Source organism: Paenibacillus terreus (assembly GCF_042138595.1).
GTDB lineage: Bacteria > Bacillota > Bacilli > Paenibacillales > Paenibacillaceae > Paenibacillus > Paenibacillus terreus.
Genome location: NZ_JBHIRX010000003.1, coordinates 57,672 through 173,014, shown reverse-complemented (window position 1 = coordinate 173,014; position 115,343 = coordinate 57,672). Strand labels below are relative to the sequence as shown.

The window sequence follows — 115,343 nt, the reverse complement described above, 5'->3', positions numbered from 1 at the left end:
GCTGCTCCCGGCTGCGAAGGTAGGGCATGTGGGACTGTTCCGTGACCCGGAAACGCTGCAGCCTGTGGAATATTACACCAAGCTCCCTACGGACGTGACGGAGCGCGAACTGATTGTGATCGATCCGATGCTGGCTACCGGCGGTTCGGCAATTGCGGCCATTGACGTGCTCAAGAAGCGCGGCTGCACGCAGATCAAGATGATGAACCTGATTGCCTCTCCGGAAGGTGTGAAAGCGGTACAGGACGCTCATCCGGATGTTGATATTTATGTAGCTGCACTGGACGAGCGTCTTGATGATCACGGCTATATTGTGCCGGGGCTCGGCGATGCCGGCGACCGGCTGTATGGCACGAAGTAAGTGAAGCCGTAAACCCGTTAAAAGGAGTATGAAATGTCTAAAATTAAAGTAATGACCATTTTCGGTGTGCGTCCCGAAGCGATCAAAATGGCTCCGCTTATTCTGGAGCTTCAGCGCCACCCTGAGCATATTGAATCGATTGTTTGCGTAACGGCACAGCATCGTCAGATGCTGGATCAGGTGCTTGAGGTATTCAAGATCGCCCCCGATTACGATCTTGACGTGATGAAGGACCGGCAGACTCTGAACGAAATTACGCTGCGTGTTCTGGCAGGACTGGAGCCCGTCCTTCGCGAAGCGAAGCCGGATATTGTGCTGGTGCACGGAGATACGCTGACGACGTTCCTCGCCAGCTATGCCGCCTTCATGCAGCAGATTCAGGTCGGCCATGTTGAAGCAGGGCTGCGGACGTGGAACAAGCTGTCCCCTTACCCTGAGGAGATGAACCGGCAGCTGACAGGCGTGCTGGCCGATCTTCATTTCTCCCCGACGGATTGGTCGGCTGGCAACCTGCGCCGGGAGAACAAACCGGAAGACCGCATTTACGTTACAGGCAATACGGTAACGGATGTCTTCCAATATACGGTGCGCGGGGATTATGAACATCCGGTCCTGAAATGGGCGGAAGGCAAGCGCCTGATCCTGATGACCGCGCACCGCCGCGAATCTCAGGGAGAGCCGCACCGCAACATTTTCCGGGCGGTCAAGCGCATCGCGGACGAATTCGAGGATGTGGCGATCGTGTATCCGGTGCATCCGAGCCCGGCGGTGAAAGAGCCTGCATTTGAAATTTTGGGCGATCACCCGCGCATCCGGTTGATTGATCCGCTGGACGTGGTGGATTTCCACAATTTCTATGCTCATACTCATCTCATTCTGACCGATTCGGGCGGAATGCAGGAGGAGGCACCGTCCTTCGGCGTGCCTGTGCTGGTGCTCAGAGATACCACGGAGCGGCCTGAGGGCATCGAAGCGGGGACACTTGAGCTTGTCGGCACGGATGAGGAAAAGGTATATGAGCGTACAAAAGCCCTGCTGACCGATTCCGCAGTTTATGAAGCGATGAGCAAGGCGGCCAATCCATACGGTGATGGGCATGCTTCGGAAAGAATTGTCAATGCGATACTTCACCATTTTGGCATCCGGGAGCAGCGTCCAGAACAGTTTCACAGAATGTTCACAAAATAACTTTGGATCAAGTTCTTATAAACCGGCAGTTGAACATACAGTTCAACTGTACGGTTTGCAAGGGTTTGAACTGCTTTAATACCTTGTTTTTGGCCGATTTTCCCGCTTTAGGGCGCTAAAATCTGTTCATTGACAAAAAGTCTGGTCATTCAGTAAAATGGACTGGAATTGCAGGGGTGACGTGGAAATGGCCGAGCCGAAGAAGCCGGATCGCAACCGGAATAACGGGGGAAATCCCTGGAAGGCAATTGGTCTTGTCAGCGCTCTCGGCATTGATTTGGCTGTATGCGCTTTTGTTGGATTTTATGTGGGCAGATGGCTGGATGAGAAGCTGGGAGGGACAGGTATATGGATTGCCGTAAGCGTTCTCGCGGGATTGGCTGCCGGCGGACTCAGCGTTGCCATGGTCATCAGAAAGGTATTGAGGAACAGCAATGAGTGAAATGGCCAGATTTCAAAGAGTACTGTGGGTTGTCGCGCTTTTTTTTATGGCTCTTTGCTTCCTGGTGGCGGCCTTGATGCCGCATCACCGTGATGTAGCTCACGGTTTGGTTCTGGGAACCGTAGTAAGCTGTCTAAATGTGCTCTATATGTCCTATAAAGTCGGGAAGGTGGCATCTGCCGCGGCGGGCGAAAGTGGCAATAAGAGGGTTATAGGGATAGGTTTCGGCGTAAGAGTTGCTACATCTATCCTCGCTATGGTTCTCGCCTTGGAGTTTCCGTCTTATTTTCATGAAATCGCGGTTGCGGCAAGTCTTGTCTTCGGACAACTCCTTCTTTTAGTGATAGGTATCATATTTGCACTTCTGGAAGATAAACAGCGAGACTGAGAAAGGGGTGAGAAAAAATGCATGAATCACCGATTATCGTACTGGGCGGATTGCGATTTGATCTGTCGATCATATTGATGCTGATTGTGACCTGTACTATTGTGTTTATTCTTGCCCGGCTAGCTACCAGAAATTTATCGGTCGAAAATCCGGGGAAGCTGCAGAATTTTATGGAATGGGTTGTCGAATTCATTCAAAATATGATTTCCAGTACGATGGATTTGAAGAAGGGCAAGCCTTTTCTGTCTCTCGGCATGACGCTTATCATGTTCATTTTTGTAAGCAACCTGCTGGGTTTGCCGTTCGGTATCGTTACCAATTATGAAGATCCCGCTGAGGCGACATTCTTCGGTAAACCGCTCGTTTCAGTGCAGGAGCTGTTTGCGGAGGCACATGAGAAAAATCCTGAGGAACACCCGCACGCGGCCGTACAATGGTGGAAATCACCTACGGCGGATGCAGGGGTTGCCATGTCTTTGGCCGGCATGATCTTCTTGCTGGTACATATCCTAGGCATGTTCCGAAACACCAAGTCTTACTTTAAGCATTATGTGCAGCCGTTCCCTTTCTTCCTGCCGATCAACCTGATCGAGCAATTCTCCAAGCTGCTGACACACGGAATGCGTTTGTTCGGTAACATTTTCGCAGGCGAGGTTCTGATTTCCGTATTGCTCAAGCTGGCGGCCCTGGGTGTGGCAGGCTCGATTGCTTCCGTACTCGGATTGATTGTATGGCAGGGCTTCAGTATATTTGTCGGGGCGATCCAGGCGTTCGTCTTTACAATCCTGACGTTCGTTTATATCTCTCAGGCAACAGAATCGCATGATGAACACTAGGTTTCAAAGTTAAGTTCAGGAGTATCGCTTCGCGCTTAACTGTAAATATATGAATAACACAATTTCACATCTCTAAGGAGGATTATTAACAATGGGAGTTTGGGCATTTGTAGCAGCAGCAATCGCTGTAGGTTTGGGCGCGCTTGGCGCAGGTATCGGTAACGGTCTGATCGTAAGTAAAACAGTTGAAGGTATCGCTCGTCAGCCAGAAGCGAAATCCACTCTGCAAACGGTAATGTTTATCGGTGTAGGTCTGGTAGAGGCCCTGCCGATCATCGGTGTCGTTCTGGCATTCATTTTCTACGCAGCAGCTTAATTGAATGGAACAAGGTTTGGCGGGGAAGGCACAGCCATCCGCGCCTTCTTTGTTGAATTTAATATGATCATGTCAATAGAACCGACGTTTACCGGAAAGGAGTGACTTCAATTGCATTTGGAATGGACATCTATCGTTCTCACGTTAATCGCGTTTTTGATTCTGTACTGGCTGTTGAACCGTTATGCTTTCGGTCCCCTCTTTTCCGTCATGGAGAAGCGGCGTGAGCTTGTCACACAGCAAATGAACGAAGCGAAACAAACCCGCGAGCAGGCAGCGGCCTACGTGGAGGAGCAAAAACAGGCTCTGCAGCAGGCACGCAAGGAAGCCTACGATATCATTGAGCAATCGAAGCAAACCGGCAGCAAGCAGGCTGAGCAAATTATCGGTGAGGCACGCAGTGAAGCGGAACGTCTCAAAGACGAAGCCGTGCGCCAGATCGAAAGTGAGCGCAATAAAGCGATTGCCGCCCTTCGCAGCGAAGTGGGCAAAGCATCCGTGCAGATTGCTTCCAAGCTGATTCAGAAAGAAATCAAGGACGATCAAGTCCAGGAAGAACTCGTTGACCAGTACCTGAAAGAGGTAGGGGGCAGAGCATGAGCCAGGACACTGTAGTTGCCAAACGGTACGCAAAGGCCCTGTTTGAGGTAGCCGAGCAGCAGCAGAGGGTAACGGAGACGGAACAGGAGCTCAGAGCCTTCGTGGAGGCTGTTTCAGGAGATACGGATATCCGGGGTTTCATCAATTCCCCGAATGTGCCGGAGCCGGTGAAGCTGCAGGTGCTGGCTGGAAGCTTTGAGGGTAAGCTGTCCGCTCCTGTCCTCAATACGATCAAGCTGCTCGTTCAGCGGGGCAGAGCAGATCTGTTCGGGGCGCTGCTGGACGGTTATCTGGCGATTCAGGAGGATAAGCTTGGTCTTGCCGATGCCAAAGTATACTCGGCATATGCGCTTGATGACGAGGAAAAAGCGGCAGTCGCCGAACAATTCGGCGCGCGTGTAAATAAAACGATCCGGGTGGAGAATATCGTGGACCCGGAACTGCTCGGCGGATTGAAGGTGGTCATCGGTGACACGATGTTCGACGGCAGTGTGGCCGGCAAGCTGGAGCGGCTCGAGAAGTCTTTCAATAGACGAGTATAGAAGATAGGGGTGAACACACTTGAGTATCAGACCTGAAGAAATCAGCACATTGATTAAAAGTCAAATTGAGCAGTATAAAACGGACATTGAGGTTGTTGAGGTCGGCACCGTTGTAGAAGTCGGTGACGGGATCGCCCGTGTCTACGGTCTTGAGAAAGTTATGGCAGGCGAGCTGGTTGAATTCGAGAACGGCGTTTTGGGCTTGGCACTCAACGTGGAAGAAAGCAATGTCGGTGTCGTTATTCTGGGTGAATACTCCGACATCCGTGAAGGCGGGCAGGTAAAACGTACGGGACAAATCATGCAGGTGCCTGTGGGCGATGCTATGATCGGCCGTGTCGTGAATCCGCTGGGTATGCCGGTAGACGGCAAAGGTCCGATTGCCACTACGGAATTCCGTCCCGTGGAATACAAAGCCCCTGGCGTTATGGCGCGTAAATCCGTCCATGAACCGATGCAAACAGGCATCAAGGCGATTGACGCGATGATACCGATTGGCCGTGGCCAGCGGGAATTGATTATCGGTGACCGTCAGACTGGTAAAACCTCCATTGCTATCGACGCCATTCTGAACCAAAAAGGCAGCGGTATGAAGTGTATCTATGTTGCCATTGGCCAAAAGCAATCCACAGTGGCACAGGTTGTTGAAACACTGCGCCGCAATGGAGCATTGGAATATACAATCGTTGTAACGGCATCGGCTTCCGAGCCTTCGCCATTGCTGTACATCGCACCATATGCAGGCGCTGCGATGGGCGAGTACTTCATGTTCAAAGGCGAGCACGTCCTCATCGTATACGATGACCTGTCCAAGCAGGCTGCGGCATACCGTGAATTGTCCCTGCTGCTTCGCCGTCCTCCGGGCCGGGAAGCTTATCCGGGTGACGTATTCTATCTGCACTCCCGTTTGCTGGAACGTGCGGCCAAACTGAACGACGAGTTGGGTGGCGGCTCCATGACGGCACTGCCATTCATCGAAACTCAGGCTTCCGACGTGTCGGCCTACATTCCTACAAACGTGATTTCGATTACGGACGGACAGATCTTCCTGGAAGCAGACCTGTTCTATGCAGGCCAGCGTCCGGCGATCAACGTAGGTATCTCCGTATCCCGTGTCGGCAGCACTGCGCAGATCAAAGCCATGAAGAAGGTTGCAGGCACCCTGCGTCTGGATCTGGCTCAATACCGCGAGCTTCAGGCGTTCGCACAGTTCGGCTCCGATCTGGATAAATCAACAAAGGCCCGCCTTGACCGCGGTGCCCGCATGATGGAAATCCTGAAGCAGGACGTGAACCAGCCACTGGCTGTTGAGCTGCAGGTTGTAAGCTTGTATACAGCAGTTAAAGGTTACCTTGACGATATTCCAGTGGGCGATGTTCAACGTTTCGAAAAGGAATTCCTGCTGTATATGCAATCCAACCATGACAGCATCCTGCAATCGATCCGCGATACGAAGGATCTTGTTGCAGATAATGAGACAGCGCTGAAAGCGGCCATTGAGCAGTTTAAGAAAACCTTTGCCGCCTCGGCTTAAGCTGTACCTTGCAAATAAGTGATTTTCAGCCAAGTCCGCTCTGCCAGCCGGGCTTGGCTCATCCATAGGATCGTACGTTATTTTGCTAGCAGAAAGCTTTGGCTCGGTCAAAGCTTTAAATTAGCGCTTTCGAAGATAACTTTGACTCCGTCAAAGTTTAGCTTATGCTTACGAAGATAGCTTTGACTTCGTCAAAGCTTTAAGCTAATGCTTACGAAGATAGCTTTGACTTCGTCAAAGCTTTAAGGTGGTGAAATCATGGCAAAAGGCATGCGCGAGATTAAACGCCAAATTAAAAGTGTGCAGAACACGAAGCAGATCACCAAGGCGATGGAAATGGTGGCGGCCTCCAAGCTGAGAAGAGCACAGGAGAAAGCCAGCGCCGCTCGTCCTTATGCAGAGAAGCTTAAGGAAGTGGTCGCCAGCATCGCTGCCGGGACCAAAGGCATCAAGCATCCGATGCTGGAATCCCGTCCGGTGAAGAAAACCGCATATCTGATCATCACTTCTGACCGCGGCCTTGCGGGCGGATACAACTCGAACATTTTACGTGCTGTCACTGCAACCATTGCTGAACGCCACAGCTCGCAGGATGAGTTTGTGCTGTTCGTCATCGGACGCAAGGGCCGCGACTTCTTTACCCGCCGGGGTTATGCTCTGGCGGATACGGTAACGGATCTGTCCGATTCGCCGGCATTTGCGGATATCAAGTCCATCGCCTACAATGCGGTGCAAGGATTTGAAAAGGGCGAATTTGATGAGCTGTATGTATGTTATAACCGGTTCGTGAATGCTTTGACCCAGATTCCGACGGTGGACCGTCTGCTGCCGATGGCGACTCCGACTGCTTCTGAAGCGTCTCTGTCTGCCAGCTACGAATATGAGCCGTCAGCAGAGGGCGTACTAGAGGTGCTGCTGCCCCGTTATGCGGAAACCCTTATTTACGGAGCTTTGCTTGACGGCAAGGCGAGTGAGCTGGGGGCGAAGATGACGGCGATGGGTGCAGCGACGAAGAATGCAACGAAAATGATCAACGAGCTGACGCTTACTTATAACCGTGCCCGCCAGGCGGCAATCACCCAGGAGATTACGGAAATTGTAGCGGGAGCAAATGCGCAAGTGTGATCGGAGTTTTATTAATATCATAGCCTAGCGGAGCAAAGCAACAGGCAATGTATCGGATTTTGCTGTGCAAAGCTTGTAGGAGGGAAACAGGAATATGAACAAAGGACGCGTTGTGAGCATTATGGGTCCGGTAGTCGACGTTGAATTTGAACGCGGCCAGCTTCCGGAAATTCTTAATGCCGTCACAATCCAAGGTGAATTGGAAGGCGGCAATAAAATCGACCTGACACTGGAAGCTTCCAAGCATTTGGGAGACAACCGTGTACGGTGCATCGCGATGTCTTCCACCGACGGTCTTGTCCGCGGTATGGAGGCAGTAGATATGGGGGCTCCGATCTCGGTGCCGGTAGGTGAAGCTACGCTCGGACGTGTATTCAATGTGCTGGGGGAACCCATTGATGATGCAGGCTCTGTGGACAGAACTGTAATCAATCCAATTCACCGTCAAGCACCGGCGTTTGATGAACTTACAACCCAGGCGGAAATGCTGGAAACAGGCATTAAGGTTATCGACCTGCTGGCTCCTTATGCCAAGGGCGGTAAAGTCGGCCTGTTCGGCGGTGCGGGTGTAGGTAAAACCGTAACCATCCAGGAATTGATCAATAACATCGCACAGGAGCATGGCGGTATTTCCGTATTTGCAGGTGTAGGCGAACGTACCCGTGAAGGTAATGACCTGTACCATGAAATGAAGGATTCCGGCGTTATCAGCAAAACGGCGATGGTGTTCGGACAGATGAACGAGCCGCCGGGCGCCCGTCTGCGCGTGGCCCTGACAGGTCTGACCATGGCGGAATACTTCCGTGATCAGGAAGGCCGTGACGTACTGCTGTTCGTTGATAACATTTTCCGCTTTACCCAGGCGGGTTCCGAAGTATCGGCCCTGCTGGGACGCATGCCGTCCGCAGTAGGTTACCAGCCGACACTGGCAACGGAAATGGGTCAATTGCAGGAGCGTATTACATCCACTAAAAAAGGTTCCGTTACCTCCATCCAGGCGATCTATGTGCCTGCGGACGACTATACGGACCCGGCTCCGGCGACTACGTTCGCGCACTTGGATGCTACGACCAACCTGGAGCGTAAAATCTCCGAGATGGGCATTTATCCGGCGGTGGACCCGCTGGCATCCAGCTCGCGTATTCTGACTCCTGAAGTCGTAGGTGAAGAACACTACCAGGTAGCCCAAGGCGTTAAGCGAATTCTGGCTCGTTATAATGAGCTGCAGGATATTATTGCGATTCTTGGTATGGATGAGCTCAGCGAGGAAGACAAAATGCTGGTTGCGCGTGCGCGCAAAATTCAGCGCTTCCTGTCTCAGCCATTCCATGTGGCCGAAGCCTTCAACGGCATTCCGGGCAAATATGTGCCTGTTAAAGAAACGGTGCGCAGCTTTAAAGAAATTCTGGAAGGCAAGCACGACAATCTTCCGGAAGCAGCTTTCCTGTTTGTAGGCACAATTGAAGAAGCGGTTGAAAAGGCCAAAAATCTGTAATTGCGCATGACAGCAGGTAAGCCTTACGAAGTGGGCTGTCAGTGGACAGCCTGTCAGGAGGGATGGAAGTGAGCACCTTTTTATTGGAAATTGTGACCCCTGAGCGCCAGGTTTATTCGGAGCAAGTGGAGAGTCTGAACGTTCGGGGCGTGGAAGGGGAACTCGGCATTTTGGCCGGGCACATTCCGATGGTCACTCCTTTGCAGATTGCTCCGGTCAGCATCAAAACCGGCGGCAGGACTGAAATCCTGGCGGTCAACGGCGGTTTTGTGGAAATCCGGAAAGATAAAGTCGTCGTTCTCGCTGAAAGCGCGGAGCGTCCGACTGAAATTGATGTGGAACGCGCCAAGGCGGCTCGGGAACGTGCTGAGGTCCGTTTGCAGAGCAAACAGGATGAGTATGACCACCGCAGAGCGGAGCTGGCGCTGCAAAAAGCCATGAACCGCTTGAATGTGGCTGGAAAATAAAATGTATTTGCAGGACTAAAGAATCAAAAGTATATAGGTCGAAAGCCCGGCGGCTTAAACCGCACGGGCTTTTTTTTGTTGAGACGGGCAGCTAACAGACAAATAAAGAGAATGCAAAAAGTAGATGTTACATGAATTTTGAGTGGAATTTCATGCATAATAGGATAACAAATATTGAAAAATGTCGAAACTTATTGAAAATAACGTAAATGGGACTGGATTGTTATGCCTGCGGCAAGTATTATAGAATAGTCCGAGCTGGCAAGCAGGCATGAAAGATTCCTGATTTCATCGTTTGCATTTTTAGCGCTGACGCATATGATGCACATATAGGCTGTTCACGGTCTGAACAGTCGGGTGGCTATCAATGTACTGCGCTCAGTGATCCGGAGGTGCTAAATCGTGGCGGATGAATTAACTCGGCAGATCGGCCAGACAACAGGCATGAGCAGCATGGTATCCATGACGGTATCTCTCATATGCATTGCATTTGCCTGGTGGGCGCTGCAGAGTGTTAAGTTCGACTTGTGGATCAGAAATCCCAAAAGTCCGCAAGGAAGGCTTTTGCATTTGTTTTTGGCTGTAGTGCTTGGACGGCTTGTGGCCGGTTTTTTACTGGACTATATTTCCTGGAGCCAGCTGCTGAGGTATATGTTTTGATATTAAAACATTTGGTTATATCTCTGTATGCCTATAGGTGAGAGTTCAAAAAGTCAGGTTTTCAGCACCGAGAAGGTTGGATGAAGCAGGGACTGAGGAGCGGAGCGTACTTGGGGTACGTGAGCACCGGAAGGCCCGGCTGAATTCAAGATTCGATGTCGAGTCTGCTTCCTGATTGACTTCGTGATCAAAAGATGACTTTTTGAACAACCTCTTTAAGAGCATGAATTGTCGAATAGGATCGACATCAGTGGTTAACAATGTGTTTACATGGCTTTGACTCGCAGCCAATATCAGTGTAAACGGGCGCGGCAGACATGCGTAATGAAAAAATGCTTGTATAAGCGCTTTGAACGATGATATGATGGAATTTAGTGAGTTACCAAGTCGATGCGATTTATTTCGAATTTTAATCATTTCTTTACACTACATTTACAGAAAATGAACCTCGTTTGCCATGGGAGTCTGATATTGGAGCTGCCGGGCTGCGAGACACGAAAATAGCGGATACCGTTCTTTTTTTCCACACCGGAAAAGGAAAGTGACGCGCGGAGGGAAGCATGATGAGCAAATTTATCGTCCGCGGCGGCAATAGACTGGTCGGAAGCGTGAAAGTAAGCGGAGCTAAAAACTCCGTTCTTCCGATTATCGCTGCCTCTCTTTTAGGGGAAGAAGGAGAAAGCGTCATTGTTGACGCGCCTCCTCTAGACGATGTAATGACGATTAATAAAGTATTGGAATCGCTGGGAGCAAGCGTTACATATCAAGACGAAATCATTCGTGTTGACGCACGGGCGATCACATCCTGCGAAGCGCCGTATGAATGGGTACGGAAAATGCGCGCATCTTTTCTGGTCATGGGGCCGCTGCTGGCGCGGATGGGGCATACAAGAATATCCCTTCCGGGAGGCTGTGCAATCGGTACACGCCCAATCGATCAGCATCTGAAGGGCTTCGAGGCGCTGGGGGCTGAAATCAGCATGGGCCAGGGCTATGTGGAAGCGAGAAGCCATGGCCGCCTGCGCGGTGCCAAAATTTATTTGGACGTTGCCAGTGTCGGAGCGACCGAGAATATTATGATGGCAGCTTCGCTGGCCGAGGGGACTACCATTATCGATAATGCGGCAAGAGAGCCTGAGATCGTGGACCTGGCCAACTATCTGAACGGAATGGGGGCCAAAGTGCGCGGCGCCGGTACCGGAGTGATTCGCATCGAGGGTGTGGAGAAGCTGCACGGTGTCCGTCATACGGTCATTCCTGACCGGATCGAGGCCGGTACTTATATGGCGGCGGCTGCCATTACAGGTGGTGACGTCTATGTAGAAGGCGCCATCTCCGACCATCTGGGGCCCGTTATTGCAAAGATGGAGGAAATGGGTGTGACGGTCCAGCCGGATGAAAACGGTATTCGTGTCATTGCCAGCAAACCTCTTAAAGCGGTTGATGTCAAAACATTGCCATATCCCGGCTTTCCGACAGATATGCAGTCCCAGATGATGGCGCTGCAGCTTGCCGCGGAAGGCACGAGTGTCATTACTGAAACGGTGTTTGAGAACCGCTTCATGCATGTGGATGAATTTCAGCTGATGAACGCGGAAATCAAAGTGGAAGGACGCTCGGCGATCGTTACCGGCAATGCCAAGCTGACAGGCGCTAAAGTATGCGCTACGGATTTGCGGGCAGGTGCCGCCCTGATTTTGGCAGGTCTCGTTGCTGAAGGGGCTACCGAGGTCAGCGGCGTTCACCATATCGACCGCGGATATGTGCATCTGGCTGAGAAGCTCACAGCTCTTGGCGCCGACATCTACCGGGTTTCGGTAGAAGAGAGCGTGCTGGAAGCCGCTTCTGCCGAAAAGGTTGTTAAGGAAGAAAAGAAGGGGACTTTTAAAATACAGCCGACCCTTGCATAACCGCTTTATTTCAATAGTATACCCGCACATCAAAGCTGCTCGCCCCGGGCCAAAACCGGCGGCCGGGCGGCTTTTTTTGTGCTGCAACCAGGCATGGCGGCTTTCTGCTTTTCTCTCAAATCCGGTTCTATCAAGCGGGAACCTCTCATATGATTGACTATCCGGTCCGGTCAAGCACCCCGGTCTCACTTCATAGAACGGAGGTTTCTCCAAAATGAAAGATTCTCGTGCCAGGATCCGCATTCCAGTCGTTCCGCCAGCAGATGAAGCGGCAGGCCGCGGCAGCGAGCCCGGGAAGCTTCTTTCCGCTCGGGAGCAGGACACATCAGAATCCCGTCCCTTATACGCTGTACCGGCCCAAATAAAAGCTCAGCCCGGCAGTAAAAGAGCCACCCGCCCAAAGACCTTTCGCACTTGGGGCCGGCGTCTGCCGCCGGGTCCGATAGCAGTATTAACAGGCTTGATCCTGATGGCTCTTATTCTGCCAGCCGTATTGGTCTGGCCCCGCGGGACGCACCCGCAGCCTGCACCTCCGGGAAAAATTCAGCCGGATACAACGGTACAGCCAGAGTCCACCGATACGAAGAAGCCAGCCCAGACCAAGGCCGTTAAGGTCAGCGTCTTCCTAAGCTCCACAGGCACAATCGAGACGCTTCCTCTAGAAGACTACATAGCAGGCGTGGTTGCAGCCGAGATGCCGCCTGAATTCGGGTATGAGGCTCTTAAAGCGCAGGCAATTGCGGCCAGGACCTTCATCGTCCGCCGTTTACTGGCCAATGATACCAGCGGCGCTCCCAAAGGGGCCGATGTTACGGACACCGTTCAGCACCAGGTATATTTGCCGCTGTCAGCGATCCGGCAGCAGGAGAAGGACCCGCAGCGGGCCGCAGAGCTGGCTTCCATCCGGAAGGCTGTTAAAGAAACGAAAGATATTATAATGACGTATAAAGGGAAGCCGATCACTGCGTCTTTTTTCTCAACAAGCAATGGATATACGGAAAATTCCGAAGATGTATGGACGGCTTCCGTCCCTTACCTTCGCAGTGTTCCAAGCCCCTGGGATCAGAAGATTGCGCCAGGCTATAAAGAAACGATAACGATGAAGACCACGGATGTTTTGGACAAACTCGGCCTGAGAGGAGAAGCTGTACGGGCTGCTTCGGGATCGGGAATTTTCCCGGAAATTAAAATTCTTTCCACCACCGCAGGGCATCGGATTAAGAGCATCCGAATCGGAGATGCCGTTTTTAAAGGAACTGACCTGCGCCAGCGGCTAGGACTTCGATCCAGCGAATTCACGTGGACAATCCGGGGAGACCAAATGGTCATCACTACTTATGGCAATGGCCACGGAGTTGGTATGAGCCAATGGGGTGCCAACGGGATGGCCAAGGAAGGTTATACGGCAACCCAAATTCTCAAACACTACTATACGGGAATTAATTTTGCCAAGGCCTCGCAGCTGCTTTAAACCAATGCTATAGAAAAATTTTCAAATTTTCTGAGAATGCAAGTATAAAAGAGTAGCACCCGGTAACACTTGTTACTGAGGTGATGAAACCATGAATGAACAAAACAAAAACCAAAATCACGAAGAATCTTCCAAAAATATAATGGGAGAAAGAGCTTCACAGCCGTCTTCGTGGAAAAAGCTGTTGTCCAAAAGGTGGGTATATCCTGCAGCCTACATTGCCGCAGCAGCCATCATACTAACTCTTGTGTGGGTCTATCAGGATACCAGCACAAAACCATTGGGTCAGGATTCTGCCGCTCAAGAGACAGCGAACAGTGTAACGGATGATGTCGGTCTTAATGGTCAGCAGGAAAGTGTAGAAGTGGTCGCCCAGTCCGAGAATTTGGTTTGGCCAGTGGCGAACGCTGCCGAAGTAACTATTGTAAAGCCGTTTTTTGATGAAACCGCATCGGAAGATGAGCAGGCTGCCGCGATGGTGGAATATGACCAAACTTTCACGGCCAATACGGGTATTGACCTGGCCCGCTCCGATGACGCGGCATTTGATGTAAAGGCTGCGCTGAGCGGTAAGGTAACCCGTGTGGAGCAGCACCCTCTGATGGGCAACATCGTTGAAATTACACATGATGATAATCTCAAAACCGTGTATCAAAGCCTTGACCAGGTAAAGGTTAAAGAGGGCGATGAAGTGAAGCAGGAGCAAGTTATTGCTACATCCGGCCGCAATGAAATGGAGAAGGACCTGAATAACCATCTTCATTTCGAGGTGATTCAGGAAGGCAAACCGGTAAATCCTACAACACTGCTTCCGCAAAAATAATCGTGCTCGTCCGAAGGCAGGGGGAACCGTCCCTCTGCCTTTTTTTGTGCTTTCCAGGGGCTTTGTCCATATCCTGCAAGGAAATAATTAGGGCTTCGGAAGCTTGTCACAGCGCCAAACCGAGCATATCTATCCCTGCCACTCATATAATGTACCAAACTATCCACAGTGGGGAGGCGGGAGTGTGCACGATTACATCAAGGAACGGACCATCAAAATCGGCCGCTGCATCGTAGAAACCAGACATACGGTCCGTACGATCGCCAAGGAGTTCGGTGTATCCAAGAGCACGGTGCATAAGGATTTAACCGAACGGCTGCCTGAAATCAATCCGGACCTTGCGGATCAGGTGAAGCATATTTTGGAATACCATAAATCCATCCGCCATCTGCGGGGAGGGGAAGCGACAAAAATTAAATACAAAAAAACGAACGACAGTACGCAGGATGTTATGGTCTCCGGAAAACCCTGAATTTTTATAGAAATTGCATGTACTTATCCATTGAATCCTTCCCCTGAAGTATGATATGTTAAAAGATGGTACAAGATCGAATTATGTCACGAAACACTCCAATATTGCACATACATTTGCCGGTTCTTGTCACTTTTTAAAATATGACTTTGGGGGCTCTTTTATATGATTAGCAAGGATATCGGAATCGATCTGGGCACGGCGAACGTGCTGATACACGTGAAAGGAAGGGGGGTCGTATTAGACGAACCTTCTGTCGTTGCCATAGAAGGGGATACGAAGAGAGTCCTTGCTGTCGGAGAAGAAGCACGCCGCATGGTCGGACGGACACCTGGCAACATTACGGCTATCCGCCCGCTGCGTGACGGGGTTATTGCAGACTTTGAAATTACGGAGTCCATGCTTAAATATTTTATCAGCCGGGTTGGGGGCAAAAGCTGGTACAGCCGTCCCCGGATTTTGATCTGTGCGCCTACCAACATCACGTCGGTGGAGCAAAAGGCGATTCGTGAAGCGGCTGAACGAAGCGGGGCCAGAGAAGTTTTTCTGGAGGAAGAGCCCAAGGCAGCGGCGATTGGCGCGGGTATGGATATTTTCGAGCCGAGCGGAAATATGGTTGTAGATATCGGGGGAGGAACGACGGATGTTGCCGTCCTGTCGATGGGGGATATCGTTACGGCTTCATCGATTAAAATGGCGGGGGACAAGTTCGACGAGGCCATTTCCAAGTTTGTGAAAGCAAAGTACAAACTCTTGATCGGGGAACGTACCGCCGAGGATATCAAAATTGCGATCGGAACCGTTCATCCGGACGGACGCCAGGCAGAAATGGATATCCGCGGACGTGATATGGTATCAGGCCTTCCCAAGACGATCTCCATTTCCGCAAGTGAAGTGCAGGAAGCGCTGGAAGACCCGGTAACCAGCATTGTTGCCGCGGCGAAGTCGGTGCTTGAGCGGACACCGCCGGAATTGTCGGCGGATATCATTGACCGCGGCGTCATTCTCACTGGAGGCGGAGCGCTGCTCAGCGGATTGGACGAGCTGCTCGCGCAGCAGCTGCGCGTGCCTGTGCTCGTGGCCGAAGATCCTATGCACTGTGTGGTTAAGGGAACAGGAATTATGCTGAATAATTTGGATCAGGTCGTTAAAAAAAGATTCTGATCTGCCGATATAGATACTTAGACAAATTCAATGGATGAAGAATGCAGCACGTTGTGCTGCATTTTTAAAATAGATGAACCGAGGAGCTGAACCGCCAGTTATGCTGAGAGGACTTTATACTGCCGCCGCAGGTTTGATTACCCAGCAGCGCCGTCATGATACGGTCACACAAAACATCGCCAACCTCAACACGCCGGGCTATAAGCAGGAAACGGCTGTGCAGCGTTCTTTTCCGGAAATGCTTGTCGCTATGACAGGAGGTTATGCGGACAACCCCAACCGTACCGTAGGCCGCTTGAATACGGGAGTGTTTGCGGAGGAGAGCCTCTCTCCATATGTTCAGGGACCGCTCAAGCAAAGCGGGCAAACCACCGATTTTGCTTTGGTATCCGATATCATCGTCAATGATCCGGCGACAGGGCAGCCTGTTCGTTTTGATCCTTCCGGAAAATACGTGGATGCCAACGGACAAGTTACATATAAGCCGGAAGCTTTCTTTACGGTCAGGGATGAGACGGGCAATGTTCGTTATACACGGGACGGGCATTTCAAGCTGGACGGACTTGGAACACTTCGCACATCTACTGGATCCGAGGTTTTGGATGCAGTTGGCAATCCCATCACCTTGACCGGAGCTGTGAAAGACCTTAAAGTAAACGGACAGGGAGAGCTTCTGAACGGGGATCATATGCCAACAGGAATTACACTCGGCATAAGCATTATCGACCAGCCTTATCAATTGGTTCGTGAAGGCGACGGCAATTTCAGGCTGGACACGCAAAGTGGTGCAACCGCAAGAAGGCTGCAGGCCGGGGATAACGTGGAGCTCAAACAGGGGTATCTTGAAGGCTCCAATGTGGACGCCACTCAGTCCATGGTCGATATGATGGCGGCACAGCGCGCATATGAGTCCAATCAGAGAGTCGTTCAGTTCTATGATGCAAGCCTTGACAAGGCTGTTAACCAGGTAGGACGGGTATAGGGGGAATCAAGCCATGAATAACTCCATGATCGGCGCTATGGTTACTATGGCCAGTGTGCAGAAACGGCTGGACACGATTGCCGATAATGTAGCGAATGTGAATACCGTAGGTTATAAAAGCAAGGAAGCTTCCTTTGAGGATGTGCTGGCACGGGTTCAACAGCAGCCCGAGACATACCGCCAGGCCGGACGGGCTGCGCCGCTTGGCTTTAATCTTGGTTTTGGGGTCAAGGCAACTGGCATAAGTACAGACATGGAGCAGGGGGCGCTGCAGGAAACGGGCAATCCGACGGATTTGGCAATTGAGGGGGACGCGCTGTTCGCCGTTGAGATCAATGGCCAAAAGGCCTGGACACGGGATGGCAACTTCGGCTTTACCCCGGATCCGCTTGGCACCGGCATGCTGCTGACTACATCGGAGGGCCATGCGGTGCTTGATCGTAACGGTATCCCGGTAACAGCGCCGATAGGTTCCAAGGTGGCGATCGACAGGCAGGGCAACCTGTTGGTGCGGGATAATGGTACAGGCGTGCCTTACGTTGCCCACCAGCTTCAATTTGTTGAGCCACAGCGGCCCGAGGGTCTTGTGCAGGGGACTGACAATACGTTTGTTTTGGCTTCCGGCGTCGCTGAGGATGATGTATTCGGGCAGGGAGCAGCAACTGTGGTTCCTGCAACTTCGGCGATTCGTCAGGGCTACCTTGAGCAGTCCAACGTGGATTTGACGGATGAGATGACGGAAATGATGCAAATTCAGCGGATGTTCCAGATGGCTTCACGGGCGCTCACTTCCAGCGACACGATGATGGGTCTGGCGAACTCTCTGCGGGCATAGGCGGTAAAGTGATGACAGAACAGAAACAAACGGCAGTTGTAAGAAAATCCGGATGGCGGATCGCCCGTCATTTTGTGATTCCGCTGCTTCTTGTCATTTCCCTGCTCGGGGGGATGATTGCAGGTTATGTTGTTGTGGGCAAGCATAGTCTCGGGGATGTGTTTGACATCGCTACATGGCGGCATGTGTTTGATTTGGTGTTTGCTCCATAGCTTCCAGATGTTACTCATATATAAATTTTTTTAAAAACTAACCGTGCGGCGAAAGCTGCGCGGTTTTTTTATGTCATTGCAGAGAAACTTAAATCCTTGGCATGAACAGGCTGATAATAAAGCTTCAGCGGCATCTAAAATGGTACTTGGGCGGAATTTTCTTTTTAGCCTCGGAAAATGTATAATGATGGGGGAGTTTTGCGCATATTCGTGTCAAAAGGGCTTTTTCACGCCCTCTTCTGATGGTCGGCGGAAAAAGCCCCTTATCTTAACCTTCACTTCTGCAGCAAGTGTAAGGATATCAATATTTATTACCGCTTTGAACTGTTTTTATGCAAAGGATATGGAGATGATTATTATGGAAAATGTGCAGTTGGATATCAATCAGATTCAGGAAGTTATTCCGCATCGCCCGCCGTTTCTGCTCGTAGACCGGATTGTTGAACTGGAAGAAGGCAAGCGGGCGGTTGGCATCAAGAATGTCACCATGAATGAACCGTTCTTCACAGGACATTTTCCCGGTTATCCGGTTATGCCGGGCGTGCTCATTACAGAAGCGCTTGCGCAGGTCGGTGCGGTGGCGATTCTTAAGGTTGAAGCCAATCGCGGCAAAATCGGCTTTCTGGCCGGGTTGGACAACTTCCGGTTCAGGGGGCAAGTCGTGCCTGGAGACACTTTGCGTCTTGAGGTGGAAATTATCCGTCTGAAAGGCTCCATCGGCAAAGGGAAGGCAACCGCCAGCGTAGGCGATAAAGTCGTTGCCGAAGGCGAGATCATGTTTGCCCTGTCATGATACATAGGCAATCCCAATTCTAATAATAATAGTAGGAAGGGGAATCACTATATGTCACAATTGAGTACACAAGCCATGGAAAGCATTGAGCGCTGGCTTCAGGATCCTGCCATCGATGAGGAGACAAAGCAGGAGCTACGGGCTCTGGAAGGCAACGATAAGGAGCTTGAGGACCGTTTTTATAAAGAGCTGGAATTTGGCACTGGCGGGCTGCGGGGAGTTATTGGCGCAGGCAGCAACCGGATGAACCGCTATGTGGTTGGCCGGGCTACCCAGGGGCTTGCACGGTACATTTTGGAGGAGCATGGGGACCGGGAAGGCAAACCTTCCGTCGTTATTGCCCATGATTCCCGCCACTTTTCTCCCGAATTCGCGCTGGAAGCCGCACTGGTTCTTGCAGGCAACGGCATTGTAACAAAGCTGTTCCCGTCGCTGCGTCCAACGCCGCAGCTCTCCTTCACGGTCCGTCATTTGCAGGCGACCGGAGGCATTGTCATTACGGCCAGCCATAACCCGCCTGAATATAACGGGTATAAGGTGTATAACCATGAGGGCGGCCAGCTGGTGCCGGACCAGGCCGAGAAGGTGATTGGTTATATTCGTGAAGTTTCTTCCTTCTCCGATGTGCGCCGCATTTCGCGCGAAGAAGCGGAGGCGCAAGGGCTGCTTGTATGGCTTGGCGAGGATGAGGATGAAGCCTTCATTAACACAGTCGCCGAGGTCAGCGTCAATCGCGAGCTGATTGCGAGTGGTCCGGGCAAGGATTTCAAGCTGGTATATACCCCGCTGCACGGCACAGGCAATCATCCTGTACGTGAGGTGTTGAAGAAGCTCGGATTCCAGCAGGTGCATATTGTGCCTGAACAGGAACAGCCTGACGCCGAATTCTCTACCGTGAAGTCACCAAATCCGGAGGAACGCGATGCCTTTAAGCTGGCTATTGAGCTTGGCAGTCAAATCGGGGCGGATCTTCTGCTCGGAACAGACCCGGATGCCGACCGCATGGGTGCGGTTGTAAAAAACAAGAGCGGCGAATATGTGGTTCTTTCCGGCAACCAGTCCGGTGCAATTATGGTATACTATTTGCTGAACCAGCTTAAAGAAGCAGGCAAGCTGCCGAAAAACGGGGCAGTGGTCAAAACGATTGTGACTAGCGAGATGGGGGCCGTCATTGCCGAGCATTTTGGCGCAACCGTATTTAACACGCTCACTGGCTTCAAATATATCGGCGAGCTGATGAATGAATTCGATAAAACCGGAAGCCATACCTATTTGTTTGGCTACGAGGAGAGCTACGGCTATCTCGCCGGCAACTATGCGCGTGACAAGGATGCCGTTCTGGCTGCGATGCTGATCGCTGAAGCCGCCGCCTATTACAGCACACAAGGGAAAACATTGTATGATGTCCTGGAGGAATTGTATGAGAAGTTCGGATACTTCCAGGAAAGACTTGAGTCACGAACCTTGAAGGGGAAAGACGGGGTTGAGAAAATCCAGTCCCTGATGACCCAGTGGCGCAATAACCCGGCCGATGAAATTGCAGGTGTGAAGGTTAAGGAAGTGTTGGACTACTCCAAAGGGCTAGATGGACTTCCGAAAGAGAATGTCCTCAAGTTCATGCTGGAGGATGGTTCATGGTTCTGCCTGCGTCCATCGGGGACTGAGCCGAAGATCAAGGTGTATTTTGCGGTACGCGGCTCATCCACTCCGGATGCGGAGGACAAGATTACGCGTCTGGTGGAAGCTGTTATGTCCCGTGTAGACGCTTAAGAACAAAAGCAGGAACACATCGGTGACCTCTCACGGCAATGGGCAGCAAGCCGGGAGAGGTCATCTGCTTTTGAACTGGAATTTCATGGTGAATCCGCAGCCGTGGCCTGGCCTGAGCGGAAGTTCGTTTTAGGGTGTGCAGTACAAGCTGTTTCTAACGGAACGCTTTGTATTTGACGCCGAATGATGAGGAGGTACTTTGGTGTATCAGAAATGGCAGTATTGGAATACCCGCGCCCGCAAATGGCTGTGGGCCGTGGTCGTAATCGGTCTGATTGCGGCTATGCCGGTCATCAGCGACCGACTGCAAACAGAGAGAACAGCCAAATCGGTTGAATTTGTATTTGATTACCGTGACTTGACGGACGCCGCATCTTATCAGGCACGTCCCCAGGATTATCTGAATGAACAGCTAGACAAGCTGAAGGAAGCGGGCGTCACTTCCATGGCGTTGTTCGAAAGCACTTTGAGTGATCTGGAAAAGGCCCGCCGTATTGTAACTTATAATGAAAAAGACGTTTCCCGCATGACCGGACAGCCTGTGCCGGAAAATCAGAATTATACCTATGTCCAGTTTTTGAACAAGGAAAATGCGGATGCATACACACCGATGATCAAAGAGACCTTTGTCAGCCTGGGCATTGCGGTTAACCCGTGGAGCTATGAAGGCCGAAGTGGTCTTGTCATTGAAACCTCTCCCGAGGACGCTTCCCTGAAGCCCATGCAGCCGGACCCGGTTGCCATGGCGATGCTCCATTCCAAAGGCTTTAACATTATGCCACGGATGACGGACAGCCTGCCGTACAACCAGCAGCTGGTGGAAAGCACACTTGCCAATTTTGAGGCCAACGGGGTAAAGCGCATTTTGTTTGAGGGCGAGTCTGTCAAGGGCTTCCATGATGATGCTGATTTGAACAGCATTACCGCTTTTGCCGAACTGCTGAACAAGCATGGCATCGGCGTGGCGGCCATCGAAGGCCTGAAAGCTCCTCAGCTTGGCTTTAACAAGCTTGCTTATTTGATCGATTATAACGTGGTCCGTCTGATTTCACTGAGCGAAGCCGATTCGTCATTGGATGTTCAGACGATTGCCGACCGGTTTGTTCTGGCAACCAAGGACAGAAATATACGGATTATCTATTTAAACACAGTCCCTACCCGCAGTGTTGCCGAAGCAAAGGTGAAAGACTCTGTCGATAACTTGGTGCACTCGCTGGCTGCGCCCGGCAATGCTGTACAGCGTATAGAGAATAACGGCTTTACCATTGGACAAGCCGAGCCTTTCCAGGTAAGCGATTCTCCAACGCAGCGGTATTTTAAAATGGTGGCTGTTGCGGGTGCTGTTGCACTGACTGCCATTATGATTTCCTATTTTCTCCCTGCATTGACGCTGCTTGCTTTTGCCCTCGGCCTCATCGGCTGCGCTGGCTTGTATGTGTTGAATTCCAGTCTGATGGAGCAGGCGCTCGCACTGGCTGTTGCGATCAGCGGTCCTACAGTGGCTACGGTGCTGGCTGTGCGAAAAATATCGGCACTTCACGATCAAAATTCTGGACTTTCTACGGGAAGCCGACTTGGCAAAACCGTGCTTCTGTATGCGCAGACTTCGATTTTGTCGCTGGCAGCCGTACCTTTTGTTATTGCACTGCTGAACAACATCACTTACAGTCTTGTGCTTGATCAGTTCAGGGGAGTAAGCTTGCTGCACTTTGCTCCTATTTTTCTGGTAGCCGTGTATTTGTTCTTCTATAGAGGAATCTCTCTTAAAACGGAAATTCCGAAGCTGCTGCGGATGCCTATTACGGTATGGATGATTGTTGCGCTGGTTATTGCAGCGGCGGCCGGTTACTACTATATCTCCCGTACGGGAAATGCGGGTTCTGTCTCTTCAATCGAGCTGGCCTTCCGTACGTTTATGGAAAATACGTTTGGTGTGAGACCGCGTACCAAGGAATTCCTGATGGCACATCCGCTGTTTATTGTCGGAGCATTTGCGGCACTTAGATACCGTAAAGCGGTTTATGTAATGATTGTTGCTGTCATCGGACAACTGTCGATGGTGGATACATTTGCCCATATCCATTCTCCGATTCTGATTTCCTTGATTCGCGGACTGCTTGGTCTGGGCATGGGCCTTATTATCGGTATTATTGGCGCAGTCGTATGGCGGGTGCTGGAAGGAGTTTGGACTAGATGGTCTCCTCGGCTCCGAAAATTGTAATTTCCGGCTATTATGGCTTCCGCAACAGCGGAGATGAGGCTGTCCTGAAATCGATTTTAACAGCCCTCGAGGAAGCGGGTAAGCAAGCCGGGGTAACCGTCCAGCCCATCGTGCTCTCTTCCGATCCCGCATGGACGGAGAAAATGTATGGCGTGCGTGCGGTACACCGGATGAGCCTGAAGGAGGTCAGGGCGGCCATACGAGAAAGCTCGGGGCTTATCAGCGGAGGCGGAAGCCTGCTGCAGGATGCCACAAGCCCCAAAACGATACCTTATTACTTGGCCATATTAAAGCTGGCACAGTGGGCAGGCAAGCCGACGTTTGTCTATGCGCAGGGAATTGGTCCGGTGCAGCGCAAATGGTTTTACCCGCTGATTAAGTCAGTATTCAACCGTTGTAAATATATATCGGTGCGTGATGAGCAGTCGGCGGATCTGCTGGCGGCGATGGGAGTGCAGCGTTCCTCCGTGAACGTCGTCCCTGATCCCGTGATGGGGCTTCCGCTGCCCGCGAACGCGGATTCCGGTGCAAATGGATGGTCTCCTACCGGCATGCCGGTTATCGGCATCTCGGTACGTTATTGGGATAAGGAAAGAAGAGAGCTGAAGGCCATTGCCGACGGATTGCGCAAGCTAAGTGCCAAGCGTCCCGTGCATCTGCGTTTCCTCCCTTTCCACCTGCCCGATGACATCGAGGCCTCCCGATATGTTCTTGGACAATTGGGCGATGTCGCTGCCAATGGGAGCAGCATCAGCGTGGAGGAAGAGATCACGGACCCGCAGCAAATGCTTTTGGAGGTCAGCAGATGTGACCTTATTATCGGCATGCGGCTCCACAGTCTTATCTATGCCGCTTCCAGAGAGGTTCCGCTGCTCGGCATATCTTATGACCCGAAGATTAATCATTTTCTGAGCAGGATTGGAAGCGAGCCAGTCGGTTCATCGGATACGCTTAGCGGGGACAAGCTTGCGGCAGAGGCGAGTGCGCTGCTTGATGGCCGTGAAGCCTGGCGGGGCAGCCGTGCAGCAGCTATTCAAACGCTGCGCCAGGAAGCCCGGCTGCCTGCACGGCATATTATCGAATATTTGAGTCGTAAAGGATGATTGAAAGTGATGCAGCAGCAAACTGTTCCGACAGTCCCGATCTTTGGAATACCGGTATCAAGGCTCGACATGCAGCACACCGTAGCGTGGCTGACAGAGGCTGTTGATTCCGGCAAGCCTCATCAGATCATTACAGCCAATCCGATTATGGTCATGAAAGCTCTGGAAGAGCCTGATTACTTGAAGGTGATGCTGGATGCGGAGCTGCTCGTGCCTGACGGCACCGGCGTTGTCTGGGCGGCAGAGGTGGCGGGCATGCCCGTGGCCGAGCGAGTGGCCGGATTTGACCTGATGCACGAATTGTTCAAGGTGGGAGAAACCCGCGGCTGGAAAGCGTACCTGCTCGGCTCGACCCCTGAAGTGATTCAGGCGACAGCCGCCAGGTTAAAGGAGCTTTATCCCGGAGTTGCGATATGCGGTATAAGGGATGGATTTTTTGGGCCAGAGCAGGATGAAGAGGTGATCCGGACCATACGGGAGGCCGCACCCGATCTGCTGTTTGTAGCGCGCGGAGCGGAGACGCAGGAACCGTGGATTGCCAGACACAAGGAACGTTTGGGCGTGCCTGTGATGATGGGGGTAGGCGGCAGCTTTGACGTCATTTCCGGGAAAACGAAGCGGGCTCCTGTAGTCTTTCAAAAGCTGCGGCTCGAATGGTTTTATCGTCTGCTAAAGGAGCCAAGCCGGTATAAAAGGATGCTTGCGCTGCCAAAATTCGCAGTGAAAGTGCTGCGTGCAAGAGAAAACGTGACGAAAATGGGCCGATAAGCGGAAATATGGCGTTTAAACAACCTAAATTGCCATAAAATAAAGGTTGGTATTTATTTTTGATCGGAGTATAATTCAATGCGGTTGGATCATTTTCACCAAATCTTCACATGGTAAAGGTAACGGTGAAAAAGATTCACGTTAAAAATGGGGGTCGAATGATCAAATGTTGCCGATCTATATCATTGGTTTTATCGCAGCACTGGCACTGGCTTTGGCCTTAACGCCGCTTGTAAAAAAGTTCGCTGTCAAGGTGGGGGCCGTTGATGTGCCGAACGCCCGTAAAGTTCATACCAGAATCATGCCTCGCCTGGGAGGGTTGGGAATATTTCTGGCATTTATTTTAACGACGCTGGCGCTGCTGCCGCTCATACCGGAAGGGGTACTGACATCACGGGATACGAACTTCATTGCTGCCTTTTTGATCGGTGGGGCCATGATTGTTATCATCGGCGCTTTGGATGACCGCTTCGATCTGAATGCCAAACTCAAATTTTTGGTGCAAATCGGTATCGCTTGCATCGTTGTTTTCGGATTTGATATTCGCGTTGATTTTGTGGATATTCCGTTTATGGATGCTTACTCTTCGCTGGAGATATGGATTTCCGTTCCGCTGACCATTTTCTGGATCGTTGGCGTAACGAATGCTATTAACCTGATTGATGGACTGGACGGGCTTGCAGCCGGTGTGTCCGCCATCGCCATCGGTACCATTTTTGTGATGTCCATGCTGATGGGCAATGTGCCTGTCGCTTTGCTGTGTCTGGTGCTGCTGGGCAGCATTATCGGATTTCTATTCTTTAACTTTCACCCGGCTAAAATTTTTATGGGAGATACAGGCTCGCTGTTTCTGGGCTTCTGTCTGGCGATGCTGTCACTCCTTGGATATAAACAAATCGCGGTTGTATCCTTTATTACCCCGCTGATTATTATCGGTGTTCCGCTGTCGGATACCTTCTTCGCCATCGTGCGGCGCAAGCTGCAGAAGAAGCCGATTTTCTCTCCGGACAAAGGACATCTTCATCACTGTCTGCGCGAACTCGGTTTCAGCCACAGACAGACTGTACTAATTATTTATGGCATTGCCGCCTTCTTCGGTGTACTGGCAGTCATTCAGACGTCGGCAGCGATGGCTGAAGCTAACTGGGTTACTTTTGTTGTCATCTGTATCATGATGTTCTTCCTGCAGATTGGTGCTGAAGTGATTGGACTTGTTAGTAAAACAAAAAAGCCGATTATCAACTTGCTGCTTCGCCTTCGGGTGAAGCCGGATGAATCCCGTTCGAAATTATAATAAAAACCTTTTATCGATGCACCTGCAAAGAAGACAGACTGTATTTAGCGAAAGTTTCAGTGAAGCCCTAGGCTCCGGATTAACGGAGTTTTAGGGCTTTTTTTATTTCCGTTGTTAAAGGAGATGCTGCGAACCCGCGCCGTTACAAGGAACTTTCCCTTTTTTAGGGAAAGCCTAAAAAATTGGATACCCCTGACCGATAAATAACTATGCACTCATTACGTGCCAAAAAGGTACGGCTGAATCAAAGGAGGACAATCAAGTTGAGAAAAATGCTTTCCATGTTGCTGACGGTCGCCTTATTGGTAACCTTGGTGCCGACAGCTTGGATGGGTACGGCGGAGGCTGCCTCGGGAACTTATTTTATTTTCCCTGGAGAGAACTATGATCAGAATACATCTTCACGTGTAGTCAACACCGACCGTGTTACGCTTACAGGTTCCATCAACGGGGTTATTGGCAATTCGATAACTTATAGTGTATTCCAGCTGTCCAAAACAGCGAACGGGTACACTGTCGTTAATTCTTCTGAAGGGATAGCCACAGGCATTGATGTCAGCGGCTCCAGTATAAAAGTTACCGATATCAAACTGTTTTCAGGATTAAACCGGATTACATTCCAAAGTAAACAAAATTCATCGCAAATTCAGGACTCTATTTATATTGAATATCGTAATGGTCCTATGTTGTATGATCTCAAAGCGGCTTTGGGCAATAAGGCTGCTGTAGAACTGTCTGAAACAAAACCTGCCGTCCTGATGGGCGACGGTTCAACCAGCGACAAAATTATCATCACCGGTAAAGCGCCTAATGCTGATAAAGTCGTTGTACTTGTGGATGATAACGGAAAAACCAACAGCTGGACTTATACCACATCCAGCTATAATGATTACAAATTCACGGCTTCCAATATACCGGTGAAGCCTGGCAAAAACCTGATTACCATCCGTGTGTATAATGGGGACCAAATGGTCGAAACCACACGCGAGGTAACATACTACAACGGAAAAGCTACTTTTTATGATACTTTTCTCCAGCAGGGGACCCAAGCAGCATCCGCTGATTTGTCCAGTTCACCGGACTATAGCGTAACTGGTGCTGGTAACGGGATTAAAATGACAGGCAAGGTACTTATTCCGGTGACTGGTACCGTAACCAATCCTGCAGTCACGATTGACTATCAATTTTCCAGTGGTGCAACAGGAACGGGCAGTGTAAATGCGAGCAACGTTACGGTGAGTCCAAATAACGATTATCTGGTTGCGGAATATTCCATAGATGTGCCTGTTACAGGCAATATTTACAATCAGACACGTGTACAGCTGGAAGCAAATACAACCATTGATCCGAACAGTGCGCCCGTGAAATCGGATGCAAAAATATTCTATTTCACGCTTCGCAACGCTAGCGAGCCTTATATTTATCAAGTGAACTATCTGTCGGGCTATTCCGCACAAACTACTCCGGAACAAGCATTCAATCTTACTGGATCGGCAACCGCCGGGGTAAGCACCAACGTATCCAGTCTGCCGGCCGGCTTTGAAATCATTGTAGTGAACGGGACTGATTCCACTACTATTCAAACACCAGCAGGTACGACAATGAAAAATGTCGATAGCAGATACGAGAACAAAACGATTAATGGCGCTACGGTCAGAGTCAAGAGGTTTATTGTGGCTCTGGAGCAGCTTGCTTCTGAAGGCTCTCAAACCATTAACTTTGACTTGAGTCCGGGTACTGGGAGCCCAGTTAGTGTTAAATTGAATTTGCTTTATGGACCATACGTAAAATTCGATACGTTGTATGACGGACAAAATATCCCTCTTGATACTTCAAGAGCGACCGACGATAAAAAACTCGAAGCAGTAGGTTATTTTGCTGGCCAGTTATTTAACATCGCCAATCCAGCTAAAGATATAGTGTACACGGATGGGGCAACCCGTACGGTATATTTGTATATCAACAACGTGCTTGTTAACTTAGAAAAAAATGGGTCAGACAATACCAAGTTCAAGCTTGCGAGCGGTGACAATGCTAAGGCAGCCAAAGCCTTGACTACAGGCGTGAATGAAATCAAATTTGTGTATAAATCGGGAACGAATGCGTATGAAAAGACCGTAAAGGTAAATATTACGCAAACCAATGTGCCTACTATTCCTGTACTGGATGACAAGGGTGTAATTCCTTACAGTGTGGTTGACAAGCTAGGGATAACGCCAGACTACGATGAGATTGCTCCGAAGAAAGCTGATCCAAGCTTTGTGGGCAGCAACGGGGTTTACAGCACAAGCAACAAGGCAATGAACGTCATAGGGACATTTGACTTTGTTGATTTGGGTGGGAAAAATAATGTAGAAACCGAATTGGGCCTACTCAGCGGCAAGGATAACTACATTCTGGAGATTAAATCCTCCAATCCTAAATTTGATGAAATTAACTGGACTTTGAATGATAAATTCTTCTCTGATGACAACAGCAAGAAGGAGTACAATAGCAATGGCAAGTCATATGATAATCTTATTGTTTACTATCATCCAGATGGACAGTATTTCAGCTTTATTCTGAGAAATCAGGCCATTCCGCAGGATGGATCGAATCTTGTTTATAACTTCACGCTGTACAACAATGGTAAAGGCGGCCCTTCAGCAACCTATCGACTGCAAATAACCGGTCAGTCCACAAGCTTTGATGTACTTCGACCATTGCCTGAAAAACGGCTGGTGAATCAAAACTTTGTGGAAGTCGTTGTAGATGCCGGGAATGCAGACAGTGTAGTCGTTAACAAGATACAAGCGGAAAAAGCAAGCTTTGACGCTGATTTTGACGGTAAATATGACGGCGAGAATGACAAAACCTCTGTTTGGAAGGCGATCGTTACCGATCTGAAACCGAACAAGGAAACGAAAATCGATATTACGGCTACAGTCGGGGACGAAAAACTGAAACAGACTATTAAAGTAACTTATGTTCCAACTAATATTCCCGGCGCACAATACATGTCTACAATGAAAAACTCACTTAAAATATTCGATGGGGCTGTCCAGCTCAAGTTCGCTAAAGGGACAAGCTTGATCCGCCGGGATTACGATCAGCCTCAACAATTTAAAAACCAGGTTTTCTCAGGTCATAATCTTTATTTCGCTATTGCAAACAGTGAAGATGGGGTAGTTGACCGTCATGAATTTGAAATTGATATGAACCAGGTGGATATTGACGATCTGGTGAGCCAGGGAGCCCAGTACTTCTCAAGCAGAAACTTCCCTGAGCGCTTCTCCAAAACGAGCCCGGTTTATTGGATTGATGCAGGTGCTGCGGATAATATTGATACAGAAGAATATGATCCCGTAAAATATGGAGCAGATCCGTACCAGCTCTCTGACAGATCCGAAACAGCCAACAATCTGGTGAAGAACTTCTTTTGGAGAAATCCGGAGAATGAACTTGTGCCTTCCAAGCGTGCAACATTAACGCTGAAATATGATGACAATGTTGCGCAGGAGGCAGGCAAACAGGTGACGGCCTTCCACTTTGATCCGGACATTAGACAATGGCAAAATGTTGGCGGTATTGTGGATGCGAAGAAACATACAATCGAAGTGCCGTTTGACAGATTTGGCTATTATGTTGTCGCCAAGCTGGGAGAAAATTATCAGGACGTCATTTCCCACCCGTACGCACGTGACCATATTGAGGCGATTTACGCCAAAGGCGTAATGAATCCGATTGATCCGCTGCAGCGTTTTGGACCGGATGTGAACATTACAAGAGGCGAATTTACGGCGATGATCGTGAAAGGCTTGCAAATTCCGCTGAACTATAGCGGAACAAAACATTTTGATGACGTGCCAGATTCACTTGCGAATGTCAACACAGATAACCTGTGGGATTTCCGTTATATTGAGACGGCAGCACGTGCAGGGATTGTAAAAGGATCACAGCCAAGAGTTTTTGAACCTGATAATGTAATTACCCGTCAGGACGCAGCGGTTATTATAGCAAAAGCATTAAATATGAAGCTTGAAACAGATCGTACAAAAATCCAGAAAGGCCTTACAAAGTATTTCAAGGACACTTCAAATATTGATTACTATGCACAGGCTTCTATTCTCGCTATTGCGAAAAAAGGATTTATCAACGGTTCACCACTAGATCCGAATGATCCGAAAAAAGGCGCCATGTTCAATCCCAAGTCCCTGATGCTTCGTGGAGATGCCGCGATCATTATGGCAAAAATCATGGTTGATCAGAAGAAACTGCCTAAGATGTAACAGATGAAGGCACCCCTCATGCTGCACAAATGATTCCGAAATTTATGCAGCATGAAAGGGGTGTTTTTGCTAATTAGAGGCATTTGACTAGGCTGAGCGAACTATGCCATAATAGGTGGCAAGGGCCTAGTTTTGAGCATTTATTTTAAATTGTAATGGTTCTAAAAAAATATATAAATTTTGCCTGCCTTATTGAAACTTCCTTGCTGGTTAACACGTAGTATCGAAGGTATGGCAATCTATACTTATATATAGAGATCATATGGGGAGTGAGGAGATGTCACAGTTTTCAATACGCCGTCCCGTAACCGTCTTTATGCTGGTTCTGGTTTTGCTTATCGGCGGCGGTATTTTTTCGTTGAGGCTTCCTGTTGAACAGATGCCCGATATGCAGTTTCCTATCGCGGCAGTTGTAACAAGTGTGCCAGGGGCCACACCTTCGGAAGTTGAGGAGCTTGTGTCCAAGCCGATTGAGAGCAGTCTTGCATCGGTAGAGAATGTGGATACGATCAGCTCGCAATCGCAGGAAGGCTCATCTATGGTTATGATCGAGTTTAACTGGGGGGTAGATCTCGATCAGGCTACTCTGGATATTCGGGATGCCCTGGACAAAGTCAGGGATTCTTTGCCCGATTCAGCCAATTCCCCTCGGGTTATGAAGCTGGATTTGAACTCCACGCCTATCATTAATCTGGCTTTCACGGGGGATCGGGATGTCAATGCACTAAGACCTATTGCAGAGGACATTATCCAGCCAAAGCTCGAAAGGATTTCAGGGGTTGCTTCAGTAAGCGTTGCGGGGGGACAAGACCGTCTGGTCCGTATTACGCTTGACCCTACAAAGCTTGAGAGCTATGGAATTACGTTGGATCAGGTAACACAGGCGCTGTCGGCTAATAACCTGGCTGGCTCCGCTGGTGCGGTGACTAAAGGGAGCACCGAGGTGCAAATCCGCGTTCAGGGTGAGTACCAGGCTGTTTCCGAGATGGGGGAAACTCCAATTGCAGTCGGCTCGGGCATCGTTAGGCTGAAAGAAATTGCTACAATAAAAGACTCCTATGATGATGTAACCTCTATTTCTACATACAACGGGCAACCGAGTATCAATATTGGGGTTACGAAAGCAACTGGTGGCAATACTTTGCAGATTGCGACTGCTGTAAAGGAAAGTCTGGATTCGATCCGTAAGGACCTTCCGGAGGGAACCAAGCTCGAGATGGTTACGGATTCTTCCGAACCGGTCAGTGATTCGGTCCATTTGTTGGTGGAACATGCTATACTTGGCCTTATAATTGCGGCCGCCGTGCTTTTACTGTTCCTGAACAGTACTCGCTCGACCCTTATTGCTGCCATCGTCATTCCGATCTCATTTGTTGCTACATTTGCGATGATGTATTTTACGGGTCAGACGATCAACGTTATATCGCTTAGCGGCTTGCTGCTGGGATTGGGTTCCTTTGTAGACTTTGCGGTCGTTATCATCGAGAACATATTCAGGCAGCGGCATGAAGGAAAAAGCATGCTGCAGGGTGCCATTGATGGTTCCAAGCAGGTGGGTAATGCCGTTATGGCGTCTGCGCTTGCTCAGATTGTCGTTTTCCTGCCGGTTGTATTCGTAGAGGGAATCGCAGGAGAATTGTTCAAGCCGCTGGCATTGACGGTTATCTTCTCCCATATCGCGGCATTGGTTGTTTCCCTTATGATTGTTCCGATGCTCAGTTCCAAATTCTTGCCGAAAGTTCCTGATGAATCAATCTATACGTCGGGCACTTACCGAGGCTTCAATCCGATCGTATGGTTCAATATCGGTTTTGAGAAGTTTAAGAGTGGGTACACCAAAACGCTGAAATGGAGCATTCATCACCGTAAAACGGTAATGGCTATTACAATTCTTATGTTCATTGGTGCCGGGCTGTTGGCATCGTTCGTTAAGGCTGAGTTTATTCCGAGCTCAGACCAGGGGCAATTTAACGTTAAGGTAGAACTGCCTGACGGAACGAAGCTGAAGCAGACCGAAGAGGTTACTCAGCAGATTGAAAAGGAAATAAATGATATTCCCGAGCTGGATAAGATGACGGCTACCGTCGGCTCAGCTGGCGGATACAGTATGAGCAACCCGACCAACGCTGCGACAATAGACGTTACCCTTGTTGACGAACGTACACGTTCCACGGATCAAATCGTATCCGAGCTGCGGGGTAAAATCAGCAATATTCCGGATGCGGAGGTAACGATCAGTGCAGCCGAAGGTTTTTCTGCCGGTTCTCCCGTTCAGATCAACCTTAAAGGTGACGATATGGATGTGCTTAGAGAGCTTTCGGATCAAATGGTTGCGCAAGTTAAAAATATTCCGGGCGCAGTTAACGTTGCAAGCACGCTGGATACCGTTCGTGAGGAGTATGAAGTCACGATCAACCGTCAGATGGCTGCCCAGTACGGGTTGTCCGGATCCCAGATTCTTTCGGCGGTTCGTACCTCATTCAACGGCTCGGTTGCAACGACCTATCGTACTGCGGACGATCAGATTGACGTAGAGATTTCACTGCCTGAGCAATATAAACAGGACTTCTCTTACCTGGAAAAGCTGCGAATTACGACCGCCCAGGGACTTGATGTACCTCTTTCATCAGTGGCAACTCTGAAAAAGGCGGAGGTTCCTGTCACGATTAGCCGTGAGAATCAGACGCGCCAAGTTCAGATTACGGCGGACATTGAAGGCAGAGATACAGTTGGCGTCAACCAGGATGTGACTAAGCTGTTGAATAATCTGCAGATGCCTGAAGGCTATTCTGCGGATACAGGCGGCGGCGAAGCTGAGCAAATGATGGAATCCTTCGTAAGTCTGGGGATTGCCGTATTGCTCTCCGTAGTACTGATTTATATGGTTATGGCCGGGCAATTCGAGTCCTTGTTTACACCATTTGTTATTATGTTCTCGATCCCGCCGACCTTTATAGGTGTTGTTCTTGGCTTGGTTTTGACAGGGACCGCCTTGAGTGTAATGGCCTTTGTCGGATATATCATGCTCGTCGGGCTTGTTGTTAACAATGCAATTGTCATGATTGACTTTGTTATTCAGCTTCGCAAGGAAGGAATGGAGCGGGAAAAGGCGATTCTGCTGGCAGCATCCGAGCGGCTGCGGCCAATCCTGATGACCATGCTTGCGACCGTTCTTGCCCTGCTGCCGATGATGCTTTCCAGCGACCCGGCAAACCAATCCATGGCGCCTATGGCCGTCGTCGTCGTATTTGGCCTTTCTTTCGGATCTATCATTACGTTGATTCTGATCCCTGTCGTATATATTTTGCTTGATAATATTACAATTAGACGCAATAACCGCAAGTTGAAACGCCAGCAGAAAAGAGAAGCAAAGAAGCAGGCGAAGCTTCAGCAAAACAGTTTACAGGTCTAATAGATAAAGCAGGACATAGTGAGGTGGGAAAACCATGAATAAAAAAAGCGTAGTATTGTTATCGGCCTCGGCTCTGGCCTTGTCCATTGCGCTGACCGGCTGCTCGGGGGGAGCTGAACCCCCTGCGGCCGCGCCAGCGGAGCAAACAGCCGTGTCTGTTGAAGTTGGCAAAGTATCGAGAGGCAGCATTGAGGCACAGGCAGGTGTTGTCGGTACTCTGGCGCCCAACAAAACCGTTCAGGTTGCACCGAAAATCAACGGTACGATCCAGAGCATCAATCTGAAAATCGGTCAGACTGTAAGCAAGGGTCAGGTACTGTTTACCCTTGACCAGAAGGATATCAGGGACAACATCAAGCAGTCCCAGGAATCCTACAACGTTGCTCTTGCCAACCTGAAGCAGGCCCAAAGCAGCTCCGACCAGTCGGTGCAGCAGGCGGAGTCCAGCGTCGATCAGGCGAAGGCTGCCCTTGTTCAGCAGCAGAGCTCCATTGATCAGGCGAATAACTCGATTAAGGACGCTGAAAGCTCTCTGCGCGACGCGCAGAATAACCTGAACCGCACACAACAGCTGTTTGCGGCAGGTGCTGTATCCCAGACAGAGCTGGAGCAGGCTCAGACCACAGCAAGACAGGCGCAAAGCGCGCTGGATAATGCCAAGCTGACGCTGAGCAACGCCCAATCTTCATTGGAAAGTGCTCAAACGACATACCAAAACTCTTTGAAGTCACTTGAACTGGCTCGTAAAGGAGCAGGCATTGATGTCGCGAAGGCTAATGTTGAACAGTCGCGGTCTGCCCTTGAGACAGCTCGCAGCCAGCTGACCGATGCTACGGTGAAAGCTCCCATGTCCGGGACTATTTCGGCTGTCAACGGAAATGTTGGTCAGATTGTGAGCTCTCAGTCATCTGTTGTCACGATTGCAAATACAAATCCGATCCTTGTGAAGGTGAATTTGGCTGAGTCTGAAATGATGAACGTCAAAGTTGGTTCCTCTGTGAAAGTGGGAATCCCATCCTTGGAAAAGAATATTAACGCCAAGGTCACGGCCATCAACTCTGTCATGGATCAGGATCTGAAGGCTTATCCAGTTGAAATCTCTATAGAAAATACTTCCAATACGCTTAAAGCAGGTATGGTTGCCAATGTGTATATCCAGTCCGGGGCAGCGGAAGGTCTGCTTGTTCCACAGGCGGCTATCTCTGAAAAGGCTGGCGAAAAGTTTGTATATATAATAGAAGGAAATGTAGCCAAACAAGTGAAGATTCAGACCGGAGAAGAGAGCGCAGAGCAGGTTGAAGTAACTGAAGGGCTCTCCGAAGGCCAGCAGATCGTTGTGAAGGGCGCAAGCCTGCTTAATGATGGTGCACAGGTAACCGTTGTAAATCAGTAGAATAATAGCTGTCTGCTTGGCATATCTTGATATGAGGCTTCCGATATCCGAGCAATTGGCAGTCTGGTGTTCTTATATGTGTCTTACTTTATATTTGTCGTACCTTTCCTGGGCAGAATGATGCGTTCTAACCCCTATACGCATTATTCTGCACCTTCTTTTTGTAGATATTAGGAGAGGTAGGGAATAATTGTTGGATGACGCTAGATAAGGCTTTGGAGTATAATTATGACTGTAAGAGGGCGGATACATATTTTTTAAAAAAATCAAAAACTTTTTTTAAAAGGACGCAACTTTTTAGAAACTCGCCACGTCTAATTGTGTGAGTATGATGCAGAGGGGTTACAATCTCGAAAAGACAAAAAGTGATAAAAAAATTCTTTACGACATTGTAATGACATTGTATAATACTGGAGTAAGTTGTGATATGTACGCTTTCTTTATTATCTTGATTCCAAGCTTCTGTGATATTGTCACAGATATCATTTTATAAGGGTTATGAGAGCTCGGAAAGGAGGTGTAACGACTGATGAGTGACAAGATCCGACACAAAGAAAAGAATATTGCATTGCATGATATTCAAGGAGGAGAAAAAAAGGTTATGACAAAGTTTAACAAGAAAATGATCAACGTGCTTGCTACTGCAACTCTGGTTGCTGGTGTAGCAGCACCTGTAGCAGCACTGACTGCTCCAACTGCTATCCACGCTGCTGGCGGCGGAGAAATCAAGCCTACTAACACTCCAACTGTTGGCGACGGTGGAGTTGTCCAAATGGGTTCTGTAACATTTACAATTCCTGAAGGCACTACCCTTACTAAGGGTGATTCCGTTGCAATTAAATTGGATTATGATATTGCGACTAAAGAGCAAGCCAAATCCAGTGTAACTGAGAGTACTTACAACACCCTTACTGACAGTAAAGGTAATAAAGTAGTTTATGACTTCGCCTCTTTCCCAATTACAGGTGCTGGAAACGGTGTTTCCTTGACTAATAACGGTGTAAACGTTAAGGAAGGCGCTTTTTCAGCTAAACTTACTGCTTCGGACCGTATCGAAGTAACTTACAATGGTGAAACCACTGAAGTAACTGGTGATCCAGCTAAATTTACATTGCGTCTGGGTTCTATCTGGGTTGATGAGGGCGAAAACGATGATGCTGAAGTTTCATTTGAAGCTTCGTCTTCCAGCGTATTCCCAGCTGGTAAAGCAACAGTTGCTAAAATCACCGATTCTGATGATCTGAACCTGGCGTTCTCAAGCCTGGATACTTCCAATAACAGATTCACACCAAAAATCGTTCTGGAAGAGCCAAAGGCTGGTGCATTCTCAACTTCGACAGAAGTGAAAATCAAGCTGCCTAGCGGATATTCTTGGACATCACTTCGTGATGACGTTGATGTCATCTATGGTGATGCTGATCCTAAAGGTCTCAAATTTAATCCGAATGGTGATAATGGCCGTGAGTTGGTAATTACGTATGATGGCGCTAAATCAACAAAAGCAACCAAATTCGAAATTCCTTTCGATTTTGAGGTTGATGATTCCAGCTCAGTGAAAACTGGCGACATTAATGCTAGTATTTCCGGTAAAACAAGCACTAACGTAAGCAGTGCTAAAATCGGTACTTACGGCGACTACGGCAGCACACTTTCTGCAACTGATGCTCCAACAATCACTGCAGGTAAAGATGAGCAAGAAGTAGCAGATATTAAGTTGACTGAAACTATTGGCGAGAGCTTGGTTAACGGCCGTACACTTGAACTGACACTGCCAGAAGGTGCTGCTTGGCAGCCTGTTTATAAGGCGGTTTATACAGATGCGTATTCCCCAGATTACCGTAACCTTGAAGCTCCTGGCGGAAAAGAAACAATCAAAGACGAAGGTGTAACACTGAAGTTTGCTGGTTACACTGGTACAGACCGTCGTACTGCGAAGTACACAGTTACAAGAAATAGCAGCGACACTGACGAAGCAACTCTGGAATTTGAAGATCTGGAACTGGCACTGGCCAGCAACTTCACAGGTGATGTGAAAGTTACTGTTGGCGGCAACGCTGGTGTTGAAGGTGAAGTAGTTGTTGCTAAAGCAGTAGCCCCTATCACTGCAGCAGCATCCAGCAAGCCTAACGTAATCATCGGTGCTACTGGTCAAACTGCTTCTTCCTTCACGCTGACTGAAGGTAAAGCAGAAGCACTGGAAGATGACGGCACAGTGATTCTGGATCTGCCAAACGGTGTATACTTCACTTCTACTCCAAAAGTTGAAGTAACTTCCGGTGATGCGAAAGTTACCAACGTAAGAAGAGCTTCTGACGATAACAGAGTATTGTTCACAATTGATTCTGACAGCACTACTGCTAGCACAATCACTGTATCTGGCGTAACTATTGATCTGGATCGTACTGTTCCAGAAGGCGACATTGTTTTGGATGTTCGTGGTAGCGCAGTTTCTGAAACTGAAGCTTACACGAAATGGGCTGACAACGATGCAGCTGCTAAAGTAGCAATCGCAACTGTTTCTACTCCAGCTCCTAACGACCAAACGCTGAAAACTGTATTCACAATTAACAGCACTTCTTACTCTGTTAACGGTGAAACAAGAACAGCTGACGTCGCTCCTTACATCGAGAATTCTCGTACTTTCCTGCCAGTTCGTTACGTTGCTGACGCTCTGGGTGTAGGACCTAAAGACATTCTGTTTGATAAAGCTACTTCCACAGTAACTCTGATCAAGGGTGACCGTGTAGCATCCATCAAACTGAACACTAAAACTATGGTTATTAACGGTACTACAATCACCATGGACGTTAAAGCAGTAACTAAGAACAACCGTACAATGCTGCCTATGAGCTATGTAGCACAAGCTCTGGGAGCAACTGTTGACTACGACGCTACTTCTAAAACAGTTACTGTTACCAAGAAGTAATTAGTTCTTAGCACATTTTGAATAATGAGAAAGGGGTTCCTTCATGGAACCCTTTTTTCAATAATATGAACAATTTTATGTGATTTTATACTTTTTCATTCTTTATTTTTAGATTTGGAGGTATTCCTTGATATGAAACGACTAGGCTCCGCTTTGTTGTCCACGGTATTGCTATCTTCGGTTGTCTCGGGCGTAGGTTCTGCTGCAGCCGCTGACAACATTAAGGTGGTCATTAATGGAGTGACTCAATCTTATACTCAGCAGCCGGTATTAAATCATAATGTAACTTTGGTTCCATTTCGAGCCATTTTTGAATCTCTGGGAGCTCAAGTAAGCTATGATGAAGCGAACCACAAAATTACTGCATCCAAAGGTTCAGACACACTTGAGTTTCAAGTTAACAGCACCACTGCATATAAAAATGGGCAATCCATTGCTTTGACTACACCTGCTAAGTCAATAAATGGCTCAACCTATGTTCCTCTGCGTTTTGTTGGTGAATCGTTAGGCGCCAAAGTAAATTGGGATGCAGCAGCTTCGACTGTAAAGATTGAAACAGCTTCAACCACATCTACTGATCAAAATGCACCTGCTGCTCAAAACAGCCTCAATCCACTTGAAACAGCTGTTACAAGCACATATGCCACTTATGAAACGAATACAGAACCGCTTGCTTATAAGGATGCAGTAGCGCTTGCGATTAGTAACAGCAACTCCATCAAGTCACAGGAAACGTCTCTTAAGGCACTAAACAACAGCCTGGAGGATGCAGCAGATGATATCGACTTTATCCCTCCACGCAACGGAACCAATGATGCAGCAAATGCGGCGTTCAATAATTATAGCCAGCAGCAAATTAACTATTCTATATCTCAAAAGAAATTGGAAACCGAGAAAGATGGCGCGAGTCTTCAGGTTAAAAATAAATATAATGCCATCATTGATGCCATAGAGAAAAAACGTATTGCCGATTTGAATGTGGCTGATGCAGAGTGGAAGCTTCGTATCGCACAGACCAAACGCGACAACCAAATGGCCAGCGACTATGATGTAACTCAAGCTCAAAATACACTGACACAACAAAAGGCTGCACAAGAGGTAGCAGCTAAAAGTTTGGATGATGCTTACCGATCCTTAAATGCACTAATTGGTTATAAAGCTGACCAAAAATACGAAGTGACGGATATTCCTAAATTTGAAGTGTTTGAGGACGATGTAGAAGCCCACGTTGGACGTGTTCAGGCTGATAGCCCTACCGTATGGATGGCTGAGCGTGGTATCGAGCAAGCTGAACTGGATATTAACTATTTCAACTTTACTGGAAGTACCAACAACGCCTATGAAAACAAAGAAATAAATGTTGATTTGAAAAAAATCAGCGCTGCAGATGCCAAAAAGCAGTTGGAGGATGCAGTTCGTCAAACCTACAATCAAATTAAAGAGCTTGAGACGCAATATTCACAGCTGCAAGCTTCCATGACAAGCGCACAAAATGCTCTTGACATGACGAAAAAGCGTTTTGATCTCGGTATGTCTACAGAATATGAAGTGTTTCAAGCAGAGCTTCAACTCGAATCTCTGAAACAACAAATGACAACTATTGTGACTAATCTGGATAACGCAAAAATGGCTTATGAGAAGCCATGGCTCGCTGCAGCAGGTGCACAAGGTTAATCAATGCTCTGAAGATCTCAATCCCCTCTCGCAGGGGATTTTTTCTTGTCCTCTCTATACAAACCTATTATGATAGGGTTAACTATCTACAAAGTTAAGAGATAATCTTAAAAATGATGTGGGAGGAAGTACATGAAATCCGGTTATAAAGCAGCATTGGCAGTTATTCTGATTGGCGGAGGCATCCTTGCGGGATCGGTGTTGAATAATCCTGCAAATGGTGCGTCTAATGGAGGGCAACCGGGAACGGCTGATGATCCGGTTGTTACTAAAAGTTATGTAGATGAACAGATCGCCAAAGCACTTGGGGGAAATGTTCCTTCGAGCAGCAGTAATTCAACATCAAATACGAAAAATGAGACAACAAAGACAACCGTTCCATCTGCGAGCGCACCGACTGACACTACCCCTGCTGCCAATAACGAAGTTAAGGTAGTCGAACTAAAACCAGGCAAGAAGCTTATTGCCAAAGCGGGTGCCGAGTTCATCGTCCGCAATGGTTATGCTGTCGTATATAGTATGGATGCCAGCGGGGCCATTGATATTACAGATGGTACAGAAATATTCCATAATCAAGCGGTAAAGAAAAATCATCTGTTATCTTTCCCGCGTGACGGCAGAGGGATACAAGTCCAAGATGGGCAAACTTATAACGTAACGGTCATGGTTCGCGGAGGGTATTCGGTTCAATAAAAAAGAAATCATTAGACTTCATTTTCTTGTAGCACTCATTTTCTTGATTTCATTTGCCTATTTTAACAATAAGTACATGTCTTAACACAGCTCTTTCTCGGCAAAATAACCATACTACACTATGGAGGTGGCACAAATGCCGGGAAAACGCCGTAATCACATCGTGCCTGCAAGTCGGGGCGTGCTGCAGGAAATGAAATATGAAATTGCCGCAGAATTAGGATTGCCGGTACACAACCCTTTATATGCAAGCTCGGCGACCGGATCATTTGATACTGAATTTGCAGGGGAATTGGGCGGAGCTCAAGGAGCTGGTACAGTTGAGTGGCGTAATTTATCTTCCCGCCAAAACGGGTCTGTTGGGGGACAAATTACCAAGCGCTTGATTCAAAGTGCAGAAAGTGAGTTAACAAAGCTTGGTCTAATGTAACAAATCACTTGATTGCTGATAAAGAACTTATGTCATCCATAGTTTCATTTCAATTGACACCATATCTCAAATGCGATAATATGGCAGTTGAGGCTTGTGCAACCTTTTCCACTCGGAAAAGGTTCATTTTTTGAAGATTTCAGAAAGTATAAACTTCTTGGTATAAGCTTCCTGAAATCGCAAGAAAAACTTCCGTTAAACGCGGTCTGGCTTCTTTGAATATACATCGTTAGATGTTTTTCTTTATACGGAAAATTGTACTGGGCACTGCTGAACATATGCTTGCATATGCTGTACGACGTCAAATATGTCATAATCATTATTTCTCTAGCGGGAGGTTTAATATTCATGTCTGTAAAAGGCCGTCACCTTTTTACGTCCGAATCCGTAACGGAAGGGCATCCGGATAAAATCTGTGACCAGATTTCGGACGCTGTTTTGGACGCATTCCTTGCTAATGATCCAAATGCACGTGTAGCATGTGAGGTATCTGTAGCTACAGGGCTTGTCCTGGTCATTGGGGAAATCAGCACAAAGTCGGAGTATGTAGATATTCCATCCATTGTACGCAATACAGTGAAGGAAATTGGTTATACTCGGGCCAAATACGGCTTTGACTATAACACATGTGCAGTCCTTACTTCTTTGAATGAACAGTCTCCCGATATCGCTCAAGGGGTAAATGCTGCTTTGGAAAGCCGTGATCCGGCTGAGATGGACAAGGAGACGGAAAACATCGGCGCAGGTGACCAAGGTTTGATGTTCGGTTTTGCAACGAACGAGACGCCTGAACTCATGCCATTGCCGATTGCTATGTCTCACCGCATTGCGCGCCGTCTGTCAGAAGTCCGCAAGGACGGCACTCTGAACTACCTGCGTCCGGATGGCAAGACTCAGGTCACTGTGGAGTATGAAGACGGCAAACCGGTACGTATCGACACGATTGTCGTGTCCACACAGCATGCAGAGGAAGCAACCCTGGAGCAAATTCAAAAGGATATCAAAGAGCACGTCATTTTGCCGGTCGTACCTGCGGAATTGCTCGATGATCAAACAAAATATTACATTAATCCAACCGGCCGTTTCGTTATTGGCGGACCGCAAGGAGATGCAGGCCTGACTGGCCGCAAAATTATTGTAGACACCTATGGTGGCTATGCACGCCATGGCGGTGGAGCTTTCTCCGGTAAAGATCCGACAAAAGTTGACCGCTCTGCAGCGTATGCAGCGCGTTATGTTGCCAAAAACCTCGTTGCAGCAGGTCTGGCCGATAAAGTCGAAATTCAGCTTGCTTACGCGATTGGTGTGGCAACACCAGTCTCCATTAATGTGGATACTTACGGAACAGGTAAAATCAGCGACGATAAGCTGGTTGAGCTGGTTCGCAACAACTTTGACCTTCGTCCTGCGGGTATTATCCGCATGCTGGATCTGCGTCGTCCGATCTACAAGCAAACAGCTGCTTATGGGCACTTTGGCCGTACAGATCTGGATCTGCCATGGGAGCGTGTCGATAAGGCTGAGGTCCTTAAGCAACAATCCGGACTTTAATACAATTGATTTTACTCATATTCAAATAAAAAGACGACTGAATACGCTCAGTCGTCTTTATTATTCTCACAAACCCAACAAATCTCTCAGCTTTGCACAATCTTCCTTTAGTTCATCCAGCCGTTCCAGGTAAGATAGCAGCGCCTTAAGCAGCCCGGTGGAGGCATCTTCCGCCGAGGTTTCCTTCCTCAGCTGACTGATGATATCCAGAAACTCCTGCCTGGTGCTATCGCTCAGGCTTAGGCGCATAAGCTTCGCTTCCAATTTCTCGAGCAATCCGGCAATTTTTTTCCCTTCCTGGAGAGGGTCAGATCCTCTGCTGCTGGTAAACCAGGCCTCCAAGCCCCACAAGAAACTGGGGGGCTCGCTTTGCTGACGCACTCCTGCAATCAGGGAATCGGTGATATAAAGTAAAAAGTCTGCCAGCTTGTCGATACTTTTCTGTTCCATGCGCTCTTCGAACACCCGGATATATTCAAAGGTTACGCTCATTAAAATAAATGTGATATCCCAGATATGTCCTTCCACATCGGGGCCGTACACATCAAGCAGACAATCGCGAATCCACAAAAAGATCCGCTTCTCATGTTCCTGTAAAGCCTCGTTTGTCGGCTCATCATGGGTATTGGCCGGGAACGGTTCGGTAATAATCAGAAGATAAACTTTATTGCCGATAATGTTATTCAGATAGATTTTAATTAACCGAAGAAGCTTATCCCTGGATGAGAGGCCTGTCTGGCTGTACAAAGCTTTAATATCTTTCCCGATTTCCTCTTCCATTTTGAAGCAGATAGCCAAAGGCAGCTCATGCTTCCCCTGAAAATATTTATAGAAGGAAGCCTTGGCCATCCCGCTCTCTTTGGCTATTTCCTCGACAGAGGTCGCAGCAAAGCCTTTTTTGGAGAACAGCCGAATGGCCGCCTGTACAATATCATCCCTCTTGTTATCCAAGTTCGTGTTCCTCCCAGCGATACCTAGTCGATACTTTACTGCTGCAGATACCTAGTGTCAGAAGCGTCAAACTCCGCAGTGGCTTTCTTTTCCTTGCGCTGTTTGCGTCTTAGCTTGTATTTAGCCATCAGCATATAAAGAGATGGTACCACAAACAATGTCAGGAGTGTAGAGAACAGCAGGCCGAAAATAATGGCATACGCGAGCGGCTTGAAAAGCAGGCTGCCCAGCAGCGCGATCGGGATCATCCCCACAATGGCGGTGAGTGACGTCAGCAAAATCGGCCGGAAACGGGCGGCTGTCGCCTGTATAACCGCATCTTCAAGCTCTGCCCCCTCATGGCGGGCATCCTCAATAAATTCAATCATCACAATGCCGTTTCGCACAACGATACCGGCAAGCGCAATGATGCCCATAATGCTCATGAAGCCAATCGGCATCCCTGTCAGGAATATCCCAAGAATGCCGCCTGCAGCTGCCAGATAAACAGTTGTCATAATTATCAACGGTATTGAAATGGAATAGAACTGGATCGTAATCAAAATTAAAATCAAAAAGACAACAACAATCGACAGTGTGCCCAAATCGGCAAAAATTTCGTTCTGATCCGAGGTTTCACCGCCGATTTCCCAGGAGTATCCTTCCGGGAACGAAATTTTCGCAAGCTCTGCACGTACATCAACAGCTGCATCCGTGGCCGTCCGTCCTTCCAGATCCGCCTCCACGGTAACCGTCCGCTCCAGATTATAATGACTGATCTGCTGGATGGCAAAGGACGGCTTGACCTGTACAAGCTGTGACAGCGGAATTTGCACACCGGAGGCGTTGGTCACGCTAAGCTGCTGTAACAGTACATTCGGGTCTGTATTATCCTTATTCAAGTACACCTTGATGTCAATCAGCTCCGAGCCGGTATCAAACTGGCTGGCGTCCAGCCCCTCATTCAGCAGCAGCAGAGTTTGGGTCAAGTCGGCATAGCTGACCTGGTACTGGTCCATGGCCTGCTGATGGACCTCAAGGTCCAGGGCGTAACGCTCGATTCCCATGTCATCCGTAATCCCTGACGTCCCCTTTATAGAGGCTATGGATTCGCGCACCTGCTGGGTAAGCGCCTGCAGCTCCCCGGTCTCCGGGCCGGAAATACGAACAGATACAGGTTTGCCGACAGGGATTCCGAGGCGTGGAGTGCTTTCTGTAATCGTAATTCCCGGATAGGATTCATCAAAATGCCTGCTCCAGGCTTCAGGTGTCTTGTCGAGGTCAAAGCTATGTTCTTTGCCAACAACGGTAATCTGACCATAAATGTCTCCTTCTTTTGAAGCAGTGCTACCATCCAGGTCACTGTAAAGCTGCGGCGCGCCGCCTCCAGCGGCGTAGGCCACCTTCTCCGTTTCCGGCTGCTGCCTTACCCAACCGGCGATTTCCTGTACCACACGGTCCGTTTCCGATAGCGAAGTCCCGACAGGCATTGTAATCTTGATGGTCATATGCGGGTCCTCAGCTTCCGGGAAAAGCTCAATTGGTGTAAACAGCACAAGCCCATAGGCGGCTGTTCCGATAAGCAGTCCGGCGAGGCCGGTAAAAAGCGGCCTTTTCACAACTTTAGTCATGATTTTACCGGAGTAGAGATGAGTCAAGCTCTGAATTTGGCGGCCCAGCAGCCCGGCTGGTTTGGCCGTTGTATCCTTGCGCTTGCGGGGTCTGCGTGTTTCGTACCATTCCCGAAAAATGGGGATGATGGCCAGGGACATGAGCATGGAGGCCAGCATGGCCAACGAAATCACGACCGGGATTGGTTTGATGAACGCGCCAACATCTCCGCTGAGGAACATCAGAGGCATAAATGCCGAAATGGTCGCGAGCGTGGCCGTCAATATCGATACCGCCACTTCCTTGGTGCCGTTTACGGCAGCCTCGGACGGCGTTTCTCCCAGATCCGTAAGCCTGCGTTCGATGTTATCATTCACGACGACCGCGTCATCCACCAGAATGCCGAGTACGATGATCAGCCCGACCACGGAAATTTGGTTAAGGGTGACCCCAAGCATCGGAAGAAAGATCATGGCAATAGCAACGGAGACGGGGATAGCCAAAGCGACAAATGAAGAAGTCAGCAGGTTTAATCCCAATGTACAGATGAGGATTACGGCTGCGATGGCCATAAGTGTTTCACGGGACAGGTCGGCGAAGATTTCATCGACATTGTCCTTCTGAGCAAACAGGGTAACGAATTTCACGTCTTCCGGGAGAGTCTTTTGCAACTCGGCCAGTTTGGCGTTGACCCTCTCGTTCATCGTTCGAATGTCCGTACCCGTCTCTGCGCCGAGTGAAATGCGGATAGCCGGTTTGCCCTCAGCATACGCATAAACATCCGCATCGGCATGAGCGAGCTGAACGCTACCTATATCACTCAGATACACAGGAGAGCCGGATTCTGAGCGGGTGATCAGGAGCCTGCTTAGCTCCTGCGGGTCTGAGGCTTCTTTTACGATAAGCTGGTAGGTCCGATCATTATATTCCACATCACCGGTCGGCACCAGATCCATGCGGGCTTGAACGGCCTGCACAACCCGCCCCCAGGGCAGCCGGTACTGCTGAAGCTTCTGTGTATCGATCGCAATCTTGACCTCTTGATCCGGCAGGCCGGAAATCGTCACGTCAGAAACGCCATCAAGCGCTCCGAGCTGATCCTCCCAACTGGTCATCAAGCTGTTCAGGTCATAAAGGGAATCTCGTGAGTCCGCAATGATGGCATAAGAGCCGATAAAGGAGCTCGCAAGATTATCGTTAATCACCGGCACCTCGGCGTCCTCAGGCAGGTCGGCTTGGGCGTCCTGCACTTTCTTGCGCATTTCGTCCCAGACGGTTTCCGGCTTGGCGTCCCCCTCGGTTTCAACCAGGATGGACGAAAATCCGTTTCCGGAGGTCGAAGTTATGTTGCCCACTCCTTTAACCTCCTTGATTCGCTGCTCCAGTTTTTTGGTGACCGTCTGCTCGACCTTCTGCGGCGCAGCCCCAGGGTAAATGGTGGTTACCATAGCCTGTCTGACGACGACATCCGGCATTTCCTGACGAGGGAGCTGCATGAAGCTGAACGCCCCGACAAGAACGGCCATCAGGAAGAAAAGGATCGTAATTTTGCGTTTTTTCACGAAATAAGCGATCATTCGCTGCCGCCTCCCGTTTGCCGGAGCGCATCACCGTTAAAGAGCGAGGCTGCTCCTTTCGTTACGATACGGTCCCCCTCGCTGAGCCCCGAGACAACCAGCAGCTTGTTATCAGTCATTTGTCCCCCCAGCTCGACATTTGTTTTAACGGCTTTGCCTTCAACCTCCTTGAATACATACGGCTGTTCCCCAGTCTGAATCACCGCTTCAACCGGGACCAGAACTCCCTGCTTGTCTGATAGCTCGCGTGCTGCTTTTATGACCTGGCCCGGCAGCCAGTCATGTGATGAATTCGGAATGACAACCTCAACGTTGATGGTCCCGGTGTTTGCATTTGTAGAGGCATAGATGGCGGACACGCTCGCGGTACGGGTTTCACCATACAGGCTGACACCAACCTTCTGCCCCTTTTTCCAATCCTGAATTTCACTATCCGGAACAGGGAGCAGCACCTTCAACCGGTCAATGCTGCCGATCCGGTAGACGGTCTGACCGGAAGAGACAAGCTCTCCGGGCTCGATCAACTTCTCCAGTATAGCGCCGTTAAAGGGGGCCGACAGCGTTGTGCGGGACAGGGCCAGTTCAGCCTGCTCCTTGGCAACCTTTGCCTTTTCATAACCTGCGTCGGCCTGCTCCTTGGAGGACTGGGCCTGCAGCTGTGCAGCAGAAGCGGCGGATTTGCCTGCAAGTGCTTCCTTCAGCGCGGCTTTCGCAGCATCCGTGTCTTCAGCGGTGGCTCCTTCTTGAAGCAGAGACAGCGACTCACGGGCGGTCTCCAGATCCTTCTCGGCACTGACCAGCTGAAGCTGGGCACTCTCGTTCTCCGAGGCGGAAGCCGCTCCTGCTTCATACAGCTTGCGAATGCGGTCGGCGTCGGCCTTGGCTTTGTCATAGGCGCTTTGCGCCTTGTCGGCAGCCGCACGTGCCTGCGCTCTCTCCTGTTCTCGCGCCCCTTTATTCACCTTTCGCACATTGGCTTCGGCGCTTTCAACCTGGGCCTCCGCCGATGCGAGCGAAGAAGCCGCCGAACGGATGCCTGCTTCCGCATTTGTTACTGCTGCCTGTGCCTCTTGAATGGAGGCTTCCGCTTGGGCAAGCTGGAGCCGGTAATCCGATTGATCCAGCTGAGCGAGGACGCTGCCCTTGCTGACCGAGGCTCCTGCTGCAAGGGAGGCCGCTGCGACCCGTCCGCCGATTTCAAAGGAAATGGACCGCTCCTCGTAGGCCTGCAGTGTGCCGGAAAGGTCGTACACCGTGTTCAGTGGTTCTTTTTTGACAACCATCGTATCTACAACAGTACCGCTGGTACTGGCATCGGCTGCAGCTTCGGAAGCGGGCTGTTCCGCTGAACAACCGGCGGTAACGACAGTGATGGCAAGTATGGCCGACAGCAAAAGTGGAATTTTATTTTTACTCATCCTCAACTATATCCTCTCCTTAAAAAACAAACGTTTAAACCAATAAGTATAATTTGAACTCATTAGTTCAAGTTGATTATAGAAGGAGGTCATGCCCCTGTCAATATGTGGGCGGGTTTGAATCCGGATGGACATTAAACCAGGAAATTCGCGAGATTCCGTAACTTTTTGCTATTTTTTAAGTCTATTAATACTAGGGCAACAATTTTACGGACTGCTATCCAGACAATTGTTTTACTATATTAAATAAGCATGCAGATGGGAGAGTTTAAATCCAAATGGTTTTGCGTCGCACCAAACAAAAGGGCAATGGGACAGGCCGGGGAAAAAAATGGGCGATTATATCGCTTGCAGGCATATTGTGGATTGGACCGGTTATGGGAACGGGCGGCTTTGCGCCGCTGAATTGGACAGGAGGTTCGGTGGCCAGCGCCGCCTCCGCGGTCAAGCTGGGGGAGGAAATTCTCACTTCGGGGGCTATTTTGATGAAATACCGGTACAGCACCTCCTCGGGAACAGCCTTGGCGGATGTCGTTCGTGTTGATCTTAACAACCCGTATGTAAAGCTGGATGTCATGACAGGCAAAGGAGGCCAGTTCACGACACGGCAAAGCACGGAAGGCATGGCCAAAGAAACCGGGGCTGTGGCGGGAGTTAACGGTGATTATTTCAACACCTCCCGCGAAGGCGCGCCGATCGGCGGACAGGTATCTGACGGAGAACTGATGTCCACCCCTTCCGATCTGTCGGGGATGTATGCTTTTGCCGTGACGAAGGACGGCACTCCTATGGTTGAGCAGTTTACATTTGAAGGCACCGTTACTGCGGAAGACGGTTCTTCGTTTGGACTGGCCGGCATTAATAAAGCTGCCTATACACCTGAGACGGCGGGCGGCAGCTATAGCCACTCGAATGCTGCCTATATCTACACATCTGCTTGGAAAGCGCTTGAACGGCCAGCAAACAGCTCAACGACTCCGACAGAGGTTCTGGTCGAGAACGGAGTCATTACCCAAATCTCGGAGAATGCAGCGCTGCCGATTGCGGTGCCGGAGAACGGCTATATTTTGCGCACACATGGCAAGGCGGCCGATTTTGTCAAGCAGCATCTGGCTGTAGGCCAGTCGATTACGACAGATTATAAGCTGCGTGTTAAATCCACCGGCAAAGAAATCGATCCTTCAACCCTGCAAATGATGATCGGCGGCCATACCATCCTGGTTAACGAGGGCAAGGCATCTTCTTTCTCCCGCAGCGTTTCCAGCATTGGGGGAACACGCGCCCGCACGGCTATAGGGTATTCCAAGGATAATCGGTATGCCTATTTGATCGCTGTTGAAAAGAACGGCAGCAGTGTCGGTATGTCACTGAACGAGCTGCAATCATTCATGACCAGCATCGGCGTGTGGAAAGGCATGAATCTGGACGGCGGCGGCTCGACAACGATGGTTACCCGCGACCTGGGCAATACCGAGGCTGATCTGACGTTCAACACCGAATACGGTACAGAGCAGCGCAGCATTGTCAACGGAGTGGGTGTTTATTCGGAAGCTCCGCAAGGAACACTGAAAGGCTTCACGGTCAGCGGAAGCAAAACGCTGCTGATTGGTCAAACCGGAAGCTACACGTTGAAAGGTTATGATACCTACTACAACCCTTACAATATCGGAAAAACCTCCGTTACCTGGTCGTCCAGCAACCCGGCGATAATCTCGGCCAACGGCAGCACCGTCAAAGGCGTGAAACCGGGCACGGCGACCCTGACGGCCAAGAGCGGCTCTGCTAAAGCGACCATGAAGGTAACTGTACTGGGGGCTGACAGCATTTCTTCCCTGACGGCCGGCAGTGGTACAGGCTCTCTCGGCAAAGGAACGACCATTTCCATTCCGGTGACAGCCAAAACAACGGACGGACAGAGTGTGAGTATTTCTGCCGACGCGCTGAAATGGGAGTTTATCGGATTTAAGGGCAGTGTGAAAGGGAACGAGCTGACCGTATCCTCTGTGGATTCCGGAGCTGAGGTTGGATATGCCATTGGCCGTTATGACGGCTTCAGCGCGGTGGTTACGCTGACGGCAGACGGCGGAAGCAGCATGTGGGAGGATTTTGAAAATGTCGGCTACGATGTGAGCTTTACCACGAACGCCCAGGGAGTGACCGGTTCGGCAGCGATTACAGCCGGCAGCGGCGAGAAAGCGGGATCGAAGGTTCTCCAGCTGGACTACGACATGACAGGCGGTGCCGGCAAAATGTACGCTTATGCGCAACTGAACGGCACCTCCGGCAAAACCATTCAAAGCCCGGCAACAGGCATCTCCATGGATGTGCTTGGGGACAAGAGTCTTAACTGGCTCCGTGCCGAAATTTCGGATGCCGATGGGAAAACGGTTTATGTAGACCTTGCCAAAGCGATTGACTGGAACGGCTGGAAGTCGTTGAGTGCGGATCTGAGCGGACTGAACATTGCTTACCCTGCGAAGCTGAAGCGTCTCTATGTTGTCAACGTGGAAGAGGGACAGGATGAACGTGCCAAAACAGGAACCGTAGGGTTTGATAACATTTCGTTAAATGCGCCCGGCACGGTAAGCAGCAAGGCGCTCAAAACCGGAACGGCCCAAATGAGCATCGGCAGCAAATCTATGAACGTGAACGGAAACAAGACGGTGATCGATGCTGCACCGATTACCCGTGATGGATCTACCTATGTGCCAATCAAATATATTCTGGATGTGTTTGGAGGACAGGCGCAGTGGAATGCCTCCGCGCAGCGCGTGACGGTCATCCGCGGCGGGGTGCTGATGGATCTTACTGTAGGTGACAAGAAATTTGTCCTGAATGGAAAACGAAAAAGTGCAGATGTGGCTCCTCTGGTATTAGGAGGTAGGACTTTAGTCCCTCTTAGGCTTGTATCTGAGCAGCTTGGACTTACTGTAAAATGGGAACAAAAAACTAAGACCGTTACGATCCAATCATGATATGGTATGATATATACCTGAAAAGCTAGGATTGGAGATTAAAATTCGTGGATTTTCAAGCCGATGTCATAGACCGAGTCATCAAGAACGCCATCCAGGTGATGGAGAAGAGCAAGTACCAAATGTTCGAAGTACTGGATTCGGCACGGTCCGAGCTCATTAATTTAAACCAGGAATTGCAGGCGGTTCTTAAGGAAACGGCCGAGACGATCGAGAAGGTCGATCAGCTGGAGATGAACTACCGGCGCTCGCGGATCCGGCTGACGGAAGTCAGCCGGGATTTTGTCCGCTATACGGAAGAGGATATTAAAACGGCTTATGAAAAGGCTACACAGCTTCAGCTCGACCTGATGATCTACCGTGAGAAGGAGATGTACCTTAAGGCGAGAAGGGATGATCTCCAGAAGCGGGCGAAGAGTGTTGAAGCATCCGTGGAGCGTGCGGAAACGATCGGCTCGCAAATGGGCGTGGTGCTGGAGTATTTATCAGGAGAGCTGGGTCAGGTAACCCGGATTATCGAATCTGCCAAGAATCGACAGCTTATTGGTTTGAAAATTATTTTGGCCCAGGAAGAAGAACGCAAACGCATTTCGCGTGAAATACACGACGGACCTGCGCAACTGCTCGCTCATCTAGTGCTTAGGACGGAAATTGTAGAAAGAATGATTGCCAAGCAGGAATTCAAGATGGTACAGGACGAAATAATAGATTTGAAGAGACAGGTCCGTTCCAGCCTCGAAGAAATGCGCAAGGTTATTTTCAATTTGCGTCCGATGGCGCTGGATGATTTGGGGCTTATTCCTACCCTCCGGAAATATGTTCAGGATTTTGAGGAAAAGACGAAAATAAGAGCGATCTTTGAAACGAGGGGGAAGGAGCACCGTCTCTCTTCCGCGATGGAAGCGGCCATTTACCGTTTGATCCAAGAAGGCCTCACCAATGCCGCAAAACATGCCTATCCAACTCATGTGCTGGTAGAAATCACATACCAGGCACAGTTGGTTAAAATCGTTGTGCAGGATAACGGACTGGGATTCAAACCTGAGTTATTCGAACAAAAGGGCAAAGATCACAATCATTTTGGCTTGATTGGCATGCGAGAAAGGGTTGAACTGCTCGAAGGGAGAATGGAGATCGAGTCCGCGGAGAACCAGGGGACGAAGATCGTCATTCATATCCCGACCAACGTGGAGAAGGGAAAGGAGTAACAGGATGGAAAATCATGACAACGGAGCTGCAGCAATCAAGGTCCTCCTGGCTGATGATCATCAGCTGTTTCGAGAGGGACTAAAACGTATTTTGAATATGGAAGAGGATATAGAGGTAATCGGGGAATGCGGTGACGGCATTCAGGTGCTCGAATTTTGCAATGAGGAGAAACCGGACATCGTGCTCATGGATATTAACATGCCTGTCGAGAACGGTGTAGAGGCTACCGAGAAGCTGCGCGAGATGTTCCCGGAAGTGAAAGTGATCATTCTGTCGATTCATGATGATGAAAGCTATGTTTTTGAGACGCTGCGCAAAGGAGCCAATGGTTACCTGCTGAAGGATATGGAGGCGGAATCTCTGATCAATGCGATCCGTTCCGTCCATGAAGGCTATGCGTTTATTCATCCGAAGGTGACCGGCAAGCTGATTCAGCAGCTGCGGCGCATGACCTATCTGAATGAGACTGGTGCCATGGCTGAAGGACATTCCGCTGAAGCGGGTGTGAAATTTGTGGCTGGCGAGAACAATCCGTTGACACGCCGCGAAGCTGAAGTGCTTCGTCTGATGGCGGAGGGCAAGAGCAACAAGATGATCGGCGAATATCTCTTTATCAGTGAGAAAACAGTGAAAAACCACGTCAGCAGCATTTTGCAAAAGATGGAGGTAGACGATCGCACCCAGGCGGTAATCAACTCCATCAAGTACGGCTGGGTTACCCTGTAACCGGCAAGGCTGCTGAGGCTGTCACTCCTACCCTCGTACCGGCATATATTGGCGCTATGAGGAGGTGGGGCTTCCATGGCAATTCAACTGGCATGGATTTTGCTTGTGTACGGTCTGGCGGCCGCCGTGGTTCGTTTGCTTTATATACGGCATGCGGCCGAATTGCAGACAGGGCATCGGAAGTGCCCTGATAAACGGCGCATTCATTATATCCTGATTACTTCCAACCATGAGCTGTGGGTGGAATGGGTAGTCAGAGTACTGGCGGCATATTCCTATTTGCTGAACCGATCCCTGCACATATCGGTCATAGATGATCAGTCTGAGGACCACACGGTGGGTATTTTGGAACGGCTCGGCCGAACGGGCGGATTTGAACTGGCCGTAATCTCAGGCCCATTAACTACGGGATCTCCTGCGATTGAGTCACAGGCTGGAGAAGCTCAGGCGGTGCTCGATCTGAGAACGATGAAGCCTACCGACAAGATTCCGCTTGTCCGCTGAATCGTAGGGGCTTTCGATATGATTTTAAAAGTTATAGATGAATGCAGTGACTGAGTGGAGCACACTTTTTGCCAATCGGCATGAGGGGGTGCTTTTTTGCTATAAAGCGTTGCTCCAGAAATGGGGTTCCGCAGAGGATGGAACATATAAAGAAAAGGCCCCGGAGGCTCCGGAACCTTTAAACCTGGTAGTTGTGAATGGCAGTCTATTTGGAGGGGATGTCGACTTTTATGCTCATTCCGTCTATAAATTGGCTGTCTTTAATTGTAGTATAAGGGAACGCATCATGATCATCTGTGGTGAAGAGCTTGAATATCAGATACGCTGGACGCTGCTGAGCTGAAGCAAAGCTGTACTGCGAATCAGTCTTGTTGCCTTTTTCATTGTTTTCCAGCATTCCTTCCCCGTTCAACCCTTGCAGCAGATTTCCTTTGTCATCATAAACGGCCACCCGATGGTTCATAAGAGCAGAAGCTTCGTCATCGCTAAGCTTGGTTTTTCCAAGTGCGCTTAATGAATATTTTACGTTGGTTGTGATCGGAGTGACATCTACCTCAGAGAGGGTGAATGACAGGCTGTCATTGGTTAATGTCTGTTTGGGATTCAGGTGTACAATATCTTTTTCGGATTTTGTGAGTGGGACATCCAGTTTAAATTCATGGTCAATGCCTTCCAGCATAACGGTAAGCTCTCCTTTAACGGAATCCGGCAGGCTGGAAACGGAAGCAGAATCGAGCGGCTGCTCCAGAATCAGTGTGTTCGGATGCTCTTCCCCTCCTCCAAAGTAAAAGCCGCTCTCGCCGACCACTTTGCCGTTGATTTTCAGGTTAAAATTATGGACGGCATTCTTCAGTTCAATATCTTCGCCTCCACTACTAAGAATACCGTCTTTAAGATAAGGGGAAGACACCTGAAGAGTAAATAAAGCTCGTTCCCTATCAAAGACCGTTTCTGTGACATTCAGCCGGATATCCTGATAAGAAACCGTACTGTCAGCCGTGGAGTACATGCCGCTGTCCACAGCCCGCTGAATCCCGAATTCCTGCCCGACACTATCAAATATAGTGCCAATCAGAGGAATGCTTCTGATGGACTGTGCCATCACCGGGGAAACAAAACCGGAAGCGAAAACGGCGATGCCAAGGACTGCGGCCGCCGTGGCGGCAATCGTCGTACGATGCTTCCATGTCCGGAGCGGACGATTGGCTGGTTTGGCGGGTGAATCAGCTATAGAAGCGTATACTTCATTCAGCCGGGTCCGAACGAGTGGAGACATAGTCGCATCAGACTCCTTATATGTTTTTAATTGTTTTTCCAGATCAAAGTGGTTCATAATTAACCCTTCCTTTCTTAATTGGCTGCAGCTCCTGAAGCAAGGAATTTCTTGCACGGTACAGGCGAGTCTTCACGGCGCCTTCGGATAAATCGAGCATATCGGCAATCTGCTTGAGCGGCAGGTCCTGAAAATAATGCAGGACGATCACAATTCGCTGCTGCGGTTCCAGCCGGTCGACAGCTTCCCTTAGCTCCACCTGTTCATAGGATTGGGAGGAAGCGCCGGCATCAGGGAAGTCGGCAACAGCTACGCTGCGCTTCCGCTTCGATAGTAGGGTATTGCATTCATTAATCAAAATCCGGAAGATCCAGGTTTTGAAATAAGCAGGCTCTCGCAGTGTTGAAATGGATTTATAGGCTTTCAAAATGGTCTCCTGCAGCGCATCGGCAACGTCTTCCTCTTTTTTGACGATAGAGCGGGCCGTATTATACAGCGCCTGCTCGATGCTTTGAATGACTTTGATAAAGGCATCTCGGTCACCCTGCTGCGTGGCAGTAATTTCCTTTTCTGTGATCACTCGTTTTCACCACCTTTACGGTTAAGCTGTGTTTGTATTGATTTACAGTAATTAGACAGAGCAAGGGAATGAAAGGTCACAGGAATTAATAAAGCTATAGTATCAACTGAGTTTTCAGGGGAAATGTGCTGGAATTGGGAAGCAGAACAAGTGTATAATAAAAATAATTCAGTTGTTAAAAAACTTAGCTGCTTAATGATTCATATTATAAACCTTAATTTAGCTGAAATGCGTGAAGCACACGCCGATGCCTGCGGGCCGGCGTGTGCTTTTTTTGTGCGTTAAAAATGTGGAAAGGGGCGGGAGCATGAAGGTGGCTGTCTATGTGCTGCGTGGCTGCAAAGGCTGGGAGATGCACCTATCTCTGGATCTGGGGGTAGATCGCATGTGGAGAGAAGCCAGGCAGAGGGAAGGAGGATCTGACGAAGGGGCGAAGATGATTCTGCTGGGTACAGCCTATCCGCTTCCGTGGGCGTTTAAGCTGTGCGAGGGCTTTCGCAGCCTGCCGGTGATGGATTCTTGGTCACTGCGTGGGTGGGAAAGGTATGCTGCTGCCCGGCTGCAAGAGGAGCTTGCGGCAGAGCGGTCTTCCGGCTGCGAGCCCGTGCTGGAAAGAGCAAGTCTGTTGGAGCGGGCAGATGGCCGAAATGACGGACCAGGCTTCGATGGGAAGGGGGAAAGCGGAAACGGAGAGCCGGTCCGCGAGGAACTGCAGCGAGGGGCGGACGAGCTTGCCGGGCTGCTGGCCGGCCGGAAGCTGCTCGTACCCGAGCTGGAGGCGCTGCTGGCGGAGGCAGCGCCAGCGTTAAGCGCAAGCTGGCGCGCCGCCGCGCAGCTTGCGCACCTCCAGGGCCGGCTCGGCTTTGCCGCCGGCCTGTCTGCGCCGCGCCCGCGGAGCGCGCGGCGGCAAGAGCTGCGCTGCCTGCGCTGCGGCAGCGCAGCCAGTGCCCGCACGGCTTGCGCCTCGTGCGGGCTGGCGGGCTGCGCCTACTGCGAGGCCTGCCTCGCGCTGGGGCGCAGCCGTGCCTGTTCGCTGCTGCTGCATGGAGCAGCAGCGGCAGGGCCGGCCTTGCGCAGCCAGGCCGGCGGTGTACCCGCCCCCACCATCGAGAGGTGGGGGCTCAGCCCGGCGCAGCGGGCCGCCGCGGAGGCGGCGCTGCGCTTTCTGGCCGCGCCGGCTGCGGGCGCGGCCACCGGCTCTGCTGCGCCCGCGTGGCTGCAGCGGCTGCACCGCATCGGCAGGCCGCCGGGAGAAGCGGCGGGCTCCGGGCATTGCCATCATGCCAACCGCCGCTTCCTGCTCTGGGCCGTAACGGGCGCGGGCAAGACAGAAATGATCTTCCCATTGCTGGACGATGTAATCCGCCGGGGAGGGAGCGCGCTGGTGGCATCACCGCGCCGGGATGTCGTACTGGAGCTTGCGCCCCGGCTGTCCAAAGCTTTTCCCGAAGTTGACATGGCTCTCTTGTACGGAGGCAGCCCGGAACGCTGGAAAAAAGGACGGCTGACACTGGCCACGACGCATCAATTGTTAAGGTTCCATCAGGCCTTTGACCTCGTTATCATCGATGAACTCGATGCGTTTCCCTATCACAATGATCCCATGCTCGCATATGCGGCGGAGCGAGCTTGTCTCCCGGAGGGGAAATTCATCTATTTGTCGGCAACACCGCCTCCCGCGCTGCAGCGGGAAGCGAGAGAAGGCAAGCTGGCACATGCGAGGGTACCGGTGCGTTTTCACCGTCACCCGCTGCCCGTTCCGCTCAGACTCGCGGGGGCATCCGTAAGCCGCTGCCTGCAGCAGCGGAGGCTCCCTTCTTCTCTGCTTTCCAGACTTCATGAATCCCTTGATCGAGGCGCGCAGGTGTTTTTGTTTGTGACACGCATTTCACAGATTGATCCGCTGGTAAAGCTGCTGACCGGCTGCTTCCCGCAGTTCAGGGTAGCAGGCACCTCTTCCCAGGATCCTGACCGGAGCGCCAAAGTCAGCAGCTTTCGGAACACGGAGATCCGGCTGCTGGTCACTACGACGATATTGGAGCGGGGAGTCACAGTTCCAAGGAGTGATGTTTACATCATGGATGCCAATGACTCATTGTTCGATGAGGCTTCGCTGGTACAGATGGCTGGCAGGGCAGGGCGGTCCAAGGATGATCCCAAAGGGAGGGTTGTTTTTGTCTCACCTGAATGGACCAAAGGGCAAAAACAGGCGATCGCTCATATCCGTACCATGAATAGGCTGGCATCAAAACTTGGTTACTTAAGGTGATTCTTAGGTGAGCCTATGCTGTTGCTTTTCTCTGTCCCTTCATCAGTAGTGCCTCGAAGAGGCACGGATGTCTGTAATGTTCAAAGGAGGTATGAAAATGACTTTGTCTTTGACGTCCCTTGCCCGTCAGCTACAGGATCTGCTCAAGCCCCCGGTTGAACACTGTCTCACCTGCGGGGGCCGGGCTGTATTGAACACCGGGCTCCCCGGCATATGCAGCCGATGCGCACAGCGTATTCCATGGATCGGCAGAATCCGCTGCACCTGCTGCGGCCGCCCGGTCGGCTGTCCGGATTGTTCCCGGTTTGACCGGGCGACCAGGGCATTTGTCTGCAACCGCAGTGCTGTTGCCTATACCGCCGAGATGAAAGAATGGATTTCATGGTACAAATATAGGGGAGCTGAAGGCTATGAGCCCTTGCTGGCTGCCATGCTAGGGAGGGCTTATAATGCCATGCAGTCAGAGCTTACGCTCCGAATACGGACATCCCACCCTGCAGCCGCAGGCTCCTTTGGCGTCTTCAACAGAATGCGGAATGAGCACAAGCAAGAGCGATGGCAGACCGATCTGATTACCTGTGTGCCTGTAAGCGAAGCAAGACTGGCTGAGCGCGGTTTTAATCAGGCGGAGAGACTGGCTGTGCTCCTGGCCGCGGGCAGTCATGTTCCCTTTTATCCACTGCTTGTCAGGAACCGGGATACCGGAAAACAGAGCTTTAAATCCCGCAGCGAGCGAAATGAATCCATGAAGTCCGCGTTCTCCGCCTTTCCCGGTATTCGGGTACGGATGCTAGAAGTGATGGAGCGTCGCAAGGTTACCCTGACAGCAAACAAGGCGCTGCGCGTGCTGCTGGTTGATGATATTTACACCACAGGGAGCACGCTGGAGGCGTGCAGCCGTGTGCTGCGCAGCGAAGCCGGGGCCATTGGGATGAACATCGAAGTCTATGGTCTTACCTGGGCAAGATCCTGATACAGCCCAGCCTATGAGCTTACCAGGAAAAGGGCCAATTACGGAGATTAAAATTGCTGCAGCGGATTGCCGATATATTTACCTAAGGGAAGAAAAATGCACGTTCACGCAAAAATGCGCTGAGAACGGTAAAGCCCCACTAGACGAATCACCCGTAAATCATGTACTCTAGAAGTACTAGAGTTGCGTGTGTCGGAAATGAGAGGAGCAATGGAGCAGGATGAACATTGACAACTGTCCTCGCTGTGGCAAGCTGTATGTGATTAATATCCGGGAATTATGCCAAAATTGTATTAAAGATATTGAGAGAGAATATGAAATATGTGTGCAGTACCTGCGGGAAAACAAGGGTGCCAACATTCAGGAGCTGTCTGCGGCCACGGAAGTGAGCATCAAGCAAATCACCAAGTTTATTCGTGAAGGACGCATTTCCATTGCAAATGCGCCGAATATGATGTATCCGTGCGAGGTGTGCGGAACTCTGATTCGTGACGGTCACATGTGCGATTCCTGCAGAACGCGACTTACGAAGGAATTGTCTGAGGCAGCACGCAACGAAAACGAACGGGACCATGGTAACAACATGGGCTCGTCTACCTATAGCGCTATCGACAAGAAGCGAACTTTCTAGTACAGTGGTATTAAAAACTTTTCATGCTATTCAAAATGATTTATAAACCGCCGATAATCTTAAATAGAGCTTATCGGTTTTTTCATTTTTCTCGATAAATTAGTATTTTGAAACACTAGGAAGGTGGAGGTTAAGGTTATGAAAATTAACGAGCCCAACCGCATCGGCGCCATTAATCCATATCAACGCAATATTGAATCCAATATTCAGGAAAGCCAGAAGAAAAACTCGCGCAAGGATGAGGTAAGCTTTTCTGCAGAGGCCATGGAAATGCTGCAGCGCAGCAGCAACACGGACCGCGCGAAGCGAATCCAGGAATTGAAGCAGCAGGTCGCTTCCGGAACATATAATGTGGATTCCCGAAAGCTGGCCGACAAATTGTTGCCTTATTTTAGCTCATCCAACCAGACGGGGGACAACAAGTGAGTCTACAGCTCGTTATTGCAGCCATGGAGCAGTTAATCGAACTGCACGAAGAGCTGATATCCGTTGGTCACAACAAGAAACAGGCCATCATAGACAATGACATCAGCGCCCTTTCCCGAACATTGGCGCAGGAAACCAGACTTCTTAAAAAGGTGTCTGAGGCTGAAGAGCGGAGAATCGAGGGTCTGAACGGATTTCTTCGTGAGAAGGGGATTCGCTCTCAATTGAAGCTTAACATCACGGAGATGACCCGTCTCGTTTTTGATCCGGAAGAGAAGCAAAGATTAATTAGCGTTCAAGAACGGCTATCTAAAGTGCTCCACACACTTAAGGAGCTGAATTCCGTGAATAAGGAACTGGTTGAGCAGTCCCTGGCATTTATCGATTATTCATTGAATTTATTAGTAGAAAAGCCGGAGGATAACATGCTGTATCAGCACCCGGTTAAGCAGCGAAATGATTCCCCCAGTCGGAGTTTTTTCGATACGAGGGCATAGAAGGCGAGGAGTATAACAAATGCGTTCCACATTTCATAATTTGGAGATCGGCAAAAGAGGTGTAATCGCCCAACAGACTGCCATTAGTACGACTGGCCAGAACATTACAAACGCGAATACAGAGGGCTATTCCAGACAGGTCGCCCGCTTGACGGCCTCGCTCCCGATTGAATATCCGGGCATGAATAGATCAATGAATCCCAACCAGTTGGGGACGGGTGTGGAAGTAGAAAGTATCCGGCGTATTCGCGATTTCCTTACCGACATCGAATACAGAAACCAGAATTCTTCGATGAAGACCTGGGAAGCGAAACAGGAAACGTTAGGGAATATTGAAGGTATCATAAATGAACCCTCCGAGAACAGCATAGCCAAAACGGTCTCTGAATTTTGGACTTCCTGGCAGGAACTAAGTAAAAATCCGAGCAGCACGGATTTGTCCTCAAGAACTGTCGTGCAGCAAAAAGCGATTGCTCTTACCGAGACCTTTAACCATATTGCCTCACAGTTGAATACCCTAAGTACCAGCCTTACTGCACGCGTGGATTCTCAAATTTCCGAAGCGAATAACTATATTGATCAGATTGCCGAACTTACTCAGTCTATCAAGCGAATTGAAGCATTTGGGGATAACGCCAATGACCTGCGAGATAAGAGGGACTTGCTGGTGGACCAGCTTTCCGGTCTTGGAAATGTACAGGTGTCGGAGGCAAATGATATTTACTCGCTGACCTTTGGCGGGGTACAGGTTGTCAATGACATGCAATCTGCTGATTTTACGATCGCAAATGCAGGCGGTCTGACCCAGGGCTCCATTTTGGGCAATATACAGGCCCGGGATGTTCACGTCGCGGAATATACCAATCAGCTAAACATTATGGCGAACACCTTGGCGACGGGCAAGATTGAGGTAACGCTTCCTAAAGGTTCTATTTTGCCTCCAGGAGTGACGATCCCCAATGCGGTTATGGATGCTACGAATCCACGCATGCTCGCCCAGGATACGAAATACGAAGTGAATGGCTTGAACGGATTGCATAAGCTGGGCTACACGCTTTCTGATCCGGCCACGGCTGGACAGGACTTTTTCGTAACATCTGACGGCAGTGCCACGATTACGGCGGCAAATATACGTGTGAACAGTGCTATTGTGAATGATGCATCCAATATTGCGGCTTCCATGCGTACTGAAATCAAAACCAACGCCGACGGTACAACCTCCGAGAAGGTTTTGCAGGGTAACGGAGATCTCGCGCTCTTGATTGCGGGGCTGGCGGAAGGGAAATTCAGCTTCAATCCAACAGGAGTGGCCAACGGCGCAATTACGAATACTGCTACATTTGGCGGGTATTTGCAGTCTGTTGTAGCTCAGTTGGGTACGGACGCCGCACATGCCAACAACATGGTGGAAAATGGAACATTATTGGTGAACCATGCCGATAATTTGCGCAAGGCTGTAAGCAGTGTATCCCTGGACGAAGAAATGGCGGATTTGATTAAATTCCAGCAGGCCTACAGCGCTTCGGCACGCGTCATAACCACAGTCGACGAAATGCTGGATAAGCTGATCAACGGCACAGGCGTTGTCGGCAGATAGGAGATGAACTGATATGCGGATTACTCAATCGATGATGAGCACTTCTATGATGCATAACCTGCAGAATAACTATAGACGAATGGACAAGTACCAAGAACAGCTGATGACCAATAGACAACTGAACCGTCCTTCAGATAATCCTATTGGTGTAGCGGATGCTTTGAATTACCGTCAAGAGGTATCTTTCACGACACAATTCACAGGCAACGTGGATGATGCATATTCCTGGATGGAATTCACAGATAGTGTACTTACCGAAACATCCTCTATTGTTCAGCGTCTGTCCGAATTGGCTGTTCAAGGAGGAACCGACACGGTTCCTGAGGATGCCCGCGAGAATATTGCACAGGAAGTTGGCCAGTTATACAATCAGTTGGTCTCGCTTGGTAACTCTCAATTCAAAGGTAAATATATTTTTAATGGTGAGCGTGTAAACGAGAAGCCGTACCCGGCCGATCCGGCTAATACAGACTATCAGCTTGATGACGGTGAGGTAGAGTATCAAATCGGTGCGGGGATTTATGTTCCTGTAAATCTGATCGGTGATAAGGTGTTCGGTGTATCAGGTGACCCTAACGGCTTGTATGCCGTAGTTGATAGTTTGAAAAATGCCTTGGAAAGCGATGATACTGCAGGTATTCAAGCTACTATCGGGCAACTCCAGAACTCTTTGCAAAATATCACAACCGTTCAAGCGGAGGCGGGAGGAAAGCAGAACCGCCTTGACTTCACGATGAGCAGATTGGAAGATTTGCAAATTAACTATACTGATCTCCAGTCTAAAGTCGAGGATACGGATATGGCCAAGGCGATTTCTGAGTTAAAAACATCCGAGAGTATATATCAATCTTCTCTTGATACAATAGCACGGATCATTCGGCCGACTTTGCTGGATTTCCTGAAATAAGGAGAAGGTCTAATGAACTTTCCCCGGATACAAATTCATCAAGGATATAGCAAGATCGGATTGGAGACGGTCAAGGCAGAGCTCAGTATTGAGCAACCAAGGGCTGAATTGAATATGAAGCAGCAATTGGGGGAAATGGAAATTCGTCGTACCCCAGGGAGTTTGGCTATAGATCAGAGCAGAGCTTGGTCTGCTCTTGGTCTTGGTGCTTCCCAGGAGATGATGGATCGGATTGCTCAAAGCGCCAAGGACTCAGGTATGCAGGCCATAGCTGAAATTGCTCAGGCTGGGGACCGAATGATGGCTACTCATAAAGGGGGAGATCCCTTCGCAGAGCTTGCGTATCAGCGCTTTATGCGGGATCGGCCTATCAATATCCTGGGAGAAGCCAGTTATGATAACGTAGATATCACATATACCTCGGGTACAACTGAGATCGATTATAGGCCGCGTGATGTCAGCTTTGATCCACGCTACAATATGCCGGTCATAGAATACACACCTGGCAGCGTTAATGCTTATATAGCGCAGAAAAATTTTATAAATTTTACGGTAACAGGATCAAATCTGGATACAGCTGTATAGAAGATTGGCTACAATAGCTATAATGAACATCGTTTCATATAGCTATTTTTTTACGACTGAAAAAACAGGAAAAATAAAAAATCAGGAGGCTGGGTAATGTTCATTCAAACATCAAGATTTGGAGAAATAGAAGTTCAAGAAAAGGATATGATTACTTTTGTGAGCCCAGTTCTTGGATTTGCAAACTTGAAGAAATACGTAATAATTAATGCACTGGAAAATAGTCTTTTTCAGTATATGCAATCTTTGGAGGATAAGGATTTAACATTTGTATTGGCTGATCCCTTTCAATGGTTCCCTGATTATGAATTTGAGTTGGAACGCCGTTGGCTTCAGAAGCTTAAGCTCAAAAGCAAGAAAGATGTGGACATCTGGGCAATAACAACTCTCAGATCATCTTCGGATATTAGCATAAATTTAAAGGCACCTATAGTAATAAATACCAAATCGAACGAGGCTGCACAAATTATTCTGGAAGGCTTGGACTACCCTACCCGTTACTCTTTAATTGATAACCGCCAGGAGGAGATGAGGTAAATGCTGATACTATCAAGAAACAAGGGGCAAAAGATTATGATCAGCGATGAAATTGTAATCTCTATCATTGACGTCGTTGGCGATCAGGTGCGTATCGGAATCGACGCTCCTCCACATATCAGTATTTATAGAGAGGAAATTTTCAAAGCAATTCAGGAACAAAACAAGTCAGCAGTTGACTTGAACGAGGATATGGCGGAAATTTTAAGGCAGCTTCCGACTGAGAAAAAGAAATAATATTATTGAGAGAAAAATGTGGAAAAGCTATAAACAATAACTCCTCTTTACCGATATAAATATTATGGGACGCAGTCAAAGCTTGACGGCCGCAAGCTGGGCGCACCAAATTATGGGTGAAGCAAGGATGCTAATCACCAACATATTCCAGGGAGGAATTTTACGATGCGTATTAACCACAATATCTCTTCTTACAATGCACAACGCCAACTGACAATCAACAACTCTGCACAAAGCAAATCTTTAGAAAAATTGTCTTCTGGTTACAGAATCAACCGTGCTGCTGACGATGCTGCAGGTCTCGCCATTTCCGAAAAAATGCGTAACCAAATCCGTGGTCTGGAGCAAGCCAACAAGAACTCTCTTGACGGCATCTCCCTGATCCAAACGGCTGAAGGTGCATTGAACGAAACTCATGCAATGCTGCAACGTATGGCTGAGCTGTATGTACAAGGCGCAAATGAAGTACTGACAACTAACGATGCTGCGAAAATCGATACCGAAGTTCAACAATTGTCTAACCAAATTAACAGCATCGCAACTCAAACACAATTCAATACAAAGAAGCTGCTTGATGGATCTGTTACTGCGCCGGTAGTATTCCAAGTAGGTGCTAATGCTGGTGAAACGATCTCCTTGAGCTTGAATGCTGCTCTTGCAACTTCTCTGAGCGTAGACTTTGGTGGCGCTACAGGGCTGCAAGCTTTGTCTGGAGCGGCAGCTTCCCTGAACTTGACATCTGCATCCAACTTGTCAATTGTACAAGCTGCAATTAATACAGTTTCCGGCATTCGCTCTAACCTCGGTGCTGTTCAGAACCGTCTGGAGCACACAATTAATAACCTGGGAACAACTGCTGAGAATCTGCAAGCGGCTGAATCCCGTATCCGTGACGTTGACATGGCTAAAGAAATGTCCGAATTTACGAAGAACGGCATTCTGCAGCAAGCGGCTCAGGCTATGCTTGCTCAAGCAAACCAGCAACCTCAAGGCGTTCTGCAACTGCTTCGTTAATGAGATTTACAGCCGGCCGGGAAACCGGCCGGTTTTTTATTATAAACCTTTAATCAATAAGTAGGGGGTTCTAAGATGAGGGTTGATCCGAATTCTTCAGCGACGTCCTTAGTGCCATGGTTTAAAAGTCTTGCGAGTGAAGATTCATTAGAAGAAGCAATAGGGGGCTCAGCAAAAGAGCAGCAAAAACATACAATTTCCGAACTTGTGGACCAAGTGAATACAAAACTTGAAGAGAGCGGAACACATATTCAAGTTAAAGTTCATGAGAAAACCAATACAATCATGGTCGTCGTACTTAAAGATGACTCAAATGAGATAGTCAGGGAGATTCCAAGCGAAAAAATGCTGGACATGATGTATAACATCAGCAGGAAAGCAGGGATTTTCCTGGACGAAAAAATGTAAGGAGGGAAAATGTGTGGCAAGCATATCACCAACCCGTTTAACAGGATTTAGTGGGGCGCTGGATACAGAAAGTATTGTTCAGAAGCTTATGACTGCCGAAAGGCTACCTCTGGACAAAATACTTAAGACGAAGCAATTGGCTTTATGGAAACGGGAAGATTATCAGACCATGAACACCAAATTGTTATCTTTTCGTAATACGGTCAATCAACTGCGTTTTGAAAGTAATTTTGAAAAAGTAAAGGCAGCCTCCTCCAATACTTCTGTCTTAGACGTAGTTTCCAGTGGATCCAGTACAGGCTCAAATACTGTAAAGGTAGATAGTCTGGCAACATCAGCTACATTGATCGGCGGCAAAGTAACGGCATCAACTTCGGAAGCGGTGTCCGTTAGCGGAAATGTAACCATTACAGGGGCTAAAGGCAGTGCTGATATTAGCTTTACTGCAGGCACCTCCACCATTGATTCAATAATCAAATCTATAAATACCAACTCTTCAGCCACTGGAGTAAGGGCGAGCTTTGACAGCAACAGTGGAAACTTGTATTTGACTTCCACTACGTCAGGCGCTTCTTCATCTGTATCAGTTTCAGGAGCGGAGTTCACGAGTCTATTCAATTTAACCACCACTAACGCTATAGGTAAGGATGCAGTCTATTCTGTTAACGGTACACAGCTGACTTCGTCTTCAAACACTGTATCTATTAATGGTACTCAGGTAACTTTGAAAGGGGCCGGAGAAGCCACCATTGGAGCAGTAACCGATCGGAGTGGTATTGTTGATAACATTAAATCTTTCGTAGAACAGTATAATTCCTTAATCGATACCTTCACCACTTCTACAACAACAAAGCGAAACCGTGATTATGAACCGCTCACGGATGCACAAAGAGAACAAATGTCCGAAAGTCAGATTGAGACATGGGAGAAAAAAGCCAGAGAGGGGACCCTCTATAATGATTCCGTGTTAAAGGATACATTATTTTCAATGCGGACGGGGTTAAATACACCTTTAAACGTTCCTCAGGGGCAAATTTCCATGCTTTCTCAAATCGGCATTACTGTAAAGTCGGCATATACTGAGAACGGAAAATTGGAAATTGATGAAGCTAAATTACAGGATGCCATCAATAACAATTTTGACGAAGTCAAACAGTTGTTTGTTGGTACCTCTTCAACAACTGAAGTAGCTGGGAAAACCAACTTGGGTATTGCAGACCGAATATATAATACGATAAATGATCAGATGGATGCCATAAAGGATAAAATAGGTGCGTCAAGTTCACTGGAAACTGAGGACGATAGTGTAATAGGAAAGCAGCTCAAGGAACTGAATGAACAGGCATCGACCTGGAAAATAAAGCTACAGGATATCGAGAACCGTTATTATAAGCAGTTTGCGGCTATGGAACAAGCTCTTCAGAAGCTTAACAGCCAAAGTTCCGCATTCTCATCTATGCTGGGTTGATTTAAAAGGTTCGCTACAACAATAAAACGAATGATGGAGAGAGGTAACAATGCAAAACGCTATTCAACAGCAATATTTAAAAGTTCAAGTCGAGACGGCCAGCCCTGGAGAACTGACGTTGTTGTTGTATCAGGAAATGGTGAAATCATTGCTTTTGGCAAAACGGTTATATTCTCAACAACAGTTTGAAAACATGAATAATGCTCTGCACAAGGTCCGTGCAATATTAAGTGAGTTAATGATTACGCTGAATATGGACTACGAGATTGCAAAACCGATGCGACAACTGTATGAGTTCTATAGCCAATATGTTGCCGAGTTTATGATTAAGAGACAAGAGCAGATGTTGGATGATGTTTTGGATTTTGCCCGGGGAATGGCTGATACCTGGAAAAAAGCGATTCTTTCATTAAAAACAGGTGAAAAGCATGTCCTTACCTAATAGTGACGCCATAACCGGGAATCCTGTACATGAAATTCTAATGATTTATAAAACGATATTAGATAATCCTCGTTTTGACGAATTCCAAAAACATGAGTCTATGTTGGATCAATTATATATAAAACTAGACTCATGGGAGTTAACGGAAGAGGAGAAGACAGGACTGCGGGAAATTCAGAAAATGCACGAGCAAATCATTCGTTTCATTGTAGCGGAAAAAGAATCGCTCAGCCAGGAAATGTTTTTGTATGGAAAGAAAAAGCGCGCAGCAAATCATTACAATACGTTGTCAAACAGCTATGATGCAGGCGCTTTTTTTATGGATTTCAGAAAATAATAAAAACCAAATAAGTAGGAGGATTCAATGACTAGGAAGCCAAGATTTTTATATATGTTATTGGTCACCCTTTTGCTGATCGCACAATTCCCTGGTGCTGGATCCGTTAAAGCTGCTGGTGAGACTGTGCGGGTAACGAAAGTGGTTAACCCTGCCAAGATCATCGAAGGAGAAGAGACGGAAGTTACTTTAAATGTCCAGGGATCACCGGATGTAACTGTGGTAAAACCCAATGATATTATTTTAATAATTGACCGTTCAGGCAGCATGAGTCCTAGTTATGCACCTAATAAAGGTGAAGACAAGATGAAAAATGCCAAAGAAGCGGCAAAGGGCTTTATTGATTTAGTGGATTTTAGTAAACATAGAGTAGGGATAGTCGATTTTTCGAGTGATGTAAGGTATAAGGATTTATCAGCAAATCCAGAAGAGTTAAAAAGCTATATTGACACTATCCAAGCGAGTGGAGGCACTGGAACCAAAGCCGCGGTTGCTAAAGCCCAAGAACTTCTTAAGGCTCATAGAGAAGACGCTCAGCCAGTTATTGTTCTTATGACGGATGGTCAAGCTACCGAACCCGGCCCGGAATCCTATGCACGTCAGGTAGCATTAGAGCAAGCTAACTCTGCCAAGACTGAGGGCGTTGTTTTCTATACCATCGCATTATTGCTTCCTGATGAAAATCCGGATACAAGTGCTCCTAACACTTTAATGAAGGAAATGGCGACTACAGCCCAGCATCACCACTTTGTGCTTGGTTCTGTTGGCTTGGCCGAGATTTATGAAGCTATTGTAGAAGAAATTGGATTAGCGAGCGCTTACAATGTTGTTGTTACTGACCAAATTTCTTCAAATTTCGAAATAGTACCTGATTCTTACAAAGATAACATACCACAACCAACCGTGGTTGGGAATACCTTGACTTGGAAATTTAACGAGCTGAAGAAAGAAGCACTCACCTTCAAGTACAAAATTCGTCATAAAACGGGAGCTAAGGTTGGCATTATTCCAGTTGGTGAAAAGGATATCAATGTTAAATACAACGATTACATGAATGTAGCGCATGAATTTAATGCTGCCAATCCGACCATAACTGTGTCATATGCTGCCCCAACGATCACGTCAGTAGATAAAGATAACGGTACCATTCAAGGAGGAGAAACCGTTGTAATTAACGGTACTCACTTCCTGCCGAATCCATCTGTAATGTTTGGAACCAAACCGGCTGGTTCCGTTCAGTATGTTGATTCTACAAAACTGATTGTGACGGCCCCGGCAGGCGCCCAAGGAATGGTTGACCTCAAAGTCACCAATACTGACGGGCAATTTGCAACAGCTCAATACCGCTACTATGTCAATCCTGTGATTACTTCGGTAACCCCGAACCTGGGTCCTCAAGCTGGCGGCAACGATGTGACCATTCAGGGCAATTATTTTATGACTGGCGCTAAAGTTCTATTTGGAGGCCAAGAGGCGACGAATGTCTCTGTTACATCAACAAAAATTGTAGTTAAAGCTCCAGCATCCACCGAAGAGAAGACAGTTGATGTGAAAGTGGTCAATCCTGACAATACTGAGGTAACAGCAGCAGGTGCCTATACTTACGTAACCGGTCCTGCTATAACCGAGTTGACGCCTAATAAAGGACTAACAACCGGTGGAGATAGTGTCACCTTGACCGGAAGCAAGCTGTTGAATGGTGCCAAAGTTTACTTTGATACCACTGAAGTGCCTGCCAGTTTTGTATCATCGACAACATTGAAACTGATTACTCCAAAATGGACGATGGCCAGTCCGGTTAAAGTGAAAGTAGTGAATCCGGACGGGCAATCCGCAGAGCTTGCAAATGGATATACCTATGAATATCCTGCTCCTAAAATTACAACGGTTACTCCTGGTGAGGGGCCAGTAGCTGGTGGAACTCTTGTTTTTATTAAAGGTTCTGATTTTGTTAACGGGGCAAAAGTCTACTTCGATAATACTTTGATTACTCTTACCACCTTTACCAACAGTAACGAAATGATAATTAGAACTCCGTCTTGGACCAAGGGAGAAACGCTAGATGTCAAATTAGTGAACCCTGATGGGAAGGAAGCCACTGTACCGGATGGATTTACTTATCTGTTGCCGACATCCCCAACCCTAACCTCAATTGCTCCAGTTGAGGGACCGCTTGCAGGGGGAACGGCGGTGACGCTTAAAGGAACCAATTTTACGTCAGGCGTAAAAGTTTATCTGGACAAAACTCAAGTAACACCTAGTTCCATAACGGCTACTGAAATCAAGTTTACGACGCCTAAATGGACTGCTGCCGAAAAAGTCGATGTAAGAGTCGTAGATCCTTACGGGCAAGAGACGGCACTGACCGATGCTTACACCTATCTGACACCTCCGCCACCTGCAGCCCCTAAGATTACAAGCGTGTCTCCAAACTCGGGTCCACAGGCAGGAGGGAATGTGGTAGCCATTACAGGTTCTGAATTTATTAGCGGGTTAAAGGTGTATGTGAACGATAAGGATGTGACAGCATCTTCAACATATTCGAGCAAGACTCTTGTGTATGTGAAAATGCCGGCATGGGCGACGGCGGAAACGGTTAGTTTGAAGATTGTAAATTCTGATAACCAATCTGCTGTTGCAGAGAATGCTTATTCCTACATCCCTTTACCGGCCCCTACAATCGCCTCACTTACACCTAATAAAGGTCTGATTAGCGGCGGAACTGTAGTATCCATTCAAGGCAGCAATTTTATCAACGGAGCCAAGCTGCAATTAGGAACAAAGGAGGTAGCGGCAACGTTCATGTCTGCATCCCAACTGCAGTTCAGGACACCGGCTTGGAGCACAGCAGAGTCTGTCGATATCATTGTAACTAATCCGGATGGTCAAAAAGCTGTTCTGGAAAAAGGGTATACCTTTGAACTTCCTGCACCGGATCCCGCTCCGATTATTAGCGGTATTACACCGAACAGTGGTGAACAAGCAGGAGGTACTATAGTATACATTAATGGTTCCAACTTTGTTTCAGGAGCTAAAGTTTACTTGGACAACACTTCTGTTGCTGCCACGTTCAATAGCAAATCTCAGTTGATTATCCGTACGCCTGCGTGGGCAACTGCGGAAAAGGTGGATGTAAAGATCGTCAATCCGGACAATCAGACAGTTACATTGACTGACGGCTATACGTTCCTTGCTCCTCCTCCAAAAGCTGCCCCTGTCATTACGTCAGTAAGTCCAGCCGAAGGAGAAACAACTGGCGGGCAGTTGATTACATTGACAGGTCAAAACTTTGAAACAGGCACCAAAATTTATTTCAATGATACAGTTTTATCCTCGACGTTCTATAACTCAACGACCATTATTGTGAAGACACCTCAATGGTCCAAAGCGGAAGCAGTTGATGTAAAAGCGGTTAACCCAGATAACCAGGCGGGGAAATTGGCCAGCGCTTACAATTATATTTTACCACCGCCACCGCCAGCTCCAGTCGTAAGTTCTCTGTCTCCTCAGGAAGTACCACTAACAGGCGGTACAATTGTAAGCTTGACAGGCAGCAATTTTATCTATGGAGCAAAAGTTAAATTAGGTACTGTCGATGTACCCGTGACTTTTATGAGCGCCACTCAGTTAGCGATTAAAACTCCGTCATGGGCTAGTCCTGATTCAGTGGATGTTACAGTTACGAATCCGGATGGCCAAAGTGGAATCTTGAGTGGAGGGCTTAAATATATTTTAGGACCACCTCCAACCATTACATCCATAACGCCAAATTCGGCAGTTAATACAGGTGGAGACATTCTTGTAATCAATGGAGCTAATTATAATTCAAGCACAAAAGTGTATATTAACAATGCAGCGGTAGCTACAACATTCTATAGTGCTATGGACGTAAGAGCGAGGGTACCCGCATCAAGCATTACCGGACCGGTCGATGTGAAGGTCGTGAATGAAAATGATGGTCAGTATGCTGTTGCAACAGGAGGTTTTACTTATACGGCCCCTGCTCCGAAGCCAGGCCCAACGATTACATCGGTTACACCGAATAACGGCTCTGTCTCAGGTGGTTTTATCATTAATGTGTATGGAACCTATTTCACAAGCGCTTCGAAAGTATACGTGAATAATGTTCTTGCTCCATCTACATTTTATAGTGCTTCACAGATTCTGATTAGAGTACCAGCTTCTTCGGTTCCCGGTCCGGTAGACATTAAAGTAGTCAACCCGGATAATCAGGAGATTGTGCTTTCGGGCGGCTTTACCTATAATTAACCCATTATTCCTATGGCAGGTGTCCAGTGATGGACACCTGTTCTGTTCATAAGGTGGTTATGTTATGTCTAAATATAAAGTCAGTGCATGCCTAATAGTTAAAAATGAGGAGAAATATATTGAACAAGCCGTTTCTTCAGCAAAAAAAATGGTTGATGAGGTAATTGTAGTTGATCATAATTCCACGGATTTAACAGTTACCTTAGCACAGAAAGCAGGAGGAGTAGTATATTCACGCATTTGGGGTGATCATTTTGCCGAAGCGAGAAATGACAGCATACGGAAGGCGAGCAATCCATTTATATTAATTATGGATGCTGACGAGATGCTGGATACGGATGAGCACTCTTTACAATTCGCATGCCAAAGCTTAAGGGGAATTAAAGGATCAGCTGCGAGAGTACAAATTAATAATATTACCGAACAAGGAACAGTTTCCTCATGGATCACAAGATTGTTTCCCAACGAACCCGGGTATCAATTCCATGGTCGAATTCATGAACAATTATTGTATAACGGAAAGCCGTGTGTTTCCTTGAATTCATCCATTGAGTTGAATCATTTTGGTTATAGTGCGGCTGATGTTCACCTTAAGGATAAAATAAAAAGAAATGTAAAAATACTCTTTAGCGAACTAAATAACCGTCCTAATGATCCGTATGTCTTATTTCAATTAGGACGGACATATGAACAAGCAAAGGATTGGAGTATGGCTTATAAATTCTATATTCAAGCTCATGAGTTGATAAACACTCCTTATCCCCCCTATTACAGTACCTTACTGCACCACATATCAAAAGTATTAATGAAATTGGAAGTATGGGATAAATTTTTGGATTTTATACATTTTGCTCTAGAAAAATATCCGGATTATACCGATTTATACTATATGTACGGATCCGGGATAATTGAAGCTAAAAATATTCAGTGGTTTCCGAATATTCCCCGTATTTTTAACGCCTGTCTTCAATTGGGAGAACCGGATCCAAGAAAGTATGAGACCACACGGGGAGTGGGTTCATATAAGGCGCACTACAATCTCGGTTTATATTATGAGCTTACGGCCAGTAGAGAACTGGCTGTTTACCACTACGAACAGAGTGGAGAGTATGGGTTTACTCCAGCAAAACTGAGATTAGAAGCATTAATAAAATAGTATTGGAGCCAGCCATATGACAAAACCTACTATATCGCTTTGTATGATAGTTAAAAACGAGGAACGATGTCTCGAACGCTGCCTGGAAAGTATTAAGGGAGTAGTTAGTGAAATTATCATTGTGGATACGGGATCAACCGATCATACAGTTGAAATTGCCAGGAAGTATACCGACAAAATCTACTATTTTGAATGGACAAATAATTTTGCTGAGGCAAGAAATTTTGGACTGAACTATGCGACAGGTGATTATATCTTACATTTAGATGCCGATGAATATATAGGTAAAGGGATTGAATACTTGTCCGAACCCCTGGACAAAGATTATTATTTTGTACGTATTAGAAATGAACTTGGGTTCGGAACGGCGGAGATGCATCAATTTGTCCGGTTATTCAGAAATGATCCTCAACTTCGGTATGTAGGCGCTCTTCATGAGCAAATTGATCTTCTAAAACATAAGAATCTTCAATTCGGTCTCCATGACTCCATAATATACCATGATGGTTATTTGGAAAATGTTGTTAAGGAAAAACATAAGAATGACCGGAATATGAAAATTATCCAGGCAGAGGTGCAGAAACATCCAAATGCATTCAACTATTTTAACTTAGGTGTTCAATACTCCTTGGAAGGTATGCATGAAAAAGCCTTAGGTGTACTAAAAAAAGCCTATTCAATGGGGCAACACCTTTCTTATGCACAAAGAATCCTAACCTTTATTATAAAAAGCCTTATGGAGCTGAACCGATACCCAGAAGCTCTCCAGGTCGGTCAGGATAGTGCGCTTTTATACTCCAATAGTGCTGATTTTCAATATCGAGTGGGTCTCATCTATGAACATCTTCGTTATGAAAAGGATGCGGAACAATGTTTTCAGAAGTGTTTGGAGATCGGGGAAGAAAGCAGTCGAACAGAATTTAATCATTATGAAGGATTAGGATCTTATCTGGCACATGGAAAGCTAACGGAACTCTATTTACGCAATGGAAACATTGAACTGGCGAAAAAGCATTTTTTCCTCGGAGTTAAAGAGGGCCCTGATTTGATGTTTTTCACCAAGTTGTTTACTGATCTATTTCCACATTTGAAGGGAAAAGAATTTGTCGACGCTTTAATGAAAATATGGCCTCTTGACAGCGTGAAAAGAATAGAACAATTTGTGATATACCTGTACAGTATACGTCATCCAGGAACACTTGACCTGATAAATTGTTATGATATAGATATTCCTCAAGAGGTTCAAGCTTGGTTAGGCACACTAGAAGGAGATTTATCCAAATCGGAAGAGTTATGGAGTCATGCGCAAGGAGTTCAAGAATACCACTTTAGAGATTTACTGTTGTTAAGCTTTTTGCAAAAAAAAATGACACTCTTGAAGCAATATAAACATCTGTTTAACATTCGAGGCAAGGAATGGAAATGGTGGGAAGGCATAGTGGTAGGGGCAAAGCTGAATGATGCACCGATATCAAAGGAGCTAAAAACTCACTGGGGCAACCTTTGCGAAGACATTATTAGATTAAACCATTTTGTTGCTCTAGAAGATCTTATTAACAGCAGCAATCATCCTGGCTTGAGATATATTATAGCCGAGAAACTGTTTCGACAGGGATTTGCTGAGGTGGCCCTCGATGTGATTATTGAATCTACGTTTAAAGAGGATAACAAGCAAATATATGCTCTTGTACGCAGTATTTTGATAAAAATGGGTCAAATTGGTGATGCAACTTATTATGCATTACAGGCATATGAACTGGACCGAAGCTTTTCCAATGGATATGAATTACTCAAGCTTTACGTAGACCTCAAGGATCATGAACAGGCCGAACAAATCTTTAGTGAGCTGAAAAAGTTAAAACCAGCTTCTCCATCATTGCAGGATATCAATTTTTCTGAATGGGTTAGTCAGTATTACGTTAAAGATAACCGAGCTTATTAAAATTGTTTATTAAGTAATTATGTATAGTGAACTTAATGTATAGAATCCAACTCACCTACTTATATTGCGACCTAAAGAAGATTAAGAGAAAAAAAATTAAAAATATGATTGGATATGTTTCGATTCTTGGCAAATGGGGTAAAGCATAATTGATGAGGAAGCAGCTTCATGGTGTGATTTTACCCCAAGTAGTTACAGTTGGTAATTAGAAACACTCCTAAAAAAACACTTTCTTTTCCAATTGACAATGGATAAGCTTGGATGGTATAGTCGGAATTGTGAGCGAGAGCCTCACTTCATTTGATGACGAAGGGAATGTTAGTGCATGCAAGGTAAAGTTAAATGGTTCAACGCAGAAAAAGGTTACGGGTTCATCGAGACTGCAGAAGGTGGCGACGTATTCGTACACTTCTCCGCAATCCAATCTGAAGGCTTCAAAACCTTGGAAGAGGGACAAGACGTTGAATTCGACATCGTTGAAGGCGCTCGTGGACCGCAAGCAGCTAACGTAGTCAAATTATAATCATCCGGCTTAGCCGCCCTACATAATTGGTAAGATGGTTAGCAATTGAAAAACGCTAGCATAAACCCTGGAATGTTCATTCCAGGGTTTTTTTTGGTTTTTAAATCAGATGCTATCAGCAACTCTGTATTCTTTGTTTATGTAATTTTCGACCACGATCTTTCACTAGGGAAATTACTCTTAATATTTTTTGTGTTTTGTCGATAGTATATATAAGGAGAATAACAGATTTGCAATTATTAAGAAAACTAATAAGATTCAAGGGATAATATGGTGGTTTATTATGCATTATTTCAAACAGGGAAGTGAACAGATATGAAGGTTATCATTTTAGCAGGTGGTAGAGGAACAAGAATCAGTGAGGAATCCCATTTGAAACCTAAACCTATGATTGAAATAGGCGAAGCGCCAATTTTATGGCATATTATGAAAACTTACTCTTATTATGGTTATCATGACTTCATTATTTGTTTAGGCTATAAGGGGTATGTCATCAAAGAGTATTTTGCAAATTATTACCGGCATATGTCCGAAGCAGTTACTTATGACTTTATTAGAAATAATGTGGAAGTTCACAAAAATTCAGTAGAACCTTGGAAAGTTACTTTAGTAGAGACAGGGTCAAACACAATGACCGGGAGCCGTATTAAACGGATCGAGCCATATGTGGGTAACAATCCTTTTATGCTGACATATGGAGATGGACTGGCAAATATCAATATTGACCGACTTGTTCGTTGTCATAAAGAAAGCAATAAACTTGCAACAATAACCGCTGTTCAGCCTGACGGAAGGTTTGGCAGGCTGGAATTGGAGGGCGAACGAGTGACGGGGTTTGCGGAGAAGGTTAGGGGGGACGGGGGATGGATTAATGGGGGGTTTATGGTATGCGAGCCCCAGGTGTTCAACTATATTCAGGATAGAGATACTACAATTCTAGAACAAGAGCCACTTCAAAATTTGGCACGGGATGGTGAACTGAACGTTTACCGCCATGAAGGCTTCTGGCAGCCTATGGATACATTAAGGGAGAAGATCACACTTGATGAGCTTTGGGAGAAGCAAAAGGCGCCATGGAAGGTATGGAATGACTAGTAAGTTGAGTTTATGTAAGGCAATAATTATTCACCGGAGTTGATTATGTTTAAGCTGACCTTATCAATAGATGAACTGCAGGCTTATGTTTTTCAGCAACTGAGTCATTTTTTTCCGGATAGCCGCCTTTCACCTAAGGAGACCAAGTTTCGTAAGTCTTTTTATCAGGCAATGGAGCGGTCGGAATATTGTTTTCGTCATGTGGCATTGAAATCGTTCCATCATGAGGGGACTACCTTTTTCTCACATACCCATTCAGATCAGTACACGTTGTTTTTATGGTTTCTATCTAATTCGGTCTGGAAGGAATTCGAGGATTCCGAATTAGCTTCCAAGCTTTTTTATCTGAACAAAACTCTAAACGGGGTAGTATGTATGTATGATGCAGAAATGCCTAATATTTTTCTTATTGTACATGGCGGTGGCGTAGTATTAGGCAAGGCATCTTACAGTGATTTTTTTGTATGCTATCAAGGATGTACGGTAGGAGCTATAGATGGGGTCTATCCTTCTTTTGGTAAGGGAGTGGCTATGGCTCCACAATCTACAGTGGTAGGTAAGTGCATTGTCGGGGATTATTCCACCATCGGTAACCAAGCACTTTTAAGAAACAAAAATTTAGAGATTAGATCTCTCTATTATCGTGATACTGATACTGGGCAACATTCTGTAAAGCAAACTAATGAGCCGTGGGCTCAATCCTTTTTTAATGTTCCGATTACAAACTAATGGGGAAATTTCATGAAGCAAAAATCAGTCCTAATTACTGGCGCGAATGGTTATATAGCGCTTCATTTGGCTCGGATGTTGAAAGTGAATAACTTTAAGGTAGTTACTGCTGCGAGGAATTCGGGCACCGATTTTATCATGGACTTTTCAAAACCATCTGAAGTGGCTTCGATGGATATTGGTGAAATAGACGCAATGGTGCACACGGTTTCTCCGAATGAAGGATTGTATACAACAGATCCCCTTCGTGCTCTATCAGAGAATGCGGCAGGAATCCACGCTGCACTTGATTTTTGCAAAAACAATAATATTAGAGACTTTATATATTTCTCTAGTTTTCATGTCTTCGGCGCTCAAGGAGGGATATTAACAGAAAATACATCTGTCGCTCCTCGTAGTAATTATGGGTTAGCTCACTATACTGCTGAACAAACTATTCAAATGTTTGATCGAACGAACCAGGTAAATGGGTGGATCATAAGGCCTTCCAACCTTTTTGGGGTGCCTGCTGAACTTGGAAAATTCAAACGCTGGAATTTGATTCCCTTCTTGTTTTGCAAAGAAGCGGTAGAGAAGAATACAATAACACTTTTGACTTCCGGGAATCAGCTCCGCAATTTTGTCGGAGTATCCGATGTTTGCAAGAAGTTATTATGGATATTGGAGCGAAAGCCGAAAGAGCGCATTTTCCATGCTTATGGTAACGAGACGATGAGCGTTTTGCAATATGCTGAACTAGTTCAAAAGATTGGGACAGAGCTTTTTGATTTGCCTGTTTCCATTACTCGACCAAGAGGAGATGATCAAGTGGTAGGTTTTGAGTTTACTAGTTTATATGACAATACAAGCCTAACACCAAAAGATCAGTTGGAGTCTTTTGTTAAAGAGATGTTTCAAGTTCTCCTGGCAGGTAATAAGAAAAGGAGTGAGTAGTATGAAGTGCTCCATTTGCGGACGAGAGAGTGCTTTAGAGGAGAAATATGCGGGAGCTCCTCATAGTCTAATGAGCGTTTACAACTCGGATCATTTAAATCTTCGTGATCTTGAAATATACTATTGTTCCGCATGCGGGCATACACAAATCCCAGCTCATATTAGTGAAGAGTATTATGAGGATTATTCGATGGGCTCTTTTTGGGGAGCAAGCTTCAAAAAAACACGGGAACAACAAATGGAGCGCCTGGCTACGCTGGCACCAAAATGTGAGCGGTTCTTGGATATCGGCTGCGGTGTCGGACACTATCTTGAATTAGCAAAAAAGTATTTTGACGAAGTCTATGGTGTGGAGCCCTCCATTACTAGTGCTAATAATGCACGTGAAAAAGGTTATTCAATTATAAATGATTACTTTCATGCAGGGTTGAAGTTCGAATCCGGCTTTGACGTAATCAGTTTAATTGAAGTCTTGGAGCATCTCGAACAACCTGGGGGTATGTTTACCCAAGCTGCCAAACTCTTGAATGAGAATGGTGTAATGATTGTGGAGGTTCCTAATGGTCAACGTATTATCGAGAAGCGATTATATTATAACTTATGTACGGATCATATCCAATATTTCTCTGTAACCAGTTTGGTTGTAATGGCTCAACGTGCAGGGATGTATGTAGTATGTGTGCAGGAGGCGGCAGACCCCAATCTTCTTGAAATGTATGTTAAGAAGCCGGCTAAGTCGAGAAGTACATTTAGTGATAAAAGACAATCGGCACTTGCCCGGATCATATCCCAAATCTCTCCCAAAGCTAAAGTTGCAGCATGGGGGGCAGGAGCTGAATCGGCTTGTTTCCTGGGTATGCTAGAAGGCAAAGTTCAAATCGAACTTTTATTTGACAGTGATAAGTCCAAACACGGCCACCATATAGCAACTATCCCTATTGTGAAACCAACCGAAGAGGATGTTGGCCGTTTTGACACTATTATTCTCTTTGCCAATGCACATAAGCGGCAAATACAAAGTCAGCTCCAGCAGCTTGGTTATACAGGGGAGATATTAACATTAGAAGATAGTTGAGTGGAATATATACCAATAAGATAACTTTATTTCAACCAACTAAAGGAGAGTAATATGCTGGTAAAGTCTACGACCTTAAATAAGGCGGCAGTGATTGAGTTGGAGCCAATTGAGGATAACAGAGGGTATTTTGCTAGAAGCTTCTGTAAAGGAACAATGGTCGAATATGGGATTGATTTTGATGTAGTTCAAACTAATGTGGCTTTCAATCATTATGCCCGTACGCTTAGAGGTATGCATTTTCAGGCCCCTCCCTTTTCCGAAGACAAGATTGTCTCTTGCTTTCAGGGGGCTATTTATGATGTAATCATTGATCTTAACAGAGACAGTTCCACTTTTGGTAAATGGTATGGTTTAACACTATCAGAGGAGAATCGTTTGGCACTGTACGTCCCGAAGGGATTTGCCCATGGATACCTCACTCTTACAGATAATACAAGTATACACTACATGGTCAGTGAATATTACACTCCTAGTTATGAGTCGGGAGTCCGCTGGAATGATCCGGCTTTTGAAATAGAATGGCCTTTTACAGAAAATCTGATCTTGTCTCCCAAGGATGAGCGATGGGAGGATTTTAATATTTACACCGACGGAATGATCCAAAGCAAGGGAGAAAATTATGGACAATAATATGGCAGCTCAGCTGCTTGGAACGTTACAGGCAGGCCGTGAAGGCATTGCTTATTTGGAAAACTGTATCCAACAGGGTGAATTAAACTTATCGGATCTTGTAATTCTAGATAACCTATCCGAGATGCTATGTGCTTTGGAAAGTTCGATATTACAAAGTTCGCCTCCGAACCGTGTAAAAGAAATCAATGCAAATATTTTATATTATATTGAACGCCTAAAAGAAAATGCAATTCATGATAACGTGGATGTGTTTTTATATGATTTTCGCTTTCATTTTCTTTCTTTGTTTAGGATATTGGAGTTTGAAATCGCCTATGTTGTTGAGAATTTCGTTAACAAGCAGAATTATCCCCATCTATATCCTGAAGTAGGGGAAGTGGACCATAATACAATTGCCCGGCGAGGACAAGAGGCTAAATGCAAAGTAAGCGTCATCCTACTGGCTTATAATAATCTCAGCTATACAAGGGATTGTGTAGAGAGTATTTTAATGAATACTGATGATGTGGATTATGAATTAATTCTAGTGGATAACGGTTCGACAGACGGTACAAAAGAGTATTTTGATTCGATACCTGGAGCAAAAGTAATCCATTTAAAATATAACGTTCATCTTGTAAAGGGATTTAATATTGGTCTGATGGCAGCAGAGGGGAAATATAGTGCTGCAGTTTGTAATGATTTTATTTTTACACCAAATTGGTTGAAAAATCTGATGATCTGTATTGAATCAGATCAAAAAATCGGTTTTGTTTCTCCGGGGGCAACGTCCATATCCAACATGCAACAGATAGATATCCCATTTGTTTCCAAAGCGGATTTTCAGGAAAAGGCAAGGCAATATAATATAAGCAACCCTGCTAAATGGGAGGAGCGGGTAGTGTTATTACCAAATGTTTTATGCTGCCCCACTGCACTCTTAGAGAGAATTGGTTATTATGATACGCGTTACTACCGAGGAGAATTTTTAGATGATGACATCAGTTTTAGAATTAGACGTTCTGGATATAAGCTCATTTATTGTGCAGATACTGTAACACACCACTATGGAAGTCTAACTACGACGAGCGATCATCTGACAAATTCCATGGAAGAAGGAAGACAAACATTTATCGATAGGTATGGTCTAGACGCTTGGATGGATGCGCGCATGCATCCGGCTTATATGCATTTCGACTATCCTAGTTTATCTGAAGTTAAATCAATACTTGGGGTGGATGCAAAGTGTGGAGCTACCTTGATACAAATCAAAAACCGGATTTGGGCAACTCATGGAATTAAGCCTAAGGTATCTTTCTGTACATTTGATCAAAAATACATGACTGATTTGTACTCTATTTCCCATGATGTCTTATTACTCGATAAACTCCTGGACTTACCGGCAGAACTCCATGATAAATATGATTTGGTTTTTATTGAAAAGCCACTGAATCATTTTTCTGAAGATTTAGATATGATCTTCAGCAAGCTTGCCAAGGTTATGAATGCGGGCGCGAGATTGATCTTTATGGTTAGCAACAGCATTAGCATAGAAACAATATATGAGATGCTTAACTCTTCTTCGGCTGTACACAATCGAAAGATCTATAACAGGGATATGCTTCTTTTGCAGGCAAGGTCAAACGGTTTTGAGGCTGTTTCTGTAATTAATACTATGTCAGACCGTAGTCCCGTGACCAATCAAATTGTGGAGGGAATCGCTATGCTTTTAGCTGGGGGTAGAGAAGTAGAGGCGAAGCATGTAGAGTCATTACTAAAAATGGATTACGGACTTTACCAAATGAACTATAGAGCAAATAGTAATGCATTTTAAGCGCCGGATAGGAGTTTCTTTATGATGAACTTAGCTATAGTGGATAAGGACTTTTGGGCTGGGAAGAAGGTGTTCCTAACGGGACATACGGGTTTCAAAGGAAGCTGGTTAAGTCTATGGCTTCACAGCATGGGGGCAGAAGTGACAGGTTACTCTTTGTCAGCTCCAACAACCCCCTCGCTTTTTGAACTGGGGAAATTAAAAGATATTTTTGTGGAGTCGGTCAGTGGTGATGTTACCGATTTTGAAGCACTGAAAAAAGCTTTAGACAAGGCGAATCCAGAGATCGTGATTCATATGGCTGCTCAACCATTGGTCCGTAGGTCTTATCAGGATCCTATTCAGACTTATAATACGAATGTAATGGGAACTGTAAATATAATGGAGGCCGCGCGCATCAATGGCTCAGTCCGTGTAATCCTAAATGTCACTACGGATAAGTGTTATGAAAATCGGGAATGGCATTGGGGATATCGTGAAAATGAACCTTTGGGCGGTTACGATCCCTATTCTAGCAGTAAAGCGTGCTCTGAGCTGATCACTTCTGCTTATCGACAATCCTTTTTTCAAGGAACAGGCATTATGGTTGGGACAGCCCGTGCCGGGAATGTCATTGGTGGCGGTGATTGGGCCGAGGATCGTTTGATTCCCGACCTTATTAAAGCATTTATGAAGGGAGAACAGATTCAAATCCGTAATCCGGAAGCTGTCCGTCCTTGGCAGCATGTATTGGATCCTTTATCTGGATATTTACTCCTTTGTCAACGCTTATATGAAGGTGGTGAGGAATATACGCAGGCCTGGAATTTTGGCCCAAGGGACAGTGATGCAAAACCAGTTGAGTGGATTGTGAATCAGATGTCAGGCAAGTGGCCTTATGAACATCCGGGTTATCAGGTTGTAAGAGAGGATCACATTCATGAAGCAAACATGCTTAAGTTGGACTGCTCTAAATCTATGAATGAGCTCAATTGGACTCCAAGATGGACATTGGACCAAGCTCTGGACGCTACCATTCAATGGACACTCGGTTATTTGCAGGGTAGAAATTTGCAGGAACTATGTAAGGAACAGATTGCTGCATATCAGGCTGAAAGTAAAATTTAATTTGGTGATTTGCGGAGCGAATCGCGTTAACACTTTTCCGCATAAGCCTATCCTGTTTTTTACTCCCGCTTAACAAATGTGGTATACTGAAGGTGCAAAGGAGGCGTGCCATATGAACTTTACCGTTCGAGGTCAACAGATCGATGTTACTGACGCTTTGAGAGAGTATGTTGAGAAGAAATTCAGCAGGCTTGAGAAGTACTTCGATGCACCGCCAACATCTGATGGAAGTGTCACGTTAAGCACGACAAGAGGACTAAGCACCGTGGAAGTAACTATTCCTTTGCCGGGGGTGCTGCTCCGGGCTGAAGACAGGAGCGAAGACATGTACGCGTCCATTGACGCGGTAGCGGACAAGCTGGAACGCCAGATCCGCAAGCACAAAACCAAGCTGAACCGCAAGTTCCGCCAGGAGGGCGGTCTGAAGTCGCTGTTCGTGGAGCAGCCGGCTGCGGAAGTGGAGGTTCCCGAGGCTGTAGAGGATGAGCAGAGCGATGAGCTGGAAGTGGTCCGTACCAAACGCTTTTTATTGAAGCCGATGGATGTGGAGGAAGCCATCCTGCAGATGAACATGATCGGGCATAATTTCTTTGTGTTCTCCAACATTGAAAATCAGGAAGTAAATGTGGTTTACAAACGTAATGACGGGAAGTATGGTTTGATCGAGCAAGAATGACCGCTTCACCAGGTACGGATGGACCACCATAACCGAATACAAGCGAGCCCTTGTTCCAGGCATATGTCTGGACCGGGGCTTTTTTAGATTATACAATTTATAGAGTTTCAGTGGAGCCGAACGATTCTCTGATCGCAAGAAAAAAATTCCGCTAATCGCAGTCTTTTTTTCTTTATGTATGCGTCGATAGACGGTATTCCTATTTTACAAAGCCTGATAAAAAGTGATAAATACGAAACCTAATCGGCATCCGCTTCGTCTTTATTTTTTAGATTAATGAAAGTTTTCAGCGGAGCTGAAGCTTTCTTTGATCGCAAGAAAAACTTCCACTAAATGCGGTCTGTCTTCTGTGAAAGTACACCGATAAACGTTTGGTCTTATACAATGAAAGGAAGTGGATTTTGCAGATATTGCACAGCCCGTGTGTGTTGCGGCAACTCCCACAAACTGTTACAATTTATCCAAAGACTTTTTTTCTGAAAATGGCAAGCTGAAAGGTACGAATCAATTTCATTTTCATGGACCCTTTTGTTTGTGAAATTGATTCCATCAATTGTTTTGCGCGAAAGGGGTAAGCCATGCTAGGCATAGTAAAAAAAATATTCGGAGACACGAATGAACGGGACGTCAAACGTCTGATGAAGACGGTTGACCTGATCAATAAGATGGAGCCGGATTTCGAGGCTCTTACTGATGAACAACTGAAAGGAAAAACGGAGGAATTCCGCAGCCGCCTGGAGCAGGGGGCAACGCTGGACGAGCTTCTGCCTGAAGCGTATGCTACTGTGCGTGAAGCGTCCAAACGCGTGCTGGGCAAACGTCATTATGATGTTCAGATGCTGGGCGGGATGGCGCTGCATGAAGGCAAAATTGCCGAGATGAAGACAGGTGAAGGGAAGACGCTGGTCGGAACTCTGCCTGTATACCTGAATGCTCTTGCAGGAAAAGGTGTGCACGTGGTTACGGTCAACGATTACCTGGCCCAGCGCGACAGCGCCGAAATGGGGCAGATTTACGAATTTCTCGGCATGACGGTTGGTTTGAATCTGAACGGCATGGATCATGGCGCCAAGCAGCATGCGTACGCCTGTGATATTACGTACGGAACCAACAATGAATTCGGTTTTGACTATCTGCGTGATAACATGGTGCTGTATAAGGAACAGATGGTTCAACGTCCTCTTCAGTTCTGTATTATTGACGAAGTTGACTCCATTCTGATTGACGAGGCGCGGACGCCGCTGATCATTTCGGGACAGGCGCAGAAATCGACAGAGCTGTATTTTGCGGCCGACCGCTTTGTGAAGACGCTGGCGGTTGAAGAGGATTACACGGTTGACGTGAAGGTGAAATCGGTCGCGTTGACGGAGAACGGCGTATCCAAGGCGGAAAACTTCTTCGGGATTGATAATCTGTACGACCAGGCTAACGTGACGATTAACCATCACGTCGTACAAGCGTTGAAAGCGAATGTAATCATGCGCCGCGACGTGGATTATGTGGTGACCGAAGATGAGGTTGTTATCGTCGATGAATTCACGGGCCGTCTGATGGCCGGCCGCCGTTACAGTGACGGTCTGCACCAGGCGATTGAAGCGAAGGAAGCCATCGGCGTACAGAACGAGAGCATGACGCTGGCGACCATTACCTTCCAGAACTATTTCCGTATGTACCGCAAGCTGGCAGGTATGACCGGTACGGCCAAAACCGAGGAAGAAGAGTTCAAGAAAATTTACGGGCTTGAGGTACTTCAGATTCCGACAAACCGTCCGAACCAGCGTGTGGATATGCCTGACGTTGTGTACAAGAGCGTGAAAGGCAAGTTCAAGGCGGTTGTTGATGAAATTGTGGAGCGCCACCAGAAGCAGCAGCCTGTACTTGTTGGTACAGTTTCCATTGAGAACTCCGAGCTGCTGTCCGAAATGCTGAAGCGCAAAGGCGTGAAGCACAAGGTGCTGAACGCGAAATACCATGCGGAGGAAGCGGAAATTATTTCGCGTGCGGGCGAAGCCGGCTCGGTTACGATTGCGACGAACATGGCCGGCCGTGGTACGGATATTGTGCTGGGTGAAGGTGTAGCGGAGCTCGGCGGACTTCATATCATCGGTACGGAGCGCCACGAGTCCCGCCGGATTGACAATCAGCTGCGCGGCCGTGCGGGCCGTCAGGGCGACCCGGGGTCAACGCAGTTCTACCTGTCTCTGGGCGACGAGCTGATGAAGCGCTTTGGCGCCGACAATGTACTGAATATGATGGAGCGCCTCGGCTTTGAGGAAGACCAGCCGATCGAGAGCCGAATGATTACACGTGCGATCGAATCCGCCCAGAAGCGGGTGGAAGGCAACAACTTTGATCTCCGGAAAGTCGTGCTGCAGTATGACGATGTGATGAACCAGCAGCGGGAGATTATTTACAAGCAGCGCCGTGAAGTGCTCGAGTCGGAGAACATCAAAGAGATTGTATTCGACATGATCAAGCCTACCATCGAGCGTATAGTTGAAGCGCACTGTGGGGACGAGATTCCCGAAAACTGGGAGCTTGAAGAAGTGGCCGATTACGTTAACAACAAGCTGCTGGAAGAAGGCGCAGTGAGCCGTGACGATCTCTGGGGCAAAGAGAAGGAAGAGATTGTTGAGCTGCTGTTCGAGAAAGTTACAGCCAAGTACAACGCCCGTGAAGCAGAAATCGGCGAGGAAATGGTTCGCGAATTCGAGAAGGTTATCGTGCTGCGTGCAGTAGACAGCAAGTGGATGGACCATATCGATGCCATGGATCAGCTTCGTCAGGGTATCCACCTTCGCGCTTATGGCGGTACCGATCCGCTGCGTGAATATCAGTTCGAAGGCTTTGAGATGTTCCATGAAATGATCGCAAGCATCCAGGAAGAGGTTTCGACTTATGTGATGAAAGCGCAAATCGAATCGAACCAGGAGCGCCAGGCGGTTGTGGATGAGAAGAAGATGTCCACCAGCGGAGAGCCTGCGACACCGAAGCAGAATAGAGCAGCACGGAGAGCCAACAAATCTTAAGGCGACTGGCTTTGGGATGGCATAAGTATATATAGAATAATCGGCTTGGCAGCAGCTTGTGCATAATAAACCGCTGCCAGGCGGACATACGGCTCCTTGGAGAGCAGCGGGAATGGATGCGCATTGACATGCGGCGGTTCATTCCCGGCTGCGATCCGGGGGCTCATTTCATGAGAAGGAGTTTTGCGGAATGATCGATCCAAGTGTAAAACATGATTTGCGCGAAATAAGCAAGAAACTAACAAATCTTAGGGGGTCTCTTTGACTTAGATCTGAAGCAGGAGATGATCGCCAACTTTGAGGAGAAGATGGCGGCCCCCGATTTTTGGGATGACAATGAGAAGGCACAGGGTATTATTGCGGAAATGAATGCAGTCAAATCCTCTGTTGACCAGTATGAGGAGCTCCGCAAGGAATACGAGGATGCATCCATGATGGTGGAGCTGGCTGATGAAGAAGGCGATGAGGAGCTGGCGGCAGAAGTTACGGGCAGCGTGTCTGCTTTGGTCGCCAGGCTGGAGGAATTCGAGCTGCAGCTGCTGCTGAACCAGCCATACGATAAGTCAAACGCCATTCTGGAGCTACATCCGGGTGCTGGCGGAACCGAGTCGCAGGATTGGGGGCAAATGCTGCTCCGCATGTATACCCGCTGGGCCGAGAAGCGCGGCTTCAAGGTGGAGACGCTGGACTACCTGCCTGGAGATGAAGCGGGGATCAAGAGTGTTACGCTGTTGATCAAAGGCTTTAACGCCTACGGTTATTTGAAAGCGGAGAAGGGCGTTCATCGTCTGGTGCGGATCTCGCCGTTTGACTCGTCAGGACGACGTCATACATCGTTTGTATCCTGCGACGTCGTGCCTGAGATCGCGGATGACGTGGAGATCGAAATCCGCACCGAGGATTTGAAGATCGATACGTACCGCGCCAGCGGTGCTGGCGGCCAGCACATCAATACGACCGATTCGGCCGTACGGATCACCCACCTGCCGACAGGCATCGTGGTCACCTGCCAGAACGAAAGATCCCAGATCAAGAACCGTGAACGTGCCATGACGATGCTGCGGTCGAAGCTGTATGAGCGCAAAATTGAAGAGCAAGAGCAGCAGCTGGCGGAAATCCGAGGGGAACAGTCGGATATTGCGTGGGGCAGCCAGATTCGCTCCTACGTGTTTCATCCCTATAGTATGGTAAAGGATCACCGTACCAATGTTGAAACAGGAAACGTGGGCGCAGTGATGGATGGAGACCTCGATGCATTTATCGATGGTTACCTGCGCAGCCAAATCAAGGTGGAAACCGAATAATCCAACCCTTCCTACACGAGGTGTATGTTTTTTAAGTACACTTTGTGTAGGAATTTTTTTGCTTAAAATCAGGTGCCTTTGCCGTTGCTGTGCATGTATTCTTTGGCGGCTGTGGGGTAACAACGAATATATCGATAAACGATGTTAAAGGAGAAATTGAACGATGTCTTCATCTTATTCACCATCTGAACGGAGAAAGCGAATTGCAGAAAGAATTCCTGCATCGGGGCCAAGGCGAAATGTGCTGGATGTCATTTTGATTGTCTTGGGCTCCTTTATCACAGCACTGGCTTTTAACATGTTTTTGCTGCCGAGCCGGATTGCTTCCGGCGGAGTGTCCGGTCTGTCGATTCTGGCTCAGGCCTGGTTCGGGCTGGAGCCGGCTTTTACACAGTGGGCGCTCAATATTCCGCTGTTCATCGCCGGTGTGCTGCTGCTTGGCAGGCAGTATGGCATCCGTTCGCTGCTGGGAAGTGTGCTGCTGCCGCTGTTTGTCTATTTTACAAGTGATTGGCCTGTACCAACAACGAACCCGCTGCTTGCTTCATTATATGGCGGGATTGGTGTTGGTCTGGGACTGGGGATTGTTTTCAGGGGACGGGGATCAACCGGCGGATTGAGCATTTTGGCACAGATCATTCAGAAATATACGGGTTTCAGCTTTTCGTTGTCGGTTGTGCTGCTGGATGGGACGGTTATTGTGCTGGCAGGCTTTGCTCTTTCACCGGAAAACGCGCTGTATGCCCTAATCGGCCTATATATCACTGGTAAAGTCATTGATGCAGTGGAAATGGGGCTTGGTTATTCCAAGGTGGCCTATATTATTTCTAATCATAAAGAGAAAATAGCGAGAGCCATTCTGGTGGATCTGGACAGGGGGCTGACTGAGCTGGCGGGCCGCGGCGGCTTCACACAGGAGGATCGTCCCGTGCTCATGGTTGTGGTGGGGCAGAACGAAGTCACCCGGCTCAAAACACTCGTCAGATCTGTAGACCCGGATGCGTTTGTCATTATTGGCAATACGTACGAGGTGCTGGGCAAAGGGTTTAAAAGAGAAAGCTGACCATGAGGTCTTAAGATGGCTGCTAAGGAGGCAGCCATCTTAAGCGCCACTCTTAACGGGCAGAATGAATTTCCCGCTTTGGGCTTGCGAGAGGGCGCTGCCATTTCCGGTAGGCGCCAAACAGAAACGGCAGGCCACACGCGGTGGCGCAGGCAATCAGGCTGAAGACCAGCAGAGCGCGATCGGTGCCGAAGGCGTCCAGTAGGAGGCCCCCCAGCAGAGGCCCCAGCATATAGCCAGTGCTCGACAAGCCCATAACGCCGAAGTAGGTGGCCCGCAGCTCTTTCGGGGCCAGCTTGTCAACCAGAGTATCCGACAACGTGAAGACAAGCACTTCCCCGACGGAATAAATCAATGCGCCAAGCAGCAGCCACCAGAATGAGGTGAAGAGGCCGAACATTAGCATGCTGCCGGACACGAGCACGCCGCCTGCCATCATGAGCACCATGGGGGGCAGATAGCGGGCACAGCGCATGACAGGGTACTGCACGGCAAGAACGGCGACGGCGTTCAGGGTTAGCATGTAGCCATAGAGCACAGGGCCATTCTCTACATACGGGCTCATGGTTAAATGCTGGGGCAGCGTTGTACTGAATTGACCGAAGCCGATATTGGTCAGCAGCGAGCCGATGAGCAGGAGCATAAACAGTTTGTCGGCGCTTGTTATGCGCAGGGCAGCCGGCATTCCCGGAAAGGCATGTTCTTCTGTGACAGATGCTGATTCAGGCGGCGCGTGCCTGCTGAACTGAACGGCCAGGACCACTCCATATAAAAGGTAGACCAGACACGGAATGAGAAACAAGGAGGCCGAGCCCGCAGTGCCAAACCGGATGCCGATCAGCGGTCCCAGCATAAACCCGGCGTTAATGGCCGCATAACGCAGGTTGAACACCAGAAGCCGCTGTTCCGGCGGAGTGACATCGGACAGCAGAGCACGCGACGCCGGCTCGAATACCGAACGGCATACCCCGTTCAACGCATTGACGGCGAAGAACATCCACAGCTGATCCGCTGCAGCGAAGCCGGCAAATACGGCGGCCCAGCCGCAGGCGGAGAGCAGCAGCACTGTTTTGCGGCCGAGCCGGTCGGCGGCGTAGCCGCCCCAAAAGCTGGCCGTCAGCCCTGCGAGAGAGCTGACGGCGGTAACAAAGCCGGTTTGTGAAGGAGAGGCCCCCAGCGTTTGGGTCAGGTAAATGGCCAGGAACGGCAGGCTCATGGACATTGCCATCCGGCTGCATACCGTGCCGATCATAATGGTCCAGGCCAGGGGATGAATGGAGCGTATTTGTTGGAGCATGGGGGCACCTCCTCTATAAAGAGTGTTTTATCCGATCAGGGCGTGTCAGCGGTAGTGCCTTGTCCGCTGTGAAGACCCTCTGCCAGCCGCAGGAAAGACCGGACAGCGCTGAAAATGCGTTCGTCCGCTTCCGGAACTGGCTCGTGTACGCCGGTCCGAAAGCCGGTCACACCTTCGAAGCGGCTGCGCAGGCTGCCGCCAATGGATATCCATTCCGGGGAGCTTACGCCATGCAGATTACGGACGATGGCTTGCAGCTGCTGCAGCGAGCTGATGCCGACCGCGCCCCCGGCCGTGCTGGCGGTCAGGACAGCCTTGCCTTTAAACTGCGCCTGGCCGAGGTAGTCGAGCGCGTTCTTGAGTACACCGCTGATGCTGCCGTGATACTCCGGCGTGGTCAGCATGATGGCGTCAGCCTCTCCAAATGACCGTAGCAGCTGTTCTACGCCGGGATGCTGCAGGTTTTCCGCTTCGGGGGAATAAAGCGGAAGCGGCGTATGATACAGATGGATCAGGCGGACAGTATGTCCCGACTCGCGCATAATGGCTGCGGCATATTCCGCCAGCCCGCTGCTGGCCGCGTTTTTACGGTTGCTACCAGTAAGAATGACAATATTCATAGTAGGTTCCTCCTGTGGATTGGTATGTCGTCAGCAGCATGTGCTGTTTCTAATTGCATCTTACCTTATTGGCGCAGTGGGAGCGTCGGCAGCGGGATGTATCTTTGCATGGCAAAAACGCTCAGCCGCAAGGCCGAGCGTCTACAACTTTGGTATGAGACGGAATGGGCGTTCTAGCTGCCGGTTCCGTTTTTTAATGCAAAAATGGCCGCCTGCGTCCTGTCGGCAAGCTCCAGCTTGTCGAGCAGGTGGCTGACATGAGTCTTGACCGTTTTTTCCGTAATGACCAGTTTTTCTGCAATCTCGCGGTTGTTTAATCCGCAGGCGATCAGGTCCAGCACCTCGCGTTCCCGTGGCGTCAGCCGCTCCAGGTGAGAATAAGCGGGTACGCTTGTGGTGTGGCTGCGGCTTTCGCGCAGAGCTTCAACATTCCCCTCTTCTCCCGCATGATATGAAGGAGTTGTTTCCTGTACACTTGGAACTCCTATCAGTCCCTGAGCATCCGGGGAAGACATCAGCCTCATCAGTTCTCCTGCTGCGTCGGGGTGCAGCTCAACCTTGCCTTGATGTACCCTCCGGATGGCATCCGCCAGGTCGGAGGGTTCGATATCTTTCAGCAAGTATCCTTTAACGCCGGCCTGGACGGCAGGCAGCACATGGGCTCTGTCGTTGAAGGAGGTCATGACGATCACCCTGATCTGAGGATGCGCCGCTCTCAGCTCCCGGGTCGCCGCAATGCCATCCATCACCGGCATGTTCAGGTCCATCAGAACCACATCAGGCTGCAGCAGGGCAGCCTGCTCCAGCGTTTCCGTTCCGTTGGAAGCTTCGCCGACCACATGGATATCCGGCTGGGTGGACAAGAAGACCTGCAGCCCTTTGCGCACCATGGCATGGTCGTCCGCCAGCAGCAGTTTAATCATAATCTGGGCTCCTCCCGTTATCTTGATTTTTATCGCGAAAACCCGTTTAGGGGGATGACAGCTTCCACAACAGTTCCGTTTCCGGCGCTGCTCACAATTGTACAGCTTCCTCCCAGCAGCTCTGCCCGGTGCCTCATGTTGGCCAGGCCGTAATGTGCGCCCTCGGTGGATGGTCGCTCTGCCGCTCCGCCGCGTCCCTGGTCTTCAATACGCAGCACCGCGCGGTCCGGAAGCAGTCGCAGCCTAATGTCGGCCGCGCCAGTTCCCGCATGCTTGACAACATTGTTCAGGGCTTCCTGCCCAATGCGCCAAAGCGTATCCTCGGCCTGCGAGGGAAGCTGGCTGACGCCCTCCATTTCCGCATGGATCTCCAGTCTCAGCATGGCTCCATATTCCTGCAGCGCAGCCAGCAAGCCTGCCTCAAGGCCTGCGGGCCGCAGCTGCTTGATGAGGCTGCGCATTTCCTGCAGGGCCGTCTGAGACAGCTGGCGCATGTCGCGGACAGCGGCGGCGGCCGGTCCGTCGTTCTCCCCCACAAGCATACCCTCTACGCCCTTGGCTGTCAGCGACAGGGAGAATAACAGCTGGCTGACGGAGTCATGCAAATCCCTTGCCAGACGGTTGCGCTCCTCCAGGCGGGTCAGCAGCCGCTGCTGCTCCTCCAGCTTCACCCGCTCCAGCGTGACGGTAATATGCTCCGCAACGGCCTCAATCACAACAGCGTCGACCTGCGCGGCTTCCTCTTCCTTGCCGGAGCAGGCGACAACCAGCACGGCCGGCTGTTGGCACCAGGACGGAACAGCAGCTGCAAAGGCAGCCTTCAGCCGTGTCCCGTTGCCGCCTGCCGCCCGGCGCAGCTCCGCCAGCTCGGCGGCTGAGGCGCGCACGGGCCGACTGGATGCTGCACCCCTCATGAGCAGGGGAAGCAGCAGCCCGTCGGCCGAAATACCTTCGCGGGACAGGCCGCTTCCCGCATATAGGCTGCGCAGAGCATAGCCGCCTTCCTCGGGCTCGAATAGCGCGGCAACCGGCCAATCCGGGAATGTCTCGCCGATCAGCCGGGTTACGCGGTCAGCCACCAGGCACAGCCTTGTACCCGAGCCTGCAGCCATTTTCGCCAGCTCGCCTCCGAATTCGCCCGCTTTGCTGAATAGCCGCGCCCGGCGCTGCTCCGCTTCGAACAGCCGAATGCGCTCCAGTGCGCCGCCGATCTGCAGCGCCACGGACTGCAGGAGCGCCAGCTCGCTGTCCGTAAAATGGTTTTTGCCGGGGGCGGCTACGTTCATCAGCCCGTAGCTGCGTTCTGCGGAACGCAGCGGGACGGTGGCGTGATGGGTGATTCCCCCGGTGTCTGCGGTCCGCTGCTCCTCAGCGTCTTCAAGCCGCTTGCAGTTCAGGATGTTGACGGCATTATGCAGCCGTCCGCCCCAGTACTTGTCCACGCACCAGCAGCTGCCGCATTTCATGGGCTGCTTGTCTCTGTATGTGAGGGCAGGAGGCAAATTTCGGTCGGCAACAAATTCATATTCATGCGAGGCGTCCATCAGAAAAATCCACCCTGTTGTCAGCCCGGTTAAATCCAGCAGCTGCCCAAGCACATTTTGCAGCATCGGCTGCAGGGTGCTGGAGTGATTCAAGGTTTCGGCGATGGTTTTCAGCGTGATGAGCTCCTGCATGCGTGCAGAGTTATTCATACGGCCCCTCGCTTTCTTATGATTTATAGAGTCTATTTATTATAGCATCGGCCACGTATAAACTTAACATGGAATGGTTGTATTTATATGAATACGGATGTATAATAATACACATCTCGAACAGAGCGGAATGGGGGAGCAGTCTTGAACAGTAAAATAAAAGTGGCAATCATCGGTTCCACCGGCTACGGCGGGGTGGAACTGATTCGTTTTTTACAGCATCATCCGCAAGCGGAAATTGTTTCGGTTATTTCATCCTCCAGCAGTGGAACGCCCATTAGCGAAGGCTTCCCGCATTTGACGGATATTATGGTTCAGGATCTGGACGGAGTCGTGGTGGAGGAGATTGCCGCCAAGGCTGATCTTGTATTTACCGCAACGCCGTCTGGCGTAAGCACAAAGCTGGTTCCGCAGCTGCTCGACGCGGGTCTGAAGGTCGTTGACCTGTCTGGGGATTTCAGGCTGAAGGATGGCGCTTCGTACGAACAGTGGTACAAGAAGCCGGCTGCTCCCGCCTCTTATCTGGAACAGGCTGTATACGGGCTGGCAGAGGTGTACGGCGACCGCGCCGCAGGTGTTCCTTTCATTTCTAACCCGGGATGTTATCCAACGGCTACTCTACTGGGGCTAATTCCGGCGCTCAAGGCGGGCCTGATCGATCACCGCAGCATCATTATCGATGCGAAATCCGGCGTGTCCGGCGCAGGCCGCGGCACCAGCCTGATGACGCATTTTGCGGAAATCAACGAAAATTTCAAGGCGTATAAAGTGAACAAACATCAGCATATACCGGAAATTGAGCAGGTGCTTGGGGATGTGGCAGGAGAGCAGGTTACGGTTACTTTCACCACCCAGCTGGTGCCGATGACACGCGGCATTATGAGCACCATGTATGCGACGATGAACGGAAGTTATACAGATCAAGATTTGGTTGATCTGTATAGGGAGTACTATAAAGGCCGGCCGTTTGTGCGCGTCCGCAATGCCGGTGTATGGCCGGCAACTAAGGAAGTAACCGGCTCCAACTATTGCGATATCGGTTTTGCTGTAGATACGAGGACGAACAGGGTGACGATTATTTCAGTCATCGATAATGTCGTCAAAGGCGCGGCAGGCCAGGCTATTCAAAATATGAATCTCATGATGGGATGGGAGGAAAACCTCGGGCTCGGCTTGACGCCGATCTATCCGTAATGCGGATACGGGGGAGATGGACATGGGGAAACCAACGTTTGATATCGTGAGCGAAGGCTCGATTATAACACCACGCGGCTTCAGCGCCGGCGGGCTGCACTGCGGTCTGAAAAAGACAGACCGGAACGATTTGGGGGCGATCCGCTGCGAGGTGCCTGCGACGGCGGCAGCCGTGTACACCACCAACCTGTTCCAGGCGGCACCGCTGAAGGTGACACGGGAAAGTCTGGTTGACGGAAGGCTGCAGGCGGTCGTCGTCAACAGCGGCAATGCCAATGCCTGCACAGGGCAGCAAGGCGAGGAAGACGCCTATGCGATGCGTGCCTCGGCGGCACGGGAGCTTGGCGTGGCGGAAAGCGATGTGGCTGTGGCATCCACGGGTGTCATCGGCGAGCTGCTGAAGATGGACGCGGTCCATGCGGGTATCCAAGCGCTGCCCGAGCAAATCAACAGCGGCCGTGATGGGGCGGAAGCCTTCTCGCAGGCTATTTTGACAACAGATCTGGTGAAAAAGGAAGCGTGCGTTTCGCTTGTCATCGACGGGATCACTGTTCATATCGCCGGTGCCGCCAAAGGCTCGGGCATGATCCATCCCAATATGGCGACCATGCTTGCTTTTATGACCTGTGATGCGGCCGTGGAGCAGGCGTCCTTGCAGCGGCTGCTGAAGCAGGCGACGGATGTGACGTTTAATATGATTACCGTGGACGGTGATACGAGCACGAACGATATGCTGGTCGCCATGGCAAGCGGGCTGGCGGGCAACAAAGAGCTGAACGCGGAGCATCCGGACTGGGAAGCATTTGCGGAGGCATTCACCTACGTCTGCCGCGTGCTGGCGCAAAACATTGCCGGGGATGGCGAAGGAGCAACGAAGCTGGTGGAGGTGTCCGTGAGCGGGGCAGTCAGCGATCTGTCGGCCAGAGCCATCGCGAAGACCGTCATCGGCTCCAGTCTCGTCAAGTCGGCCATGTTTGGGGCGGATGCCAACTGGGGGCGGATTATCGCCGCCGTGGGCCGTGCAGGAGAGCCGGTCAATCCGGAGACCGTCGATATCCGGCTCGGCGATATTGTTGTGCTGAGGGACTCGAGCCCGGTAGCGTTTGATGAAGAAGAGGCCCTGGCCTATTTGCGTGGGGACACGGTGCGAATCGTTGTGGATCTGCACAATGGCGACGGTGTCGCTACAGCGTGGGGATGCGATTTGACCTATGATTATGTGCGAATTAACGCGGCTTACCGGACGTAAGCGGTGGCGCAAGGGGCATTTATATATACATGCGGGAAGAGGAGGTTTGCAATGAATACCTCAACGGACAAAATAGCTCAGGCGGCGCCGGAACAGCTGGGCTCCAGCTTTGTTATGAAATGCGGTGGCAGCACGCTGGCGGCGCTGCCGGATTCCTTCTTCGACGATCTGGTGCAGCTGCAGCGGGACGGCAGGCAGCCGGTCATTGTACATGGCGGCGGTCCGGCCATCTCCGATACACTGACGAAGCTCGGCATTGAAACGGAGTTCGTCAACGGACTGCGCCGCACGACCGAAGAGGTGCTGGACGTGGTGGAAATGGTGCTTGCAGGCAGCATCAACAAGCAGATTGTGCGCCGCATCATGATGCGCGGGGGCAAGGCTGTCGGCCTGTCCGGCGCGGACGGTCTTCTGATTCAGGCGCGTCCAGTCGCCAACAGCGCAGCGGTTGGCTGGGTCGGTGATGTGACAGCGGTCAACGCGGAGCTGATCGGTGGCGTAGTGGAGATGGGCTACATGCCGGTCATCGCGCCGGTCGGGATCGATGCTGAGGGCCAGCGCTATAACATCAACGCCGATACAGCAGCGGGGGCGGTGGCATCTCACATCGGGGTAAGCAGAATGATTGTGGTGACGGATGTGCCCGGTATTATGCGTAATGTGAACGGCGTCAAGAAGGTGCTGCCATCGGTCACGGTGCAGGAGATTGAGGATATGATCAGCACGGGGGAAATTTATGGCGGCATGATTCCGAAGGTGCGGGCAGCCATTGCGTGCATTCAGGGCGAAGTCCGCGAGGTGGTCATTGTGGACGGAACGGAGCCGCAGGTGCTCAGCCGTGTTCTGAACGGAGAAAATATAGGCACGAGAATAGCCAGAATGTAGCACGATTTTTGAATGAAAATTTGATCCGGCCGCAGCGCCGGCATGAACAGGAGCGTGAATGATATGAGTAACGGGCACAATGCGGCAGCGGGCGGAGCCGCAGTGAAGGAAATGGCGGCAGGCAAAGGTCAGGAGAGCGCTTTGTTTCCCACGTATGCAAGATATCCGCTGAGCCTTGTCAAAGGAGAAGGCAGCTGGCTGTGGGACGACCAGGGAAAACGCTACCTTGATTTCATGTGCGGCCTGGCGGTGACCAACCTGGGGCATGCGCCCAAAGCGGTAGCTGAGCGGTTGAAGCAGCAGATTGATACGCTGTGGCATGTATCGAATCTTTTTCAGATTCCGGGCCAGGAGCAGGCCGCACAATTGCTGACAGCCAATAGCTGCGCGGATGCAGTGTTTTTCTGCAACAGCGGGGCTGAAGCGAATGAAGCAGCCATCAAGCTGGCGCGCCGCTACCACCAGAAGGTAAAGAAGGACAATCGCTACGAGATTATCACGTTTACGCAGTCTTTTCACGGACGGACACTTGCGACATTGACGGCTACCGGACAGGATAAGGTGAAGGAAGGCTTCCTGCCTCTGCCGGCCGGCTTCAAAAGCGTACCGCTCCATGACAAAGAAGCTCTGAAAGCCGCGGTCAGCGATGTAACGGCAGCCGTTATGCTGGAAATAGTGCAGGCCGAGGGTGGCGTGTATCCGGTGGAAGCGGATTTTGTGGATTACATTGTGGAGCTGTGCCTTGAGCACGGACTGCTGCTGATCATTGATGAAATCCAGACCGGTATGGGTCGTACGGGCAAATTGTTTGCCCACGAGCATTATGGCATTGAACCTGATATTTTCACCATTGCCAAAGGGGTAGGCAGCGGCTTCTCCGTGGGCGCGATGCTGGGCAAAGGCTATCTGCGGGAAGCCTTCACGGCGGGCAGTCACGGTTCGACGTTCGGCGGTACACCGCTCGCCATGGCAGCAGTCAACGCGACGGTGGAAATCATTGTTGGCGAGAAGCTGGCGGACCGGGCGGCGGAAATGGGCGAATATCTTATGGAGCGTTTGAACAGCAGTCTGGGCGAGAATCCTTTTGTCAAAGAAGTGCGGGGCAAGGGGCTGCTTATCGGCATCGAATGCACGGAGCCGGTAGGCGAGCTGGTACTGGCCGGACAGCGGAAGGGATTGCTGTTTGTGACAGCGGGACCGAATGTCGTCCGCTTTCTGCCTAACCTCTATGTAACAAAGGAAGAGATCGACCAGGCGGTGGCTATACTCGCGGAAGTCATTGAAGAGCATACGGCTGCGAAAAAATAAACCGGTGCAGGCATAAAGCTGAGGACGTACGCTGCACCTCATTTTACCCATATTGAAAGGAGACCCTCTCATGAGCCAAACGGAAGAGAAGCTGAAGCTCGACCTGAAAGGGCGGGATTTTATAGAGCTGAACGATTTTACAACCGAGGAGATTCAATACCTGATCGATCTGGCGGTGGAGCTCAAGCGCAAGCAGAAGAACGGAGAAGTGTATCAGCCGCTGCAGGGCAAGACGCTGGGCATGGTTTTTGAAAAGTCCTCGACACGCACCCGCGTATCCTTCGAGGTGGGGATGTATCAGCTGGGAGGGCATGCGCTGTTCCTGAGCAAAAATGACATCCAGCTCGGCCGGGGTGAGCCGATCAGCGATATGGCGCAGGTGATGTCCCGCTATCTGGATGGCATCATGATCCGCACGTTCGGTCATAACAATGTCACCGATCTGGCGCGTTACGCCACGGTGCCTGTCATCAACGGTCTGAGCGATCTGGCGCATCCGTGCCAGGTGCTGGCGGACTACCAGACGGTCTATGAGAAGAAGGGGAAACTCAAAGGCCTCAAGGTTGCTTATATCGGAGACGGCAATAACATGGCCCATTCCCTGATGATCGGCGGAGCCAAGCTGGGCATGCATGTGTCCATCGCCAGTCCTGCCGGTTATGAGCCGGACAAGAGCATCGTGGCGGAATGCAAGGAGATTGCCAAGGAGACAGGCAGCGATATCGTGGTCACCACCAGCCCGCAGGAAGCGGTCAAGGATGCCGATGTCATCTATACGGACGTTTGGGCAAGCATGGGCTTCGAGGAGGAACAGAAGCAGCGCGAGGCGGCTTTTGCAGATTTTCAGGTGAACGAAGAGCTGGTTAAGCTGGCAAAGCCGGACTATCTGTTCATGCACTGCCTGCCGGCGCACCGCGGGGAAGAAGTGACCGCAGGCGTCATCGACGGTCCGAATTCCGTTATTTTCGATGAGGCGGAAAACCGGCTGCACGCGCAAAAGGCGCTGCTCGTTGCTTTAATGGCTTAACAGTAAAGCATATGAACTATATACTTAATGAAATATATATGCGATGAATATGGATTCACAGGGAGGAAGCGGCGTAATGGCAAAAGAAAAAATTGTACTGGCGTATTCCGGAGGTCTGGATACGTCGGTCATCCTGAAATGGCTGAAGGAAACCTATGATGCGGAGATTATCGCTTTTACGGCGGATATCGGGCAGAAGGAGGAGCTGGACGGGCTGGAGGAGAAAGCGCTGGCTACCGGTGCCTCCAAGGTATACATCGACGACCTGCGCGACGAATTCGCCAAGGACTTTATTTATCCGATGTTCCAGGCGGGCGCTTTATATGAAGGCCAATATCTGCTCGGCACAAGCATCGCTCGTCCGCTGATCGCCAAGCGGATGGTAGAGATTGCCCAGGCGGAAGGCGCGACAGCCATTGCTCACGGTGCTACAGGCAAAGGCAACGACCAGGTGCGTTTCGAGCTGAATGCGGCGGCGCTGACACCTGACATCAAGGTCATTGCGCCTTGGCGGCTGGAGGAGTTCCGCAACCAGTTCCCGGGCCGTGCGGAAATGATCGCTTATGCGGAAAAGCACGGCATTCCGGTGACTGCTTCTGCAGCGAAGCCATATTCCACAGACCGCAATCTGCTGCATATCAGCTACGAAAGCGGCATGCTGGAGGATCCTTGGTTTGACCCGAGCACACCGGAGAACAAGGACATGTTCCTGCTGAGCAATGATCCCGAGGATGCTCCGGACACGCCTGAGTACCTGGAACTGGAATTTGAGCAAGGCAACTGCGTGGCCTTGAACGGCGAGCGGCTGAACCCGCTGCAGGTCATGGAGCAGCTGAACGAGCTGGGCGGCAAGCACGGTATCGGCCGTGTCGACATGGTGGAAAACCGTTTCGTCGGCATGAAGAGCCGTGGTGTATACGAGACGCCAGGCGGCACGATCCTGTTCACGGCGCACCGCAAAATGGAATCCATTACGATGGATCGTGAGGTCATGAATTTGCGTGACAGCCTGATTACGAGATACAGCACACTGGTGTATAACGGCTTCTGGTTTGCTCCGGAGCGCCTGGCACTGCAGGCGCTTGTGACGGAGAGTCAGAAAAACGTAACAGGTACGGTACGCGTAAAGCTGTATAAAGGCAATGTGATCGGCGCTGGCGTGAAAAGTCCGGTCAGCTTGTACAATCCGGACATCGCCACCATGGAAGCCGATCCTACCCAGGCATATGATCAAGGGGACGCAACGGGCTTTATCCGCCTGAACGCGCTCCGTTTGAAGGTATATTCGGGTGTAAATCAGAATAAATAAGGCAGAACTTATTGCACAATATTCAAAAAGTGCGGGCCGTCCTTGTCCGGTGACAGGGGCGGCCCGTACCGCAAGAGAGGGGACAGCAGAAATGAGCAAGCTGTGGGGCGGACGTTTTACGAAGCAGACGAACAAGCTCGTGGAAGAGTATACGGCTTCCATCAACTTTGACAAAGCGCTGGCTGAGGAGGATATTCAGGGCAGTCTGGCCCATGTCACAATGCTGGGCAAATCCGGAATCGTGCCGCAGGAGGATGTCGAGATCATTAAAGCAGGCCTGCAAAAGGTGCTGGAGCGTATCCGCAAGGGAGAGATTGAGTTCTCCGTTTCGGATGAGGACATCCATATGAACATTGAGAAAAATCTGATCGAAGAGATCGGACCGGTCGGCGGCAAGCTGCATACAGGCCGCAGCCGCAATGATCAGGTGGCGACGGACATGCACCTGTACCTGCGCGGCCGTGTGGTCGATCTTGTTGGCATGCTGCATGCCGTTCAGGAGGCGCTGATTGCCCAGGCGAAGGACAACCTGGATACGATCGTGCCTGGCTATACGCACCTGCAGCGGGCACAGCCGATCCTGTTCGCCCATCATTTGATGGCTTATGTATCCATGTTCGAGCGGGATATCGACCGTCTGAAGGACAGCTACAAGCGGATCAACATCCTGCCTTTGGGCGCAGGCGCGCTGGCGGGAACGACATTCCCGATCGACCGCCATTTTGTGGCGGAGCAGCTCGGTTTTGACGGCGTATACGAGAACAGCCTGGATGCGGTGAGCGACCGCGACTTTATTGTTGAATTCCTGGCAGCTGCTTCGCTGATCATGACGCACCTGTCCCGGCTGAGCGAAGAGCTGGTGCTGTGGAGCAGCACGGAATTCAGCTTTATCGAGCTGGACGATGCGTTCTGCACAGGCAGCAGCATCATGCCGCAGAAGAAAAATCCGGACGTGCCCGAGCTGGTGCGCGGCAAGACCGGCCGTGTCTACGGCAACCTGATGGGGCTGCTGACCGTACTGAAGTCACTGCCGCTGGCCTACAACAAGGATATGCAGGAAGACAAGGAAGGCATGTTCGATACGGTGGCGACGCTGGAAGGCGCGCTGCAGCTGTTCGCACCGATGATCGCCACCATGAAAGTCAACAAAGGGCGTATGCGGCAGGCGGTCAACCAGGATTTCTCCAATGCGACGGATATCGCGGATTTCCTGGTCGGCAAAGGGCTCCCTTTCCGGCAGGCGCATGAGGTGATCGGCAAGACGGTGCTGTACTGCATCCAGAACGGCAAATATCTGCTCGACCTGACCCTGGACGAGTTCAAGCAGTTCTCCGAGCTGTTTGACGATCGTATTTATGCTGTGCTGCAGCCGGAAGCAGTGGTTAACGCCCGCAATGTATACGGCGGAACCGCTACAACGCAGGTGGCGGACGCGATAACGCGCAGTGAGAAAACGCTGCAGGCTACGGTGGAGTGGCTGGAGCTCCGCCGGGGTAACGCTGAAGCATAGTAGTAGAAGCATAGCAGTTAGACCATAACGGTTGAAGCATAACAGCTAGTGTATAACAGTTGAAGTCAAAAGGAAGAGGCCCAGGGAGTTGAATTGAACTTCGACCCTGTAGGCCTCTTCCTTGTTCTATTGAGGCAGGTTTAGCTTTGGAACGTGGACAGACTGACCTTTTGGTATGCGGACAGGAGAGTCATTTTATGACGAAATGAGGCTTGTTTTCTCCCTAGACGGACAGAGGCGCAGCTATTTATACAAAAGTCTGCTGCTCAGACACTAGCGTTGCATTAACTCTTGCGCAAGACAACTTGTAGCCCTGATCCTTTTCAGATTTCCCGTAAAAGCTCAGGTTTCGAGCCGATTCGTGCGCCCCCCGGAAATCTAACGGGTGTAGCAGCTTCTATTTTACGAAAAAAAGACCTTTTCAAATTTTAACGGTCGTGATCGACGTTATTTGCCTTAATCTAGGCGAAAATGTCCCGGTCAAGCGAAATAAGCTCCATGGCAACCGCTATAATTTGAAATCAACGTTTTTGGAACCAATAGCGACTGTGGCATCCGTTAGAATAGTTTTGCGGTTAGAAAATGTATCTTTGTCATATTTGTTGCAACGCTAATGTTATGTAGAAACTATTTTCGGCCAAAAAGGTCTCTGCGGTCCGCGAACCCTGTCTGGGAACACAGAAGTTCACAATTAAGGGCCATGAGGTCCGCAGGTACTTGGGTTAGCTTCAAATCCTGGGCCTGGATCCAGGCCAGAGTATGGACCCAGTCCAGAGTACGGATCCAGGCCAGGCTCCGTCCAGACCATGGATTCAACCTAAACCATATGCGACAGCACCAGACCGCCGTATACGAATGCCGCCACAATCACCAGCGCAGGATGAATCTTGCGCAGATTCATGGCCCAGAAGGCGACGGCGGCAATGCCGAGCGTCTGCCAAATGCCGATGGAAGCAAACGAAGTGGCCCCCATCTGCCAGGTGAGCACGGCCATCATCACCGCGATGACTGGCTGTACAAGCAGTGTCATGCCCTTGACGACGGGGGACTGCCGGTATTTGGCCATGACGCGCAGCAGGATGATGAGCGCGGCAGCCGAAGGGACTATGGTGGCAGCCAATGCGATCAATCCGCCGAACCAACCCGACACGTCATAACCGACAAAGGCGGCGATTTTGGTGGCAATGGGTCCGGGCAGGGCGTTGCCGAGCGCCAGCATGTTGGAAAAAGCCTGGTCATCCAGCCAATGATAGCGGGGTACGATTTCCTCATACATGAGCGGGATCGAAGCAGGCCCTCCGCCATATCCCAGGACATTGGCAATAAAAAATCCGAGCAGCAGCTGCAGCCATTCCATCATTGGGCCTCCTCCTTCTCCTTGCGGCGGTCCTTCAGCTTCGCAACCAGCCGGAAATGCACGGCACCATAGGCGAGGAACAGGACGATTACAATGGCTGGATGAATTTCAATGACTTGAAGCAGCAGCAGGGAAACGATAAAAAAGGCGACCCCCACATATTTGCCCAGCCCCTTGATGGCCTTTTCCCCGAATTCGTAAGCCATCGTTCCGAGCATCACCGCCACAACCGGGGTTACTGCCGCAATCATGCCTGCCACGACCTTCGAGGTGCTCAGGAACTGAACGGCCGAGAGCAGTGCTACCATGGCAATCGAGCTTGGCAAAATATGCGCGAGAACCGCAATGACGGCGCCGAGCACACCTTTTTGCCTGTAACCGAGGTAGGCTGCCATTTTGGTGGCAATGGGTCCGGGCAGGGCGTTGGCTATGGCCAGTGTCTCTCCGAATTCGTCGTCCTCCAGCCATTTATAGCGAGTGACGGCTTCGTAACGAATCAGGGGAATGACTGAGGGACCGCCCCCATAACCGAGAATGCCGGTGCGGATCATGGCGGCCGACAGATTCCAATAGATTTTTCCTGATGATTTCATGGTTTACAGATTCCTTCCTTATCCAGTTATAAGCGCATGCCCATGCGGCTCTTGTAGCGCTGAATCAGCACCTGGCAATCCACTCCGGTAAGGCCCGGCAGGGGATACAGCTTTTCCTTCAGAAAAAGCTCCATTTCCTGATGATTGGCAAACAAGCCATGCATATGCAACTTGCTCGGGCCTGTCATGTGGTACAGGCTTGTGACCGCAGGCTCCTCGGCAAGAATCTCCGCCACCTGCTGCAGATGCTTCGGCTCCACCTCGACATTAAAAAAAGCCGACACCGAAATGCCAATTTTCTCGGGATTAATGACGGCGGTAAAGCGCTCAATAACACCGTTATCCATCAGCGCCTGAATGCGGGTCTGCACGGCGACACGGGAAAGACCGATTTCCTTGGCAAGGTCCGTATAGGAGATGCGGGCGTTTTGGTGCAGAATGGAGATAATTTTGCGGTCAATCGTATCGATCGGCGGCTGGCTCTGTTCATCCGTAGTTCTCATGGATAGTTTCCTTTCCTTTTGATTTCTAAATGAAACAAAAATTCCTTTTTACATTTCTTTATGTATGAATATAAGCTTGAATAGATTACCAATCAATAGTTTTCTTTTGAATATTGTTTCGTTTTGATAAATCAAGTTCGTTTTTTGAGCAAAAAAAAGGAAGCTCTTTGCCAGAAAGGGCTCCCCATATTTCGCACAGTTCGCCAAAATTAGTCGCAGATATACCAGCCTTTTGCAGGCCTACCGGTCTATTTGTGTTTCAGAGGAAGCCATGCCAGCACGTCCTGTATTTTGGCATCCCAATAGCCCCATTCATGCTCCCCTGGTCCCTCTTCATAGGTAAGCTTAAGGCTCGTTTTTCTGCAAGCCTCCCGAAAGTTCAAATTCTCCTGATACAAAAAATCCTCCGTTCCGCAGCACTGGTAGAGCAGCGGCTTCTCACCCTCTGCCCGGTCAAGGCGAGTCAGCAGCTCAAACAGATCATTATCCGTGCCCTGGATGGGAGCTTTGCCAAAGATCCGGTCCCATTCCGCGGCCTCAATAACGCTCAGCTGCGGCGAGGTCCGCGTTTTTTGCAAATCCAGAGCGCCTGACAGGCTGGCCGCCGCAGCGAACCTGTCCGGGTGCCGCAGCGCAAGCTTGAATGCACCGTACCCGCCCATGGACAGCCCTGCCACAAAGTTGTCCTCCCGCTTGCCGGAGAGCGGAAAGAAAGAGCGGGCGAGCTGAGGCAGCTCTTCGCTGATAAATGTCCAGTATGCGCCACCCTCGGCCATATCCGTATAAAAGCTGCGGTGGACCTGAGGCATCACGACCGCAATTCCCAGCGAGGCGACATACCTTTCAATGGAGGTGCGGCGCAGCCAGATGGAATCATCGTCCGATAGACCATGCAGCAAATAAAGGGTGGGATGTGGCCCGTGTCCCTCCGTATTTTGCAGCCCGATCTGGGAGCGGGTCTGCTGTGGCAGAATGACCGTCATGGATGTGCTCAGCCCAAGCGTTTCCGAGTAAAATCGGCAATCAATCAGCGCCATTAAAGTAATCCTCCTCAAAATAAAGGTTATTTTGTCAGAACGATAAGCGTTTACATGGACTATTTTAGCGGATTTCATGAGTGGTGTCCTGAGGGATTTGAATTTTGACAGATCACGAACTTGCGCAAATACGAAACCAAAAACCTGAGTAAATTCAAAGAAAAAAGAAGCTTGCATGGCCTCATCAGGGTTCGGGGAGGTCGAAAATAGCAACTTAAGTCCCGGTGTCCATATGGATTTTAGCCAGTTCCAGGGGAATGGTATGATCGAATCATTTTCTGAAAAATGGGTTTTCAGGGTTTGGAAATCTGCTAAATTGTTTTAAAAAAGGATTGAGACATTCATTTTCGATAAATGACAATATAACCGGATCTGTGCTGCAAAATGGATGCTCTTCCTTGCTGGAGAAACAAGTTTAAAAGGAGGATGTAAAAGGAATGAGAAAGCATTTTCGCAAAGTATTGACAGGAACGCTGGGAGCCGGACTGGTGCTGAGCGCATTCAGCAGCGCTTCGGCGGCAACTGAAAACCTGAGTGCACACTGGGCCGGTGATCAGGTCAAGCGCTGGGTGGCGATAGGCTACCTCAGTGGTTACAGTGACGGGACGGTAAAACCAGACGCAAGCATCACCCGCGCTGAGTTCATTGCGCTTGTTAACCGCACTTTTATCCTGCCTCCTTCATCGGTAACGGTTTCGACATATGGTGGGAGTTCCGCCTTCTCTGATCTCCCTGCGAGCGGCTGGGCATATAACGCTGTAATGTCTGCCGTACAGGCTGGTTACCTCAGCGGTTATTCCGACGGTACAATCCGTCCGAATGAAAAGGTAACACGCCAGGAGGCTGCCGCGATTATTGCCAAGGTTAATGGTCTGACACCACGTCCGGCAAGTTCCTTAAGCGGCTTCTCCGACTATGATGAGATCGCATCCTGGAGCAAAGGAAGTGTAGCGGCGGTGATCGGGCAGGGATACATGAGCGGATATCCGGACGGCACCTTTAAGCCCGAGAAGCCATTAACACGCGCTGAGGCGGTAGTCCTGCTGGATGCGGCTTCCGGATACACGATGGATGATACGGACAATATCATAGCTCCTGATGAAAATACGGGAAGCGTAATCGATGATACTTACAGCGAAAATGGGAATTCCGTGATTCCGCCGGCAAATATAGAGGATACGGACAGCACAGAACTGGGCGGAGACACCGATGCGGACACGGATAACCAGCCTGCTGAAGATACGGATACTTCCACCGATACGGATGGTACGTCTGCCGATGACAGCGAAGATACTGCGGATTCAACAGTGAAGGCGCCGGATGTAGATACTGTGGAAAGCGGAGATCTCAGCATTACCGGTACAGCTGATCCTGATGCGACAGTCCGCGTGTATTCTGAAAATGACACGCTGCTTGGCAGCGGCACAGCGGATGACGAAGGACAGTTTGATATCACTGTATCGGCAGTGACGGAGGGGGCTGAATTGACAGTCATTGCTGAAGATGCTGACGGCAATGAAAGCACGCCGGTTGAAATTACCGTGGCCGGCCAAGATGAAGATGACGATACTTCCGCAGACGATCAGGACAGTACAGCCGATGAAGATGACAGCGGCAACGCTGACGGTGACAGCACGGATCAGTAAAACTGAAAATTTGAAGCATGGACAAGCTGTTGTTTAGAAATGGCAAAGAGAAAGCCGGGCACGGGAGGCCCGGCTTTCTTAAGGTATCAGAAAGTACGTCGATAGACGTTTTTCTAATCGTTCAGTCCGCTTCCGTTCCGCTAACTCCATCCTCAATCAGTTGGTTGCCGGAGGGCTGCTGTCTCTCGGTATTTGGCGTCGGTTTCCTGTATCCGCTGCCCACGGCGATGATCTGCTTCTGCGCCTTATAAGTATCGCGTGAAACCCGTGCCTTCTCGACAGTTTTTCCGTCAATCAGCTTTATCCGGTATGTATCGACAATATAACCGGGTTTGCCGGCCTGGATCAGCTGCTGCCCGCTGCCCGGAAGACCGCTGTTTACATAGCTTACCGGCGGGTTCAGCACCTCAATGGTCCGGGATTCGAGCCGGTAGGAAACATTGGAAGGGAAGGTGCCGAAAAACTTGACGGTCAGCACTCCATCCCGGACATCCGCCCGCAGCAAAAGGTGCTTGCCCGTGTTGTTTCTGAAGCGGAAGTTAATGGAGCCGGTGGCGTAGGTGGCATCCAGGCCTTTGGGCAGATAGCTGACAGGCAGAGAGTGATTGCGGCGCTCCACAATATCAAGGCCTGTCCGCAGAGCTGCATTATACACCGTGCTTGACACCTGACAAATGCCGCCGCCGATGCCGGGCCGCAGCTGTCCGTTGACAATGACGGGCGCTTCCCGGAATCCGTATTTGCTTTCTGCTGCGGCGATGACTTTTCCATAATCGAAAATGCCGCCTGGCTCGAGGATCATGCCGTCAACGGCCTTCGCCGCCGATGCCACATTGTATACCCGTCCTGCCGAGCTGCCGCGCAGACTGGTCGAGAATCGGGCAATCCGCCGCTCAATGCCTTCTTTTTTCAGGCTTTCCACCGTTGCTTCAGGTTCTTTGATGGCCAGAGGGATGGTGAGCTCTATACTATTTGAGTCCGGTTGCTCCAGTACGGAAAAGTCGGCAGGCAGCGACTCGTCCAGTTCGGCGTTCAACTCCGCCCATTCAATCCGGTAGACCGACACTTCCGGGATGTATTTAACTGTATCATCGGCTTCAATCCGCCGGACAGCATTAACCGCCTCACCGTAACGTGCCTTCTCCCATTCGGCGTTCAGCTTCTCTTTCAGCACTTCGGGGCTGCGTACGGCTTCAATATGCCAGGAGTCGGGAAAGGTGGCGCGGGCCCGGGCCCGCTGCAGCAGATTTCCTTGCTTTAATCCTTCCAGGGCTTTCAGGAAGTCATCCGCATTGTAGGTCACACCCGCTTCACCAAGCGTCATCCGCACATCCGGGGAATCGGTCTCCTGATCGGCTAGCACCAGCGGTATGGCCTCCAGCGCCTGCAGATCCGAACGGACGCGGTCAGCCGCTTCATCCAGCTTCATGCCCCCGACGCTGCGCCCCCCAACCGTTACCCCTTCTGGCACGATATTCCGGTCGGCATATAAATGAAGTCCCCCGTAGACCAGGGAAACAGCCAGTATAACAGACAGAACAACAATAACGATGTAATGTGCTTTTCTCATGCACCGGTCTCCCATCATGCACATTTCCGGCCTGGCCGGAAGTTTTTTAAAATTTCAGTAAACTTCTTGTGAAATCGCAAGAAAGACTACTGCTAAGCGCGGTCTGTCTTCTGTGAAAGTACGTCGATAGACGTTTTTCTTATGTATATGTTTGAATTCTGGAAAAATCACATGTCACGAATTATGCAAAAAACGGCAAAATTCCGTCTACTCAACAGGTAACAAATTTGTTACAATAAGACTTAGTTTGATAAATTTCAGCTTTTCGCAAAGGTTTTAGAGGAAAGCTGTCGAAATAATCAGGGTTAGGTGTTTTTTTTGTTTATAGCCGGTAGCATCTCTTCATAGTACAGTCAACAGTGCAAAAATACAGCGGGAAGTGATGAAGTGATTGAAATGCAGGACGTGTGGAAGACCTATCCCAACGGAACCCACGCGCTTCAAGGAGTATCGGTCAAAATTGACCGCAATGAATTTGTGTATCTCGTCGGTCCGTCGGGTGCGGGCAAGTCGACGTTCATGAAGCTTATTTATAGAGAAGAAGTTCCTACCAAGGGCCAAATTTCTGTTAACGGATTCAACATCGGCAAGCTTAAGCCTCGCAAGATTCCTTACGTGCGCCGGAATATCGGCGTTATATTTCAGGATTTCAGGCTGCTGCCGAAGCTGACTGCCTATGAGAATGTTGCATTTGCGATGGAGGTTATTGAAGCGCCGAAGCGCCTGATCCGCAAGCGGGTTCCGGAAGTGCTGGAGCTGGTTGGTCTGAAGAACAAGATGGGCCGTGATCCATCCCAGCTCTCCGGTGGTGAGCAGCAGCGCGTTGCCATCGCGCGCGCCATCGTGAACAATCCTTCCGTCATCATAGCGGACGAGCCTACCGGCAATCTGGATCCGGAGACCTCGTGGGAGATTATGCAGCTGCTGGATGAAATCAATTTTCGCGGTACGACCATCATTATGGCGACCCACAACAAAGATATCGTGAACTCCATGCGCAGGCGCGTTATCGCAATTGAACATGGCAATATCGTGCGAGATCAGATGAGAGGGGAATACGGGTATGACTTATAACACCTTCTTGCGGCATATGCGGGAAGGGTTCAAGAACGTATTCCGCAACGGCTGGATGTCTGTGGCATCCATTACGTCCATAATTGTGTCGCTTATCATTTTGGGCGTGTTCATTCTGCTTGTACTGAACGTCAATTCACTCGTCGACGAGGCGGACAGCCAGGTCCGTATTAACGTGTTTCTGGAGTTGAATGTGGAGGATTCTCTGAGAGGAACGCTGATGAAGGAGATCGGCTCCATGCCCGAAGTCAGCAAAACCGAATTCGTTCCAAAGGATCAGGGGCTGAAAGAGCTTAAGGACGATATGGGAGAAGGCGGCGAAGAGCTGCTGCAGGGCTTTGACAAGGACAATAACCCGCTGCCGGACAAAATCGTCATCGAAGTGTTCGAACCAACGACGGTTCCTGGCGTAGCCAAGAAGATCGAGGCGCTTAATGAGGAGCACCCGGAGAAGCCGATCCTCAAGGTCAGATACGGTGAAGGTACGGTGGAAACGCTGTTCAAGATCACCCGTTTGATCCGCAATGTCGGATTTGTGTTTGTGGCCGGACTCGGCCTCATGTCCGTGTTCCTGATTTCCAATACCATTCGTGTCACGATTTTGGCGCGGCGCCGTGAGATCGGCATCATGAAGCTTGTGGGGGCGACCAATTTCTTTATCCGCTGGCCGTTTTTTATAGAAGGGGCGCTTCTGGGAGCCATCGGTTCGCTGATTACGATAGCCATCCTCTTTATAGGCTACAGCCGCCTGGAAGCAAGCATGAGCCAGGACTTGTCACTGGCCATGTTCCGTTTGCTGCCGCTCAGCGGGCTGTGGTTTCAGCTCGGCGGTTTGCTGCTGATTCTCGGCGTCCTGGTGGGCATTTTGGGCAGTACGCTGTCCATCCGTAAATTTTTGAAGGTATAAGGTCCGCTGATGGCGGGCTGCAGATACTGTCGCAGGTACTCATTGTCGATTTTTTAGCGGGCTTGTCCCGGCATCAATTTGAACAAAGGATGGGGAGCACAAGTTGAAGAAAACAGTCTCTGTTATGGCCGCAGTCCTAACGGCTGCGCTGGTCTTCCAGTCTGGCAACGTGCAAGCCGGCAGTATTTCGGATATTAATAAGCAGTTGAACCAGCTGAACAACCAGTCCCAATCGGCCAAACAGCAGAAGGACGATGCTGCCGCCCAGAAGCAGAAAGCCCAGCATTACAAGAATAAAGCTCTGCAGCATTTGAAGCTTGTCCTGGAGCAGCTTAACGATGTGAGCGAGCAGCTTACCCGTGTGGCTGTGGATATAGAAAATACGGAAGATAATCTGCGGAAGACAAAAAAGGAAATCCAGGAGGCTACGGACCGGATTGCGGCCCGTGAGAAAACTTTGGAAAGCCGTGTGCGCTTGATGTATACGGATGGAACCGTATCCTATCTGGATGTGCTTTTGTCATCCACGAGCTTTAACGATTTTATTACCCGGGTCGATTCGATCAAAACGATCGTGGACCAGGACCAGTTCCTGCTGGAAGAGCATAAGAAGGACAAGGCGCTTGTCGTCAGCAAGAAGAAAGAACTGGACGCCCAGTATGCGTATGCCAAGAGCCTGTATGTGATCAAACAGGACGTGAAGAAACAGCTTGACGCCAAGGAAGAGGAAAAGCAGCGTCTGATTGCAAATTATAATGAGCAGATCATTGAGGCTGATGAAATTTCGGAAGAATCCGATCAAATGCTCGTTCAGATTGCGGGCAAACGCTCTGCGCTGCTTCAGCAAAAGAATAAGCTGCAGGCTGAACAAGCCGCCCGCGCAGCCAGAGCCCGGGCTGCAGCTGCGGCCGCGGCCGCCAAACGCTCGGCTGGCAGCACAGGGGCAGCCAGTTCCTATATGGGAGGGAGCGGAGTTTTGGCGATGCCGGTCAGCGGCTACCGCCTGTCATCCGGATTCGGTCCTCGCACTCACCCGATTACCGGCCAGGTCGGCAAAATGCATACAGGGATAGACCTTGCAGCTCCTCAGGGTACGGACATTCATGCTGCTGAGGGCGGCGTGGTTATCGTGGCAGAGTGGTGGAGCGGCTACGGCAATACCGTCGTCATCGATCACGGCAACGGCTTATGGACGCTGTATGGCCATATTCGCAATGGCGGGATTAAAGTGAGGACAGGCCAGACGGTGAAGCGCGGAGAAAAAATTGCGGAAGTCGGCTCAACGGGCAACTCGACCGGACCGCATTGTCACTTCGAAGTTCGTGAGAATAACAGACCTGTAAACCCGTGGAATTATTTATAATATGAAAAACAACCCTATTTATACCGTGAGTACTTAAACGGTTATAAATAGGGTTTGTTTGTAGAATAACAGACATTCAAGCTATCGCAGAAGTACTCTTATTTGAAATATCCGTTCGATCAGTGGATAATGGGAGAGCGGCCTGTTTTTAGCTGCGTCATAGCCTGCACAGTTTTAGAGGTAGTTCAAAAAGTCATCTTTTGATCACGAAGGAAGTCAGGAAGGCGAACTCGACATCGAATCTTGAATTCAGCCGGGCCTTCCGGTGCTCACGTACCCAAAGTACGCTCCGCTCCTCAGTCCCGGCTTCATCCAACCTTCTCGGTGCTGAAAACCTGACTTTTTGAACATGCACTTTTAGGGGTTATTTCGCCGGCTATAAGACATAATATAAGAATGGTTTTCATGGAAAAACATACAAAGGCGGGTGAACGGTTCGTGTTGAAAAAAAGCACGGCAGTAATGCTAATGGTGATCGGACTGCTTGGGGGCAGCCTGTTGACCTTTGCTTATACAGGATATTCCGGGGGGGCAGGCAGCGAGCCGGGTGAAGGTCTGCTGGCCAGCCTTGCGGGGAATGCTTCCCAGCGGGATGATATGAAAAAAATTCAAACCGCGATGGAATTGATCGAAGGGCAGTATTATAAAAATGTGGACCGGACCAAGCTGGTGGACGGTGCCATTAACGGCATGATGGAAGCGCTCGATGATCCGTATTCTTCCTATATGGGCAAGGAAACGGCCGCACAATTCGAAGAATCGATCGAAGGCTCTTTTACGGGAATCGGAGCCGAGGTAGCTTCCGAGAACGGAAAGGTCGTCATTGTTACTCCGATCAAAGGCTCACCGGCCGAGAAGGCGGGCTTGCGGGCACAGGACATTATTTTATCCGTGAACGGCGAATCGCTGGAAGGGCTTGATCTGAATGATGCCGTATCCAAAATCCGCGGACCGAAGGGCAGCGAAGCGAAAATCAAGGTTCAGCGGGCCGGATCGACAGATCCGCTCGAATACAAGATTGTCCGTGACGATATTGATCTGGAAACCGTCACTGCCCACATGGAGAAGGATGGAGTCGGTGTCATCACCATTACGCAGTTCTCTCTGAATACGGCCGACCGGTTCAAGGAAGAACTGGCGAAGCTGGAGAAGCAGAACATGAAGGGTCTCGTCATTGACGTGCGCAACAACCCGGGCGGCGTACTTTCCGTTGTCATCGATATTGCGCAGCAGTTTGTGCCTAAGGGTAAAACGATCGTACAGGTCGAGGACAAGAACCAGAAGCGGGAGAAGGAAGTTTCAAAGGGCTCCAACAAGCCTTATCCTGTCACTGTTCTCATGAATAAGGGCAGCGCCAGCGCCTCCGAAATTTTGGCGGGTGCTCTGCAGCAGTCGGCGGGCGCAATCCTGATCGGTGAAAACTCGTTTGGCAAAGGAACTGTCCAAACAAGCTATGACAAGCAAATGGGCGATGGAAGCTTGCTCAAAATTACGATTGCCAAATGGCTGACGCCTAACGGCACCTGGATTCACCAGAAGGGCATCGCACCGGATATTGCGGTATCCCAGCCTGAATACTTTAGTGTAGCGCCGTTAAGCAAAGAGAAGCCGCTGGAATACAACATGAATAATACGGATGTGAAGAATGCGCAGATCATGCTGAAGGGTCTCGGTTATCATCCGGGCCGCGAGGACGGTTATTTCGACAAACCGACGGAAGAGGCCGTCAAAGGATTCCAGAAAAAGGCGGGACTGACCGCTAGCGGAGCCATTGACGCGGAAACGGCAGGCAAGCTTGAGGCCGCTCTGATTGAAAATATCCGGAATCCGGAAAACGATACACAGCTGAAGCGTGGAATTCAACAAATCCGGAAGGAAATCGCGGCAAGCGCGTCGAATTCATAGTAGGGTAGCAGCAGGAGGCTGGAAACAGCCTCCTTTCTTGTAGATATCCTATATGTCCCGTACATACATCAGGTCAGACAACCATTACCTGTCTGTGAACAGGGTACCAGCGGGAGGAGTGAATACTTTTGGATTGGGCTGCACAATGGGGATGGAACGTATTAAATGCATGCTTGCAGCTGCTGACGCAGCCGTTTTATTATATTTCAATTATCGTAGTTGCCCTGGGTTACCGACGGCAAATGCTGCTGGAGCGGAAGCTGTTTCATACGAGGCTTCACAGCTGGTGGCCACAGACCTGGCGCACGATCTGGAGCGGACTGGCGGCAGGCTTGCTCGTCTCGCTGATTGGATTGTTCATCGGCGCTCACCTCACAGCAGGAGCTGTAATCAGCTTATGGGTATGCACCGGCCTGCTCATGCTGCTGCGGGTGCGTTATCTGTGCTTCGCGTATGCGGCAGGGCTGCTCGGCGTTGTCCAGTTTATCCTTGGGTTGGCAGACAACTGGCGGCCTGAAGGATGGCTGGGGAACGTGACAACTGCCATTCGAGGTCTGGACATGCCCGCATTGCTGCTGCTGGTTGCGGTTCTGCATATAGCGGAAGCGCTGCTGCTGCTCTGGAAGCGCGGAACGTCGGCCACTCCAATGTACTTTGAAGGCAAGCGCGGCAGATTGGTTGGGGGTTATCGGATGGAGGAATATTGGCCGGTGCCGCTGCTTCTGCTCGTTCCCGTGCAGGAGGGAGGGCTTGCGCTCCCCTGGCCAACGCTGTTTGGTGATCAGACAGGCTATATGCTTGCCGCACTGCCGATAATCATCGGCTTCAGCGGGCTGACGACCGGGCGTTTGCCCATTCATAAAGCTGCCAGCTCGGCCAGACGGCTGCTCCTGTACAGCCTGGGGCTGCTGGTGCTAAGTCTGCTGGCTGTGTGGTGGAGTCCGCTAATGCTTGTTGCGGCGCTTTTCTCCTTCCTGGCACATGAGGCGCTTGTCTGGTTCGACAGCTTCGAGGAGAGCCAGCTCAGCCCCCTGTATGTCCACCCGGAAGAAGGGCTGCGCGTACTGGCTGTACTTCCGGGCAGTCCGGCCGACGAGCTTGGCATTATCGCAGGAGAAGCCGTCTACCGGGTGAACGGTATGCCGATCCGATCCAGGGAGGATCTGCATCAGTCTCTCCGCATGAATGCGGCGTTCTGCAAGCTGGAAATCCGCAATCTGCGCGGGGAGAGCAAATTCCTGCAGCGGGGGTTGTATGAGGGAGACCATCATCAATTGGGGCTGGTGCTTGCCCCGGATGCTGATGAAGGCTGGTCGGTGCCGGCACGGCAAGCCTCGATCTATCAGGTAATCGCCATGCGCACCGGCGCCCGTCGCAGAAAAGCACGGGACTCGGGGCAAGGGTTGCCGGGACGAGCACAGAATCCGGTGGATATGTAGGGGAAGCACATATTGAATCCGCAATAGGGAGTGTTCCAAAGGTCTATCGACCAGGGGCGCTCTTTTTTTAGATTACAGAATTTATAACTCATCTTTCGCAGAGCACAAATCCAATTAAACCTTTGTAGCTGCTGGATTCTGAGGGATTCGCATCCCTCCTTGCAAGTTTGCCGATTTCATGCTGCGAAATTAAGGCTTGACAGTTCAGCCGCCCGTCGACCGTGGCAAGGCATGTGAACTTGTTGCCCTGGAGCTTTGCATGATTATCCCATTGGATCAGGTAAGGAAAAACAGAAAACCGGGAACCGAAAATATACTGTAGGCGCATTAAAG

At 49.4% G+C, this 115,343-nt stretch carries 97 protein-coding genes (1 of these 97 only partly in view); 82 read left to right on the top strand and 15 right to left on the bottom strand.

Annotated features, from left to right (window positions below; genetic code table 11):
- The 35 genes from upp to metK form a co-directional block, all read left to right on the top strand.
- Positions 1-361: the 3' portion of a uracil phosphoribosyltransferase gene (gene upp, locus ACE5KN_RS07695; RefSeq protein WP_375525883.1), read on the top strand. Its footprint begins 269 nt before the window's first position; the window shows 361 of its 630 coding nt (coding positions 270-630); its start codon lies off the left edge, out of view; it ends in the stop codon at positions 359-361.
- A gap of 33 nt (positions 362-394) precedes the next feature.
- On the top strand, positions 395-1,549 hold the full coding sequence (gene wecB, locus ACE5KN_RS07690) for a non-hydrolyzing UDP-N-acetylglucosamine 2-epimerase (protein ID WP_375525884.1): 1,155 nt from the start codon (positions 395-397) through the stop codon (positions 1,547-1,549).
- Positions 1,550-1,736: 187 nt separating this feature from the next.
- A complete protein-coding gene (locus ACE5KN_RS07685) occupies positions 1,737-1,991 on the top strand; it encodes an AtpZ/AtpI family protein (RefSeq protein ID WP_375525885.1) in 255 nt (84 codons plus the stop codon).
- Positions 1,984-2,379 carry an ATP synthase subunit I gene (locus ACE5KN_RS07680; protein ID WP_375525886.1) on the top strand — a complete coding sequence of 132 codons (396 nt, stop codon included), beginning with the start codon at positions 1,984-1,986 and terminating at the stop codon, positions 2,377-2,379. Before ACE5KN_RS07685 ends, ACE5KN_RS07680 begins: the two co-directional genes overlap by 8 nt.
- A gap of 17 nt (positions 2,380-2,396) precedes the next feature.
- Complete coding sequence (gene atpB / locus ACE5KN_RS07675) at positions 2,397-3,215, top strand: F0F1 ATP synthase subunit A (RefSeq protein ID WP_375525887.1); 819 nt, start codon at positions 2,397-2,399, stop codon at positions 3,213-3,215.
- 91 nt (positions 3,216-3,306) lie between these two features.
- Positions 3,307-3,531, top strand: coding sequence for a F0F1 ATP synthase subunit C (gene atpE / locus ACE5KN_RS07670; RefSeq protein WP_355326366.1), 225 nt, complete (start codon positions 3,307-3,309; stop codon positions 3,529-3,531).
- 111 nt (positions 3,532-3,642) lie between these two features.
- Positions 3,643-4,131: a F0F1 ATP synthase subunit B gene (gene atpF, locus ACE5KN_RS07665; protein ID WP_375525888.1), complete on the top strand. Its 489-nt coding sequence runs from the start codon at positions 3,643-3,645 to the stop codon at positions 4,129-4,131.
- Positions 4,128-4,673, top strand: coding sequence for a F0F1 ATP synthase subunit delta (locus ACE5KN_RS07660; protein WP_375525889.1), 546 nt, complete (start codon positions 4,128-4,130; stop codon positions 4,671-4,673). The genes atpF and ACE5KN_RS07660 overlap by 4 nt, the downstream gene beginning before the upstream one ends.
- 19 nt (positions 4,674-4,692) lie before the next feature.
- On the top strand, positions 4,693-6,207 hold the full coding sequence (atpA, locus tag ACE5KN_RS07655) for a F0F1 ATP synthase subunit alpha (RefSeq protein ID WP_375525890.1): 1,515 nt from the start codon (positions 4,693-4,695) through the stop codon (positions 6,205-6,207).
- 258 nt (positions 6,208-6,465) lie between these two features.
- The gene (gene atpG, locus ACE5KN_RS07650; protein ID WP_375525891.1) at positions 6,466-7,332 is read left to right on the top strand and encodes an ATP synthase F1 subunit gamma; all 867 of its coding nucleotides are present in this window, start codon (positions 6,466-6,468) and stop codon (positions 7,330-7,332) included.
- Positions 7,333-7,426: 94 nt separating this feature from the next.
- On the top strand, positions 7,427-8,827 hold the full coding sequence (gene atpD / locus ACE5KN_RS07645) for a F0F1 ATP synthase subunit beta (RefSeq protein ID WP_375525892.1): 1,401 nt from the start codon (positions 7,427-7,429) through the stop codon (positions 8,825-8,827).
- 68 nt (positions 8,828-8,895) lie between these two features.
- On the top strand, positions 8,896-9,294 hold the full coding sequence (locus ACE5KN_RS07640; RefSeq protein WP_375525893.1) for a F0F1 ATP synthase subunit epsilon: 399 nt from the start codon (positions 8,896-8,898) through the stop codon (positions 9,292-9,294).
- A gap of 444 nt (positions 9,295-9,738) precedes the next feature.
- The gene (locus tag ACE5KN_RS07635) at positions 9,739-9,954 is read left to right on the top strand and encodes a DUF1146 family protein (RefSeq protein ID WP_375525970.1); all 216 of its coding nucleotides are present in this window, start codon (positions 9,739-9,741) and stop codon (positions 9,952-9,954) included.
- A gap of 563 nt (positions 9,955-10,517) precedes the next feature.
- Entirely contained in the window at positions 10,518-11,864 is a 1,347-nt protein-coding gene (gene murA, locus ACE5KN_RS07630) for a UDP-N-acetylglucosamine 1-carboxyvinyltransferase (protein ID WP_375525894.1), read from the top strand.
- A 214-nt stretch (positions 11,865-12,078) separates the two neighbouring features.
- Positions 12,079-13,335 (top strand): stage II sporulation protein D, encoded by a 1,257-nt coding sequence (gene spoIID, locus ACE5KN_RS07625; RefSeq protein WP_375525895.1) that lies wholly within the window; start codon positions 12,079-12,081, stop codon positions 13,333-13,335.
- Between the two features lie 91 nt (positions 13,336-13,426).
- On the top strand, positions 13,427-14,158 hold the full coding sequence (gene spoIIQ / locus ACE5KN_RS07620) for a stage II sporulation protein SpoIIQ (RefSeq protein ID WP_375525896.1): 732 nt from the start codon (positions 13,427-13,429) through the stop codon (positions 14,156-14,158).
- Positions 14,159-14,342: 184 nt separating this feature from the next.
- Positions 14,343-14,630: a sporulation transcriptional regulator SpoIIID gene (spoIIID, locus tag ACE5KN_RS07615; RefSeq protein ID WP_355326399.1), complete on the top strand. Its 288-nt coding sequence runs from the start codon at positions 14,343-14,345 to the stop codon at positions 14,628-14,630.
- A 165-nt stretch (positions 14,631-14,795) separates the two neighbouring features.
- Entirely contained in the window at positions 14,796-15,794 is a 999-nt protein-coding gene (locus ACE5KN_RS07610) for a rod shape-determining protein (RefSeq protein WP_375525897.1), read from the top strand.
- Positions 15,795-15,894: 100 nt separating this feature from the next.
- On the top strand, positions 15,895-16,776 hold the full coding sequence (locus ACE5KN_RS07605; RefSeq protein ID WP_375525971.1) for a flagellar hook-basal body protein: 882 nt from the start codon (positions 15,895-15,897) through the stop codon (positions 16,774-16,776).
- A gap of 13 nt (positions 16,777-16,789) precedes the next feature.
- A complete protein-coding gene (locus ACE5KN_RS07600) occupies positions 16,790-17,611 on the top strand; it encodes a flagellar hook-basal body protein (protein WP_375525898.1) in 822 nt (273 codons plus the stop codon).
- Between the two features lie 11 nt (positions 17,612-17,622).
- Positions 17,623-17,823 (top strand): DNA-directed RNA polymerase subunit beta, encoded by a 201-nt coding sequence (locus ACE5KN_RS07595; protein ID WP_375525899.1) that lies wholly within the window; start codon positions 17,623-17,625, stop codon positions 17,821-17,823.
- 358 nt (positions 17,824-18,181) lie between these two features.
- Positions 18,182-18,616 carry a 3-hydroxyacyl-ACP dehydratase FabZ gene (gene fabZ / locus ACE5KN_RS07590; protein ID WP_375525900.1) on the top strand — a complete coding sequence of 145 codons (435 nt, stop codon included), beginning with the start codon at positions 18,182-18,184 and terminating at the stop codon, positions 18,614-18,616.
- Positions 18,617-18,667: 51 nt separating this feature from the next.
- A complete protein-coding gene (locus ACE5KN_RS07585; RefSeq protein WP_375525901.1) occupies positions 18,668-20,386 on the top strand; it encodes a phospho-sugar mutase in 1,719 nt (572 codons plus the stop codon).
- Between the two features lie 202 nt (positions 20,387-20,588).
- Positions 20,589-22,607 carry a DUF5693 family protein gene (locus ACE5KN_RS07580; protein WP_375525902.1) on the top strand — a complete coding sequence of 673 codons (2,019 nt, stop codon included), beginning with the start codon at positions 20,589-20,591 and terminating at the stop codon, positions 22,605-22,607.
- Positions 22,580-23,710 carry a polysaccharide pyruvyl transferase CsaB gene (gene csaB / locus ACE5KN_RS07575; RefSeq protein ID WP_375525903.1) on the top strand — a complete coding sequence of 377 codons (1,131 nt, stop codon included), beginning with the start codon at positions 22,580-22,582 and terminating at the stop codon, positions 23,708-23,710. The genes ACE5KN_RS07580 and csaB overlap by 28 nt, the downstream gene beginning before the upstream one ends.
- A 9-nt stretch (positions 23,711-23,719) precedes the next feature.
- Positions 23,720-24,478, top strand: a complete 759-nt coding sequence (locus ACE5KN_RS07570) for a WecB/TagA/CpsF family glycosyltransferase (protein ID WP_375525904.1) — start codon at positions 23,720-23,722, stop codon at positions 24,476-24,478.
- A 166-nt stretch (positions 24,479-24,644) separates the two neighbouring features.
- Positions 24,645-25,772, top strand: a complete 1,128-nt coding sequence (locus tag ACE5KN_RS07565; protein WP_375525905.1) for a glycosyltransferase family 4 protein — start codon at positions 24,645-24,647, stop codon at positions 25,770-25,772.
- A gap of 272 nt (positions 25,773-26,044) precedes the next feature.
- Entirely contained in the window at positions 26,045-30,040 is a 3,996-nt protein-coding gene (locus ACE5KN_RS07560; RefSeq protein WP_375525972.1) for an S-layer homology domain-containing protein, read from the top strand.
- Positions 30,041-30,317: 277 nt separating this feature from the next.
- Positions 30,318-33,452: an efflux RND transporter permease subunit gene (locus ACE5KN_RS07555; RefSeq protein WP_375525906.1), complete on the top strand. Its 3,135-nt coding sequence runs from the start codon at positions 30,318-30,320 to the stop codon at positions 33,450-33,452.
- Between the two features lie 34 nt (positions 33,453-33,486).
- Positions 33,487-34,845 carry an efflux RND transporter periplasmic adaptor subunit gene (locus tag ACE5KN_RS07550; protein WP_375525907.1) on the top strand — a complete coding sequence of 453 codons (1,359 nt, stop codon included), beginning with the start codon at positions 33,487-33,489 and terminating at the stop codon, positions 34,843-34,845.
- A 529-nt stretch (positions 34,846-35,374) separates the two neighbouring features.
- The gene (locus tag ACE5KN_RS07545; RefSeq protein ID WP_375525908.1) at positions 35,375-37,771 is read left to right on the top strand and encodes a stalk domain-containing protein; all 2,397 of its coding nucleotides are present in this window, start codon (positions 35,375-35,377) and stop codon (positions 37,769-37,771) included.
- A 132-nt stretch (positions 37,772-37,903) separates the two neighbouring features.
- Positions 37,904-39,445 carry a stalk domain-containing protein gene (locus ACE5KN_RS07540; RefSeq protein WP_375525909.1) on the top strand — a complete coding sequence of 514 codons (1,542 nt, stop codon included), beginning with the start codon at positions 37,904-37,906 and terminating at the stop codon, positions 39,443-39,445.
- A 132-nt stretch (positions 39,446-39,577) separates the two neighbouring features.
- A complete protein-coding gene (locus tag ACE5KN_RS07535) occupies positions 39,578-40,138 on the top strand; it encodes a hypothetical protein (protein ID WP_375525910.1) in 561 nt (186 codons plus the stop codon).
- Between the two features lie 136 nt (positions 40,139-40,274).
- Positions 40,275-40,568 (top strand): alpha/beta-type small acid-soluble spore protein, encoded by a 294-nt coding sequence (locus tag ACE5KN_RS07530; protein WP_375525911.1) that lies wholly within the window; start codon positions 40,275-40,277, stop codon positions 40,566-40,568.
- A gap of 348 nt (positions 40,569-40,916) precedes the next feature.
- Positions 40,917-42,119, top strand: a complete 1,203-nt coding sequence (metK, locus tag ACE5KN_RS07525; RefSeq protein WP_375525912.1) for a methionine adenosyltransferase — start codon at positions 40,917-40,919, stop codon at positions 42,117-42,119.
- 66 nt (positions 42,120-42,185) lie between these two features.
- On the opposite strand, the gene ACE5KN_RS07520 is transcribed toward metK, so the two are convergent.
- Genes ACE5KN_RS07520 through ACE5KN_RS07510 form a run of 3 tightly spaced genes read right to left on the bottom strand, consistent with a single transcriptional unit; the run spans position 42,186 to position 47,655 of the window.
- Positions 42,186-43,070 (bottom strand): TetR/AcrR family transcriptional regulator, encoded by an 885-nt coding sequence (locus tag ACE5KN_RS07520; RefSeq protein ID WP_375525913.1) that lies wholly within the window; start codon positions 43,068-43,070, stop codon positions 42,186-42,188.
- A 35-nt stretch (positions 43,071-43,105) separates the two neighbouring features.
- Positions 43,106-46,237, bottom strand: a complete 3,132-nt coding sequence (locus ACE5KN_RS07515) for an efflux RND transporter permease subunit (protein ID WP_375525914.1) — start codon at positions 46,235-46,237, stop codon at positions 43,106-43,108.
- Entirely contained in the window at positions 46,234-47,655 is a 1,422-nt protein-coding gene (locus tag ACE5KN_RS07510) for an efflux RND transporter periplasmic adaptor subunit (protein ID WP_375525915.1), read from the bottom strand. The genes ACE5KN_RS07515 and ACE5KN_RS07510 overlap by 4 nt, the downstream gene beginning before the upstream one ends.
- A 278-nt stretch (positions 47,656-47,933) precedes the next feature.
- On the opposite strand from ACE5KN_RS07510, the gene ACE5KN_RS07505 reads away from it, so the two are divergent.
- From ACE5KN_RS07505 to ACE5KN_RS07490, 4 genes are all read left to right on the top strand, one after another.
- Positions 47,934-50,630, top strand: coding sequence for a stalk domain-containing protein (locus ACE5KN_RS07505; protein ID WP_375525916.1), 2,697 nt, complete (start codon positions 47,934-47,936; stop codon positions 50,628-50,630).
- Between the two features lie 47 nt (positions 50,631-50,677).
- Positions 50,678-51,838 (top strand): sensor histidine kinase, encoded by a 1,161-nt coding sequence (locus tag ACE5KN_RS07500; protein ID WP_355321264.1) that lies wholly within the window; start codon positions 50,678-50,680, stop codon positions 51,836-51,838.
- A 4-nt stretch (positions 51,839-51,842) separates the two neighbouring features.
- The gene (locus ACE5KN_RS07495; RefSeq protein WP_375525917.1) at positions 51,843-52,565 is read left to right on the top strand and encodes a response regulator transcription factor; all 723 of its coding nucleotides are present in this window, start codon (positions 51,843-51,845) and stop codon (positions 52,563-52,565) included.
- A 75-nt stretch (positions 52,566-52,640) separates the two neighbouring features.
- Complete coding sequence (locus ACE5KN_RS07490; protein WP_375525918.1) at positions 52,641-53,069, top strand: hypothetical protein; 429 nt, start codon at positions 52,641-52,643, stop codon at positions 53,067-53,069.
- 205 nt (positions 53,070-53,274) lie between these two features.
- Here the strand turns inward: ACE5KN_RS07490 and ACE5KN_RS07485 are convergent, their stop codons facing one another.
- Together ACE5KN_RS07485 and ACE5KN_RS07480 are read right to left on the bottom strand one after the other, a co-directional pair.
- Entirely contained in the window at positions 53,275-54,402 is a 1,128-nt protein-coding gene (locus ACE5KN_RS07485; RefSeq protein ID WP_375533061.1) for a DUF4179 domain-containing protein, read from the bottom strand.
- A complete protein-coding gene (locus ACE5KN_RS07480) occupies positions 54,389-54,922 on the bottom strand; it encodes an RNA polymerase sigma factor (RefSeq protein WP_375525920.1) in 534 nt (177 codons plus the stop codon). The genes ACE5KN_RS07485 and ACE5KN_RS07480 overlap by 14 nt, the downstream gene beginning before the upstream one ends.
- A 307-nt stretch (positions 54,923-55,229) precedes the next feature.
- Between ACE5KN_RS07480 and ACE5KN_RS07475 the strand changes: the two genes are divergently transcribed.
- From ACE5KN_RS07475 to secA, 28 genes are all read left to right on the top strand, one after another.
- Positions 55,230-57,191, top strand: coding sequence for an ATP-dependent helicase ComFA (locus tag ACE5KN_RS07475; RefSeq protein WP_375525921.1), 1,962 nt, complete (start codon positions 55,230-55,232; stop codon positions 57,189-57,191).
- Between the two features lie 97 nt (positions 57,192-57,288).
- On the top strand, positions 57,289-58,164 hold the full coding sequence (locus ACE5KN_RS07470) for a ComFC family protein (RefSeq protein WP_375525922.1): 876 nt from the start codon (positions 57,289-57,291) through the stop codon (positions 58,162-58,164).
- A 220-nt stretch (positions 58,165-58,384) separates the two neighbouring features.
- A complete protein-coding gene (locus ACE5KN_RS07465; protein ID WP_355321271.1) occupies positions 58,385-58,795 on the top strand; it encodes a TIGR03826 family flagellar region protein in 411 nt (136 codons plus the stop codon).
- A gap of 138 nt (positions 58,796-58,933) precedes the next feature.
- Positions 58,934-59,221, top strand: a complete 288-nt coding sequence (gene flgM, locus ACE5KN_RS07460) for a flagellar biosynthesis anti-sigma factor FlgM (protein ID WP_375525923.1) — start codon at positions 58,934-58,936, stop codon at positions 59,219-59,221.
- Positions 59,218-59,718 (top strand): flagellar protein FlgN, encoded by a 501-nt coding sequence (locus tag ACE5KN_RS07455; RefSeq protein ID WP_375525924.1) that lies wholly within the window; start codon positions 59,218-59,220, stop codon positions 59,716-59,718. Before flgM ends, ACE5KN_RS07455 begins: the two co-directional genes overlap by 4 nt.
- Positions 59,719-59,737: 19 nt before the next feature.
- Complete coding sequence (flgK, locus tag ACE5KN_RS07450) at positions 59,738-61,315, top strand: flagellar hook-associated protein FlgK (protein ID WP_375525925.1); 1,578 nt, start codon at positions 59,738-59,740, stop codon at positions 61,313-61,315.
- Between the two features lie 13 nt (positions 61,316-61,328).
- Positions 61,329-62,222 carry a flagellar hook-associated protein FlgL gene (flgL, locus tag ACE5KN_RS07445; RefSeq protein ID WP_375525926.1) on the top strand — a complete coding sequence of 298 codons (894 nt, stop codon included), beginning with the start codon at positions 61,329-61,331 and terminating at the stop codon, positions 62,220-62,222.
- A gap of 12 nt (positions 62,223-62,234) precedes the next feature.
- Positions 62,235-62,807, top strand: coding sequence for a DUF6470 family protein (locus ACE5KN_RS07440; protein WP_375525927.1), 573 nt, complete (start codon positions 62,235-62,237; stop codon positions 62,805-62,807).
- Positions 62,808-62,903: 96 nt separating this feature from the next.
- Positions 62,904-63,344 (top strand): flagellar assembly protein FliW, encoded by a 441-nt coding sequence (fliW, locus tag ACE5KN_RS07435; RefSeq protein WP_375525928.1) that lies wholly within the window; start codon positions 62,904-62,906, stop codon positions 63,342-63,344.
- Positions 63,345-63,581 carry a carbon storage regulator CsrA gene (gene csrA / locus ACE5KN_RS07430; protein WP_375525929.1) on the top strand — a complete coding sequence of 79 codons (237 nt, stop codon included), beginning with the start codon at positions 63,345-63,347 and terminating at the stop codon, positions 63,579-63,581. It begins immediately after the preceding gene.
- 165 nt (positions 63,582-63,746) lie between these two features.
- A complete protein-coding gene (locus ACE5KN_RS07425) occupies positions 63,747-64,595 on the top strand; it encodes a flagellin N-terminal helical domain-containing protein (protein WP_375525930.1) in 849 nt (282 codons plus the stop codon).
- Between the two features lie 75 nt (positions 64,596-64,670).
- A complete protein-coding gene (locus ACE5KN_RS07420) occupies positions 64,671-65,003 on the top strand; it encodes a flagellar protein FlaG (RefSeq protein WP_375525931.1) in 333 nt (110 codons plus the stop codon).
- 13 nt (positions 65,004-65,016) lie between these two features.
- The gene (fliD, locus tag ACE5KN_RS07415) at positions 65,017-66,471 is read left to right on the top strand and encodes a flagellar filament capping protein FliD (protein WP_375525932.1); all 1,455 of its coding nucleotides are present in this window, start codon (positions 65,017-65,019) and stop codon (positions 66,469-66,471) included.
- Positions 66,472-66,520: 49 nt separating this feature from the next.
- Positions 66,521-66,913: a flagellar export chaperone FliS gene (gene fliS / locus ACE5KN_RS07410; RefSeq protein ID WP_375525933.1), complete on the top strand. Its 393-nt coding sequence runs from the start codon at positions 66,521-66,523 to the stop codon at positions 66,911-66,913.
- The gene (locus tag ACE5KN_RS07405; RefSeq protein WP_375525934.1) at positions 66,900-67,250 is read left to right on the top strand and encodes a hypothetical protein; all 351 of its coding nucleotides are present in this window, start codon (positions 66,900-66,902) and stop codon (positions 67,248-67,250) included. Before fliS ends, ACE5KN_RS07405 begins: the two co-directional genes overlap by 14 nt.
- A 27-nt stretch (positions 67,251-67,277) precedes the next feature.
- Entirely contained in the window at positions 67,278-71,519 is a 4,242-nt protein-coding gene (locus ACE5KN_RS07400; protein WP_375525935.1) for an IPT/TIG domain-containing protein, read from the top strand.
- Between the two features lie 64 nt (positions 71,520-71,583).
- Complete coding sequence (locus tag ACE5KN_RS07395; protein WP_375525936.1) at positions 71,584-72,675, top strand: tetratricopeptide repeat-containing glycosyltransferase family 2 protein; 1,092 nt, start codon at positions 71,584-71,586, stop codon at positions 72,673-72,675.
- A 16-nt stretch (positions 72,676-72,691) separates the two neighbouring features.
- Positions 72,692-74,617, top strand: a complete 1,926-nt coding sequence (locus ACE5KN_RS07390) for a glycosyltransferase (protein ID WP_375525937.1) — start codon at positions 72,692-72,694, stop codon at positions 74,615-74,617.
- 325 nt (positions 74,618-74,942) lie between these two features.
- Entirely contained in the window at positions 74,943-75,140 is a 198-nt protein-coding gene (locus tag ACE5KN_RS07385) for a cold shock domain-containing protein (RefSeq protein ID WP_375525938.1), read from the top strand.
- A 315-nt stretch (positions 75,141-75,455) separates the two neighbouring features.
- A complete protein-coding gene (gene rfbF / locus ACE5KN_RS07380; RefSeq protein ID WP_375525939.1) occupies positions 75,456-76,235 on the top strand; it encodes a glucose-1-phosphate cytidylyltransferase in 780 nt (259 codons plus the stop codon).
- A 45-nt stretch (positions 76,236-76,280) separates the two neighbouring features.
- A complete protein-coding gene (locus ACE5KN_RS07375; protein WP_375525940.1) occupies positions 76,281-76,964 on the top strand; it encodes an LbetaH domain-containing protein in 684 nt (227 codons plus the stop codon).
- Between the two features lie 12 nt (positions 76,965-76,976).
- A complete protein-coding gene (locus ACE5KN_RS07370; protein WP_375525941.1) occupies positions 76,977-77,897 on the top strand; it encodes an NAD-dependent epimerase/dehydratase family protein in 921 nt (306 codons plus the stop codon).
- Between the two features lies 1 nt (position 77,898).
- Positions 77,899-78,972, top strand: a complete 1,074-nt coding sequence (locus ACE5KN_RS07365; protein WP_375525942.1) for a class I SAM-dependent methyltransferase — start codon at positions 77,899-77,901, stop codon at positions 78,970-78,972.
- Between the two features lie 54 nt (positions 78,973-79,026).
- Positions 79,027-79,605, top strand: a complete 579-nt coding sequence (gene rfbC / locus ACE5KN_RS07360) for a dTDP-4-dehydrorhamnose 3,5-epimerase (RefSeq protein ID WP_375525943.1) — start codon at positions 79,027-79,029, stop codon at positions 79,603-79,605.
- Position 79,606: 1 nt separating this feature from the next.
- Positions 79,607-81,421, top strand: a complete 1,815-nt coding sequence (locus tag ACE5KN_RS07355) for a glycosyltransferase family 2 protein (protein ID WP_375533060.1) — start codon at positions 79,607-79,609, stop codon at positions 81,419-81,421.
- Positions 81,422-81,445: 24 nt separating this feature from the next.
- On the top strand, positions 81,446-82,528 hold the full coding sequence (gene rfbG, locus ACE5KN_RS07350) for a CDP-glucose 4,6-dehydratase (RefSeq protein WP_375525945.1): 1,083 nt from the start codon (positions 81,446-81,448) through the stop codon (positions 82,526-82,528).
- A 112-nt stretch (positions 82,529-82,640) separates the two neighbouring features.
- The gene (gene hpf, locus ACE5KN_RS07345; protein ID WP_375525946.1) at positions 82,641-83,204 is read left to right on the top strand and encodes a ribosome hibernation-promoting factor, HPF/YfiA family; all 564 of its coding nucleotides are present in this window, start codon (positions 82,641-82,643) and stop codon (positions 83,202-83,204) included.
- A 578-nt stretch (positions 83,205-83,782) separates the two neighbouring features.
- On the top strand, positions 83,783-86,233 hold the full coding sequence (secA, locus tag ACE5KN_RS07340) for a preprotein translocase subunit SecA (RefSeq protein ID WP_375525947.1): 2,451 nt from the start codon (positions 83,783-83,785) through the stop codon (positions 86,231-86,233).
- Here the strand turns inward: secA and ACE5KN_RS07335 are convergent.
- Positions 86,230-86,400 (bottom strand): hypothetical protein, encoded by a 171-nt coding sequence (locus ACE5KN_RS07335; RefSeq protein WP_375525948.1) that lies wholly within the window; start codon positions 86,398-86,400, stop codon positions 86,230-86,232. The two genes, secA and ACE5KN_RS07335, sit on opposite strands and share 4 nt — an antisense overlap.
- Before the next feature lie 23 nt (positions 86,401-86,423).
- Between ACE5KN_RS07335 and prfB the strand changes: the two genes are divergently transcribed.
- Positions 86,424-87,537 (top strand): peptide chain release factor 2 gene (gene prfB / locus ACE5KN_RS07330; protein ID WP_375525949.1). Its coding sequence is split into 2 segments (ribosomal slippage): positions 86,424-86,495 and positions 86,497-87,537, totalling 1,113 coding nucleotides; the frame shifts between segments, so codons are not numbered across the junction.
- 163 nt (positions 87,538-87,700) lie between these two features.
- Complete coding sequence (locus ACE5KN_RS07325; RefSeq protein ID WP_375525950.1) at positions 87,701-88,600, top strand: YitT family protein; 900 nt, start codon at positions 87,701-87,703, stop codon at positions 88,598-88,600.
- 52 nt (positions 88,601-88,652) lie between these two features.
- Here the strand turns inward: ACE5KN_RS07325 and ACE5KN_RS07320 are convergent, their stop codons facing one another.
- The 4 genes from ACE5KN_RS07320 to ACE5KN_RS07305 all read right to left on the bottom strand — a co-directional run bounded on the left by ACE5KN_RS07320 (position 88,653) and on the right by ACE5KN_RS07305 (position 93,134).
- A complete protein-coding gene (locus ACE5KN_RS07320) occupies positions 88,653-89,897 on the bottom strand; it encodes an MDR family MFS transporter (RefSeq protein WP_375525951.1) in 1,245 nt (414 codons plus the stop codon).
- A gap of 35 nt (positions 89,898-89,932) precedes the next feature.
- Positions 89,933-90,517 carry an NADPH-dependent FMN reductase gene (locus ACE5KN_RS07315; RefSeq protein WP_375525952.1) on the bottom strand — a complete coding sequence of 195 codons (585 nt, stop codon included), beginning with the start codon at positions 90,515-90,517 and terminating at the stop codon, positions 89,933-89,935.
- Positions 90,518-90,690: 173 nt separating this feature from the next.
- Positions 90,691-91,440, bottom strand: a complete 750-nt coding sequence (locus tag ACE5KN_RS07310; protein ID WP_375525953.1) for a response regulator — start codon at positions 91,438-91,440, stop codon at positions 90,691-90,693.
- Between the two features lie 29 nt (positions 91,441-91,469).
- Positions 91,470-93,134, bottom strand: a complete 1,665-nt coding sequence (locus tag ACE5KN_RS07305) for a GAF domain-containing sensor histidine kinase (RefSeq protein WP_375525954.1) — start codon at positions 93,132-93,134, stop codon at positions 91,470-91,472.
- A gap of 144 nt (positions 93,135-93,278) precedes the next feature.
- Between ACE5KN_RS07305 and argC the strand changes: the two genes are divergently transcribed.
- The 7 genes from argC to argH all read left to right on the top strand — a co-directional run bounded on the left by argC (position 93,279) and on the right by argH (position 101,616).
- Positions 93,279-94,328, top strand: a complete 1,050-nt coding sequence (gene argC / locus ACE5KN_RS07300) for an N-acetyl-gamma-glutamyl-phosphate reductase (RefSeq protein WP_375525955.1) — start codon at positions 93,279-93,281, stop codon at positions 94,326-94,328.
- Positions 94,329-94,350: 22 nt separating this feature from the next.
- The gene (gene argJ / locus ACE5KN_RS07295; protein ID WP_375525956.1) at positions 94,351-95,577 is read left to right on the top strand and encodes a bifunctional glutamate N-acetyltransferase/amino-acid acetyltransferase ArgJ; all 1,227 of its coding nucleotides are present in this window, start codon (positions 94,351-94,353) and stop codon (positions 95,575-95,577) included.
- 51 nt (positions 95,578-95,628) lie between these two features.
- Positions 95,629-96,462 carry an acetylglutamate kinase gene (argB, locus tag ACE5KN_RS07290; protein ID WP_375525957.1) on the top strand — a complete coding sequence of 278 codons (834 nt, stop codon included), beginning with the start codon at positions 95,629-95,631 and terminating at the stop codon, positions 96,460-96,462.
- 111 nt (positions 96,463-96,573) lie between these two features.
- Positions 96,574-97,770 (top strand): acetylornithine transaminase, encoded by a 1,197-nt coding sequence (gene argD, locus ACE5KN_RS07285; RefSeq protein WP_375525973.1) that lies wholly within the window; start codon positions 96,574-96,576, stop codon positions 97,768-97,770.
- A gap of 70 nt (positions 97,771-97,840) precedes the next feature.
- Positions 97,841-98,797 carry an ornithine carbamoyltransferase gene (argF, locus tag ACE5KN_RS07280; protein WP_375525958.1) on the top strand — a complete coding sequence of 319 codons (957 nt, stop codon included), beginning with the start codon at positions 97,841-97,843 and terminating at the stop codon, positions 98,795-98,797.
- A 76-nt stretch (positions 98,798-98,873) separates the two neighbouring features.
- Complete coding sequence (locus tag ACE5KN_RS07275) at positions 98,874-100,106, top strand: argininosuccinate synthase (protein ID WP_375525959.1); 1,233 nt, start codon at positions 98,874-98,876, stop codon at positions 100,104-100,106.
- A gap of 91 nt (positions 100,107-100,197) precedes the next feature.
- A complete protein-coding gene (gene argH / locus ACE5KN_RS07270) occupies positions 100,198-101,616 on the top strand; it encodes an argininosuccinate lyase (RefSeq protein ID WP_375525960.1) in 1,419 nt (472 codons plus the stop codon).
- A gap of 817 nt (positions 101,617-102,433) precedes the next feature.
- Here argH and chrA read toward each other — a convergent pair.
- From chrA to ACE5KN_RS07250, 4 genes are all read right to left on the bottom strand, one after another.
- Positions 102,434-102,976, bottom strand: a complete 543-nt coding sequence (gene chrA, locus ACE5KN_RS07265) for a chromate efflux transporter ChrA (protein WP_375525961.1) — start codon at positions 102,974-102,976, stop codon at positions 102,434-102,436.
- The gene (gene chrB / locus ACE5KN_RS07260; RefSeq protein ID WP_375525962.1) at positions 102,973-103,566 is read right to left on the bottom strand and encodes a chromate efflux transporter ChrB; all 594 of its coding nucleotides are present in this window, start codon (positions 103,564-103,566) and stop codon (positions 102,973-102,975) included. Before chrB ends, chrA begins: the two co-directional genes overlap by 4 nt.
- Positions 103,567-103,592: 26 nt before the next feature.
- Positions 103,593-104,069, bottom strand: coding sequence for a chromate efflux transcriptional regulator ChrS (gene chrS, locus ACE5KN_RS07255; RefSeq protein WP_375525963.1), 477 nt, complete (start codon positions 104,067-104,069; stop codon positions 103,593-103,595).
- Between the two features lie 248 nt (positions 104,070-104,317).
- On the bottom strand, positions 104,318-105,106 hold the full coding sequence (locus tag ACE5KN_RS07250; protein ID WP_375525964.1) for an alpha/beta hydrolase: 789 nt from the start codon (positions 105,104-105,106) through the stop codon (positions 104,318-104,320).
- A gap of 437 nt (positions 105,107-105,543) precedes the next feature.
- On the opposite strand from ACE5KN_RS07250, the gene ACE5KN_RS07245 reads away from it, so the two are divergent.
- Positions 105,544-106,752 (top strand): S-layer homology domain-containing protein, encoded by a 1,209-nt coding sequence (locus ACE5KN_RS07245; protein WP_375525965.1) that lies wholly within the window; start codon positions 105,544-105,546, stop codon positions 106,750-106,752.
- Positions 106,753-106,873: 121 nt separating this feature from the next.
- Here ACE5KN_RS07245 and ACE5KN_RS07240 read toward each other — a convergent pair whose 3' ends face one another.
- The gene (locus tag ACE5KN_RS07240; protein ID WP_375533059.1) at positions 106,874-108,322 is read right to left on the bottom strand and encodes a VanW family protein; all 1,449 of its coding nucleotides are present in this window, start codon (positions 108,320-108,322) and stop codon (positions 106,874-106,876) included.
- Positions 108,323-108,709: 387 nt separating this feature from the next.
- Between ACE5KN_RS07240 and ftsE the strand changes: the two genes are divergently transcribed.
- The 5 genes from ftsE (at position 108,710) to ACE5KN_RS07215 (ending at position 115,010) form a co-directional block, all read left to right on the top strand.
- A complete protein-coding gene (ftsE, locus tag ACE5KN_RS07235; RefSeq protein ID WP_375528097.1) occupies positions 108,710-109,396 on the top strand; it encodes a cell division ATP-binding protein FtsE in 687 nt (228 codons plus the stop codon).
- Entirely contained in the window at positions 109,386-110,303 is a 918-nt protein-coding gene (gene ftsX, locus ACE5KN_RS07230) for a permease-like cell division protein FtsX (RefSeq protein WP_375528096.1), read from the top strand. Before ftsE ends, ftsX begins: the two co-directional genes overlap by 11 nt.
- A gap of 103 nt (positions 110,304-110,406) precedes the next feature.
- Positions 110,407-111,666 carry a murein hydrolase activator EnvC family protein gene (locus ACE5KN_RS07225; protein ID WP_375528095.1) on the top strand — a complete coding sequence of 420 codons (1,260 nt, stop codon included), beginning with the start codon at positions 110,407-110,409 and terminating at the stop codon, positions 111,664-111,666.
- 438 nt (positions 111,667-112,104) lie between these two features.
- The gene (locus ACE5KN_RS07220; protein ID WP_375528102.1) at positions 112,105-113,571 is read left to right on the top strand and encodes a S41 family peptidase; all 1,467 of its coding nucleotides are present in this window, start codon (positions 112,105-112,107) and stop codon (positions 113,569-113,571) included.
- A 128-nt stretch (positions 113,572-113,699) separates the two neighbouring features.
- Complete coding sequence (locus tag ACE5KN_RS07215) at positions 113,700-115,010, top strand: PDZ domain-containing protein (protein WP_375528094.1); 1,311 nt, start codon at positions 113,700-113,702, stop codon at positions 115,008-115,010.
- The last annotated feature ends 333 nt before the right edge of the window (positions 115,011-115,343 follow it).

What these genes read in the sequence shown, in the direction of transcription:
- chrS (WP_375525963.1), bottom strand. Translation starts at nt 104,069, where the DNA reads ATGAGAACTACGGATGAACAGAGCCAGCCGCCGATCGATACGATTGAC.
- ACE5KN_RS07385 (WP_375525938.1), top strand. Translation starts at nt 74,943, where the DNA reads ATGCAAGGTAAAGTTAAATGGTTCAACGCAGAAAAAGGTTACGGGTTC.
- ACE5KN_RS07315 (WP_375525952.1), bottom strand. Translation starts at nt 90,517, where the DNA reads ATGAATATTGTCATTCTTACTGGTAGCAACCGTAAAAACGCGGCCAGC.
- ACE5KN_RS07405 (WP_375525934.1), top strand. Translation starts at nt 66,900, where the DNA reads ATGTCCTTACCTAATAGTGACGCCATAACCGGGAATCCTGTACATGAA.
- ACE5KN_RS07420 (WP_375525931.1), top strand. Translation starts at nt 64,671, where the DNA reads ATGAGGGTTGATCCGAATTCTTCAGCGACGTCCTTAGTGCCATGGTTT.
- argJ (WP_375525956.1), top strand. Translation starts at nt 94,351, where the DNA reads ATGGGGAAACCAACGTTTGATATCGTGAGCGAAGGCTCGATTATAACA.
- flgM (WP_375525923.1), top strand. Translation starts at nt 58,934, where the DNA reads ATGAAAATTAACGAGCCCAACCGCATCGGCGCCATTAATCCATATCAA.
- ACE5KN_RS07490 (WP_375525918.1), top strand. Translation starts at nt 52,641, where the DNA reads ATGGCAATTCAACTGGCATGGATTTTGCTTGTGTACGGTCTGGCGGCC.
- ACE5KN_RS07355 (WP_375533060.1), top strand. Translation starts at nt 79,607, where the DNA reads ATGGCAGCTCAGCTGCTTGGAACGTTACAGGCAGGCCGTGAAGGCATT.
- ACE5KN_RS07515 (WP_375525914.1), bottom strand. Translation starts at nt 46,237, where the DNA reads ATGATCGCTTATTTCGTGAAAAAACGCAAAATTACGATCCTTTTCTTC.
- ACE5KN_RS07505 (WP_375525916.1), top strand. Translation starts at nt 47,934, where the DNA reads ATGGTTTTGCGTCGCACCAAACAAAAGGGCAATGGGACAGGCCGGGGA.
- ACE5KN_RS07305 (WP_375525954.1), bottom strand. Translation starts at nt 93,134, where the DNA reads ATGAATAACTCTGCACGCATGCAGGAGCTCATCACGCTGAAAACCATC.
- ACE5KN_RS07610 (WP_375525897.1), top strand. Translation starts at nt 14,796, where the DNA reads ATGATTAGCAAGGATATCGGAATCGATCTGGGCACGGCGAACGTGCTG.
- chrB (WP_375525962.1), bottom strand. Translation starts at nt 103,566, where the DNA reads ATGAAATCATCAGGAAAAATCTATTGGAATCTGTCGGCCGCCATGATC.
- ACE5KN_RS07495 (WP_375525917.1), top strand. Translation starts at nt 51,843, where the DNA reads ATGGAAAATCATGACAACGGAGCTGCAGCAATCAAGGTCCTCCTGGCT.
- fliW (WP_375525928.1), top strand. Translation starts at nt 62,904, where the DNA reads ATGTTCATTCAAACATCAAGATTTGGAGAAATAGAAGTTCAAGAAAAG.
- ACE5KN_RS07250 (WP_375525964.1), bottom strand. Translation starts at nt 105,106, where the DNA reads ATGGCGCTGATTGATTGCCGATTTTACTCGGAAACGCTTGGGCTGAGC.
- rfbG (WP_375525945.1), top strand. Translation starts at nt 81,446, where the DNA reads ATGAACTTAGCTATAGTGGATAAGGACTTTTGGGCTGGGAAGAAGGTG.
- spoIID (WP_375525895.1), top strand. Translation starts at nt 12,079, where the DNA reads ATGAAAGATTCTCGTGCCAGGATCCGCATTCCAGTCGTTCCGCCAGCA.
- ACE5KN_RS07540 (WP_375525909.1), top strand. Translation starts at nt 37,904, where the DNA reads ATGAAACGACTAGGCTCCGCTTTGTTGTCCACGGTATTGCTATCTTCG.
- ACE5KN_RS07550 (WP_375525907.1), top strand. Translation starts at nt 33,487, where the DNA reads ATGAATAAAAAAAGCGTAGTATTGTTATCGGCCTCGGCTCTGGCCTTG.
- ACE5KN_RS07570 (WP_375525904.1), top strand. Translation starts at nt 23,720, where the DNA reads ATGCAGCAGCAAACTGTTCCGACAGTCCCGATCTTTGGAATACCGGTA.
- secA (WP_375525947.1), top strand. Translation starts at nt 83,783, where the DNA reads ATGCTAGGCATAGTAAAAAAAATATTCGGAGACACGAATGAACGGGAC.
- ACE5KN_RS07680 (WP_375525886.1), top strand. Translation starts at nt 1,984, where the DNA reads ATGAGTGAAATGGCCAGATTTCAAAGAGTACTGTGGGTTGTCGCGCTT.
- ACE5KN_RS07390 (WP_375525937.1), top strand. Translation starts at nt 72,692, where the DNA reads ATGACAAAACCTACTATATCGCTTTGTATGATAGTTAAAAACGAGGAA.
- ACE5KN_RS07600 (WP_375525898.1), top strand. Translation starts at nt 16,790, where the DNA reads ATGAATAACTCCATGATCGGCGCTATGGTTACTATGGCCAGTGTGCAG.
- atpG (WP_375525891.1), top strand. Translation starts at nt 6,466, where the DNA reads ATGGCAAAAGGCATGCGCGAGATTAAACGCCAAATTAAAAGTGTGCAG.
- fliS (WP_375525933.1), top strand. Translation starts at nt 66,521, where the DNA reads ATGCAAAACGCTATTCAACAGCAATATTTAAAAGTTCAAGTCGAGACG.
- ACE5KN_RS07565 (WP_375525905.1), top strand. Translation starts at nt 24,645, where the DNA reads ATGTTGCCGATCTATATCATTGGTTTTATCGCAGCACTGGCACTGGCT.
- atpB (WP_375525887.1), top strand. Translation starts at nt 2,397, where the DNA reads ATGCATGAATCACCGATTATCGTACTGGGCGGATTGCGATTTGATCTG.
- ACE5KN_RS07560 (WP_375525972.1), top strand. Translation starts at nt 26,045, where the DNA reads ATGCTTTCCATGTTGCTGACGGTCGCCTTATTGGTAACCTTGGTGCCG.
- ftsX (WP_375528096.1), top strand. Translation starts at nt 109,386, where the DNA reads ATGACTTATAACACCTTCTTGCGGCATATGCGGGAAGGGTTCAAGAAC.
- ACE5KN_RS07440 (WP_375525927.1), top strand. Translation starts at nt 62,235, where the DNA reads ATGAACTTTCCCCGGATACAAATTCATCAAGGATATAGCAAGATCGGA.
- chrA (WP_375525961.1), bottom strand. Translation starts at nt 102,976, where the DNA reads ATGATGGAATGGCTGCAGCTGCTGCTCGGATTTTTTATTGCCAATGTC.
- csaB (WP_375525903.1), top strand. Translation starts at nt 22,580, where the DNA reads ATGGTCTCCTCGGCTCCGAAAATTGTAATTTCCGGCTATTATGGCTTC.
- murA (WP_375525894.1), top strand. Translation starts at nt 10,518, where the DNA reads ATGAGCAAATTTATCGTCCGCGGCGGCAATAGACTGGTCGGAAGCGTG.
- ACE5KN_RS07470 (WP_375525922.1), top strand. Translation starts at nt 57,289, where the DNA reads ATGACTTTGTCTTTGACGTCCCTTGCCCGTCAGCTACAGGATCTGCTC.
- ACE5KN_RS07635 (WP_375525970.1), top strand. Translation starts at nt 9,739, where the DNA reads ATGAGCAGCATGGTATCCATGACGGTATCTCTCATATGCATTGCATTT.
- hpf (WP_375525946.1), top strand. Translation starts at nt 82,641, where the DNA reads ATGAACTTTACCGTTCGAGGTCAACAGATCGATGTTACTGACGCTTTG.
- argB (WP_375525957.1), top strand. Translation starts at nt 95,629, where the DNA reads ATGAATACCTCAACGGACAAAATAGCTCAGGCGGCGCCGGAACAGCTG.
- ACE5KN_RS07395 (WP_375525936.1), top strand. Translation starts at nt 71,584, where the DNA reads ATGTCTAAATATAAAGTCAGTGCATGCCTAATAGTTAAAAATGAGGAG.
- argD (WP_375525973.1), top strand. Translation starts at nt 96,574, where the DNA reads ATGGCGGCAGGCAAAGGTCAGGAGAGCGCTTTGTTTCCCACGTATGCA.
- ACE5KN_RS07535 (WP_375525910.1), top strand. Translation starts at nt 39,578, where the DNA reads ATGAAATCCGGTTATAAAGCAGCATTGGCAGTTATTCTGATTGGCGGA.
- ACE5KN_RS07595 (WP_375525899.1), top strand. Translation starts at nt 17,623, where the DNA reads ATGACAGAACAGAAACAAACGGCAGTTGTAAGAAAATCCGGATGGCGG.
- ACE5KN_RS07485 (WP_375533061.1), bottom strand. Translation starts at nt 54,402, where the DNA reads ATGAACCACTTTGATCTGGAAAAACAATTAAAAACATATAAGGAGTCT.
- ACE5KN_RS07370 (WP_375525941.1), top strand. Translation starts at nt 76,977, where the DNA reads ATGAAGCAAAAATCAGTCCTAATTACTGGCGCGAATGGTTATATAGCG.
- ACE5KN_RS07310 (WP_375525953.1), bottom strand. Translation starts at nt 91,440, where the DNA reads ATGATTAAACTGCTGCTGGCGGACGACCATGCCATGGTGCGCAAAGGG.
- ACE5KN_RS07465 (WP_355321271.1), top strand. Translation starts at nt 58,385, where the DNA reads ATGAACATTGACAACTGTCCTCGCTGTGGCAAGCTGTATGTGATTAAT.
- metK (WP_375525912.1), top strand. Translation starts at nt 40,917, where the DNA reads ATGTCTGTAAAAGGCCGTCACCTTTTTACGTCCGAATCCGTAACGGAA.
- flgK (WP_375525925.1), top strand. Translation starts at nt 59,738, where the DNA reads ATGCGTTCCACATTTCATAATTTGGAGATCGGCAAAAGAGGTGTAATC.
- atpE (WP_355326366.1), top strand. Translation starts at nt 3,307, where the DNA reads ATGGGAGTTTGGGCATTTGTAGCAGCAGCAATCGCTGTAGGTTTGGGC.
- wecB (WP_375525884.1), top strand. Translation starts at nt 395, where the DNA reads ATGTCTAAAATTAAAGTAATGACCATTTTCGGTGTGCGTCCCGAAGCG.
- spoIIQ (WP_375525896.1), top strand. Translation starts at nt 13,427, where the DNA reads ATGAATGAACAAAACAAAAACCAAAATCACGAAGAATCTTCCAAAAAT.
- csrA (WP_375525929.1), top strand. Translation starts at nt 63,345, where the DNA reads ATGCTGATACTATCAAGAAACAAGGGGCAAAAGATTATGATCAGCGAT.
- ACE5KN_RS07365 (WP_375525942.1), top strand. Translation starts at nt 77,899, where the DNA reads ATGAAGTGCTCCATTTGCGGACGAGAGAGTGCTTTAGAGGAGAAATAT.
- rfbF (WP_375525939.1), top strand. Translation starts at nt 75,456, where the DNA reads ATGAAGGTTATCATTTTAGCAGGTGGTAGAGGAACAAGAATCAGTGAG.
- ACE5KN_RS07585 (WP_375525901.1), top strand. Translation starts at nt 18,668, where the DNA reads ATGTCACAATTGAGTACACAAGCCATGGAAAGCATTGAGCGCTGGCTT.
- ACE5KN_RS07660 (WP_375525889.1), top strand. Translation starts at nt 4,128, where the DNA reads ATGAGCCAGGACACTGTAGTTGCCAAACGGTACGCAAAGGCCCTGTTT.
- ACE5KN_RS07605 (WP_375525971.1), top strand. Translation starts at nt 15,895, where the DNA reads ATGCTGAGAGGACTTTATACTGCCGCCGCAGGTTTGATTACCCAGCAG.
- ACE5KN_RS07555 (WP_375525906.1), top strand. Translation starts at nt 30,318, where the DNA reads ATGTCACAGTTTTCAATACGCCGTCCCGTAACCGTCTTTATGCTGGTT.
- ACE5KN_RS07335 (WP_375525948.1), bottom strand. Translation starts at nt 86,400, where the DNA reads ATGAGCCCCCGGATCGCAGCCGGGAATGAACCGCCGCATGTCAATGCG.
- ACE5KN_RS07475 (WP_375525921.1), top strand. Translation starts at nt 55,230, where the DNA reads ATGAAGGTGGCTGTCTATGTGCTGCGTGGCTGCAAAGGCTGGGAGATG.
- ACE5KN_RS07510 (WP_375525915.1), bottom strand. Translation starts at nt 47,655, where the DNA reads ATGAGTAAAAATAAAATTCCACTTTTGCTGTCGGCCATACTTGCCATC.
- ACE5KN_RS07400 (WP_375525935.1), top strand. Translation starts at nt 67,278, where the DNA reads ATGACTAGGAAGCCAAGATTTTTATATATGTTATTGGTCACCCTTTTG.
- ACE5KN_RS07375 (WP_375525940.1), top strand. Translation starts at nt 76,281, where the DNA reads ATGTTTAAGCTGACCTTATCAATAGATGAACTGCAGGCTTATGTTTTT.
- ACE5KN_RS07275 (WP_375525959.1), top strand. Translation starts at nt 98,874, where the DNA reads ATGGCAAAAGAAAAAATTGTACTGGCGTATTCCGGAGGTCTGGATACG.
- ACE5KN_RS07685 (WP_375525885.1), top strand. Translation starts at nt 1,737, where the DNA reads ATGGCCGAGCCGAAGAAGCCGGATCGCAACCGGAATAACGGGGGAAAT.
- ACE5KN_RS07325 (WP_375525950.1), top strand. Translation starts at nt 87,701, where the DNA reads ATGTCTTCATCTTATTCACCATCTGAACGGAGAAAGCGAATTGCAGAA.
- rfbC (WP_375525943.1), top strand. Translation starts at nt 79,027, where the DNA reads ATGCTGGTAAAGTCTACGACCTTAAATAAGGCGGCAGTGATTGAGTTG.
- atpD (WP_375525892.1), top strand. Translation starts at nt 7,427, where the DNA reads ATGAACAAAGGACGCGTTGTGAGCATTATGGGTCCGGTAGTCGACGTT.
- ACE5KN_RS07240 (WP_375533059.1), bottom strand. Translation starts at nt 108,322, where the DNA reads ATGAGAAAAGCACATTACATCGTTATTGTTGTTCTGTCTGTTATACTG.
- ACE5KN_RS07245 (WP_375525965.1), top strand. Translation starts at nt 105,544, where the DNA reads ATGAGAAAGCATTTTCGCAAAGTATTGACAGGAACGCTGGGAGCCGGA.
- flgL (WP_375525926.1), top strand. Translation starts at nt 61,329, where the DNA reads ATGCGGATTACTCAATCGATGATGAGCACTTCTATGATGCATAACCTG.
- argF (WP_375525958.1), top strand. Translation starts at nt 97,841, where the DNA reads ATGAGCCAAACGGAAGAGAAGCTGAAGCTCGACCTGAAAGGGCGGGAT.
- ACE5KN_RS07320 (WP_375525951.1), bottom strand. Translation starts at nt 89,897, where the DNA reads ATGCTCCAACAAATACGCTCCATTCATCCCCTGGCCTGGACCATTATG.
- fabZ (WP_375525900.1), top strand. Translation starts at nt 18,182, where the DNA reads ATGGAAAATGTGCAGTTGGATATCAATCAGATTCAGGAAGTTATTCCG.
- ACE5KN_RS07530 (WP_375525911.1), top strand. Translation starts at nt 40,275, where the DNA reads ATGCCGGGAAAACGCCGTAATCACATCGTGCCTGCAAGTCGGGGCGTG.
- ACE5KN_RS07545 (WP_375525908.1), top strand. Translation starts at nt 35,375, where the DNA reads ATGAGTGACAAGATCCGACACAAAGAAAAGAATATTGCATTGCATGAT.
- ACE5KN_RS07425 (WP_375525930.1), top strand. Translation starts at nt 63,747, where the DNA reads ATGCGTATTAACCACAATATCTCTTCTTACAATGCACAACGCCAACTG.
- argH (WP_375525960.1), top strand. Translation starts at nt 100,198, where the DNA reads ATGAGCAAGCTGTGGGGCGGACGTTTTACGAAGCAGACGAACAAGCTC.